The following is an 81109-nucleotide window of genomic DNA, read 5'->3' as shown; positions in this document are numbered from 1 at the left end:
CGCAATGCATATGGCAACCCACACCCCGCCTCTGCTGCCCGCCGTGCCCCGCTAAATGCCCTCCCGCGCGCCCCCCCGCGACCACCGCAACGGGGGGGGGGGCCCGGTCGGAATCGACCGGGCCCCTCCCGCGTGCGTGGTACGTGGCGCGTGACCGGCTACGCCGTCTTCTGCTCGCCCGAGCCCCGGCCCCGTGAATCCCGGGGGATCAGCGTCGGGTTGACGTTGGAGAGGACCACGTCCGCCGTGATGACGACGCGGGCGACGTCCTTGCGGGAGGGGACCTCGTACATGACGCCCTGGAGTACTTCCTCCATGATGGCGCGCAGGCCGCGGGCGCCGGTCTGGCGGAGGATCGCCTGGTCGGCGATGGCCTCCAGGGCCTCGCGCTCGAAGTCCAGCTCCACGCCGTCGAGTTCGAAGAGGCGCTCGTACTGCTTGACGAGGGCGTTGCGCGGCTCGACCAGGATCTGGAGGAGCGCCTCGCGGTCGAGGTTGTGGACGGAGGTGATGACGGGCAGCCGGCCGATGAACTCGGGGATCATCCCGAACTTGACCAGGTCCTCCGGCATGACCTGCTCGAACTGGTCCTTGGACTCGATCTCCCGCTTGGAGCGGATCTGCGCGCCGAAGCCGATGCCCTTGGCGCCGGCCCGGCCCTCGATGATCTTCTCCAGGCCCGCGAAGGCACCGCCCACGATGAACAGCACGTTCGTCGTGTCGATCTGGATGAACTCCTGGTGCGGGTGCTTGCGGCCGCCCTGCGGCGGGACGGAGGCGGTGGTGCCCTCCAGGATCTTCAGCAGGGCCTGCTGGACGCCCTCGCCCGACACGTCGCGCGTGATGGAGGGGTTTTCACTCTTCCGCGCGACCTTGTCGATCTCGTCGATGTAGATGATCCCGGTCTCGGCCTTCTTGACGTCGTAGTCGGCGGCCTGGATCAGCTTCAGCAGGATGTTCTCGACGTCCTCGCCGACGTACCCCGCCTCGGTGAGCGCCGTGGCGTCGGCGATCGCGAACGGGACGTTCAGCATGCGGGCGAGGGTCTGGGCGAGGAGGGTCTTGCCGGAGCCCGTGGGGCCCAGCAGGAGGATGTTGGACTTCGCCAACTCGATGGCGTCCTCGCGGCCTTGGGCACCGCCGTTCTCGCCGGCCTGGACCCGCTTGTAGTGGTTGTACACCGCGACGGAGAGGGCCTTCTTGGCCGCTTCCTGGCCGACCACGTAGCTCTCGAGGAACTCGTAGATCTCGCGGGGCTTGGGAAGCTCCTCCCAGCGCACCTCGCTGGTCTCGGCCAGCTCCTCCTCGATGATCTCGTTGCAGAGGTCGATGCACTCGTCGCAGATGTACACACCGGGCCCTGCGATGAGCTTCTTGACCTGCTTCTGGCTCTTCCCGCAGAACGAGCACTTGAGCAGATCGCCGCCGTCACCGATGCGTGCCACGGTGTGCTTCCCCTTCGCCTGGGAGACTCCCTACGTCGACGTCACGTCAACGGCGGGCGGACTCCTGGTGCTGCCTTATGTCCGACGGTACCTTGCCGGGCCCCTCGTCCGGGCCCCCCTTGGCACGGTTCGCTTTGACGTGAATCGCGTCAAACCGTGCCAAGGAGCGGCAGACGATACAGCCTCCCGCCTAGCGGAGAGAGGAGTTGTCCATCTTCCGGGTGGTGATGATCTGGTCGATCAGGCCGTAGCTCAGCGCGTCCTCGGCCGTGAGGATCTTGTCGCGCTCGATGTCCTCGCGGATCTTCTCGACCGGCGTGGTGGAGTGCTTGGCCAGCATCTCCTCCAGCTGCGAGCGCATCCGGAGGATTTCGTTGGCGGCGATCTCCAGGTCGGAGACCTGGCCGCGGCCGGTCTCGCTGTACGGCTGGTGGATCAGGACGCGGGCGTTCGGCAGCGCCATGCGCTTGCCCGGCGTACCGGCGGCCAGCAGGACGGCGGCGGCGGAGGCGGCCTGGCCCATGCAGACCGTCTGGATGTCCGGCTTCACGTACTGCATCGTGTCGTAGATGGCCGTGAGCGCGGTGAAGGAGCCGCCGGGGCTGTTGATGTAGACCGAGATGTCCCGGTCGGGGTCCATCGACTCCAGGCACAGCAGCTGCGCCATGACGTCGTTGGCGGAGGCGTCGTCGATCTGGACCCCGAGGAAGATCACCCGCTCTTCGAAGAGCTTCGCGTACGGGTCGTACTCGCGCACGCCCTGCGAGGTGCGCTCGACGAAGCGCGGGATGACGTAGCGGGACTCGGCCTGGGGGCCGGTGTAGCGGCCCTGGGAGGCGGCGCGCATGTCCTGTGTGGCGTTCATGCGGTCGTACAGGCCGCTGCCGGGGAAGTCGTTCACAGTGTCTCCTGTAAAGGGGCTGAGGCGGTCGGCTCGGGGCGGAGGATGGCTCAGGCGCCCGTGCCGCCGCCGCCCGGCATGCCGGCGGCCGTGGCGATGACGTCGTCGATGAGGCCGTACTCCTTGGCCTCGAACGCGTCGAACCAGCGGTCGCGGTCCGAGTCGCGGGTGATCTGCTCGATCGTCTGGCCGGTGTGCTGGGAGGTCAGCTCGGCCATGCGCCGCTTGGTGTGCAGCAGCCGCTCGGCGTGGATCTTGATGTCCGAGGCCGAACCGGCCAGGCCGGCGGAGGGCTGGTGGATCAGGATCTCGGCGTTCGGCAGCGCGAAGCGCTTGCCGGGGGTGCCCGCGCTGAGCAGGAACTGTCCCATGGAGGCCGCGAGACCCATCGCGATCGTCACCACGTCGTTCTTGATGTACTGCATGGTGTCGTAGATCGCCATGCCGGCCGTGATCGAACCGCCCGGGCTGTTGATGTACAGGAAGATGTCCTTGTCCGGGTCGGACGCGAGGAGCAGCAGCTGTGCGGTGATCTTGTTCGCAATGTCGTCGTCGACCGGCTGGCCGAGGAAGATGATCCGCTCGCCGAGCAGTCGGTTGTAGACCTGGTCGCCGAGGCCGCCACCGATGGAGGGCTCGCCGGCGGCTGAGGGCATCAGATTCGTCACGTATCCACCTGCTCGTCTTACGACGGCGCCGGGCCGTCTCACGTTTCCCTGCGGGGCTGGAGCCGCTTTCCGGGACTCCCCTGCCCTCGTATTCATGGACCCTAACGCGGTGACCCTCCGGTGCCATCCCGGTTCTGCGGGTGTTCGCCTCGGGCGTAGCGCCGTGACGGTGCCTGTTCATTGCCGGGTGCGGGTCCGTGGGTGGCTGGTCGCGCAGTTCCCCGCGCCCCTTGCGGCGCTGTCCAGCCGTATGCGGAACGGGCCCCGGCACTGATGTGTCCGGGGCCCGTTCTGCGTCCGTCTGGGGAGACGCGAGGGGATCAGCCCTCGGTCTTCTCCTCGGCCTTGTCGTCGGCCTTCTCGGCGTCGGCGGCCTCGGTGGCGTCGGCCTCGGCGGCCTCCGTCTCCTCGTCCTCCTCGTCCTCCAGGTCGACGATCTCGCCGTTGGTGTCCTTGACCGTGGCCTTCTCGACCACGGCGGCCAGGGCCTTGCCGCGGGCGACCTCACCGACGAGGAGCGGGACCTGGCCCTGCTCGACGACGGCCTGGGCGAACTGGTCGGGGGACATGCCGGAGGAGGCGGCACGGCGCATGAGGTGCTCGGTCAGCTCTTCCTGGCTGACGTTGAGGTTCTCCTGCTTGACCAGCTCGTCGAGGACGAACTGGGTCTTGATGCCCTTGACCGCGGCCTCGCGGGTCTCGGTCTCGAACTCCTCGGCGGTCTTGCCCTGCAGCTCGAGGTACTTCTCGAGGTCGAGGCCCATCTGGCCGAGCTGGTGGTGCTCGAGGTTGTGCTTGCGGGTGTTGATCTCGTCCTCGAGGAGCTTCTCGGGGACCGGGACCTCGACCAGCTCGAGCAGCTTGTCCAGGACGCGCTCCTGGGCCTGCGTGGCCTGGTCGTACTGCTTCATGTTGGCGAGGCGCTTGCGGCTGTCGGCCTGCAGCTCCTCCAGCGTGTCGAACTCCGACGCGAGCTGCGCGAAGTCGTCGTCCAGCTCGGGCAGCTCGCGCGCGGCGACCTGGGAGACCTTGACGGTGACCTCGGCCTCCTTGCCGGCCGCCGAGCCGCCCTTGAGCTCGGAGGTGAAGGTGGCCTCGCCACCGGCCTCCAGGCCCTTCACGGCCTCGTCGATGCCGTCCAGCAGCTCGCCGGAGCCGATGGTGTAGGACACACCGTCGGCGACGCCGTCCTCGAGGACCTCGCCGTCGACCTTGGCCTGCAGGTCGAGGGTGAGCACGTCGCCGTCCGCGGCGGCGCGCTCGACCGGGGAGGTGGAGGCGAAGCGCTCGCGCAGCTGCTCCACCGACTTCTCGACGTCCTCGTCGCTGACCTCGACGGCGTCGACCTCGACCTCGATGCCGGAGTAGTCCGGGATCTCGACGGAGGGGCGGATGTCGACCTCGGCGGTGAAGTTCAGCGTCTCGCCGTCCTTCAGCTCCGTGATGTCGACCTCGGGCTGGCCGAGCGGGTTCAGCTCGGCCTCGTTGACCGCGTCGGTGTAGAACTTGGGAAGCGCGTCGTTGACCGCCTCCTCCAGAACCGCACCGCGGCCGAACCGCTGGTCGATGACCCGGGCCGGGATCTTGCCCTTGCGGAAGCCCTTCACCGTGACCTGCTGGTTGATCTTCTTGTACGCCGCGTCGAGGCTGTCCTTGAGCTCCTCGAAGGGCACCTCGACAGTGAGCCGAACCCGGGTCGGGTTCAGGGTCTCCACGGCGCTCTTCACGGTTCGGTCTCCTTGGTGGCTGACTTCTTGGGTTCTGCCGGAACCAGAGAGTGTCCGGCAAATTTCGCCGCCCGGAGACTTCAGACGCTGAGACACACGGGCGTGCAGCTTGCATAGTAACGGCAGCGACTACACGGCCCAAAAGGCGATCACTGGACGATCACTCGGCGGTCGGTCGGCGGTCGGTCGATGGTCGGGGTGGCGGGATTTGAACCCACGGCCTTCCGCTCCCAAAGCGGACGCGCTACCAAGCTGCGCCACACCCCGTCTGGTGCGACACGTAGGGTACATGCCGCCGGCCACCGGGGACCGCAGAGTTTCCCGAGCGTCCGCGAAGGTCCGGCGCGGACCGGAAGGGGTGTGCGGTGAGGGGGCACGACCCGCTACGATGCGTGCAGTGCCGCGGTCACCGACCTGCGGCGCGCGCTGTGCGGGCGTAGCTCAATGGTAGAGCCCCAGTCTTCCAAACTGGCTACGCGGGTTCGATTCCCGTCGCCCGCTCCGAGAGGCCTCCGGCCCGGTCCCGCAGGGGACCGGGCCGGAGGCCTTTGTGCGGCCCGGGCCGCACGGGCGCCCGGCCGGCACGGGGGCCCGGACCTCACGGGCCCCGGAGGCGGCCGGCTAGAACTGGATCGAGTTGATGGTGTCCGCTATCGAGTCCAGGAAGCGTTGGATGTCGTCGGCCATGCCGGTCGAGGCGAGGAAGAAGCCGAAGAGGACCGCGACGACCGCCGGCCCCGCCTTGACCGACCCTCCCCGCAGCAGCACCACCAGGATGATCCCCAAGAGCAGCACCACTGACAGTGAAATGGCCACAACTGATCACACCCTCGGTCGGTCCGCACTCCCGCCCGGAGGTGTGGCACCGCAACACCCCCGCCAGAACCATCGTGCCACCAACCGGGCCCCGTCATGCGGCAGGTGACACATCGTCCGGCCGGTTCCGTGGGCGGCACGCTCCCCCGCGCACGCGGGCGCGGCCCGCCGTCGCCTCCCGCACATGATTTCGACGGTCCACTCGTACGGGAAATTCGAGCCGTTCCGTTTCCATGCCCACACAACGCGTTCGCAGGTATTTCGAATTGTCGCGGCGGACACATCGGCGGGTGCGCCGGCGGTATCACCACAGAGAGATCACAGGGAGATCACAGGATCGCCCATGAAGCCCGTAAGTGCGGTGTTCCGTCATGATGTGTCATGACAAACAGGGCGCTCCGCGTGCGGTCAGTCACGCGTCCGGGGAGGCCGAGTTCCGGAAATACGGGGTACTCGCACAGTACTCACACCGTGCCCGGGACCCGAAATACAGGAATGACGTCGGGCGTTTTACGGAATGCGACGGCGAACGCTAGGGTGCCTCAGATGTTCTACGCTGCCTCGTCCCCCACCAGAGCAGCGAGGTCCTGTGACTACTCGCCGGTTTTTCGGCGGGGGGTTGCATGACTAGCTCGCTGCGATCCGACGGCGGCCGGAAGTCGCCGTCGCCAAGCACCCGCCCGAGCCGGCAGCGCGACGCGTTCTTCGACAACGCCAAGTACCTGGCGATCGTCCTGGTCGGTGTGGGCCACGCCTGGGGTCAGATCCTGGACGGGAACCGGACCGTGGAGACCCTCTACCGGGTCCTGTACACGTTCCACATGCCGGCCTTCATCGTCATCTCCGGCTACTTCTCGCGCAGTTTCGACCTGAGCCCCAAGCGCGTCAAACGGCTGATCACCGGCGTCGTCGTCCCCTACGTCGTCTTCGAGATCGCCTACGCGCTGCACCGCCGCGTCAGCGAGGACCCGGGCAACGACATCAGCCTGCTGGACCCCACCTACCTGTTGTGGTTCCTGTGCGCGCTGTTCGTGTGGCGGCTGACCACTCCCCTCTGGCAGACACTCCGTTGGCCGCTCCCGATCGCCCTCGGCATCGCCGCGCTGGCCTCCGTGACGCCCACCGTCGGCAACGACCTGAACATGCAGCGGGTGCTGCAGTTCCTGCCGTGCTTCGTACTGGGTCTGCTGCTGCGCCCCGAGCACTTCCAGCTGGTGCGGCGCCGTGCGGTGCGGATCTGGTCCGTGCCGGTGGTCGCGGCGGCGCTGGCGATCGCCTGGTGGTCGGTGCCGCGCATGGAGACCGGCTGGTTCTACCGCAACGCCTCGGTGCAGGACACGAGCGCCCCGTGGTGGTCCGGGCCCGTCCTGACCCTCGCGCTCTTCGGCTGCTCCGTGGTGCTCACCGCGTGCTTCTTCGCCTGGGTGCCCGGCCGGCGCATGTGGTTCACCGCGCTCGGCGCCGGCACGATCTACGGCTACCTGCTGCACGGCTTCCTGGTGAAGGAGGGCGACTACACCGGCTGGTTCCAGCAGCCCTTCCTGGACCGGCCGCTCGGCGAGATCGGGCTCACCGTACTCGGCGCCGCCGTCATCACCCTGCTGTGCACCAGGCCCGTCCGGCGGGTCCTGCGGTACGTGGTCGAGCCGCGGATGGACTGGGCCTTCGGACGGGATCCCGGCGACGCCGCCCGGGGGCGTGAGAAGCGGGACCGGGCAGCCGGTACCGGGGCACGCGGGACGTCCACCGAGCCCGCCGCGTCGAACGCCGGCGGCGAGAAGGTCTCCGTCTAGAACCGGTGGGTCACCCCTGACCGAGAAGTGCGCGCATCCGCGTGTACTTCTCGGTCAGTCGTGTGCGGGTGGCCCTGTCGAGGACGGCCAGCCGCGCGGGATCGGCGTTGTGCGCCAGGTCCGCCTCCTTGACCAGCCGCGCGCCGGGGGTGGCCAGGATCCGCGCGGCGTACGCCTCGGGCGGCTCCCCCGCCCGCTTGGTGAGGGCCAGGACGATGTCCTTGGTACGGCGGCTCAGCGGCGCCTCGGCCAGCCATCCCCCGGTCAGCGCGTCGTCCTCCACGGCGTCGTGCAGCCAGGCGGCCGCGATCTGCTCGTCGTCGCCGCCGCGCCGCCGCACGCCCTCGGCGACGGCCCGCAGGTGTTCGGCGTACGGCCGGCCCGCCTTGTCGGTCTGTCCGGCGTGGGCGGCGCGGGCCGTGGCCTCGACCTCGGGCAGGGAGAGCGGCGGGGCGGGCGGTCCGGAGTCGTGGGGCATGGGCGGCATGGGCGGCATGGGCGGCATGGGCCCAGTATGCGGCGTGGGGCTCAGGCCGTGGCCGGCGCGGACTGGGCCGTCGGGCCCTCCCGGCAGATCAGCAGCAGCGCCCGGTCGTCGTTGACGTCCTTGGCCACGGCCTCGATCAGGTGCCAGGCCGCGCCGTGGAAGCCGCCCGCGACATAGCGGTCGGCCTCGCCGGTGAGGCGGTCGATGCCCTCGGCGATGTCCCGGTCGGAGGTCTCCACCAGTCCGTCCGTGAACAGCATCAGTACGTCCCCGGGCCGCAGCGAGCCCTTCACCTGGTCGAACTGCGCACCGTCGTACACGCCGAGCAGCGGTCCGTCGGCGGACTTCTCCTCCCAGCGGCCGGTGCCCGCGCTGAGCTGGAGGCCCGGCGGGTGCCCGGCGGAGTACAGCTCGTAGTCGCCGGAGTCCAGGTCCAGGACGAGGTGGATGGAGGTGGCGAAGCCCTCGTCCCAGTCCTGGCGGAGCAGATAGCCGTTGGCGGCGGGCAGGAAGGCGTGCGGGGGCAGGCTGCCCAGCAGTCCGCCGAAGGCCCCCGACAGCAGCAGGGCGCGCGAGGCGGCGTCCATGCCCTTGCCGGAGACGTCGGTGAGGACGACCTCCAGCGTCCGGCCGCCGTTCGTGCGGGCCGCGACGACGAAGTCGCCGGAGAAGGACTGGCCGCCGGCCGGGCGCAGCGCCATCTCGCGGTGCCAGCCCTTGGGCAGCTTGGGCAGCTTGCTCTGGACGCGGATGCGTTCGCGCAGGTCGAAGAGCATGGTGCCGCCGCGCCGCCAGGGCACGCCGACCCGGCTGCGGAACTGGGCGACGAGGAGCCCGAAGAAGCCGCAGGCCGCCACCACCAGGACCACGCCGGGCGTGACCCGGGAGGGGCCCTCGGTGTACGGGCCGAGCTGCACCGACTCCACGATCAGCGCGGTGGCCGCCGCGGCGTACAGACCGAGCAGGCTCGCCGGGCGCAGCAGCAGGCCGCCCGCGACGATCGGGATGACCAGCGCGGAGGGCGAGCACCACACCGAGTTGGCCATCGTGGTGGCCGCGATGACGGGGATCGTCAGCAGCAGTCCGGCGAGCGCGATCCAGTCCGAGCCGTCGCCGCGGAAGTAGTCGACGGCGGCTCGGCGCACGCCGACGCGGGCCCGGTGCCACTGCTTCTTCCACCGGGCCGCGAACGTCTCGGCCTCCGCGCGCCGCTGTCGTCCTGCTGCCATTAGTTCGGGACCCTATCCATCGGACCGGCCGCTTGGCACGGGAGGTCCCACTTGTCCCCCGTCCGGGGCCGGACTTCACAGTGAACTTCACGAACGGCTCCCGCGCCGCACCCCTGCGGAAATTGCCTCGCCCGACTCGTGCCGCCCTGGTACGCATGCCGTATGGAACGGTCCACGGGTGATGACGACGGCGGCATGACGACGACGATGCCGATGACGACGACGGAGCCGCGGGTGCTGCGGCGCGAGGAGTGGGACAGCTGGTACGGGTCGCTGGTCCGTGCCTTCGGCGGGGTTCCGGAGCCGGCCGAGGAGCTGGAGCTGTTCCGGGAGCTGACGCGGGTGGACCGGTCGATCGGCGTCTGGGAGGGCGACGGGGCGGGCGAGGCGTGCGTCGGGACGACGGGGGCGTTCGACTTCCGGATGACCGTGCCGGGCGGCGCGCGGGTGCGCGCGGCGGGCGTGACGATGGTGAGCGTCGCCGCCACGCACCGGCGCCGGGGCGTGCTGACGTCGATGATGCGGCGGCAGTTGGACGACGTACGGGCCTGGGGCGAGCCGCTGGCGGTCCTGACGGCCTCCGAGCCGGCCATCTACGGCCGGTTCGGGTACGGCGCCGCGACCTTCGGGCTCAACGCGGAGATCGACACGAGCCGGGTCCGGCTGTCGGTGCCGGCCGGCACGGATGACGTACGGCTGCGGTACGCGGCGCCCGCCGACGTGCTCGACGCGTGCGAGGCGGTGTACGCGCGGCTGGTGCCGGGGCGGCCGGGGATGCTGGCCCGGCGGCCCGGCTGGGAGCGGCTGGCGCTGCTGGATCCGGAGAGCGCGCGGGAGGGCGCCTCGCCCCTGCAGTGCGTCCTCGCCCGGCGGGGCGACGAGGTCACCGGGTTCGCGCGCTTTCGGGTGCGGCCGGCCTGGGGGCCCGAGGGGGCCGGGGGCACGGTGGTCCTCGACGACCTGGCGGGCCTCGACCCGGCGACCGAGGCGGCGTTGTGGCGTTTCCTGTACGACGTCGACCTGACCTCCCGGCTGGCGGTGCGGGGACGGCCGGTGGACGAGGCGTGGCAGTACCAGGTGTCGGACATCCGGCGGTGCCGGCCGGAGCTGCGGGACGCGTTGTACGTGCGGCTGGTGGACGTGGGCGCGGCGCTCGCGGCGCGGACCTACCAGGCGCCGGTGGACGTGGTGTTCGAGGTCGAGGACGCCTTCTGCCCCTGGAACGCGGGGCGTTGGCGGCTGAGCGGCGACGCGAAGGGCGCGTCCTGCGAGCGTACGTCCGACGGGGCGGATCTGGCGCTGTCCGTACGGGAGTTGGGCGCGGCGTATCTGGGGGGTGTGCGGCTGGGTTCGCTGGGCGCCGCCGGGCGGGTGCGCGAGCTGCGGGCCGGGGCGCTGACGGAGGCGTCGGTGGGGTTCGGCTCGGACGTGGCGCCGTGGCTGCCGCACGGGTTCTGAGTCCGGACCCTCACCGTTTCTGACAGGTGGGGCACCAGAAGAGATTGCGGGCGGCGAGGCCGGCGGTGCTGATCGGTCCGCCGCACAGGTGGCAGGGCTGGTTGGCCCGGCGGTAGACGTAGACCTCGCCGCCGTGGTCGTCGACGCGGGGCGGGCGGCCCATGGCCTCGGGGGTGTGCTCGGGGCGGACGGTGTCGATGCGGTTGTTCCGCACCCCCTCGCGCATGAGGGCGGTGAGGTCCTGCCAGATGGTGTCCCACTCGGCGGGGGTGAGGTCCTTGCCGGGGCGGTACGGGTCGATGCCGTGTCGGAAGAGGACCTCGGCGCGGTAGACGTTGCCGACGCCGGCGACGACCTTCTGGTCCATGAGCAGGGCGGCGATGGTGGTGCGGCTGCGGGAGATCCGGCGGTGGGCGGCCGCGGGGTCGGCGTCCGGGCGCAGCGGGTCGGGGCCGAGGCGGTCGTGTATCGCCCGCTTCTCGGGGTCCGTGATCAGGGCGCAGGTGGTGGGGCCGCGGAGGTCGACGTAGGTGGTGTCGCCCGCCAGGCGGAGGCGGACGGTGTCCGTGGGCGGGGGCGCGGGGGCCGGGCCGAAGGCGACCTTGCCGAAGAGGCCGAGGTGGATGTGGACCCAGGCGAGGTTCTCGGCGGCGCCCTCGGCCGCGCCCTCGGCCGGGTTCCCGGCTGCGCCGAAGCCGAGGAAGAGGTGCTTGCCGTGGGCCTCTGCGGTGGTCAGGACGGTGCCGTCGAGGAGGGCGGCGGAGTCGGCGAACCTGCCCTGCGGGCTGGTGACGCGGACTGCCGTGCGGGCGAAGGCGGCGGTGCAGTCCTGGGCCAGCCGGTGGATCGTGTGCCCCTCTGGCACGTGAGGTGTCCTTTCGCCCGGCGACCGGCCCGCGGGGCCGGTGCCGCCCCCCGGTGCTCGCGCGGTGCTCGCGCGGTGGGGGGCGGCGGGGCGGGTCGCGGGTCCGGGGGTTCTACTGCTGCGGGTGGTGGGAGGGGACCGGGGGAAGGTCGCCCGTCGTCTCGTAGGACGTGAGCATGTCGATGCGGCGGATGTGGCGTTCGTCGCCGGAGAACGGGGTGCCGAGGAAGGTCTCGACGAACTTCGTCGCCTCCTCCCGCGTGTGCATGCGGGCGCCGACCGCGACGACGTTGGCGTTGTTGTGCTGGCGGCCCAGCGACGCCGTCTCCTCGCTCCAGGCCAGCGCCGCGCGCACGCCCTTCACCTTGTTCGCCGCGATCTGCTCGCCGTTGCCGGAACCGCCGATCACGATGCCGAGGGCACCCTGGTCCGCGGCCGTGCGCTCGGCGGCGCGCAGGCAGAAGGGCGGGTAGTCGTCCTGGGCGTCGTAGATGTGCGGACCGCAGTCGACGGGCTCGTGCCCCGCCGCCGCGAGCCACTCGACGAGGTGGTTCTTGAGTTCGAAGCCCGCATGGTCCGAGCCGAGATACACGCGCATGCGTCGAGTGTGACACGCGCCCCAAGCGGTGGACGCTCCGGGTCGCGACTGGGAAAACGACTCGTGAAACTTTAAAAGCTCAGGAAAAGCTCAAGTAACGATCCGGATTCAAAGGTTCCTGAATTCGTTCGCCTCCGTTTCACTGGTCCGGCTCGTACACCGCTCGTACGGGAAAGTGCTCGACCGGCGCAAAGGAAACCCTCCCCCCATGACTTCGCAGCCGACCTTGACCAAGCCCGAGGAGGGGCCCGCGGGCCCCTCGGGACCCGGTTCCGGTCTTCAGGCCGGACTCAAGAACCGCCACCTCTCGATGATCGCCATCGGCGGCGTCATCGGGGCCGGGCTGTTCGTGGGTTCCAGTTCGGGAATCGCCACCGCGGGACCCGGCATCCTCCTCTCGTACGCCCTCGTCGGCACGCTCGTGGTGCTGGTGATGCGGATGCTCGGGGAGATGTCGGCCGCCAATCCGACCTCGGGCTCGTTCTCCGCACACGCCGACCGCGCGCTCGGCCCGTGGGCCGGGTTCTCCATCGGCTGGCTCTACTGGTTCTTCTGGGTCGTGGTGCTGGCCGTGGAGGCCACCGCCGGGGCCAAGATCCTGGAAGGGTGGATTCCCGCCGTGCCGCAGTGGGGCTGGGCGCTGATCGTGATGGTCGTGCTCACCGCCACCAACCTCGTCTCCGTCGGCTCCTACGGCGAGTTCGAGTTCTGGTTCGCCGGGATCAAGGTCGTCGCCATCGCCGCGTTCATCGTCGTCGGCGGGCTGGCCGTGTTCGGGGTGCTGCCCGGCGTCGACAGCGACCAGGCGGGGCTCGGGAACCTCACCGAGCACGGCGGGTTCCTGCCGCACGGGGCCGGGGCCGTGCTCACCGGCGTCCTGCTCGTCGTCTTCTCGTTCATGGGCAGCGAGATCCCCACGCTCGCCGCCGGTGAGTCCGAGGACCCGCAGCGGGCCGTCACCAAGGCGACCAACAGCATCATCTGGCGCATCGCCGTCTTCTACCTCGGGTCCATCTTCGTCGTGGTCGCGCTGCTGCCCTGGGACTCGCAGTCGATCGTCGACCAGGGCTCCTACGTCGCCGCGCTGGACTCGCTGGGGATCCCGAACGCCGGCGAGATCATGAACTTCATCGTGCTGACGTCCGTGCTGTCCTGTCTGAACTCCGGGCTCTACACCGCCTCCCGCATGGCCTTCTCCCTCGGTCAGCGCGGGGACGCGCCGAAGGCCTTCGCCCGGACCACCCGGCGCGGGGTGCCGCAGACGGCGATCCTGTCGTCCGTCGTCTTCGGCTTCGTCGCGGTCTTCTTCAACTACAAGTTCCCCGACACGGTCTTCCTCTTCCTGCTCAACTCCTCGGGCGCCGTGGCCCTCTTCGTCTGGCTCGCCATCTGCTTCTCGCAGCTGCGCCTGCGGAAGATCATCCAGGCCGAGGCGCCGGAGAAGCTGGTCGTGCGGATGTGGCTGTACCCGTACCTGACCTGGGCGGCCGCCGCGGTCATCGTCTTCGTGCTCGGCTACATGCTGACCGACACCGAGCACGACGGGCGCAGCACCGTGCTGCTGTCGCTGCTCGTCGCCGCGCTCGTCGTAGTCGTCGCCCTCGTCAAGCAGCGGATCACCGCGACGCGGAAGGCCGGCGCCGGGCAGGGCTGACCTCCGCGGGGCGACGAAAGAGGCTCGCCGGGGCGCTGTCGCGCTCCGGCGAGCCTCTTCTCGTGTGGGCCCGCGGCCGGTTACCGCTTGTCGACCAGCTTCCACGCGGTGGGCAGGACGCCCATCGCCAGCGCGGCCTTCAGCGCGTCGCCGATCAGGAACGGGGTGAGGCCGGCCGCGATCGCGGCGGTGAGGGACATGTCGGCGGCCAGGGCCAGGTACGGGACGCCGACGGCGTAGATGATCGCCTCGCCGAGCAGCATCGCGCCGGCCGTGCGCAGCACCGAGCGGTCGGCGCCGCGGCGGGCCAGGGCGCCCACCACCGTGGCGGCGAGCAGCATGCCGAAGACGTAGCCGAGGGAGGGGGCGGCGGTGCCGGAGCCGCCCTCGGCGAACCACGGCACGCCCGCCATGCCGACCAGGGCGTAGAGCGCGAGGGAGAGCAGGCCGCGGCGGGCGCCGAGCGAGGTGCCGACGAGCAGTGCCGCGAAGGTCTGGCCGGTCACCGGCACCGGGGAGCCGGGCACGGGCACCGCGATCTGGGCCGCGATGCCGGTGAGCACGGCACCGCCCGCCACGAGCGCGACGTCCCGGACTCGGGAGGAGGGGATGAGGTCGGCGAGGACCTGCCCGGAGCGGCGGGCGGATACGGCAGCGGTGCTCATGGGGACTCCGCGGTGGTGTGGACATGTCGGGACACCGCGACGCTATCCCAGCGTCCGGGGGCCGATCACCAGCAGCGCTCGACAAAGGCCCGCTCGTGGACTTGGTGGGCTCCCGACAAAGGCCGCGGGATACACACGTACTCGGGTGAGACCGGTCACCGAGGGGGTGAGGCGGGCGTCACCGGTAAGCGGAATCCCGCATTCGGATGATCACATTCCGTATTCGGGTCGTCCGTATCGTGGGCAGCCGCTGTCGCCGAGCGGCACGAGACCCGAGACTGTGGGCGTTTTTGCCCTGACCCAAGCCCCCCACGCATTGGACGAGCCGCTCCATGTCCAACAGCACCACCACCAAGGCGCCACGGCAGCCGGTGGACGCCTCCCTCTCCCACGGCCTCAAGCAGCGCCACCTGTCGATGATCGCCCTCGGCGGGGTGATCGGAGCCGGGCTGTTCGTCGGCTCCGGCGCCGGTATCGCCGCCGCGGGGCCCTCGATCGTCGTCGCCTACACCGCCTCCGGTCTCCTCGTGATGCTGGTGATGCGGATGCTGGGCGAGATGTCCGCCGCGTACCCCTCCTCCGGCTCCTTCTCCGCGCACGCCGAGCGGGCGATCGGCCCGTGGGCCGGTTTCACCGCGGGCTGGGCGTTCTGGGTGCTGCTGTGCACGGCCGTCGGTCTCGAGGGCATCGGCGCGGCGCAGATCGTGCACGGCTGGCTGCCGGGCACGCCCGAGTGGGCGTGGGTGGCGCTGTTCATGGTGGTGTTCTGCGGGACGAACCTGGCCGCCGTGAAGAACTTCGGCGAGTTCGAGTTCTGGTTCGCCGCGCTCAAGGTCGGCGCGATCTCGCTGTTCCTGGTGCTCGGCGTGCTGGCGATCTGCGGGGTCCTGCCGGGCACCGACTCCCCCGGCACCTCCCACCTGGACGACTTCCTGCCCCACGGCGGCAACGGCCTGATCATCGGCCTGCTCGCCTCGGTGTTCGCCTACGGCGGTCTGGAGACCGTGACCATCGCGGCGGCCGAGTCGGAGAACCCGGTCAGGGGCGTGGCGAGCGCCGTGCGGACGGCGATGTGGCGCATCGCGCTGTTCTACATCGGCTCGATGGCGGTCATCGTGACCCTGGTCCCGTGGGACTCCCCCGAGGTCGTCGAGAAGGGCCCGTACGTGGCGGCCCTCGACGAGCTGGGCATCCCGGGCGCGGGGCAGCTCATGAACATCGTGGTGCTGGTGGCGCTGCTGAGCGCGATGAACGCCAACATCTACGGGGCCTCGCGCATCGGCTACTCGCTGGTCGAGCGGGGTCAGGGACCGAGGGTCCTGGGCCGGGTGTCGGGCGGGGTGCCGCGGGTCGCGGTGCTGGTCTCCTCCCTCTTCGGCTTCGGCTGCGTGCTGCTCAGCTACTGGCGGCCGGACGACGTCTTCTCCTGGCTGCTGAACATGATCGGCGCGGTCATCCTGGTCGTCTGGATCTTCATCGCCGCCGCGCAGCTGCGGCTGCGCCGCCGCCTGGAGCGGGAGGCGCCCGAGAAGCTGGTCGTGCGCATGTGGGCCTTCCCGTGGCTGACCTGGGTGGCGCTGGCGGGCATGGCCGCGGTGTTCGTCCTGATGGCCCGCGAGCCGGACACGCGGGTGCAGCTGTACTCGACGGGCGGGATGACGCTGGTCCTGGCGGCGGTCGGCTACGCCCGGCAGCGGCGGGGCGCGGCTCGCGGATAGGGACCCGTCCGGCACATCTCTCCAGGGCCCCCGCACGAAGGCGTGCGGGGGCCCTTTCGCGCGCGCCGGTCCGCCCCTCCACCCCTCCCGAGGCTCTTGCTGCTAGCGTGCACTTGCAAGGCTTTTGCAATAAGAGGTCGGAGGGGATCCGCCATGTCCGTCTACACGCTTCCTGAACTGCCGTACGACTACTCCGCGCTGGCTCCCGTGATCAGTCCCGAGATCATCGAGCTGCACCACGACAAGCACCACGCCGCCTACGTCAAGGGCGCCAACGACACGCTGGAGCAGCTCGCCGAGGCGCGGGACAAGGAGACGTGGGGCTCGATCAACGGCCTGGAGAAGAACCTGGCCTTCCACCTCTCCGGCCACATCCTGCACTCGATCTACTGGCACAACATGACCGGTGACGGCGGCGGCGAGCCCCTGGACCAGGACGGCGTGGGCGAGCTGGCCGGCGCGATCGCCGAGTCCTTCGGCTCCTTCGCCGGATTCAAGGCGCAGCTCACCAAGGCCGCCGCGACCACCCAGGGCTCGGGCTGGGGCGTCCTTGCCTACGAGCCGCTGAGCGGCCGTCTGATCGTCGAGCAGATCTACGACCACCAGGGCAACGTCGGCCAGGGTTCCACCCCGATCCTGGTCTTCGACGCCTGGGAGCACGCCTTCTACCTGCAGTACAAGAACCAGAAGGTCGACTTCATCGACGCCATGTGGGCCGTCGTCAACTGGCAGGACGTGGCCAGGCGCTTCGAGGCCGCCAAGTCCCGCACCAACACGCTGCTGCTGGCGCCCTGAGCCCCTTGAGTCGTCCTGCCTCGTGATCGTCTTCTCAACCTTCACCGGGCAGGCGGAATGAGGAAGGCCCCCGCGAGGACATGACTCGCGGGGGCCTTCTGTCCTGCCCGGCGGTGCCCTCCCCCTCGCCGGACGCGCTCTCCGTCTCGCCCGTCGGTCGCCGTCTGGGCAGGGCGGTGGCGATCGGGGGCGCCATCATGGGCGCCAAGGAGCCGCTACTCACTGATCGTGGAGCCGGCGGGCGCGAGACCGTGCGGCTGGCGCGGCAGTCCACGTTCACCGGGACACCGGGTCAGAGGTTGGTCAACGACCCGGGACTCAAAATCCGGGGTTTGCAGAACGGGCGCCACTGGCTGTGGTGCTGCGATTGCGTCCTGTCCCACGCCCCGGCCCGGGACACGGGTCTGGGGCGGTTGACTGCGCCCCGCGTCGCCACAACTCCCACGCACGCGCGCGGATGTTGCGGGAGCTGTTCCGGTCGGCGTGATCAACGGATATCAGGATCAGAGGTTGCTGAAGTCCGGGCCCTTGGTGCGGGTCCGCTTGATCTCGTAGAAGCCCGGTACGGAGGCCACGGCGAGGGTGCCGTCCCAGAGCTTGGCGGCGTCCTCGCCCTTGGGGGCGGGGGTGACGACCGGGCCGAAGAAGGCGAGCTGCCCGCCGTCGGCGCCGGGCACCGCGATGACCGGGGTGCCGACCTCCTGGCCGACCTTGTCGATGCCCTCCTTGTGGGAGGCGCGCAGCTGCGGCTCGTAGGGGGTGGCGTCCCAGTGGTCCATGAGGGACTCGGGCAGGCCGACGTCCTTCAGGGCCGCGGCGACCGTCTCCCGGCCCGGGCCCTCCTCCTGGTTGTGGATGCGGGTGCCCAGCGCCGTGTAGAGGTCGCCGAGCACACCGGCGCCGTGCTCCTCCTGGGCGGCGATGACGACCCGGACCGGACCCCAGGCCTTGACCTCCAGCATCTCGCGGTACTCGGCCGGCAGCTCGTCGAGCTTGTCCTCGTTGAGGACGGCCAGGCTCATCAGGTGCCAGCGGACCTCGATGTCCCTGACCTTCTCCACCTCCAGGACCCAGCGGGAGGTCATCCAGGCCCAGGGGCACAGGGGGTCGAACCAGAAGTCGACGGGCGTCTTCTCCGACATGTCTCTCCTCATGAGGCGGCGCGAACGGGTACTCAACGCGGCAACCGAACGACCGGCCCGCCCATTCCCGGCTGCCGCGCGTCAGGGGCGCATGGCAGGATCGGTGCTGTCCGCATACTGAACACCATCCGAGGGAGTGCCGCCCGTGCCCGGTGAGAATCTGTCCCGCGACGAGGCCCGGGAGCGGGCCGCCCTGCTGTCCGTCGACGGGTACGAGGTGTCCCTCGACGTGCGCTCGGCCGTCGGTGACGCGCAGGGCGGGGGGCCGCGCACGTTCCGGTCCGTCACCACGCTCCGCTTCCGCTGCAACGAACCCGGCGCGAGCAGCTTCGCCGACCTGGTCGCGCCGAGCGTCACCGCCGTGTCCCTCAACGGCCGCGACCTCGACCCGAGCGAGGTCTTCGACGGCTCCCGGATCGCCCTGGAGGACCTGGCCGCCGACAACGAGCTGGTGGTCGACGCCCAGTGCGCGTACTCCCGTACCGGCGAGGGTCTGCACCGCTTCGTCGACCCGGAGGACGGCGAGGTGTACCTGTACACCCAGTACGAGCCGGCCGACTCCCGCCGGGTCTTCGCGGGCTTCGAGCAGCCGGACCTGAAGGCGCCCTTCCGCTTCGAGGTGCGGGCGCCGCAGGAGTGGACGGTGTGGAGCAATGGCGCGGGTGAGCGGGCCGACGGTGTGTGGCGGTTCGCGGAGACGAAGCCGATCTCGACGTACATCACGTGTGTGGTGGCGGGTCCGTACCACTACGTGACGGACTCCTACGAGCGGACCCTCGATGACGGCACCCGGCTGGAGATCCCGCTCGGCGCCCTGTGCCGCAAGGGGCTCGCGCCGCACTTCGACGCGGACGACGTCTTCCTGATCACCAAGCAGGGGCTGGACTTCTTCCACGACCACTTCGACTACCCGTACCCCTTCGGGAAGTACGACCAGGCCTTCGTGCCCGAGTACAACCTGGGCGCGATGGAGAACCCGGGGATGGTGACCTTCCGGGAGGAGTACATCTTCCGCGGGAAGGTGACGCGGGCGTCGTACGAGGGCCGCGCCAACACGATCCTGCACGAGATGGCGCACATGTGGTTCGGCGACCTGGTCACCATGGAGTGGTGGGACGACCTGTGGCTGAAGGAGTCCTTCGCCGACTTCATGGGCGCGTTCGCGAACGTCGGCGCGACCCGCTTCAAGGACGCCTGGATCACCTTCGCCAACCGCCGCAAGGCCTGGGCGTACCGCGCCGACCAGCTGCCCTCCACGCACCCGATCACGGCCGACATCCGTGACCTGGAGGACGCCAAGCTCAACTTCGACGGCATCACCTACGCCAAGGGCGCCTCCGTGCTCAAGCAGCTGGTGGCGTACGTCGGGCAGGACGCCTTCATGGAGGGCGCCAGGCGCTACTTCAAGCGGCACGCGTACGGCAACACGCGGCTGGGCGATCTGCTGTCGGTCCTGGAGGAGACCAGCGGCCGGGACATGGCGGCCTGGTCGCGCTCCTGGCTCCAGACGGCCGGCGTCAACTCGCTGACCCCGCAGGTGCTGCTGGGCGGGGCGGGCACCGTCGACGAGCTGGCGGTCGTGCAGGAGGCCGCCGAGTCGCACCCGGAACTGCGCCCGCACCGCGTCGCGGTGGGCCTGTACCGGCGTACCGCCGAGGGCGCCCTTGAGCGGTACGCGCGCGCCGAGGTGGACGTCGAGGGGCCGCGCACGGTGGTGGCGGAGCTGGCCGGTGCCGAGGCGCCGGAGCTGGTCCTGGTCAACGACGACGACCTCACGTACTGCAAGACGCGGTTCGACGCGACCTCGCTGGAGACGCTGCGCGAGTACCTGGGGTCCCTGACCGACCCGCTGGCCCGTGCCCTGTGCTGGTCGGCGCTGTGGAACATGACGCGGGACGCGCTGCTGCCGGCCCGGGACTTCGCGGCGCTGGTGCTGCGGTTCGCCGGAGGCGAGTCCGACATCGGCGTCCTGCAGATGCTGCACGCCTGGACGAACTCGGCGCTGGTGCACTACGCGGCCCCCGACTGGCGGGAGACCGGCGGCCGGCTGCTCGGCGAGGGTGCGCTGCGCGAGCTGCGGGACGCGGCGCCGGGCAGTGAGCAGCAGCTGGCGTGGGCCCGGTTCTTCGCGTCGGTGGCGTCCGGCGAGGCGGAGCTGGAGCTGCTGCGCGGGCTGCTGGAGGGCACCGAGAAGATCGAGGGCCTGGACGTGGACCAGGAGCTGCGCTGGGCCTTCCTCGCGCCGCTGGCGGCCCACGGCGCCGCCGACGAGGGCGTCCTGACCGCCGAGCTGGCCCGCGACGACACGGCCTCCGGCAAGCGCCACCAGGTGCGCTGTCTGGCGGCCCGCCCCTCGGCGGCGGTGAAGGCGCAGGCCTGGGCGCAGGTCGTGGAGTCGGACGCGCTGTCGAACGCGCTGGTGGAGGCGACCATCGCCGGCTTCGCGCAGCCCTCGCAGCGGGACCTGCTCGCGCCGTACACCGAGAAGTACTTCGCGGCGATCGAGCGGGTGTGGGCCGAGCGGTCCATCCAGATCGGGATGGACGTGGTCCGGGGGCTGTTCCCGTCACTGCGGGACTCCCAGGACACCCTGGACGCGACCGACGCGTGGCTGTCGGCGCACGAGGACGCGGCCCCGGCGCTGCGCCGGCTGGTGCTGGAGGCGCGGGACGACCTGGCGCGGGCGCTGCGCGGGCAGGCCTGCGACGCGGCGGCGGGCGTTCGGTAGCGGCCCCCTCCCGTAGCGGCCCCTCCCCGCCCGGACCACCTGATCTCTGGCCAATGATCGGGCGTTCCGTCATCGTTACAGGATGCGTGCCCGGCCGGCCGTAACCCCTGGTCCCACCCGTTCGGACCAGGGGTTTCGGCATCCGAACACCCGTCCTTTAGTCCGGGCTTGTCCCGGTTCGGCGATGGGCGTGTAACAGCGGTTAGGGGGCCGATCGGGCGCGGGAAGTTGCCGGTCATGACGCACAACATCCCGCTCTCCCCCCGCCCCCGCCCGCTGCACGTCCTGGCCGACGGCCGGCGCCGGCTGATGACGGCCGCCCAGCTGCGGGCGCACGGTGTCTCCGCCGCGGAGACCAACGAGCAGTGCCGGCCCGGCGGACCCTGGCAGCAGCTCCTGCCGAACGTCGTCCTGCTGCACCCGGGGCCGCCGACCAGCGACGAGCGCCTGCACGCGGTACTGCTCTACGCGGCGCGGGACCGCACCTGCGGCACGGCACCCGGCGCGACCGCCTCGGTCCCGGTCCAGCCGGGCGGGGAGCAGCCGCCGGTACCGGCCTACGCGGAGGCGATGATCACGGGCCTGGCCGCGCTGACGCTGCACGGCTTCTCCGCCGCTCCCCCGCTGTCGGCCCTGGAGCTGATCGACGTCCTGGTTCCGCGGCTGCGCCGGCTGCGCACGACGGGGTGTGCGCGCATCGTCCGCACGGCCGCGCTGCCGACCGCCGTGGAGCTGACGGGGGTTCCGGTGGCGCCGGTGGCGCGGGCCCTGGCGGACGCGGTCGCCGAGCTGACCGACCCGGGCACGGTCCGCCGGCTGCTGACCGAGGCGGTGCGCGGCGGTCACTGCGAGCCGGCCGCGGTGGTACGGGAGCTGAACCGGGCGCGGCTGCTCAGCCGCCCGCACGTGGTGGACGCGGTGGACTCCCTGGTCGCCGAGGGGCGGGCACTGGCCGAGCAGCGGCTGTACCGGATGGTGCGCGAGCACGCCCTGCCCGAGCCGGTCTGGAACGTCGGCCTGCGCCTGCCCGGCGGCCCGCACCTGGGCGACGTGGACGCCTTCTGGCCCGAGCAGGCGGTGGCGCTGGAGCTGGACACCCGGGCGCACCGGCAGCAGGAGGACGACACCGCCCGGGCGGAGCACGCCCGCAGGCGCGAGCACCTGGAACGGCTGGGGATCACGGTCGTGCACCTCACCCCGCGCAAGCTGCGGGACTGCCCGGAGCACGAGGCGGCCGTCGTGCGGACGGCGCTGATGGCGGCCGGGGACCGGGAGCCCGCCGCGTACGTCGTGGTACTGCCCCGGTAGGGGGCGCCGGGCGGGCCGGCGGGTGACGGGGACCGGAGGCCGGGGACGGGAGGTGGGGACGGGAAACGGGATTGTCATGACCCGCCCCTTGTGTCCCCGATGGCGCATGGCGGAAGTACGCCATGGCTTCATCCCGTCCCGGACAACTCTCCCCAATCAGTGATCTCTTGAGTAAAGCTGAGCGGTCGTCCGGGATCGGATTCCGGACTGCCTCGGCCAGGGCCGGTCGGCCTTGGTCGTACCGCTCGTTCCTTCACCCCAAGGGATGCCGATGACCAACAGCCCCCAGCGCGAACCGATACCGGGCGCGAGACGCGCGGCCCGCCTGGCCCTCGCCACGGGTCTCGCCGCCGCGCTCGCCGCCGTCGGGCCGGTGCCCGTGGCCCTCGCCGCCGACGGGCCCGCGACGACCGCGCCGCCCGTCGACGCGTCCGTCAAGTCCGCCCACGACAAGCTCGGTTCCGACGACGCGGACCTGCTCGCCGAGGCGAAGGCCGACGGCGAGAAGAACGTCACGATGATGGTCGCCACCGCGCCGGGCCGGACCGAGCAGGTGGCCAAGGAGCTGGACGCGGTCTCCGGCGGCACCGTCGGCCGCACCTACGACGAGCTGGGCTACGTGCGCGCCACCGTGCCCACCGCCAAGGCGGACTCGGCCATCGCCGCCGCCGCGAAGCTCTCCTCCGTCCACGGCATCGACCTGCGCGAGGAGATCCCGCTGGACGACCCGACGCCGAGCGCGGACATGGCGAAGGGCGGCGCCTCGCACCAGGGCCGGAACCACTACCGCGGCCCGAACCGCTGGACCCCGGCGAAGAACCCGTACAACCCGTCCTTCGAGACGGGCGCCGTCGACTTCGTGAAGAAGTACCCGAGGTCGGACGGCCGCGGCGTCACCATCGGCATCCTCGACTCCGGCGTCGACCTCGGCCACCCGGCGCTGCAGAAGACCACCACCGGCGAGCGCAAGATCGTCGACTGGGTCACCGCCACCGACCCGGTCGTCGAGGGCGACCGCACCTGGCGCCCGATGACCACCTCGGTCTCCGGGCCCACCTTCACCTACGGCGGGCAGACCTGGACGGCGCCCGCGGGCGCGTACCGGGTCAGCACCTTCCTGGAGTCGTACACCACCGGCGGTGACGCCGCGGGCGACGCCAACCGGGACGGCGACACCACGGACTCCTGGGGCGTCCTGTACGACGCGAAGACCGGCACGGTCCGCGTCGACCTGAACGACAACCACGACTTCTCCGACGACACCCCGATGAAGCCCTACAAGGACGGCTTCCAGGTCGGCTACTTCGGCACCGACGACCCGAAGACGGACGTGGCCGAGCGCCAGCCCTTCGTGGTCGAGATCCGCAAGGACGTCGTCTACAACTCCGCGGGCACCAAGGCGGACTTCGTCAACATCGGCGTCATCGAGTCCGAGCACGGCACGCACGTGGCCGGACTCGCCGCCGCCAACGGCCTGTTCGGCGGCCGGATGGACGGTGCCGCCCCCGGCGCGCAGATCGTCTCCTCGCGCGCGTGCACCTGGAGCGGCGGCTGCACCAACGTCGCGCTCACCGAGGGCATGATCGACCTCGTCGTCAACCGCGGCGTCGACATCGTCAACATGTCGATCGGCGGACTGCCCGCCCTCAACGACGGCAACAACGCCCGCGCCGAGCTGTACACCCGGCTCATCGACACCTACGGCGTCCAGCTCGTCATCTCCGCGGGCAACTCCGGCCCCGGCGCCAACACCATCGGCGACCCCGGCCTCGCCGACAAGGTGATCTCGGTCGGCGCCTCCATCTCCCGCGAGACCTGGGCCGCCAACTACGGCTCCCAGGTGAGGACCAAGTACCAGATGATGCCGTTCTCCTCGCGCGGTCCGCGTGAGGACGGCGGCTTCACGCCGACGCTGACCGCGCCCGGCGCCGCGGTCAACTCCATCCAGACCTGGATGCCGGGCGCCCCGGTCCCCGAGGCGGGCTACGACCTCCCGGCCGGCTACGGCATGCTCCAGGGCACCTCGATGGCGTCCCCGCAGGCCGCGGGCGCCTCGGCGCTGCTCCTTTCGGCGGCGAAGCAGGCCCGCATCGACCTCACCCCGGCGAAGCTGCGCACGGCGCTGACCTCCACCGCCGACCACATCAGGGGCGTGCAGGCGTACGAGGAGGGCGCGGGTCTGATCGACGTCCCCGACGCCTGGAAGTCGATCCGGCGCGGCGCGAACGCCCACGAGTACACGGTCAAGGCGCCGGTCGACACCGCGATCGACCAGTTCCTCGAGACGCCGGGCTACGGCACCGGCCTCTACGACCGCGAGGGCGGCCTGAAGGCCGGGCAGAAGAAGACGTACGAGATCACGCTCACCCGCACCACCGGCGCCGACCGGCCGGTCCGGCACGAGCTGGACTTCGAGAACAACGCGGGCCACACCTTCCGGATCGTCGGCCGGGACACGGTGTACCTGCCGCTGAACGAGCCGGTCACCGTCAAGGTCGAGGCGCGCCCCGGCTCCGCCGGTCTCAAGAGCGCGATCCTGGAGGTCGACGACCCGCGCACCCGGGGCGTCGACAAGCAGGTCCTGACCACGGTCGTCGTCTCCGCCCCGCTGAAGTACGACTTCTCCGCGAAGAACTCGGTGCAGCGCAACGACACCACGTCGTACTTCGTGACCGTCCCCGAGGGCGCGAAGGCGCTGGAGGTGGCGATCGGCGGGCTCAAGGGCGAGAGCCAGACCCGGTTCATCTCCATCCACCCGTACGGCGTCCCGTCCGACAACACCTCGACGCCGTACTGCTACAACAACTACCTCGACGGCAACGGCTGCCGCCCCGACGTGCGTGCGTACGCGGACCCGCAGCCGGGTGTCTGGGAGGTCGAGGTCGAGGCCCGGCGCACGTCGCCGCTGCTCGACAACCCCTACGAGCTGGACGTCACCGTGCTCGGCGCGGACTTCGACCCGGAGGTCGTGACCGTGCCCGAGGCCAAGGCCGGTACCCCGGCCGACGCCTCCTGGACGGTGACCAACAAGTACGCCGCGCTGGAGGGCAAGCTGGTCGGCGGCCCGCTCGGCTCCTCCGAGACCTCCCGGCCGACGATCAAGCAGGGTGAGACGGCCACCTCCACGATCGAGGTGCCCGAGGGCGCCCAGTCGCTGGACGTCGCCATCGGGGGCGTCTCCGACGCGGCCGCCGACCTGGACCTGACGGTCTACGGCGAGGACGGCGCCGTCGTCGCCCAGTCCGCCGACGGCGACTCGGAGGAGTCGGTCTCCGTCGCGAAGCCGGCCGCCGGCACGTACACCGTCGAGGTCGCGGGCTACTCGGTGCCGTCGGGCAGCACGGAGTACGACTACCGGGACGTGTACTTCGCCGCCACGCTCGGCTCGGTGACGGTGGACGACTCGGCGAAGGTGAAGCTCGGCACGGGCGACTCGGCGACGGTGAAGGGCAGTGTCACGGCCCTGGCCGCCGCGCCCGAGGGCCGCGAGTTCTTCGGCCGCGTCCAGCTGGTCAACACCCACGGCACGGTCGCGGGCCTGGGCAGCGTACGGATCGGGAAGGTCGTGCCGTAGTCCGGTGCGGTACGCAGGAGGGGGCGGGCGCGCCTTTGCCGGGCGCCCGCCCCTTTCGCTTACCCCGGGTGGGTCAGTCGCAGGTGAGGGTGCGGGACTCGGGGAGGGAGGCGGTGATCCAGGCGCGGGCGGTGGCGATGTTCCGGTCGCCGGTGATCACCGTGTCCGCGGTGGGCCGGTCTCGCAGGGCGCCGACCAGCACCCGGTCGCCGGGGGCGAGGCGGGCGAGGGTGTCGTCCAGGACGAACGCCGTCGTCGGCCCGGTGCTCCCGGCGGGTGCGTAGGCGTGCGTCACGCGGAGGGTGATCCGGTGCCGTGCGGTGCCCGGTACCGGTTCGGCCGCGGTCACCGTGCCCTCGGCGACCAGCCGGGCGCAGGCGAGGTAGCGGGGGGTGCCGAAGACGACGGCGGCCTCCTGGCCCGCGGAGGGGCTGCCCGGCCGCACCGCGGACCTGTCGGCCGCGCTGCCGCTCGCCGCGTCGTCGGAGGCACCGCTGCCGCCCTGCACGACCAGCCAGCCCAGGCCCGTGACCAGGACCCCCGCGCAGGCCGCCGCGAGGACGCCCAGCGCGAGACGGAAGGGGCGGCGGCGTTCTGCCGGGGCCCGGACGGGGGCCGGAGCCAGGGCCGGAGCCGGGGCCGGAGCCGGAGCCGGGGCCGGAGCCGGAGCCGGGGCCGGAGCCGGAGCCGGGGCCGGAGCCGGAGCCGGGGCCGGAGCCGGAGCCGGAGCCGGGGCCGGAGCCGGAGCCGGGGCCGGGGCCGGGCGATCTTCCGGGACGGTGTCGCTGTCGCCCAGGGCGTCGCCGATCAGGTTGAGCTGCTCCCGCAGCAGCGCCACGTCGGCCGTCGCCGCCCGGTACTCGCCCCGGGCGTCCGCCCCCGCGTCCGGCGGCAGCGGCTCGCCCGTGATCACGGCCATCAGCGCGTCGTACCCGTCGTCGTACCCACCGGGGTGCTGTTCGGCGGCCATCTCACACCACCTCGTCCTCGTGCAGGCGGGCGCGCAGGGCCCGGACCGCCGTGTGCAGCCTGCTCTTGACCGTGCCCTCGGGGATGCCCAGCTCCTCGGCGATGCCGCGCACCGGCAGGTCGGCGTAGAAGCGCAGGACGAGGACCTGGCGCTGGGCGTCCGGCAGCTCGTCCAGGCCCTGCGCGACGGCGAGGGACAGGACGCTGGTGTCCTCGTCACCGGGGTGCTCCGTCTGGCGCAACGCGGCCAGGCGTTCCCCGAGCCGGTCCTGGCGGCGTCTGGCCCGGTGCCAGTCCATGGCCAGGTTGGAGGCGACGACCGCCGCCCAGGCCGACACGTCGCGGGGCGCCTCGCGGCCACTGGCCGTCCGCTCCAGCAGCCGCAGGCGGACCTGCTGCACCCCGTCCGGCAGGTCCGCCTGCGGCACCCCGCCGAGCGCGAGCACCGCCCGCACCCGGCGTTCCTGTGCCGCGTCCAGGGGGTCGTCGCGTACGTCGTCCCCCTGGCCGCGGCGGGCCCTTCTGCGCAGCAAAGCCATTTCCTCCCCCGGCCACGTTTCCCCTAGGACGCGCGAGCAGCCCGAAACGTTCGCCCGGACGGCCGCCTTTCGGCGCGAGGCGTACGTCACATCGTCGTGTGGGGCGGGAAGGGATGGGCAGGGGCGGACCGAGCCACCGCGTCCCAAGGTGCGGGAACACCGTGCAAAGGATTGGACAGGCGGGCCGGGCTTCGCCCCATGATGGAAAAGTCTCGGCCGAGCAAAGCGCGCGTGAGGACACGCGTACAAACGGAGAAGGAGTCACCGTGAGGGTCGGAATCGTCGGAGCCACCGGTCAGGTGGGCACGGTCATGCGCGGGATCCTCACGGAGCGCGACTTTCCCGTCACCGAGCTGCGCCTGTTCGCCTCGGCGCGCAGCGCCGGCAAGGAGCTGGACGGCGTGACGGTGGAGGACGCGGCCACCGCCGACTACTCCGGGCTGGACATCGTGCTGTTCTCGGCGGGCGGCGCCACCTCCAAGGCGCTGGCCGAAAAGGTCGCCTCGCAGGGCCCCGTCGTGATCGACAACTCCTCCGCCTGGCGCCGCGACCCCGAGGTCCCGCTGGTGGTCTCCGAGGTGAACCCGCACGCGATCGCCGACCGTCCCAAGGGCATCATCGCCAACCCGAACTGCACCACGATGGCCGCGATGCCGGTGCTGCGCCCGCTGCACGCGGAGGCGGGCCTGGAGGCGGTCGTCGTCGCCACCTACCAGGCGGTGTCCGGCTCCGGCCTGGCCGGCGTGGACGAGCTGTTCGAGCAGGTCCAGAAGGTCGGCGCGGACGCCCCCAAGCTGACCCACGACGGTTCGGCGGTCGAGTTCCCGAAGCCGGACAAGTACGTGGCGCCCATCGCGTACAACGTGCTGCCGCTGGCCGGTTCCATCGTCGACGACGGCCTGCACGAGACGGACGAGGAGCAGAAGCTCCGCAACGAGTCCCGCAAGATCCTGGAGATCCCGGGGCTGAAGGTGTCCGGCACCTGTGTGCGCGTGCCCGTCTTCAGCGGCCACTCCCTGCAGATCAACGCCCGTTTCGCCCGCCCGATCAGCGTGGCGCGCGCCAAGGAGCTGCTGGCCGGTGCCCCCGGCGTGGCGCTCACCGAGGTGCCGACCCCGCTGGAGGCGGCCGGTCAGGACCCGTCGTACGTGGGCCGGATCCGCCAGGACGAGACCGTGGACAACGGCCTCGCCCTGTTCGTCTCCAACGACAACCTGCGCAAGGGCGCGGCCCTGAACGCGGTGCAGATCGCGGAGCTGGTGGCGGCGGAGCTGAAGGGCTGAAGGACCCCTAGCTCCTGGTGACCTCGTAGAGGAAGCAGCCGTACTCGACGGCCCGGACGTGGACGAACGCCACGGCCGGGTCGTCGAGCGCTTCCCGGAGGGCGTACCCGAAGGCGCCGGGGTCACCGATCAGCCGCCCGCCCAGGATGTGCCCGTCGCCGGAGTAGCGGCGCAGGGTCCGGTGCGAGTTGGTGAAGGGGAGACGGTCCGTCTGCGGACCCGCGCACTCCTCGGCGTGGACGAAGACCGGCCCCTGCTCGTCGTAGGCGCCCGGGTCGGCGCCCGTGCGTGCCGCCCAGCGGCGCAGCGGGGCGTAGGAGACCAGCGCGATCCGCTCGCCGGGGCCGCTGCGGCGCAGGCAGCAGCGCAGCGGGGCGCCGCCCTCCTCGTCGGTCGCGGGGGCGGGGACGCGGCCCGCGTCGTCGGCGGCGCGGAGTTCCTCGAGGACGGTCGGCGGGATGGGGTGTGCGGTGTAGCCGTTCATGGGTCCAGGCTCGCGCGCGGGCGCGTCGCGCACCGGCGGGAAATGGACATCGCGTTCCGTCCCGGCCACGTGGAAGGATGGCGCAACCGACACATAACGAGGAGATGACCGCGTGCCTGGCACAAACCTGACTCGCGAAGAGGCGCGGCAGCGGGCGACGCTGCTGACCGTTGACTCGTACGAGATCGATCTCGACCTCACCGGCGCGCAGGAGGGCGGCACCTACCGGTCCGTGACCACGGTGCGCTTCGATGTCGCCGAGGGCGGCGGCGAGTCCTTCATCGACCTGGTCGCGCCGACGGTCCACGAGGTGACGCTGAACGGCGACACCCTCGATGCCGCCGAGGTGTTCCAGGACGCCCGCATCGCCCTGCCGGGCCTGCTGCCGGGGCGCAACATCCTGCGCGTGGCCGCCGACTGCGCGTACACCAACACCGGTGAGGGCCTGCACCGGTTCGTCGACCCGGTGGACGACCAGGCGTACCTGTACACGCAGTTCGAGGTGCCGGACGCGCGCCGGGTCTTCGCGAGCTTCGAGCAGCCGGACCTGAAGGCGACGTTCCAGTTCACCGTGAAGGCCCCCGAGGGCTGGACGGTCATCTCCAACTCGCCGACGCCCGAGCCGAAGGACAGCGTCTGGGAGTTCGAGCCGACCCCGCGCATCTCGTCGTACGTCACGGCGCTGATCGTCGGCCCGTACCACTCGGTGCACAGCGTGTACGAGAAGGACGGCCAGTCCGTCCCGCTCGGGATCTACTGCCGTCCCTCGCTGGCCGAGCACCTGGACGCGGACGCGATCTTCGAGGTCACCCGGCAGGGCTTCGACTGGTTCCAGGAGAAGTTCGACTACCGGTACCCGTTCAAGAAGTACGACCAGCTCTTCGTGCCGGAGTTCAACGCGGGCGCGATGGAGAACGCGGGTGCGGTGACCATCCGCGACCAGTACGTCTTCCGCTCCAAGGTGACGGACGCCGCGTACGAGGTGCGGGCGGCGACGATCCTGCACGAGCTGGCGCACATGTGGTTCGGCGACCTGGTCACCATGGAGTGGTGGAACGACCTGTGGCTGAACGAGTCGTTCGCCACCTACGCCGAGGCCGCCTGCCAGGCCGACGCGCCGGGCTCGAAGTGGCCGCACTCGTGGACGACGTTCGCCAACCAGATGAAGACCTGGGCCTACCGGCAGGACCAGCTGCCGTCCACGCACCCGATCATGGCGGACATCAGCGACCTGGACGACGTGCTCGTCAACTTCGACGGCATCACGTACGCCAAGGGCGCCAGCGTCCTCAAGCAGCTCGTGGCGTACGTCGGTGAGGACGCGTTCTTCCGGGGCGTGCAGGCGTACTTCAAGCGGCACGCGTTCGGCAACACCCGCCTGTCCGACCTGCTGGGCGCGCTGGAGGAGACCTCGGGGCGCGACCTGAAGACCTGGTCGAAGGCTTGGCTGGAGACGGCCGGCATCAACGTGCTCCGCCCGGAGATCGAGACCGACGCCGACGGTGTCATCACCTCCTTCGCCATCCGCCAGGAGGCCCCGGCACTCCCGGCGGGCGCGAAGGGCGAGCCGACCCTCCGCCCCCACCGCATCGCGATCGGCGCCTACGACCTCGACGCGGGCGGCAAGCTGGTGCGGGGCGAGCGCGTCGAGCTGGACGTGGACGGCGAGCTGACGGCCGTACCGCAGCTGGTCGGCAAGGCCCGCCCGGCGGTGCTCCTGCTCAACGACGACGACCTGTCGTACGCCAAGGTCCGCCTGGACGAGCAGTCGCTCGCCGTGGTCACCGAGCACCTGGGCGACTTCACGGAGTCGCTCCCCCGCGCCCTGTGCTGGGCGTCGGCGTGGGACATGACCCGGGACGCGGAACTCGCCACCCGCGACTACCTCTCCCTGGTCCTGTCCGGCATCGGCAAGGAGTCCGACATCGGTGTCGTGCAGTCGCTGCACCGCCAGGTGAAGCTGGCCATCGACCAGTACGCCGCCCCGACCGCCCGCGAGGCGCTGCTCACCCGCTGGACCGAGGCCACGCTGGCCCACCTGCGGGCGGCCGAGGCGGGCGGCGACCACCAGCTGGCGTGGGCGCGGGCGTTCGCGGCGACGGCGCGGACGCCGGAGCAGCTGGATCTGCTGGACGCGCTGCTCGACGGCACGCAGACGATCGAGGGCCTGGCCGTCGACACCGAGCTGCGCTGGGCGTTCGTGCAGCGGCTCGCGGCGGTGGGCCGGTTCGGCGGTTCGGAGATCCAGAGCGAGTACGAGCGGGACAAGACGGCCGCCGGTGAGCGCCACGCCGCCACCGCGCGTGCCGCCCGCCCGACCGAGGCGGCCAAGGCGGAGGCCTGGGAGTCGGTCGTGGAGTCCGACAAGCTGCCGAACGCCGTCCAGGAGGCGGTCATCGCCGGCTTCGTCCAGACCGACCAGCGCGAGCTGCTGGCGGCGTACACGGAGCGGTACTTCGAGGCGCTGAAGGACGTCTGGGCGTCCCGTTCGCACGAGATGGCCCAGCAGATCGCGGTCGGCCTGTACCCGGCGGTGCAGGTGTCCCAGGAGACCCTGGACCACACGGACGCGTGGCTGGCCTCCGCCGAGCCGAACGCGGCCCTGCGCCGCCTGGTCTCGGAGTCCCGCTCGGGCATCGAGCGCGCGCTGAAGGCACAGGCCGCCGACGCGGCGGCCGAGTAGGCAGGTCAGCACGTACGAGGGGCGCCCGGTGTCACACTGGGCGCCCCTTCCCGTGCCCGTGCCGGTGCCGGTGCCGGTGCTTCAGGCCGCCGCGCGGACGGAGGCGTCCAGGAGTGCGCCGAGCGACGTGCGGGCCTGTTGCATGCGCGCGATCCGCGCGTCCAGATCGGCCAGTTGCTCGCGCAGCCGGTCCTGCACGCAGACGTCGACCTCGGGGCCGTCGCCCAGGACGCACGGGATGAGTTCGCGGATGACCCTCGTCGGGAGCCCGGCGGCCAGCAGCGTGCGGATGCGCGCGACTTCGGTGACCGCTTCGGCCGGGTAGCGGCGGTGGCCTCCCGGGGCGCGCTGCGGGGAGAGCAGCTCCTGCTCCTCGTAGTACCGCAGCAGACGGACGCTCACCCCGGTCGCCCGGGCCAGCTCGCCGATCCTCATGTGCCCCACCTCACAGTCGACCGCCTTGAATCTCACACCGGTGGGAGATCCTACGGTCGACGCATGACGACCACACCGCGAACGCCCCTGTCCCTGTACGGCTTCCTGCGCCCCAGGCCGGAACGCGCCGACGAGGTCAGACGGATCCTCACCTCCCTCGTCGAGCCCACCCGGCGGGAGGAGGGCAACCTCCAGTACCACCTGCACGAGCACGAGGACGGCCGGTTCTTCCTCTACGAGGTCTGGCGTTCCCAGGCCGACCTGGACCGGCACAACGCCCTCCCGGCCCTGCGGGCGTTCCTCGACCACCTGCCGGAGTATCTGGAGGGCGAGGTGGAGGGGTACTTCGACACCATGCTGAGCGCCTACCCGTCGGCCGGCGCGGCCTGAGACCCGCCGGGGCGGGATGCGGCGGACGTCCGCAGCGCGTCCAGCACCCTGCCCACCGCCGTCCCCTCCTCCGCGCCCCTGCGCACGGCCGCGACCACGTGCCGGACGGGGCGGTCCGCGCGCAGTTCGCGCATCGCCACGCCGTCCCGGGGCACCGCCGCCATGCGCGGGACCAGGGCGACGCCCATGCCCGCCCCGACCATGGCGAGGATCGCCGGCCAGCCGGCCGCCGCGTGGGCCTGGTGCGGCCGGAACCCGGCGGCCTCGCAGGCGCCGCGGGTGATGTCGGACCAGGGTCCGCTGGCGCCGAAGATCCACGGTTCGGCGGCGAGGTCGGCCAGCCGCGGCCGCTCCGCGCGGGCCAGCGGGTGGTCGCAGGGCAGGGCGACGTCCAGCGGGTCGGCGAGCAGTGGGACGCGGGTGAAGCGCGGGTCGACGGCGCTCGGCGCCTGGGCGGCCAGCGACAGGGCGAGGTCCACCTCCCCGGCGGCCAGCAGTTCGTACGCCTCCTGCGCCTCGGCCTCCCGCACCCGCACCGCGATCCCCGGGCGCGTGGCGCGCAGGGCGGTGACGGCCGGTACGACCAGGGCGGGTACGGCGGTGGAGAAGGCGCCGACCCGGACCTCGCCCGCCTCGCCGCGGAGGTGGGCGGCCAACTCGGCGTCGGCGCGTTCCAGTTGCTCGAACACCGCCTCGGCGTGCCGCAGCACCAGCCGGGCCGCGTCCGTCAGCCGGACCCTTCTGCCGTGGGCCTGGAGCAGCTCCACGCCGAGCTGCTTGGAGAGGTTCGTCAGCTGCTGGGAGACGGCGGACGGCGTCATGTGCAGCGCCTCGGCCGTCGCGGTCACCGTGCCCTTCTCGCGCAGCGTCCGCAGGATGTGCAGCTTGCGGATGTCCCAGTCGGCCATGGCGGCAACCTACCGGGGCCCCGCGACCTGCCGGCGGGCCCCCGCGCCGAGGACGACGCCACCGAGGATCAGCGCCATGCAGCCCGCCTGGGCCCAGCCGGTGGGCTCGGCGAGCAGGGCCCAGGACAGCAGGGCGACGCACACCGGCTGGAGGTAGTAGACGACGCCGGCGCGGGACGGTCCGATCAGGGAGATCGCCTTGTTCCAGGCGAAGAAGGCGACGGCGGAGGAGGCGACGCCGACGTAGAGGAGCGGCCAGACGGTGCCCGGTGTCGGGTGGAAGCCGCCCTGGACGGCGAGGCTGACGCCCTGCGCGGGCAGCAGCAGGACGGTGCCGACGAGGAAGGTGGTGAACAGGAAGCCCGCGCCGTCCAGGCCCACGGGCCTGCGGCGCAGCAGCGCGCTGTACGACCCGAAGCAGCAGGCGGCGGCGATCATCCACAGGTCGCCGGCCGAGAAGGACGCGCCGTCCCCTCCGACGAGCAGCAGGACGCCCGCGCAGGCGACGGTCAGCCCGGCGACCCGGCGGGCGCCGAGCCGCACCCCGCCCGCCCGCTCGTAGAGGGCCATGAGCACTGGGGACGCCGCCATGATCATGCCCATGTTGGCGGCGGGGGTGGTGACACCGGCCTGGTTGACGAGGGTGTTGTAGACGGTCACGCCGAGCAGGGAGGCGAGGACCACGTAGCCGAGGTGGCGGCGGATCAGCCCGCGCTGCCGCCAGGCCCGCCGGGCACCGAAGGGGGCGACGACGGCGAGGGCCACCACCCAGCGCCAGAACGCGTGCTGGACGGGCGGCACGCTGTCGCCGAGGGCCCGCGAGGTGACGAAGCTGCCGGACCAGACGAGGGTGGCGAGCACGGCGAGCGCGAGGCCGAGGGCGACGGGCGCCGTCGGCTGCGCCCCGGGGGTTCGTCGGGGGGCGATCCGGGTGGCGGTGCGGTGGGCGGTACGTCGGGCGGCTGTGGCCACGGAGGTCCTTTGCTGGTCGGAGGCCTGGCGGGCCTACCGTCGCAGGGCCGTACCCGTCAGGTCCATCGAATCTTTTCGACCATTCCGTGAAGCAGGACTGAAAGGTCCGGTACCCGCGGCGACCGGCGCCGTGCGCCGCGCGCTCGGCACCGTCTGGCCCGCCAGGGTCGCTCCGAACGCCAGCGCCATCCCCGCCAGTTGCACCGGGCCGAGCGCCTCGCCGAGCGCCGCCCAGCCGATCACGGCGGCGGTCAGCGGCGAGAGCGGGCCGAGGAAGGTGACCTGCGTCGCCGAGAGCCGGCCGATGCCTCGGAACCAGAGCCAGTACGCGAGCGCCGTGTTGGCCAGCGCCAGGTAGACGTAGCCGCCGATCGCCGGGCCGTCCAGGGCGGGCGGGGCACCCTCGACCAGCAGGGCGAGCGGTGCCAGGAGCAGGCCTCCCGCGGTCAGCTGCCAGCCGGTGAGGGCGAGTGGGCCGACGCCGTCGGGGCGGCCCCAGCGCCCCGCGAGCACGGTGCCGGTGGACATGGACGCGGTGGAGGCGAGGGCCGCCAGTACGCCGAGCGCGTCCAGCCCCCCGGCCGCGTCCAGCACCACCAGGCTGACGCCGGACGCGGCGACGACGCCGGTGAGCACGGATCGGGTGGTGGGCCGCTGCCCGAGCAGGAGCGCCGAGAGGGCGACGACGAGGAGCGGGCCGACCGAGCCGACGACGGCGGCCATCCCGCCGGGCATCCGGTAGGCGGCGAGGAACAGCAGCGGGAAGAAGGCCCCGATGTTCAGCACGCCCAGCACCGCCGCCTTCCCCCACCAGGCGCCGCGCGGCAGCACCCGGGCGAGGGCGAGCAGCAGCAGCCCGGCCGGCAGGGCGCGCATCAGCCCGGTGAACAGGGGCCGGTCCGGCGGCAGGAACTCGGTGGTCACGGCGTAGGTCGTACCCCAGGAGATAGGGGCGAGGGCGGTGAGCGCGATGAGGGCGGGACGGGTGGCGGGCATGAGGGCACCCTTCGCGGGGATCGAAGCAGGCTCGGCGACCGAAAAGCTCAGTAGTCACTAGCTTACTTCTAAGCAAGTTTCCGTCAAGCCACTTTCTTGCGGCCGAGTGGAACGGCCCCGATACTCGTCCCATGACTGAACGCCCCCCGCAGCCCGGGCCGCGCAAGGACCCCGTCGACGTGATCATCGACCAGTGGGCGGCGGTGCGGCCCGACCTGGACACGGCCGCCATGGAGGTCTTCGGCCGGGTCTTCCGGCTGGCGCGCGCGATGGGCGACCGGATGGAGAAGGCGTACGAGCGCTTCGGCATCTCGCGCGGGGAGTTCGACGCCCTGGCCACCCTGCGCCGCTCCGGGGAGCCGTACACGCTCTCGCCGCGGCAGCTGTCGGCCACGCTGATGCTGACCACCGGCGGCATGACCGGCCGGCTGGACAAGCTGGAACGGGCGGGCCTGCTGCGCCGCTCCCCCGACCCGCACGACCGCCGGGGACTGCAGGTCACCCTCACCGAGCGGGGCCTTGAGCTGATCGACGAGGCGGTCGGCGCGGGCCTCGCCGCCCAGACCGAGGCGCTGGCCTCCCTCGACACGGAACGGGCCGGTCAGCTGGCCGACCTGCTGCGGGACCTCCTCGCCGGTACCGAGCGGTAGGCGAGGGGCCCCGGGGCGGCACGCCTCAGCCCACGTGCGCGGCGAGCGCCGCCCCGACGCGGGCCGCGTCGGCGTCCTCGGCCGCCCAGGCGGCGTACCCGTCCGGCCGCACCAGCACGGTCGTACGGCGCCCGCTCGCCCAGCGCGCCACGGCCAGCCGGCCCTCACGGCCGGACGTGGCGCGGTACGCCTCCGGGTCAGGGACCGGGTTCGGGACCGAGTTCGGGGCCGGGTTCGGGACCGGGTTCGGGGCCGGGTTCGGGGCCGGGTTCGGGTCGTACGGGGTGATCAGCACGAACCGTCCGCCGCGCAGCGTCTCGTACAGTCGCCCGCCGCCCGCGAGGGCCACGTCGGGCACGCGGGTGCCGGTGAGCGGGTGGGACCCGCGGGGGGCCGGGTAGCGGAACCCGACGCCGGTGATGTGGCCGGTCGCCCGGCGGCGGACCGGGCCCACGTGGTCGAGGACGGTGGTGAGGACCGCCCGCAGCGCCAGCGTCCAGGGGTGCTTGGCCATGGCGAGGCGGACGATGCCGCCGCTGCTGCGCAGGACCGCCCTGCCCACGGGATGCCGTTCCGTCTGGTAGGTGTCCAGCAGCTCGGGCCCGGCGTGCCCGTGCAGGACGGCCGCCAGCTTCCAGCTCAGGTTGGCCGCGTCCTGGAGGCCGGTGTTCATGCCCTGGCCGCCGGCCGGGGTGTGCACGTGCGCGGCGTCACCGGCGAGGAAGACGCGGCCCACCCGGTAGGCGGGCGCCTGCCGTTCGTCGCTGTGGAAGCGGGACATCCAGCGGGCGTCGTGCATCCCGAAGTCCCGGCCGAGGGCGAGGCGGGTGATCTCCTTGACCTCGTCGAGGCCGAGGGGCTCGCTGTCGGGGACGTTCCGGCCGCGGTGCCAGCCGATCACGCGGTGGTACCCGTCGCCGAACGGCGCGAGGAACGCGAAGGCGTCCCCGACGGCGTTGACGCTCAGCAGCGTCTCCGGCTGCTCGGCGAGGCGCACGTCGGCGAGGACGACGGAACGGATGGCCGACCGCCCGGGGAAGGGCAGGCCGACCGCCTCGCGCACGGTGCTGTGCATGCCGTCGGCGCCCACGACGTAGGCCGCCCGCAGTGTTTCCGTCTCCCCGCCGGGGCCGCGGACCTCGACGGTCACGGCGCCCTCCGCTCCGCTCTCCGCTCCGCTCTCCGCGGGCTCCTGGCGCACGCCGGTCGTCTCGGTCTCGTGGCGGAACTCCACGCCGGCCGCCACCGCCCGCCGCTCCAGCACCTTCTCGACCTCGTACTGCGGGAGGACCAGGAGGTGGCGGAAACGGGAGGGCAGGTCGGCGAGGTCGACGGTGAGGCGGCCGAAGAGGCGCAGGCGGTCCAGGGGCCGGCCGACGGCCTCCACTTCGTCGGCGAGGGCCCGGGCGTCGAAGTGTTCGAGGGTGCGGGCGTGCAGGACGAAGGCGCGGGAGAGGTTGCTGATCCGGCGCGGGCGCTTCTCCACGAGGGTGACGGGAATGCCGGCGGCGGCGAGGTCACCCGCCAGGAGCAGGCCGGTGGGGCCCGAGCCGACGACGATCACGGAGCCGGGGCCGGGGCCGGAGCGGGAGCCGGAGCGGGGGTTCGGGTGCCGAGTGCCGTTCATCTGGGCCTCCTTGCGATGCCAACGCTTGTTTGCCAACAACGGTTTGCCAACGCTTGTTGTCACCGTAGGACCGCCCCGCACGTGAAGTCAACACTTGTTGGCCTACAGGTGTTGGCCTACGCTTGTGGGCATGTCTTCCAGACGCTCCGACACCACCCGCGCCGCGATCCTCGACGCGGCCCGCGACCGTTTCGCCGCCGACGGCTACGAACGGGCCACCATCCGCGCGATCGCCCGGGACGCGAGCATCGACCCCTCGATGGTGATGCGCTACTACGGCAACAAGGAGGGCCTGTTCGCGGCGGCCATGACGGTCGACCTCGCACTGCCCGACCTGGCCGAGCGACCGCGCGAAGAGGTCGGGCGGGCCCTGGTGACCCACTTCCTCGCCAGGTGGGAGGAGGACGAGGTGCTCACCGCGCTGCTCCGGGTCGGGGTCACCAACCAGGCCGGGGCCGAGCGCATGCAGGGCATCTTCCGCGACCAGTTCCTGCCGGTCGCCCGACGCGTGTGCCCGGACCCCGAACAGGCCCCCGCGCGGGCCGCGCTCGTCGCGACGCAGGTGCTCGGCATGGCGCTCACCCGGTACGTGCTGCGCATCCCGCCGGCCGTGGCGCTGCACCGCGAGGAGGTCGTGGCCTGGCTGGGGCCCACCCTCCAGCGCTATCTGACAGCGCCGAGCCCCTGACCGCGCCGCGGGAACGCCGGGCCGGAACCCTGGGCCGGAACGCCGAAGGGCGCCGCCCCCGTCGGCGTACGGCTGACGCGCGTACGTACGGCGGGGGCGGCGCCCTCGGTGAAGCGGGGTGCGGGAGGTCAGGCCTTCGCGGCGACCTTGCCCTTGGCCTTGGCCTTGGTCTTCGCACCGGGAGCGGACACCCGGTGGTCCGGGTGGGACCGGTCCAGGACCATGACCAGACCCGCGATGATCGCGAACAGCGCGAGCGGGGCCAGGACGTAGAGGCCCAGCGTCTCGACGACGCTCAGGCCGGTGCCGGGGTCGTCGCCGTCGTCGCGCGTCAGCGCGAGCGCGGGGGACGACATGAGCAGCATCATCAGCGTCGTACCGGCTGCCAGGGCGCCGGCGCGCAGGGCGTTCTTCTTGTCCACGGTGCCAAGTTAGCGAACGGTCCGGGCGGCCGCGCGCCCGGGGTGCCCGTACGGGGTCCGCGGGTGTCCGGCGCGGCCGTCCCGCTCAGCCGTCCCGCTCAGCCGTCCCGGTCGTCGCCGCGCTCCCCGACGACGGCGCGTGCGGCATCGCGTACGACGTCGATCAGCGCGTGCAGCCGGGGCGAGGCGGCCAGCTCCTCCAGCGTCACGGGGCGGCCCTCGGCGTCGGCGACGGGCAGCCGCCAGTTCGGGTACTGGTCCCAGGTGCCGGGCAAATTCTGCGGGCGGCGGTCGCCGACGGCGTCCGGGAGCCAGATGCCGGCCATGCGGGCGGGGGTGCGCAGCAGGAAGCGGTGCACGGCCTGGATCTCCGCCTCCTCGGCGGGCGTTCCGGTGTCGCCGCCCGTGCCGCGCAGCAGTCCGAGCCGGGCCAGGACGTCGAGCCACTCCGCGGTGTCGGCGGCGGCTTCGGCGCGTTCCTCCTCCAGGGGCCGGGTGAGCAGGCCCAGGCGGTCGCGGAGTTCGACGTGTTCGCCGGTGAGGCGGGCGGCGGTGGACGGCAGGTCGTGCGTGGTGGCGGTGGCCAGGCAGTCGGCGCGCCACCGCTCGGGCGGCAGGGGGCGGCCGTCGCCGGTCCAGTCCCGCTCGAACCACAGCACCGAGGTGCCCAGCACCCCGCGCTCGCGCAGCGCCTCGCGCACCCCGGGCTCCACGGTGCCCAGGTCCTCGCCGACGACGACGGCACCGGCCCGGTGGGCCTCCAGGACGAGGACGGCGAGCATGGCCTCGGCGTCGTAGTGGACGTAGGTGCCCTCGGTGGGCGGCCGGCCCTCGGGCACCCACCAGAGCCGGAACAGGCCCATGACGTGGTCGACGCGCAGCGCCCCGGCGTACCGGAACAGGCCGCGCAGCAGCTCACGGAAGGGCGCGTACCCGGACTCGGCCAGGCGGTCCGGGCGCCAGGGCGGCAGACCCCAGTCCTGACCGCGGGAGTTGAAGGCGTCCGGCGGTGCTCCCACCGACATCCCGGCGGCGAAGTACTCCTGCTGGGCCCAGGAGTCGGCGCCGCGCGGGTGCACGCCGACGGCGAGGTCGTGGACGATCCCGACCGGCATGCCCGCCTCGCGGGCGGTGTGCTGGGCGGCGGTGAGCTGGGTGTCGGTGAGCCAGGTGAGCCGGGAGTGGAAGTCGACACGGTCCATCAGCTCGCCGCGGGCGCGGTCGGTCGCGGCCGAGCGGGGGTGGCGCAGGCCCTCGGGCCACTGGTGCCAGTCGGAGCCGTGGACCTCGGCGAGCGCGCACCAGGTGGCGTGGTCCTCCAGGGCGGTGCCCTGTTCGGCGAGGTAGTCGCAGTAGGCGGCGCGGCGGCCGGGGCCGAGGGGGACCTCGTGGAGCAGTTCCAGAGCCTCGCGCTTCAGCTCCCACACGGCGTCCCGGTCGATGAGGGCGTCCTTCTCCAGCACGCCCTCGCGCAGCCGTCCGGCCCGGTCCCGCAGGGCCCGGGCGCGCTCGGGGTCGGCGACGTACGCGAACTCGGGCACATCCTCGATCCGCAGGTGCACCGGGTCGGGGAAGCGGCGCGAGGACGGCCGGTACGGGGAGGGGTCGGTGGGGGTGCCGGGCACGCCCGCGTGCAGCGGGTTGACCTGGACGAATCCGGCGCCGAGGGCGCGTCCGGCCCAGGCGGCGAGTTCGCCGAGGTCACCGAGGTCGCCCATGCCCCAGGAGCGGCGGGAGAGGAGGGAGTAGAGCTGGACGAGGAGCCCGTGGGAGCGGGCGGCGGGGGTGGGCAGCCGGGCGGGCGCGACGATCAGGTGGGCCTCGGCGGTGCGCCCGTCGGGCGCGGTGGCGGTCAGCCGGTGGACCCCGTGCGGAAGCGGTCCCGCCGCGTCGCGGCGCTCGCCCTGATCGGTCACGACGCGCAGCCGGGTGCCCGCGGGCAGGGCGGGCGGCGCGGGCGGGGTGCCGCCGCCGTCCCAGCGGACGACGGTGGGCGGGAGCAGCCGTTCGCCCAGCTCGGTCTCCCGGGCGGCGAGCGCGGCCCGTACGGCCCCGGGGGTGCGTGCGTCCACGCCGAGGGCGGCCAGCGCGAAGGTGACGGCGGTGGCCGTGGCCGGGACGGTGCGGTCCGGGGAAGGGCGGTAGGAGGTGGCGACGCCGTGCAGGGCGGCGAGCCTGGTCAGATCCTCGGGAAGGTCCTCGGCGGGGGGCTCGGCCGGCTGGGCTGCGGGCATCTGCTTCCTCTACGACCTCGTGGGTTCCGGGACGGGGACGGCGAAGGAGGGGCCGCCCTGCTCCGGCACGTCGGCCGTGAGTTCGGGCGAGGACTCGCTGGTCAGCGGTACGGCGTCGGCGAACGGCGACTCGCTGGTGAGGGGCTCGGCGTCGGGCAGCGGCGGTTCGCTGGTCAGCGGGGCCTCGGCGCAGCTGCCGGTGGCGCCGAAGACGCAGTAGTGCGGGGTCTCGGAGGCGGCGGAGGGCTCCGCCCAGGGAGTGGACGGCTCCGCCACGGGTTTGGAAGGGGCCGGCAGCAGAAGGGGCGCCAGTGCAGCCACGGGGGTCTCCTTTGGATCAGGCTCTGGGTCGGACGGTGGAACAGGCCCGTCATCGGGCTCCGGGTCGGGCGGTGTGTCGAGCTCGCTTGTGGCGAGTTACGGCAGCCCCTACCCAGTCCGCACGAGGACAGACGCCCCAATACCGCCAACGTGGCCCTGGTCACATCCGCCCTCTCCTGAATCGACGCAGAACCGGCCAAAAAATCACCTAACCCGCGCATGGATCGCCCAAACCGGTCGCACATGCGCGCCCCTCTTCAACACGCCGCCGCGGCGTGGGCACGCGACGGCGTGAGTGTCACACCTGCGCGTAACCACCGTCGGCGAAGAACTCGGCACCATTGACGAAACTCGACGCGTCCGAGGCGAGGAACGCCGTCAGGGCGGCGATCTCTTCGGGTTCGGCGAGCCGGCCGAGAGGGACCTCGCCCTCGGCCTGCTGGAGAGCCTCGGGCGGGACCAGCTCCAGCAGACCAGGGGTTCGCGTCCCGCCCGGGGACACGACGTTGACCCGGAAGCCGTGCGTGCGCGAGCTGAGGGCCCAGCCACGGGCGAGGTTGCGGATGGCGGCCTTCGATGCCGCGTAGATCTCGAGTCCCTGGGTGGGCCGTGTCGAGGCGGTCGAACCCGTGAGGATCACCGAAGCATTGGAACTGAGCAGCGGCAGCGCTTGCTGCAGGGTGAAGATCGTTCCCTTGACGTTGACGGCGAACACCGAGTCGATCAGTTCCTCCGTCACCTCCCCGAACGGAGCCGCGACGCCGATGCCGGCATTGGCGACCAGCACGTCGATGCGGCCGGCCTGTTCGCGCACGGCGCTGTAGAACGCTTCGAGGTCCGCGGGCACGGAAACATCACAGACCACGCCGGTTACGGCAGGTCCAAGCTCGGCGGTCGCGGCGTCCAGCGCGCCCTTGCGGCGGCCGGTGACGAAAACCCTGGCACCCTCGTCGCGGAGCGCGCGTGCGGTCGCGAATCCGATGCCGGTGCTGCCCCCGGTGACCACGGCGATCTTGCCCGTGAGTGACTTGCCCATTCGTCCCACCTCGTTGATCGATCCTTCAGGTAGTCGCAACACTAATTGTTACGACAGCCTGTCGCAACCTTCGCTGTTACGACTGTGCCGTCGTAACATGAAGCGTTGCGGCCGGGAGGAGGGACTCATGAGCGCCAACAGCAGGCTGACCATCGCCGCCCACGCGCTGGCCTGGATCGGCCTCTACCAGCGCCAGGGCCATGAGGTCGCCACCTCCGAGCAGATCGCGGCCAGCGCGAACACCAACCCCGTGGTGATCAGACGGCTGCTCGGTGAGCTGCGCAGGTCCGGGCTCGTGGAGTCCCGGCGGGGCGTGGGCGCGGGCTGGTCGCTGGCGCGCGAGCTGGGGTCGATGACCCTGCTCGACGTGTACGAGGCAGTGGAACCCGGCCCGCTGTTCGCGATGCACCGCACCACCCCGGACCAGGGATGCGTGGTGGGTCACGGCATCCAGCCGGCGATGCAGGACATCTACGAGGGCATCGAGGACACCGTGCGGCACGAGCTGGCCCGCGTCACGCTCGAAGACGTACTCCGGAACGTACTCGCGACACCTCGCTAGCCTCCCCGTCACGCCCGGGCTTGGCACGCGCGGCGACAGCGGCTGTGCGCTCTCAGGCTGCGCGAAGGCAGAAAGGGTGCCCGGCGGGGCTGGCGTGCGGTCGGCGCCCGCTCCTGTTCCGAGGCCGTGCAGGAATCATTCCCCGGGTTCGAGCATCCTGCTGTACCAACAGCACCTCGCCGTCGGAGGACAGCATGACGTTGGCCGGCTTGCCCCCGCACCGCCTCGTTCAGGCGCTCGACCGGTTCAACGCCGCTCACGCCTGGGACCACAACGCCCACTACCACCGCTGGATCCTGCGGCAGCTCCCTCGCCGGTTCGGCAGCGCGCTGGACGTCGGTTCCGGCACCGGTGACCTGGCCCGTCTGCTCGCCACCCGGGCCGACGCGGTGCACGGCGTCGATTCGGATCCGGCGATCACCGCACAGGCACGCGCGCTGACTCCCGAGCCGACGGCGGCCTCCTTCGCCGTCGCCGATGCCCTGACGGACCTCCCCGCCGGACCCCACAACGTCATCACCTGCGTCGCCGCCCTCCACCACCTGCCGTTCACCGAGGCCCTCGACACCTTCCGTGAGCACCTGGCCCCCGGCGGCACCCTGGTCGCCGTCGGCCTCTACCGACCGCGGACCGTCACGGACCACCTGCTCGGCGCAGGCGCCGTCCTCCCGAACGCCGCCCTCGGGTGGCTCAAGAACAGGGGCCGGGCCGCCGCCCCGCCCACCTCGATGACCGCTCGGACCCGCCCGGCCGACATGCCCTTCTCCGACATCACCGAAGCGGCCCACACGCTTCTGCCCGGCGCCCGACTGCGCCGACGCCTCTTCTGGCGCTACACCCTCACCTGGTGCCGTCCCTAAGCGGCCTGCCGCCCCAACTCCGCCGCGAACCTTGCCCACGCCTGCGGCGCGAGACGGAGTGTCGGCCCGTCGGGGAGCGCTGGCCACGCGGTGGGGCCGGGAGCCGCGGAGCGTCGGCAAGACCGTGTACGCCGAGTGGGATGCCCCGCCTGACCGGCCGGATCTCCCCTACGCTGAGGGTGTGGACCCCCGCAGATCCGGAGGAGCCTTGTGACCGTGACCGCCGACAGGCCGCAGATGCTCGTCACCGAGTTCGAGGAACTCGCCCGCCACGCCGACCGGAGCATAGAAGGCGCGCGGCTCGAGTTCATCAACGGACATCTTGGGGGGAAGGCCGTGCCCGACGGCGACCACGGACGCGTCATCCAATGGCTGACGCGGATCTGCATGCAGCACCGACCCGACCTGTGGCTGGATCCGACACAGGGGCTGGTGGTCGAGGCATACCGGGGCGGCCGAGCCCGGCCGGACGGCTCGCTGGCCCCGGCTGAGGCCTTCGTGGGCCAGGGCGAATGGGCCGACCCCGCCCCCGTCCTCATGGTCGTCGAGGTCACCTCGTACGACTCGGACACCGACCGGCGTGACCGGGTCGACAAGCCCCGGGCCTACGCCGAGACCGGGATCCCGGTGTATCTGCTGATCGACCGGGACACCTGTGAGGTCAAGGTGCACAGCCGGCCGGACGGGGGACGGTACGAAACCGTGCAGACGCTTCCCTTCGGCAAGGAGGTCGCGCTGCCCGAGCCGGTCGGGATCACGCTGGACACCGAGCCGCTGAAGAACTGGGTGCGCTGACCCGGAGCAGGGACAGGGGGCAAGCGGAGGCCCGGACGTCAGGCGGAAATGCCGTCGATCCGGGCCATGGCGTCCTCCGCGCCGTACGGCTGCAAGTACGGCAACCAGCGCGGGTCCCGATGGCCGGTGCCGATGATGCGCCAGGCCAGACCGGTGGGCGGGGCCGGTTTGTGGCGCAGGCGCCAGCCCAGCTCGACCAGGTGGCGGTCGGCCTTGACGTGGTTGCAGCGCCGGCAGGACGCCACCACGTTGTCCCACGCGTGCAGGCCCCCGCGGCTGCGCGGGATGACGTGGTCGACGCTGGTGGCGACGGCGCCGCAGTACATGCAGCGGCCTCCGTCGCGGGCGAAGAGGGCGCGTCGGGTGAGCGGGACGGGGCCCCGGTAGGGCACCCGCACGAACCGCTTGAGCCGGACCACGCTGGGTGCGGGCACGGTGACGGTCGCGCTGTGCAGAAAGGCGCCGGACTCCTCGAGGCACACGGCCTTGTTCTCCAGGACGAGGACGAGCGCGCGGCGGAGCGGTACGACGCCGAGTGGCTCGTACGACGCGTTGAGGACCAGGACATGCGGCACGGGTGCCTCCTTGGGCGTCGGCGGCGCGTGGCTCGCGCCGGGACGATCTGGTTCAGTCTCCCCTCATGCCTGGTCGTAGCGCCACCATGTCCCGGTAACGGGCTGGGAGTGTTTTCGACCACACGGTGCCCGTGGCCGCGGGCGTGACCAGTTCGGGCGTGGGTGAGCAGTGTCTCGCCCGCCCATTTCGGGCCGAACCGCGTCCGGTGCCCCGTTAGTGTGGTGCATCTGCCCGTCCGGTGACCTTTCCGTGACCTTGGACCGGACCTCGGACCGGACCGCGCAGGACGGGCCGCCGCACCTGGAGGTTTCCGCCGTGTCCCTGTCCGCCGCCGTCCTGCCCCTGCTGGCCGCCGGTTCGTCGTCTGCGTCGTCTGCGTCGTCTGCGTCATCGCCCTCGCCGTCGCCGTCCCCGACGGCGCCGACCGTGCCCTCGCTGAAGGAGGCCCACGAGAGCGCGACCAACGCCGCGGGCTGGGTCGAGGAGAACTGGTCGACGTGGCTCGCGATCGGGCTGCGAGTGCTGCTGATCGTGGTGATCGCGGTCGTGCTGCGCGCCGTGGTGCGGCGGGCGATCACCAAGCTGATAGAGCGGATGAACCGCAGGAGCGGGGCGTCCGGCGGCACCGCGCTGAGCGGGCTGCTGGTCAACGCCGAGCGGCGCCGCCAGCGCTCCGAGGCGATCGGGTCCGTGCTGCGCTCGGTGGCCAGCTTCCTCATCCTCGGCACCGCGGCCCTGATGGTGCTCGGCACCTTCCAGATCAACCTGGCCCCGCTGCTGGCCTCCGCCGGTGTCGCCGGTGTCGCGATCGGTTTCGGCGCCCGCAACCTGGTCACCGACTTCCTGTCCGGCGTCTTCATGATCCTGGAGGACCAGTACGGCGTCGGCGACAGCATCGACGCGGGCGTGGCCTCCGGCGAGGTGATCGAGGTCGGGCTGCGGGTGACCAAGCTGCGCGGCGTCGACGGCGAGATCTGGTACGTCCGCAACGGCGAGGTCAAGCGCATCGGCAACCTCTCCCAGGGCTGGTCCACGGCCGGGGTCGACGTGACCGTCCGCTCCGACGAGGACCTGGACAAGGTGAAGGAGACCCTCTCCGCGGTCGGCGAGCGGATGAGCAAGGAGGAGCCCTGGAACGAGATGCTCTGGGGGCCGGTCGAGACCCTCGGGCTGGACTCCGTACTCCTCGACTCGATGGTGGTGCGGGTCTCCGCGAAGACCATGCCCGGCAAGTCCCTCACCGTCGAGCGTGAGCTGCGCTGGCGGATCAAGCGGGCCTTCGACGCGGCCGGCATCGCGATCGTCGGCGGTGCCACCGTCCCGCTGGAGGGCGCTCCGGCCGCCGCCGACCCGACGGCGGGTGTCGCCGCGCCGTCGGCGTACGCGAGCAGCGTGTCGCCGCAGTCCATCGCGGCATCCCCGATTCCGCCGCCCAGCACCAGCAAGTAGCCCGCGCTCCGCGCGCTTCCCGCCCCCGAGGTAACGACTGCGTTGCCTCGGGGGCGGTCTCTTGACGGCTCCTTGCGGGCGGGCCTACGTTCTCCAGTCAACAGGAAACTTTCCTAACAGACGTCGACTGGGGTACCCGGCAGGCGTCCCGCCGGAACGTTTCCCGTGATCCGCGCGGTGGACTTCCCCCACCGCCCACTGAAAAACTGAGCGGTCGAGAGGCAGGTGTGGACACGCATGGCAGGAACCGCCGGTACGCCGGGCACCCCGCGCGTCCTGCGCGCCATGAACGACCGGGCCGCACTCGACCTCCTGCTGGAGCACGGACCGCTGTCCCGGACCCGGATCGGCAAGCTGACCGGCCTGTCGAAGCCGACCGCCTCCCAGTTGCTGGCCCGGCTGGAGGCGGCGGGGCTGGTCCTGGCCGGGGGCACGACCGAGGGGCGCCCCGGACCCGGCGCCCAGCTCTACGAGGTGAACCCGGCCGCCGCGTACGCCGCCGGGATCGACGTCACCCCGGACCGGATCCTCGCCGCGGTCGCCGACGTCACCGGCCGCACCGTCGGCCGGTACGAGCTGCCCACCCCGGGCCGACGCGCCGCCACCCCCGTCGTCCAGCAGGTCACCGACGCCCTCGACGGCGCGGTGAAGGCCGCCGGACTCGCCCGCGCCGACGTCCACCGCCTCGTCATCGGCACGCCGGGCGCCTTCGACCCGGGCACCGGACGGCTGCGCTACGCCTCCCACCTGCCCGGCTGGCACTCCCCCACCCTCCTGGACGAACTCGCCGCCGCGCTGCCGATGCCGGTCGAGTACGAGAACGACGTGAACCTCGCCGCCGTGGCCGAGCAGCGCCTCGGCGCGGCCCGGGGCCACGAGGACTTCGTCCTGCTGTGGAACCAGGAGGGCCTGGGCGCCGCCCTGGTCCTCGGCGGCCGGCTGCACCGCGGCTGGACCGGCGGCGCCGGTGAGGTCGGGTTCCTGCCGGTGCCCGGCGCTCCCCTGGTCCGCAAGGTCAGCCGTACCGGCAGCGGCGGCTTCCAGGAGCTGGCCGGCTCGCAGGCGCTGCCGGGACTGGCCCGGGAGCTGGGCGTCGCCGACGTGCCCTCGGGGCCGTACACCGAGGTCGCCGCCGCCCTCGTCGCCCGCGCGGCGCAGGCCGGCACCGACGACGATCCGCACCGCCGGCTGCTCCAGACCTACGCCACCCGGCTGGCCACCGGCCTCGCCTCCCTCGTCTCGGTCCTGGACCCCGAGCTGGTGGTCCTGAGCGGCACCTCCCTCACCGCGGGCGGCGAGGCGCTGCGCGACCTGGTCCGGGACGAGCTGGAGGAGCTGGCCGCCTCCCGGCCCCGGCTCGCCGTCGGTGACGTGACCGAACATCCCGTCCTGCGCGGCGCGCTGGAGAGCGCGCTCGCGACCACCCGCGACGAGGTCTTCGACACCTCGCGCTGACCCCCGCGCCACCCCGCCCCGAGTCACCCCGCCCCACCCACTCGCCCCACCCACCTGTCCCCGTCCCGTCCTGCCCTGCCCTGCCCTGCCCTGCCCTGCCCTGCCCTGCCCTGCCCTGCCCCTGGGAGCTTCGCCATGCCCGGAATATCCAGAAAAGCGGCCCTCGCAGTCGCCGCCTCCGCCTCCCTCGCCCTGCTCGCCACCGCCTGCACCGGCCAGTCGGGCTCGGCGGATGGCGCCTCCGACGATCCCAACGCCGAGACCACCATCACCTTCTGGCACGGCTGGAGCGCGCCCGCCGAGGTGAAAGCCGTACAGGCGAACGTGGACCGCTTCGAGAAGGCGCACCCCAACATCAAGGTGAAGGTCGTCGGCAACATCAACGACGACAAGCTCAACCAGGCCCTGCGCGCGGGCGGTTCGAGCGGCCCCGACGTGGTGTCCTCGTTCACCACCTCCAACATCGGCAAGTTCTGCTCCTCCGGCGCCTTCCTCGACCTGAAGCCGTTCGTCGAGAAGTCGAAGCTCGACCTGGACGCCCTCATCCCGAAGCCGATGCTGGACTACACCCAGTTCGAGGGGACGCGCTGCGCCCTGCCCCTGCTCGGCGACGCCTACGGCCTCTACTACAACAAGGACGCCTTCGAGGCGGCCGGGATCAAGGCCCCGCCGAAGACCTGGTCCGAGTTCGCCGAGGTGGCGAAGAAGCTGACGAAGACCAAGGGCGACGGGTACGAGCAGCTCGGCTTCATGCCGAACTACCACGGCTACGAGACGGTCGTCGACCACTACATGTCCCAGTGGGACCACGCCTACTTCGACGAGGACGGCAAGTCCAGCGTCGCCGAGGACCCGGCGTTCGCCGAGATGTTCACTTACCAGAAGAAGCTCGTCGACGACCTCGGCGGCTTCGAGAAGCTGGAGAAGTACCGCAACACCTTCGGCGACGAGTGGGGCGCCAAGCACCCCTTCCAGACCGGCCAGGTCGCCATGCAGCTGGACGGCGAGTGGCGGCTCGGCATGGCGAAGGACGCGGGCGTCGACTTCGAGATCGGCACCGCGCCGATGCCCGTCGCCGACGACGAGGTGGCCGAGTACGGCAAGGGATTCCTCTCCGGCACCGTCATGGGCATCGCCCCGCAGAGCAAGAAGCAGAACGCGGCGTGGGAGCTGGTGAAGTACATGACGACCGACACCGAGGCCGTCGTCGCCTTCGCCAACGCCATCCGCAACGTGCCCTCCACCTTCCCGGCCCTCAAGTCGCCCGACCTGAAGACCGACCCGGAGTTCAAGACCTTCCTGGACATCGCCCAGCACCCGGAGTCGAACTCCCCGCCCGCCTCCGTCAACGGCGCCACCTACCAGCTGACGCTCCAGGACTTCGGCTACCAGTACGAGTCGGGCAAGGTGAAGGACCTCAAGGCCGGTCTGGAGAAGACCGCCGCGCAGATCGACCGCGACATCGAGCAGACGAAGTAGCGGACATGACCACGTCCATGTCCACCAACACGCTCCGCGCCAAGCGCCGTTCCTCGGCGCTTCGGACGGCGGCCTTCATGTCGCCCTGGCTCGTCGGGTTCGGCGTCTTCTTCGCCTATCCCCTGGTGTCCACCGTGTACTTCTCGCTGATGAAGTACGACGGCTTCGGCGTCCCGGAGTTCCGGGGGCTGGAGAACTGGGCGTACGTCTTCCAGGACTACCCGCTGTTCTGGCCCGCCCTGCGCAACACCCTCTGGCTGGTCCTGGTGATGGTGACCTGCCGGGTGGTGTTCGGGCTCGGCGTCGGGCTGCTGATCACGAAGATCAGGACGGGGGCCGGGATCTTCCGGACCCTCTTCTACCTGCCCTACCTCGCCCCGCCCGTCGCCGCGACCCTCGCCTTCGTCTTCCTCCTCAACCCCGGTACGGGGCCGGTCAACTCGGTCCTGGAGGGGCTGGGAGTACCGGCGCCCGGCTGGTTCACGGACTCCGCCTGGTCCAAGCCGGCGCTGACCGCGCTCGCCGTGTGGGGCGTGGGCGACCTGATGGTGATCTTCATGGCGGCGCTGCTCGACGTACCGAAGGAGCAGTACGAGGCGGCCGAGCTGGACGGGGCCTCGGCCTGGCAGCGGTTCCGGTTCGTGACGCTGCCGAACATCTCGCCGATCGTGCTGTTCGCCGTGGTCACGGGCGTGATCCAGACCATGCAGTACTACACGCAGCCGCTGGTCGCCGGGAAGGTCGCCTCCGGGATCATCGGCGGCTCCGGCCAGTCCTTCGAGCCCGGATATCCCGACAAGTCGACCCTCACCCTCCCCCAGCTCGTCTACAACCTCGGCTTCCAGCGCTTCGACTACGGCTCCGCCTGTGTGGTCGCGCTCGTGCTGTTCGCCCTGGCCATGGCGTTCACGGCGCTGCTGATGCGCCGCCGGGGCGGACTTCTCCAGGCAGGTGACCGATGACCACCCAGGTACCGATGGCCCAGGTGCCGGCCCGGCCCGTCGCGGCCGGCAGCCCGCCGCCCACCGAGGAGCGCACCGCCCGCCGGCGCGTCCTGCTGCACTGGATCGCCGTCCACTCCCTGGGCGTGGCCGCCGCCCTCTTCTTCACCCTGCCGTTCGTCTTCGTGGTCCTCACCTCGCTGATGAGCGACCAGCAGGCCCTCACCCGGGATCTGTGGCCGCACAGCTGGGAGTGGGGCAACTACCGGACCGTCCTGGACACGCCCGGCTTCCTCACCTGGTGGAAGAACACGCTGCTGTACGCGGGTCTCGGCACCGTGCTGACGGTGGCGTCGTCGATCCCGGTGGCGTACGCGCTCGCCAAGTTCCGCTTCCGGGGGCGGCACCTGTCCCTGATGCTGGTGATCTCGATGATGATGCTGCCCCCGCAGGTGATCATCATCCCGATGTACCTGTTCTGGGCGAAGCAGCTGGACCTGTCCGGCACCCTGTGGCCGCTGATCATCCCGATGGCCTTCGGCGACGCCTTCTCCATCTTCCTGCTGCGCCAGTTCCTGCTGACCATCCCGGACGAGTACCTGGACGCGGCGAAGGTCGACGGCTGCGGGGAGCTGCGCACCCTGCTGAGGGTCGTCCTGCCAATGGCCAAGCCGGGGATCGCCGCCGTGGCCCTCTTCCAGTTCTTCTACGCCTGGAACGACTACTTCGGCCCCCAGATCTACGCCTCCGAGAACCCGGGCGCCTGGACCCTCTCCTACGGACTGGAGTCCTTCAAGGGCGCCCACCACACCGACTGGAACCTCACCATGGCCGCGACCGTGCTGGTCATGGCCCCCGTGATCCTCGTGTTCTTCTTCGCGCAGAAGGCGTTCGTCGAGGGCGTCACGCTGACCGGAGTCAAGGGATGAGCAAAGGACTGATGACTGCATGAAACTCACCGTGGTCGGCGGCGGTTCGACCTACACGCCCGAACTGATCGACGGCTTCGCCCGGTTGCGGGACACGCTGCCCGTCGAGGAGCTGGTCCTCGTCGACCCGGCGGCGGACCGGCTGGAGCTGGTGGGCGGCCTCGCCCGGCGCATCTTCGCCAAACAGGGGCACACCGGCCGCGTGGTCACCACCTCCGACCTGGACGCGGCCGTCGACGGCGCCGACGCCGTACTGCTCCAGCTGCGGGTCGGCGGGCAGGCGGCCAGGCAGCAGGACGAGACCTGGCCGCTGGAGTGCGGCTGCGTCGGGCAGGAGACGACCGGCGCGGGCGGGCTCGCCAAGGCGCTGCGCACGGTACCGGTGGTGCTGGACATCGCCGAGCGGGTGCGACGGGCCAACCCGGACGCGTGGATCATCGACTTCACCAACCCGGTCGGCATCGTCACCCGCGCCCTGCTCCAGGCCGGGCACCGGGCGGTCGGGCTGTGCAACGTGGCGATCGGGCTGCAGCGCAAGTTCGCCGGGCTGCTGGGCGTGGCACCGGCCGACGTCCACCTGGACCACGTCGGCCTCAACCACCTCACCTGGGAGACCGGCGTACGGCTCGGCGGCCCCGAGGGCGAGGACGTGCTGCCCCGCCTGCTGGCCGAGCACGGGGACGCGGTCGCCGCCGACCTGCGCCTGCCCCGGCCGCTCCTGGACCGCCTGGGCGTCGTCCCCTCCTACTACCTGCGCTACTACTACGCCCACGACGAGGTCGTCGACGAGTCGCGCACCAAGCCGTCCCGGGCCGCCGAGGTCGCGGAGATGGAGCGGCAGCTGCTGGAGATGTACGGCGACCCCGCCCTGGACGAGAAACCGGCCCTGCTCGCCAAGCGCGGCGGCGCCTACTACTCCGAGGCCGCCGTCGACCTCGCCGCCGCCCTGCTCGGCGGCGCGGGCTCCCCGTACCAGGTGGTGAACACCCACAACCGGGGCACGCTGCCCTTCCTCCCCGACGACGCGGTGATCGAGGTGCCGGCGGCGGTGGGCGGCAAGGGTGCCTCCCCGCTGCCGGTGGCGGACGTGGACCCGCTGTACGCGGGGCTGATGGCGCACGTGACCGCGTACGAGGACCTGGCCCTGGACGCGGCCCTGCGCGGCGGGCGGGACCGGGTCTTCCGGGCGCTGCTCGCCCACCCCCTCGTCGGCCAGTACGCCTACGCCGAGCAGCTCACCGACCGGCTGATCGCGCACAACCGGGAGCACCTGGCGTGGGCCTGAGCGCAAGCGTCCTCGCCGTCGACGCGGGCAACAGCAAGACCGACGTGGCCGTGGTGGCGGCCGACGGCGAGGTCCTCGCCACGGCCCGCGGCGGGGCCTTCCGGCCGCCCGCCGTGGGTGTCGAGCGGGCCGTGGACGCCCTGGCGGACGCGGTGACACGGGCCTTCGCGGCGGCCGGGGTGACCGCCGTCGACCACGTGTCGGCGTGCCTGGCCAACGCCGACCTGCCCGTGGAGGAGGAACAGCTGGCCGCCGCGCTGCACGCGCGCGCGTGGGGCAGGAGCGTCGAGGTCCGCAACGACACGTTCGCGGTCCTGCGGGCGGGCGTCGCCGAGCCGTTGGGCGTCGCCGTCGTGTGCGGGGCGGGCGTGAACTGCGTCGGCATGCGCCCCGACGGCCGTACCGCCCGCTTCCCGGCCATCGGCCGCATCTCCGGGGACTGGGGCGGCGGCTGGGGCCTGGCCGAGGAGGCGCTGTGGCACGCCGCGCGCGCGGAGGACGGCCGGGGGGAGCCGACCGAGCTGGCCCGCACCCTGCCGGCCCACTTCGGCCTCGACTCGATGTACGCGCTCATCGAGGCCCTGCACCTGCGGCGGGTCGAGCCGGTGCGGCGGCACGAGCTGACCCCGGTGCTGTTCGCCACGGCGGCCGACGGCGACCCGGTCGCGCGGTCGGTCGTGGACCGGCAGGCCGACGAGGTGGTGGCCATGGCCACGGTCGCGCTGACCCGGCTCGACCTGCTGGCCGAACCCGCGCCGGTGCTGCTGGGCGGCAGCGTGCTGGCGGCCCGGCATCCGCAACTCGACGAGCGGATACGGGAGCTGCTGGCGGCCCGCGCCCCCAAGGCCGTACCCAGGGTGGTGACGGCCCGGCCCGTGCTCGGCGCGGTGCTGCTGGGGCTCGACCACGTGGGCGCGGCCCCCGGGGCCCGGGAGCGGGCCCGGGAGCGGGCCCGGGAGCACTTCACCGCCTGAGCCGCCACGGGAACCGAACCGGTTCCCGTGGCGTATTCATGGGCAGGGGTGGTGCGTTGCACCGGGATCACATCAAGATCGGACGAAGGCCGGTGCGAATGTCGGTGCGGACGGCGATACTTGCGGCGACGGATGACCATGGGGGAGGTCAGCGGTGACTCAACCGCCGAGGACCAGCGCGGCACCGCCGCCGGACACGGCGCCGCGCCGTACCGCCTTCGCCGAGGGCGTGGACCGGCTGCGCGCGGCGGCGGTCACCGAGCCGGGGCGGCTGCGCATCATCGGCGCGCTGCTCGCCGTGCTCGTCGTCGCCTTCGGCACCGTCACCGCCTGGCAGATGAACGAGCGGGCCGCGGCCGCCGACGACGTGCTGACCCGCAGCCAGCCGCTCAGCTCCGCGGCGGCCGGCATCTACCGCTCCCTCGCCGAGGCCAACACCGCGGCCTCCAGCGGCTTCCTGGCCGGCGGCCAGGAGACGGAGGACTCCCGCACGCGCTACGACAACGGGATCCGCGCGGCCGCCGAGGGGCTCGTGACGGCCGCCGCCAACTCCGAGCCGAAGTCGCCCGCGGCGACGACCATCGCGAAGCTCAACCGCCTGCTGCCCGAGTACAAGGGCCTGGTCGAGCGCGCCCGCACCTACAACCGGCAGGGCTTCCCGGTCGGCGGCGCCTATCTGCGCTACGCCAACGAGAAGATGCAGAAGGAGATGCTCCCGGCGGCGGAGGACCTCTACAAGAAGGAGAACCAGCGGCTGAGCGCCGACTACGGCGACGCCAAGCCCTACCCCTGGGCGGCGATCGCCCTCGGCGTCGTCCTGCTCGCCGCGCTGGCCTGGGCCCAGCGCCGCCACTACCGGCGCACCAACCGCGTCCTGAACCACGGCCTGGTCGCGGCGACCGCCGCCGGTGCCGTCGTACTGCTCTGGCTGGTCGTCGGCCACAGCGTCGCGCGGTCGAACCTGACCGACTCCCACGAGCACGGCGTCCGCTCCCTGAACGCGCTGAACGAGGCCCGCATCGCCTCCCTCAAGGCCCGGGGCAACGAGAATCTGACCCTGGTCTCCCGCGGCGCGGAGACGACCAAGGTGGGCGACAAGACGTACGACTCCTACGACCTGGCCTTCGGCAAGAACATGGACGGCCTCGGCAAGGCGCTGGCCGAGGCGGCACGGCTCGCCGACGACAAGGCGGGCGAACAGCCCGTCGACACGGCGAACGGCAACATGACGGAGTGGAAGAAGCGCCACACCTCGGCCCGTACGCAGGACGAGAACGGCAACTACCAGCAGGCGCTGAACCTGGTGATCGGCGGCGACGGCGCCACGGTGGAGTGCTTCGACGGCGTCGACGCCGCGCTCGCCGGCGCCCTCAAGCACGAGAAGGCGGAGTTCGAGCAGGCGGCGGGCGACGGCCTGGACGCGATGCGCTACCTGCCGCAGGGCGCGGGCGTGCTCGCCGCGCTGGGGGCGGCCGGCGCGCTCACAGGCATCGGCCGCAGGCTGTCGGAGTACCGGTGAGGCGGGGTGGCGTGAGGATGCGTGCGGGACGGTTGCGGACCGGTCTGAAGGGCTGGGGCGGCGTGGGGACGATGGCCTTCGCCTGTGTCCTCGCGGTGCTGGCGGCCCTGCTCCTGCCGATGCTCCCCTGGCACGGCACCGGTGGTGGCGGCGGCGGTGCGGACGACGAAGGCCACGGCGCCGCCCGCGGCAGCCAGGCGCGGGCCGCGCAGGAGTGCACCGACCCGGAGAAGCAGACCCTCGCCCCGTCCGGGGACGACGGGCCCACCATCGACGCGATCCGCGCCCGCGAGGGCGAGAAGCGCAAGCTGATCGTCGGCGTCGACCAGAACAGCTTCCGCTGGGGCTACCGCGACCCGAACAGCGGCGGCGACGCCGAGTTGGAGGGCTTCGACATCGACCTGGCGCACCGCATCGCGGGGGACATCCTCGGCGACGAGGACGCCGTGCAGTTCAAGGCGATACCGACGGACCAGCGCATCCCCGCGATCCAGGACGGCCGGGTCGACATGGTGGTCCGCACCATGACCATCAACTGCGACCGGCTGGAGGACGTCGCGTTCTCCGCCCCCTACTTCAGGACCGGCCAGCAGGTGCTGGCACCCAAGTCCTCGAAGATCACCGGGTACGACGGCACGCTGGCCGGCAAGGAGATCTGCACGGCGGCCGGTTCGACGGCGCTGAGCACGCTGGAGCAGGACCAGAAGGACGGCAGGCTCGCCGAGGGCGTCGACCTGCGCACCACCGTCCCCAACCAACTGGACTGCCTGGTAAGGCTCCAGCTCGGCGAGGTCGACGCGGTGGTCACCGACGGCGCCCTCGCCGCGAGCCAGGCCGCGCAGGACCCGACGGTCGAGCTGAAGGGCGACGCCTTCACGACCGAGTACTACGGCGTGGCGATGAAGAAGGACGCCGACGATCTGGTACGCCGGGTCAACCGGGTCCTCGAACAGTGGCGCGCGGACCGGGCCGACGGGTGGCAGAACTCGTACGAGGAGTGGCTGTCGGAGACCATGGACGACCCGGCGAAGTCGCTGCCGCCGACCCCGCAGTACCTGCGCAAGAGCTGACCGGCGGCGCGCGGCGCAGGCGAAGAGAGAGAACACCCGCACGGCACAGGCAAGTCCGCTACGGCGAGAGGTGATCGATGGGCGACACGGGACCCACCGGGCCGGTGATGGACCGGGACGAGGTGGACCGTGCGCTGGCGCGGCTCGGCGCGGAGCACGAGGCGATCGAGACCTCGCTCCTCGCCCTCCAGGACCACGCGGGCCGCAGACTCCTCGAGGGCGCCGAGCTGACCGGCGTCACCGCCGAGCGCTGGAGCGCCGCGGAGGCGTCGATCACGCTCCTGTGGACCTACTTCGACGCGTACACGGGCGCGCTGCGCACCGCCCGGGAGATCCGTTCCCGGCGCCGCTGGTCCAGCCGCGAGGACCTGGTGGAGCTGACGGAGCTGCTGCGCGGCGAGGCCGTCACGGTGGCCTCGGGTGCCGCCGCCACCGCCCACGCGCCCACCCTGCACGGCGGTCCCGGCCGGCTCAGCGAGCGGTACTCGCTGGTGACGCTGGTGGACCGGATGAACCAGCTCTACGCGACCTCCCTGGACATGGTGGTCGCCGCCGACGCGGTGTGGTCGGCGCTGCCCGCCCGGATCGATTTACTCGCCGCCGAGCTGCAGCGCACCCGCAAGCTGGCGCACTCCGTGGGCGTGCGCCCCGGCGAGCACCCGGCGGGCGACGACCTGGAGCGGATCACCCGCACCCTGACGCGGCTGCGCGAACAGGTGATCTCCGACCCGCTGGCCTTCTGGACGCCCGCCCAGGGCAGTTCGGCGCCGGGCGGCGGCCGTCCGGACACCACGGTGTACGACCGGGAGGCGCGCGCCCTGGAGGAGGTGCGCCGCGAGATCGACGCGGTGCTGGCCGTGCGCCAGGACGCCGAGCAGCGGATCGTGCGGCTGCGGGACGTGCTCTCGCGCGCGGACCGCACGCTCGCCGAGGCCCGCACCGCGCGCGGCGAGGTGCTGGCGAAGATCGCCGCGACGGAGGTGCCGGTCGTCGGCGGGCCGCCGATCGTGCTCCAGGAGCAGCTGGCGGCGGCCGCCGAGTACCGCAGGCACGCCCAGTGGCACCGGCTGTCGCCGCTCCTGGAGTCCCTGGAGGAGAAGGCGGAGGACGAACTGCTGCGGGCCCGGGAGTCGTTGACGGCGGTCACCGCGCCGCTCGCGGTCCGTGCCGAGCTGCGCGGCCGGCTGGACGCGTACAAGGCGAAGATGGCCCGGCTGGGCCACGCCGAGGATCCCGAGCTGGCCGAGAAGTACGAGAAGGCGCGCCGCATGCTGTGGAGCGCGCCCTGCGACCTGCGCGTCGCCGAGCAGGCCGTGCTGCGCTACCAGCACGCGGCGGCCGAACTGCTCGGCACCGCACGGCGCGTGCCCGGCCAGGGCGGGCCGGTGGACCGGACGGGGCCCGGCGCATGAGCGAGGACCGGAGCGACGAGGGGGAGGCAGCGTCATGAGTGAGGCAGGGCGGACGTGTCAGCGTCCCGGCTGCGGCGGGGCGTACGAGGACATGGGCGGCGGCGAGCTGTACTGCGACACGTGCGGCCTGGCGCCGGTCGTCGCGGCGGGCGGCGCGCTCGGCGCCACGCCGACCGGCGTCACCGGAGGCGGCGGGGGCGGGGGCGGGGGCGGGGGTTCGCACGGATCGCACGGGTCGAACGGGTCGCGCGGTTCGTCGGGCAGCGGCAGCTCGCGCTCCAGCGCCCGCAGTGCGCGCACGTCGTCCCAGTCGTCCCGCTCGTCGAAGTCCAGGCGTTCGGTGTCCGGCCGGCTCTCCCGGGCGGTCTCGGGCCGCTCCACGGGGCGTTCGGTGTCGGTGCGCAGCTCCGGTACGGGCGCCGCTTCCACCGGTCGCGGGCGCCTCGGCGTCGGTCTCGTCGAGGTACCGGCGGTGCCGCGGCCCGACCCGCGCGAGATGGTGATGGACCACCCGGAGGTGCCCGAGCGCAAGCGGTTCTGCTCGCGTTCGGACTGCGGGGCGCCGGTCGGGCGGGCGCGCGGCGAGCGGCCGGGCCGCACGGAGGGCTTCTGCACCAAGTGCGGCCACCCGTACTCGTTCGTGCCCAAGCTGAAGTCCGGGGACGTGGTGCACGGCCAGTACGAGGTGGTGGGCTGCCTCGCGCACGGCGGCCTCGGCTGGATCTACCTCGCCGTGGACAAGGCGGTCTCCGACCGCTGGGTGGTCCTCAAGGGCCTGCTGGACACCGGCGACCAGGACGCGATGGCGGCGGCGATCTCCGAGCGGCGCTTCCTCGCCGAGATCGAGCACGCCAACATCGTGCGGATCTACAACTTCGTCGAGCACCTCGACCAGCGCACCGGCTCCCTCGACGGCTACATCGTCATGGAGTACGTCGGCGGCAAGTCGCTCAAGGAGATCGCCAACGCCCGGCGCTCCCCGCAGGGCCGGCGCGACCCGCTGCCGGTCGAGCAGGCCTGCGCGTACGGCATCGAGGCGCTGGAGGCGCTCGGCCACCTGCACAGCCGCAAACTGCTGTACTGCGACTTCAAGGTCGACAACGCCATCCAGACCGAGGACCAGCTCAAGCTCATAGACATGGGCGCGGTACGCCGCATGGACGACGACGAGTCCGCGATCTACGGCACGGTGGGCTACCAGGCCCCGGAGGTCGCCGACGTCGGCCCGTCGGTGGCGTCCGACCTGTACACGGTCGGGCGCACCCTCGCCGTGCTGTCGTTCGACTTCCAGGGCTACACCACCGTCTACACGGACTCCCTCCCGGACCCCGACAGCATCGAGGTCTTCCGGCACTACGAGTCGTTCTACCGGCTGCTGGTGCGGGCCACCGACCCGGATCCGGCCCGCAGGTTCGCCTCCGCGCAGGAGATGGCGGAGCAGTTGACGGGTGTGCTGCGCGAGGTCGTCTCGCTCCAGACGGGCCGGGCCAGGCCCGCCGTCTCCACGCTGTTCGGGCCCGAGGTGCGGGTGACGGACACGGAGCTGTTCCCGCGCCTGGACGGCGAGGTGTCGCGGCTGGGGGCCAGGGCGCCGCGTACGAGAGGACGGCCGGGCGGCTCCGGTGCGGCCCTGCCGGGCGGGTCGGGCGCCGCGCCCGCGCTGCCGGGCGGGTCGGGTCCGGCCGTGGGCGCGCCGGGCGGCACCGTCGCGCACGCCCCGCCGGTCGGCGCGGGAATGGGGGCGGGGGCGGGGGCGGCCAGTACGCCGGTGGCCGCGTCCGGGGGCGCGAGCGCCTCGCTGCCGGGTGCGGTCAGCTCGGTCAACTCGGCCGGCTCGGCCGGCTCGGTCGGCTCGGTCGGCGGGCTCGGCACCGGGGCCTTCGGCCTGGTCAAGGATGCCGACGCGCCCACCGCCTCGCTCGCGCTGCCGGTCCCCCGGGTCGACGCCGGCGACCCCAACGCGGGCTTCCTGGCGGGCCTGATGGCGTCCGCGCCGGCCGAGCTGCTGACCGCGCTGGCCGCCGCTCCGGCGCCGTCGACCGAGACGCGGCTGCGGCAGATCCGGGCCCGGCTGGAGAACGGCGACGCGTCCGGCGCGCTGGAAGCGCTGGGGACCCTGGAGGGTGAGCGCCCCGACGACTGGCGGGTGGTCTGGTACCGCGGGCTGGCCGCGCTGGTGACCGGCGCCCACGAGGACGCCGCGCTGGCCTTCGACGCGATCTACGACGCCTTCCCCGGCGAGATCGCGCCCAAGCTGGCGCTCGGCCTGTGCGCGGAGGTGCTGGGGCAGCTCGACAACGCCGCCGAGTACTACCGGCTGGTGTGGTCCTCCGACCCGAGCCACGTCAGCGCGGCGTTCGGGCTGGCCCGGGTGCAGCTGGCCGCGGGTGACCGGGCAGCAGCCGTACGGACGCTGGAGTCGGTGCCGGAGTCGTCCGTCCACTGCACCGCGGCGCGGGTGGCGGCCGTCCGGGCGCGGCTGCGGCAGCGCACCGCGGCCGCGGGCGACCTGCGGTTCCTGGACGACCTGATCGCCGCCGCGCGGCAGGTCGAGGCGCTGGACGTGTACGGTCTGGATCCGGCGCGGCGCGAGCAGCTGTCGGCCGAGGTCCTCGGTTGCGCGCTGGACTGGGTACTCTCCGGAGGTCGGGGTTCCGTCCCTCCCGCCGCCGGGGGACGGACGCTGCTCGGCAGCGGCCTGGACGAACGCGGCCTGCGTTTCGGCCTGGAGCGTTCGTACCGCACGCTGGCCCGGCTGGCGCGGGGCGGCGAGGAGAGGATCGACCTGGTGGAACGTGCCAATCGTTACCGCCCCCGGACGTGGGTGTAGTTGATGTCGCAGAAGCCCCAGCAGGCCGCCGTGCCGAAGTGCCCGAGCTGCGAGGAACCCCTCGACTCGGGTGACCGGTTCTGCGGTGCGTGCGGATACGACCTGTCCGTCGTGCCCGCCCGGCCCGAGGACAGCCCGACCCTGGCCATCAACGGCGCGGTGCCCGCGCCGGACGGCGTGGACTGGCCCGCGGCCCGGGACTCGGACGGCCACGGCCACCCCGCCCCGGTGCACGCGGCGGCCGAACTGCCGGGCACCGACTCGGGCGGCTCCCCGCTGCCGCCGCCCCCGCCACCTCCCGCGGCGCCGCCTTCGGCACCGGCGGCTCCGGCGGCGCCCACAGCTCCGGCGGGGCCGCCCGCGGCCGGGGTGCGGTTCGACCGGCCGGGGGAGCCCGACGAGTACCCCTTGCAGGCGCCCGACCCGCGACTGACCGCGGAACAGGCCCCGGCCACCGAACCGGCTCCGGTCCCCGAACCGGCCGCGGCCGAGAAGGTGTGCGTGGCCTGCCGCGCGGGCCGGGTCGACGACGACGGCTACTGCGAGAACTGCGGGCACGCCCAGCCCCGCGAACGCGACCACATGGAGCAGGAGTCGGGCCCGATCGCCGCCGTCAGCGACCGCGGCCTGCGCCACCACCGCAACGAGGACGCGTTCTCGGTGGGCTGCACCGCGCTGCCCGACGGCGCCCCCGCCTCGGTGGCGATCGTCTGCGACGGCGTGTCCTCGGCGACCCGCCCCGACGACGCCTCGCTCGCCGCGTCCCGGGCGGCCGGTGAGTCGCTGCTCGGCGCCCTGCCGCGCGGCACGCACCCGCAGCAGGCCATGCACGACGCCATCCTCGCCGCCTCGCACGCCGTCAACGCGCTGGCCGACGAGCCCGCGACCGCCCGCGAACAGGCCCCGCACCAGAACGCGCCGGCCTGCACCCTGGTCGGCGCCGTGGTCACCGGCGGTCTGCTGGTCGTCGGCTGGGTCGGCGACAGCCGCGTCTACTGGGTCCCGGCCGACCGCGGCACGCCGCCCGCCCGGCTCACCGAGGACGACTCGTGGGCCGCGCAGATGGTCGCCGCGGGACTGATGAACGAGGCCGAGGCCTACGCCGACGAGCGCGCCCACGCGATCACCGGCTGGCTGGGCGCCGACGCCTACGAACTGGAGCCGCACACCGCGTCCTTCAAGCCGGACCGCGCCGGTGTGGTCGTGGTCTGCACGGACGGCCTGTGGAACTACGCGGAGTCCGCCGAGGAGATGGCCGAGGCCATGCCCCCGGACGCCGCCGACCGCCCGCTGCACGGCGCCCGCGTTCTGGTCGGCCACGCCCTGGACGGCGGGGGCCACGACAACGTAACAGTGGCCCTCCTGCCGTTCCCGGCCCCGCCGCAGGGGGCAGGATCGGCCTGAGGCCGCCGCACGGCCACGGGTGGAGGGGCGGCCTCGCGGACCGCAGGGGGCGGTCCGCGCCAGCAAGCCAAGACCCCCACCGCTGTGGGGACGTAGAGGGGGATGCGATCCGGCATGGCCAATTTCTCGAAGTCGAACGTGCCGCAGTTCGCGGTGGACGTCTACCAGAACGAGTACCTGCCCGAGGGCGGCCGTGAGGTCAACGCCATCGTCACGGTCACCGCGACCGGCGGCGGCACGGTCGGGAGCGCGGTCGCCGCGCCCCACCTTTACTCGCCCGGCCAGGGGCCGTCCGCCGCCGTGGCGTTGATGGTCGACTGCTCGGGCTCCATGGACTACCCGCCGACCAAGATGCGCAACGCCCGCGACGCCACGTCCGCCGCGATCGACACCCTGCGCGACGGGGTGCACTTCGCCGTGGTCGGCGGCACCCACGTGGCCAAGGAGGTCTACCCGGGCGGCGGCCGGCTCGCGGTCGCGGACGCCGCCACCCGGGAGCAGGCCAAGCAGGCGCTGCGCCGGCTGAGCGCGGGCGGCGGCACCGCCATCGGCACCTGGCTGCGGCTGGCCGACCGGCTGCTGTCCACCGCGGACGTCGCCATCCGGCACGGCATCCTGCTCACCGACGGCCGCAACGAGCACGAGTCGCCGGAGGACCTCAGGGCCGCGCTCGACGCCTGCGCCGGGCGTTTCACGTGCGACGCCCGGGGCGTGGGCACCGACTGGGAGGTGAAAGAAGTCACAGGGATCGCCTCCGCCCTGCTCGGCACCGCCGACATCGTCGCCGATCCGGCGGGCCTGGCCGCCGACTTCACGCGGATGATGGAGACGGCCATGGGCAAGGAGGTCGCGGACGTCGCGCTGCGGCTGTGGACCCCGGTCGGCACCACGGTGAAGTTCGTCAAGCAGGTCGCCCCGACCGTCGAGGAGCTGACCGCCCGCCGCACCGAGGCGGGGCCGCGGGCCGGTGACTACCCCACCGGTTCCTGGGGCGACGAGTCCCGTGACTACCACGTCTGCGTCGAGGTACCGGCCGCGGACCTCGGCCGGGAGATGCTGGCCGCCCGCGTCTCCCTGGTCATCCCGGAGCCCGACGGAAGTGTCCAGAACCTCGGCGCGCAGGGTCTCGTACGGGCCGTGTGGACCGACGACATGACCGCCTCCACGTCGATCAACCCCCAAGTCGCCCACTACACCGGGCAGGCCGAACTGGCACAAGCCATCCAGCAAGGGCTCGATCTACGCAAAGCGGGAGACATCGACGGAGCAACGGCCAAACTGGGTCGCGCGGTTCAGCTCGCGGGAGTCTCCGGAAACGCGGATACGGCGAAACTGCTTGCGAAGGTGGTGGACGTGGTGGACGCGGCGGCAGGTACTGTGCGACTGAAAGCGAAGGTGGAGGAGGCCGACGAGATGACTCTCGAGACCCGGTCGACCAAGACCGTTCGTGTGAAGAAGTGACGCTCAACAACCGCGCGACACTCCCGCAAGAGAGGGAAGCTCCGACATGCCGACCTGCCCGAACGGACACCAGTCGGGTTCCGACGACTGGTGCGAGGTCTGCGGTCACCGCATGGCCGGTGCCGTGCCGCCCCCTCCGCCGCCACCGCCTCCGGGCGGCGGCTACGGCTTCCCGCCACCAGCCGGCCCGGGTGGACCCGGCGGGCCGGGCGGTGGTCCCGGTGGCGGTCCGGGCGGTCCCGGCGGCGAGCCGCAGTTGTGCCCGCAGTGCCGCACGCCGCGTGAGGGCGGTGCGCCGTTCTGCGAGGAGTGCCGGTGGAACTTCCTGACCAACACCGCCACCTCGTACACCCCGGCCGCCCCGCGTCCGCCGGCGTCCGGTGGCCCGGCGCCGCAGTTCGGGCAGCCGCCCGCGGGTCCGTCGTACGGCGGCGGTGACTCGTACGACTACCAGGGCTCCCGCCCGTCCCAGATGAACCGCCCCGCAGAACCGATCCCCCCGGGCCCGCCGCCCTTCGGCTCCGACCCGTCGGGCCGCGGCGGCCCCGGTGGCCCGGGCGACCCCGGCGGACCCTTCGGCCCTGGCGGGCCCGGGGGTTCCGACAGGCCCGGCGGCTCCGGTGGGCCTGTCGCGCCCGGTGGGCCTGGTGGGTCTGGCGGGCCTGGTGGGCCTGGTGGTTTCGGCAGCCCCGACGGGCCCAACCGTCCCGGCGGTTTCGGCGGCCCGGGCAGCCCTGACGGGCCCGGCGGTTCCGGCGGCCCCAACGGTGCCGGCGGTTTCGGTGGGCCTGGCGGCCCCGGTGGTCCGGGTGGCCCCAACGGTCCGGGCGGGCCCGGCGGTTTCGGTGGGCCTGGCGGCCCCGGTGGCCCGGGTGGGCCCAACGGTCCGGGCGGACCCGGTGGTCCTAACGGTCCCGGTGGTTTCGGTGGGCCCAACGGCCCCGGTGGTCCCGGCGGCCCCAGCGAATTCGGCAGGCCTGGCGGTCCCAACAGCCCCGGTGGCCCCAACGGCCCCGGTGGTCCTAACGGTCCCGGCGGTTTCGGCGGGCCTGGCGGCCCCGGTGGCCCCGGCGGCTCCAGCGATTTCGGTGGGCCTGGCGGTCCCAACAGCCCCGGTGGCCCCAACGGCCCCGGTGGTCCTAACGGTCCCGGCGGTCCTAACGGTCCCGGCGGTTTCGGCGGGCCTGGCGGCCCCGGTGGTCCCAACGGCCCCGGCGGCTCCAGCGATTTCGGTGGGCCTGGCGGTCCCAACAGCCCCGGTGGTCCTAACGGTCCCGGTGGTCCCGATGACCCCAACAGCCCCGCTGGTCCCGGTGGCTTCAACGGCCCGGGGGGTCCAGGCGGGCCGAACGGTCCCTCCGGTCCTCCGGCCCCGCCCGGTTTCGGCAGCGATCCCTCGCGTCCGGTCCCGCCTCCGCCCGGCCCCGTCCCGTCCCCGCCCGGTGGCGCCGGAGCGCCTGGTGGGCCCGGCGGTCCCGGTGGCGCACCGCAGGGGTACCAGGCCGGTCCGCCGGCCCCGCCCGCCTTCCCGCAGGAGGCCAACCGCCCGCAGCAGGGCGGCCCGTCCTTCGGCGGGGACGACTGGGTGCTCTCCCCGCCGACGTCCGGCGCTCCCGGGGGCCCCGGCCAGGGCCCGGGCCAGGCCCAGGGCGGCGGCTACGGCTACCCGCAGCCCGGCGCCACCCAGGCACCCCCGCCCCCGCCCGGCCAGGGCTTCCCGCAGCGGCCCCAGCAGCCGACCACCTGGTCGGCGACGATCGGCCCGGACCGCGAGTACTTCATGGCGATGATGCAGCGCTCCGGCCCCGAGGCCGCGGGCCTGAACCTGCCCGCGTACTCGCCCGAGCAGCAGCGCACGCTCACCGGCAACCAGATCACCATCGGCCGCCGCAGGCACTCCACCGGCGACGTCCCTGACATCGATCTGGCCGTGCCGCCGGAGGACCCGGGTGTCTCGCACCAGCACGCGGTGCTGGTGCAGCAGCCGGACGGCAGCTGGGCGGTCGTCGACCAGAACTCGACGAACGGTACGACGGTCAACGGCGGCGAGGAGCCGATCCAGCCCTTCGTGCCGGTGCCGCTCCAGGACGGCGACCGGGTGCACGTGGGCGCCTGGACGACGATCACGGTCCGCCGGGGATAGCGCGGGAGGCGGTCTCCGTCAGGCGAACGGCCAGGCGTACGGCCCGTCGGGGTCGTCCAGCCACGCCCAGGCCCGTTCGCCGCTGACGGTGATGCCGTAGCGCTCGCGGCGCGGGGCGTCCTCGCGGTCCCACAGCGCGTACGCCTCCTGCGGATCGAGCCCGCCCCGGCTCAGCGACAGCAGGAAGCGGAACAGGTCGTCCTCCCGGGCCCGGCGCGGTACACCGCCCAGGCCCGGCGTCTCGGGCGCGGCGCGGTCCGCGCCGCGCAGCGGCACGAAGTACGCGGGCGTGTGCAGGAAGCGCCCCTCGGCGTGCTCGGCGTCGCGGACGGTGAGCACGACGAGGCCGGTGGCCAGCGGGGTGAGGATCCGGCCGCCGGGACGGCACTGGGCCGGCCAGGCGCGCGGCACCGAGGGCAGCGTGCAGGTGGCGAGGATCCGGTCGTAGGGGGCGTGTTCCGGGACGCCGCGGGCGCCGTCGCCCGTGACGACGGCCGGGTGGTACCCGGCGGCGTCCAGGTGCCGGCGGGCCGACTCGGTGATCTCGGGGTCCAGGTCGACGGTGGTGACCAGGTCGTCCGCGCCGAGCCGGTGGGCGAGCAGGGCCGCGTTGTAGCCGGTCCCGGCGCCGATCTCCAGGACCCGGTCGCCGTCCCGCACGTCCAGCTCCACCAGCATCATCGCCATCAGCGAGGGCTGGCTGCTGGAGGAGAGCAGTTCGCCGTCGCGCATCCGCGTCGCCAGCGGGGCGTCGGCGTACGCGCCGCGCACCCAGCGCTCGCGGGCGGCCGGGTCGGGGTCCTCGCCCCACCGGCGTTCGTAGCCGCCCCGGACGCCGACGTAGTAGTAGGGCACGAAGAGGTGGCGCGGGACCTCCCAGAACGCCTCCCGCCACACCGGGTCGGCCGTCCAGGCGCCGCTCAGCTCGATCTCCCGCACCAGCTCCGCCCGCGCGGAGGCGGCGAGGCTGTCCAGGTCCTCGTACCCGCCCATGCCTCCACAGTACGGGCCGGGCGGGCCGCGGGCAGGGGCCCTGGCGGGGTCCTAGGTCTTGAGTCCTATGCCCCCGGGTCTGAGACCATGGACGGCGTGAATGAGATTCGGCGCGGCACGCTTCAGGAGCAGACCTTCTACGAGCAGGTCGGCGGGGAGGAGACCTTCCGCCGACTCGTCCACCGCTTCTACGAGGGGGTCGCCGAGGACCCGATCCTGCGGCCGATGTACCCCGAGGAGGACCTGGGTCCGGCCGAGGACCGCTTCGCGCTGTTCCTCATGCAGTACTGGGGAGGCCCCACGACGTACAGCGACAACCGCGGCCACCCGCGGCTGCGGATGCGGCACGCCCCCTTCGCCGTCGACCGGGCCGCGCACGACGCCTGGCTGAAGCACATGCGGGTCGCGCTCGACGAGCTGGGCCTGTCCGAGGAGCACGAGCAGACGCTGTGGAAGTACCTGACGTACGCGGCGGCCTCGATGATCAACACCCCGGGCTGACCGGTCCCGTCGTCCGGTCCCGCCGTCCGATTCCGCCGTCCGATTGCGTCGTCGAATCCCTGACTGACGGGCGCATTCCGGTCAGCCGACGCCGGATTCCGGTCACAATCCGGTCAAGTCCAAGTCCCAGGCGGTTACTTCCGTACCTCCACCTCTGACAACATCCCGGAGAGGTCTGGACAACAGCGGCGGGGGGCCGGGTGGCGGGGTACGGGGGGCTCATGGGGTTCGTGCTGCTGCGGGCGCGTGCGCACCGCCTGCTGCTGGCCGCGGCCCTGCTCACCGTCCTGCTGACCACCACGGTGCTGGCCACCCTGACCGCCTACTCGGGCGCCATCGGCGACGCGGCCCTGCGGCACTCCCTCGCGGACTCGCGCACCGGGGCCGACGCCGCGCTGATCGTGAAGGCGGACGTACCGGCGGCACAGCGGTCGGCGGCGGACGCCACCGTGCGCGAGGGCGCCGCGAAGACCTTCGACGGGCTGCCGCGGACGGTACGGACCCTGGTGCGCTCGGGCCCGTACGCGCTGCCCGGCTCCCTGCGGCCCCCGACCGAGCGGTCCGGCGACCCCGATCTGACCTTCTTCGCGGCGCTCGACCCGACGCAGGTCCGCGTCGACGAGGGACGGCTGCCCAAGGACGGGGACGGGGACGCGAACGAGGACGGCGGCGGGGACTCCGGCTCCGACGGCGCGGTCGAGGTGGCGGTGCCGGTGGCCGCCGCGGAGCGCATCGGTGTCCGTACCGGCGACCGGCTCACCCTCACCGACCGGCTCGACGGCCCGGCCGTCGACATCGTGGTGAGCGGCGTGTACCGGCCGGTCGACGCCGGGTCGCCGTACTGGCGCCTCGACGACCTGGCCGGGCGCGGCCTCCAGCAGGGCGGCTTCACGACGTACGGGCCGCTGCTCGCCCCGCCCGGTGCGCTGAGCGGCGGCCGGGTCAGCGCGGGGTCGTCCGGATGGCTGGTGACGGCGGACTACTCGTCGCTGACGACCGGGCGGACCGCGGCCCTCGGGGACGCGGCCCGGGACGGCCTGGCGTGGCTGCGCGAGCAGCAGGTGCTCAGCGGCACCACCGCGGCGACCACCGATCTGGCCGCGATCCTGGAGCGGCTGGACCGTTCGCTGGAGGTGTCCCGTTCCACCCTCCTGGTCATCGCCTCGCAGCTGGTGCTGCTCGCGGGCGGCGCCCTGCTGCTGGTGGCGCGGCTGCTGAGCGTCGAGCGGGCGGGCGAGCTGCGGCTGCTGCGGGCGCGCGGCGCCTCCCGGGCCCGGCTGGCGGCCGGATCGGCGCTGGAGGCGCTGATGCTGGCCGTGCCCGCGCTGGTCTGCGCGCCGCTGCTGGCCGGACCGCTGGTCGGTCTGCTGGTCGGGCAGGGGGCGCCGGCCCGGATCGGGCTGGGCTGGGAGCCGACGGCGGGCGGCAGCGGCACCGTGTGGCTGGTGGCGGCGGTCGCGGCGCTCGGGTGCACGCTGGCCGTGACGCTGCCGGCGCTGACCCTCGCGCCGGAGGCCGGCGGCGGACGGCCCCGGACGCTGCCGGGCTGGCTGCGGGCCGGTGCGGACGTGGGTCTGCTGGTGATCGCCGGTATCGCCTACTGGCAGCTGGACCAGCAGACCTCCGCCGCCGGGACGGGCGACACCGACGCCCCGGGCACCCTGGGGGTCGATCCGCTGTTCGTGGCGACGCCGACGCTGGCGCTGCTGGCCGGGACGGTGCTGGCGCTCAGGCTGCTGCCGCTGGTGGCGCGGCTCGCGGAGCGCCGGGCGGCGAGCGGGCGCGGCCTCGCGGCGGCGCTGGCGGGCTGGCAGCTGAGCCGCCGTCCGATGCGCGGGGCGGGTCCGGTGCTGCTGCTGGTGCTCGCCGTGGCGCTGGGCACGGTGGCGATCGGGCAGGGCGCCTCGTGGTCCCGGTCGCAGGACGACCAGGCCGACTTCCGCACCGGGGCGCCGATCCGGGTGCAGGCCTCGGGCACGCTGGGCCCGGGCCGCACCGACCAGGTCGCGGGCGTCCCGGGGGTGGCGGAGGTCGCCCCCGCGGCCCGGTCCGAGGTCTCCCTGTCGGGCGACCGGACGGCGACGGTGCTCGCGCTGGACACCTCGCGCGCGGCGGACCTGCTGCTGATGCGCCCCGACCTGGCCGACGAGTCGCCGCGCGGGCTGCTGTCCGGCATGGCGCCGCAACAGCCGTCGAAGGGCGCGACGATCCCGGCGGGCACGGCCCGGCTCACACTGGCGGCGACCCTTGCCGTCCCGGGCCTCGACCCGGCCCACGCCGGCTCCCGCTCGGCGGACGTGACGGTCACCGTCGAGGACCGCTGGGGCAGCCCGTACCGGCTGGCGGCCGGTTCCCTGACCGGCGACGGCCGGGAGCACACCCTCGACATGGACGTCTCCGCGGGACCGCTCACACTGACCGGCATCGAGTTCACGGTGGTCCAGCCCGGCGGCGAGAGCGAGGAACACCGCCTGACCGTACGGCAGATGACGGCCACGGCCGCCGACGGAACCACCCGGCCGGTGCCGCTGCCGGACGCCTGGACGGCCGGGTCGGAGCTGGCGCCCCCGTCGGCCGCGCCGAACGCGCCGGGCGCTCCGTCCACTCCGCGCCTGCTGAAGCCGGGGCCGCTCGCCGTCGAGTACTCCACGGGCTACTCGGAGGCCGGCGGCTGGAAGATCACCACGCTGACCGTGCGGCTGCGGGTCGCGCAGCCGAAACCGGCCGAGGTGACCGCCGTGGCCACCGACCGCTTCCTCGACTCCTCGGGGGCGAGCACCGGGCAGCGGGTCACGGTGCTGATCGGCGGCCACGACGTCCCGGTGCGGATCGTGCGCTCCGTGCGCGAGCTGCCGGGCACCGGGCCCGAGACCCCCTCGGCGCAGTTCGGCGGCGCCCTGCTGGTCGACCTGCCCGCGGTCAACCGGCACCTGCAGGCCAAGTACGGCGCCTCCGTCGCGCCCACCGAGTGGTGGCTGCGGACCGGGCCGGGCAGGACCGACGAGGCGGCGGCGGGCCTGCGGGCCTTCCCGGACACCGCACCGGCCCAGGTACTGGTACGCGACGAGGTCGCCGAGCGGCTGCGGGACGACCCATTCGGCGCCGGTCCCGGAGCCGCGTTCGCCGCGGCGACCCTGGTGGCGGCGGCGCTCGCGGCGGTCGGCTTCGCGGTGAGCGCGGCCGGGTCGCTGCGCGAGCGGGGCACCGAGTTCTCCGTACTGCGTGCCCTGGGCGCCTCGCGCCGCCGGCTGGCCCGCACGGTCGCCGCCGAGCAGGGCGTGCTGACCGGCCTCGCGCTGCTGACCGGCGCCGCCCTGGGCGCGGTCCTGACCCGGGCGGTGATCCCGCTGACCGTACTGACCCCGCAGGCCACCCGGCCCGTGCCGGACGTGCACGTGGCCCTGCCGGGTGACCGCATCGCCCTGCTGCTGGCCGGCATGGCCGTCGTCCCGCTCCTGGTCACCGCGGCACTGGCCCTGCGCCGCACCGACACGACGGTGACCCTCAAGGACCACGGAGGTACCGGCCGGTGAGCCCCGTGACCGCCCCACCACCGGCTGGGAAGGCCACCACCGTGCCGGTGACCGGCACCGTGCCGGTGACCGCCACCATGCCGGTGACGGGCGCCGTACCGGTGACCGCCACCATGCCGGTGACCGACGCCGCACCGGTGACCACCACCATGCCGGTGACCGACGCCGCACCGGTGACCACCACCATGCCGGTGACCGACGCCGCACCGGCGGCCACCGCCGCACGGGCGCCGCGTCGCAGCCGCACGGCGGCGGCCCCCGAAGGACAGGGAGGTACCGGACGGTGAACCGCGTGACCGCCCCCTGGGTGCGCACCCGGCTGCGGGCCGCCCCCGGCGCCGCCGTCGCGCTGGCGGTGCTGGTGGCGCTGACCGCGTGCCTGGCCGCCGCGTTCCCCCGGGCACTGGACCGGTACACGGACGCCGGTCTGCGCCAGGCCGTGGAGCGCACCCCGGTCGACGAGAGCAGCATCCTGGTGACCGCGGGGCCCGACCTCGACGGAGGGCTGGCCCACACGGAGGAGAGCGTCCGGCCCGAACGCCTCACCGAGCTGTACAGGTCCACCCTCGACACGGTCGAACGGCCGCTGGTCATCGACGCGAAGCGGTCCTCCTACGGCGTCCGCACCACCGACACCCTGCCCTCGCCGGACGAGTGGCTGCCCCGGCCCGACGGCCTCCCCGCGGAGATGCTCCTCGCCGCCCCGCACGGTCTCGCCGACCACACCCGGCTGAGCTCCGGCCGGCTGCCCGAGGTCCCCGGCGGGGAGACGAGCATCGAGACCACCGAGGTGCAGGCCGCGGTGACCGAGGAGACGGCCCGCACGCTGCACGTCGAGGTGGGCTCGGTCATCCACGTGTCGGCCCACCAGGACCTCACCGTCCGCGTCACCGGCATCGTCACGCCCGAGGACGCCGACAGCCCCTACTGGTCCGTCGACCCCCTGCTGCGCGCCCCTTCCCTGCGGCGCGTGCCGGGGCCGATGGGGGCCTCCAACCCCTCCTACTGGGTCGGCGGTCTGCTGCTCGCCCCCGAGGCGGCCCCCGCGGTGCTGGGCGCGACCTCCACCGTCCGCTACTGGCACCTGACCCCCTCCCCGGACGCCCTGCACAGCCGCGACCTCGACGGGCTCGCCTCCGCGGTGGCCTCCCTGGAGTCCGGTCCCGGCCTGGAGCGGCTGCACGCGACGATCAACCCGCTCACCGACGTCACGACGGGACTCGACGCCGCCTTCACCGCGTACGAGGAACTCCGCGGCGACATCGGCCCGCTGGTCGTCGTCGCCGCGTCGGGCGCGGGCACGGTCGCCGCCGTGGTCCTGCTGATGGCGGGCGGCCTGGCCGGTGAGCGGCGCCGCGCCGAGCTGGCCCTGCTGCGCGCCCGCGGCGCCTCCGTACGGGGCATGGTGGGGCGGCTGCTCGCCGAGACGGCCGTCGTGGCCGTGCCCGCGGGTGCCCTCGGGTTCGGCGCGGCCCTGCTGGCGCTGCCCGGCGCCCGGCTGCTCCCCGCACTCTGGGCCGCCGCCGCGGTCACCGCCGTGGCCACTCTCGCGCTGCCGCTGCGGGCCGCCGCCGCCCACCACGCCGTACGGATCCACGACGGCCGGCGCGACGTGGCGTCCGTGCGGGCGTCCCGGCGCCGTACCGTCGCCGAACTGACCGTCGTGGTCCTCGCGCTCGGCGCGGTCGAGATGCTGCGCCGGCGCGGGGCGACGGACGGCGCCGGTGACCTGGTGGCGATGGCCCCGGTCCTGGTCGGAGTGATCGCCGCGCTGGTGCTGGTGCGCCTGTACCCGCTGCCGCTGCGCGGGCTGGCCCGCCCGGCCGGGCGGCTGCGGGGCGCCGTCGGGCCACTCGCGCTGGCCCGGGCGGGCCGTACCTCCGCCTCCGCCGTGCTGCCCCTGCTCGCCCTGCTGACCGCGTTCACCGTGGCGGCGTTCGGCGGGTCGGTCCTCAACGGCGTGGCCGACGCCCGCGACCGGGCGGCACTCCTGTCGGTCGGCGCCGACGCCCGGGTGGAGGCGGAGGCCGCGCTGCCCGCCGGGCTGACCGGCCGTCTCGGGCAGGTGCCCGGGGTGCGGGAGGTCACCGAGGTCGGCATCGACTACCAGGCCGAGATCCAGAACGGCCGCCAGTCGCTGCCGCTCACGACGGTGGACCCGGCCGACTACGCGGCACTGGCCGGGCGGACGGGCCTCGGCGCCTTCCCCGCGGGCGAGCTGGGGCGGCCCGACGGCGCCGAGGGCGGCTCCGAGGACGCCGTCCGGCCGGCGCTGGCCTCCCCCGCGGTCGCCGAACGGCTGGGCAGCGGCCCCTTCCGGGTGCGCCTGGCCGACGGCACCCTCGCCACCCTGCGGATCGTGCTGGTCCGCGACCGCACCCCGGCCGTGAACGGCGAAGACTTCCTCCTCGTGGACCGGGCGGGACTGCCGGCCGCGGCCACCCGGCCGAACGTGGCGCTGCTGACCGGCGGCGACCTGGACGCGGGCGCGGTGCACCGGGCGGCGGACGACGCCGGCACCGTCCACCTGCGGTCCGAGGAGCGCGGCACCTACGTGGACTCCCCGCTGCAGTCCGGCGGGGAGCGCATCTACACGGCCGCCGTGGCCGCCGCCGCCGGCTACGCCGCCCTGGCCCTGCTGCTGTCCCTCGCGAGCGCCGCCCCCGAACGCGCCGCGCTCCTGGCCCGGCTGCGCACCATGGGCCTCACCCGCGCCCAGGGCCGCCGCCTGCTGGTCCTGGAGTCCCTCCCGCAGGCGCTGCCCGCGGCTCTGGGCGGCATCCTGACCGGCTGGGCCGCCGTACGTCTCCTCTCCCCCGGCATCGACCTGACCACCCTCGCGGTGCCGGCGTCGACATCCCCGGCGGGGCGCGCGGAACTGAGCGCCGACCCGTGGTCGCTGGCCGTCCCGGCGGTGGCGGTGCTGGTCCTGGCGGTGGGGGTGGCGGCCGTCCAGGCGTGGTGGTCGGGCCGGCGCGGAGCGGTGGCCGAACTCAGGGCGGGCGACGCGCGGTGAGGGCGCGAACGCAGACACGGCGGACCGCGGACGCGGACACGGAGGAGACCCGATGACGACCGACCCCACCCTCGCGGAGCTGGCCGACCGCGCCACGGCGTCCCGGGACCGGCCCGCCTACGGGCACGACGCCCTGATCACCTGCGACCGCCTGGTCCGGATCTTCAGCGCGGACGGGGTGGAGGTGCAGGCCCTGCAGGGACTCGACCTCCTGGTCCGGGAGGGCGAGCTGATGGCCCTGGTGGGCGCCTCGGGCAGCGGCAAGTCCACGTTGATGAACATCCTGGCCGGTCTGGACACGCCCACCGCCGGGGCGGCCCGGGTCGCGGGGCGCGACCTGCTCGCGATGACGGCGAAGGACCGCCTCGCCTACCGCCGTACGGTGGTCGGCTTCGTGTGGCAGCAGACGTCCCGCAACCTCATGCCCTACCTGACGGCCGCGCAGAACGTGGCCCTGCCCATGCAGCTGTCCGGCACCGGTGGACGCCGGGCGGCGCGCACCGAACGCGCGCTGGAGCTCCTGGACCTGATGGGCATCGCGGACTGCCGCGACCGGCGCCCGCAGCAGATGTCCGGCGGGCAGCAGCAGCGGGTCGCCATCGCCGTGGCCCTCGCGGGCAACCCGTCCGTGCTGCTGGCGGACGAGCCGACGGGCGAGCTGGACTCCCACACCGCGGAACAGATCTTCGCCGCGTTCCGCACGGCCAACGAACACCTGGGCACCACGGTCGTCATCGTCACCCACGACCAGGCGGTGGCCGGCGAGGTCCGCCGCACCGTCGCCATCCGCGACGGCCGCACCTCCACGGAGGTCCTGCGCCGCAGCGAGGTGGACGCCGAGACCGGCCACGAGACGGTGGTGGCCCGCGAGTACGCCATGCTCGACCGCGCCGGCCGGCTTCAGCTGCCCGCCGACTACACCGCGGCCCTCGGCATGCGCGACCGCGTCGCCCTGGAGCTGGAGAGCGACCACATCGCCGTACGCCCGGACGACAGCGAACCCCAGCACTGAGCGCCGGGGGCGGCGGCCCGGGCGGCCTCAGCGCACGCTGATGCCCAGGGCCCCGGTCCCCGCCCGCCGCAGCGCGACGGACCCGAAGGGCGTACGCAGCCGCAGCCACGCGCCGGAGGACAGCAGCTTCGGCGCGCCCTCGTCCGATCCGGAGCCGGAGCGTGCGCCCTGACCGGGGCCGGAGCCCTGACCGGGGCCGGAGCCCTGACCGGGGCCGGGCGCTCCGCGCGTCCGCAGGAACCCGAGCGACTGGGCCGCGTGCACGGCCCGCACCGGCAGCCCGGTCTCCCCGACGGTCCGGGACCAGATCTCCCGCCCGACCCGGTCCAGCTCGGCCCGCGTCCGGTCCTCGGGGGCCAGCTCCTCCATGCGGGTACGGAACTCCGCCACCGCGGCGGCGACCAGCGCGCGCAGGGCGTCCGGGCCGGGCAGCCCCGCCTCGGTCCGCCAGCCCCCGCGCGGGGGCAGCACCCCGGCCCAGGGCGGCCCGGTCACCGCGCCCGGCACACCGGAGGTGGCCGCCTGCTCGTCCACGGACTCGAGCAGCTCACCGGCGGAGACGGTCACGTCGAGCGTGTCGTCGAGCCCGTTCTCGTACGGCTTGGCCAGCCGGACCGCGCGCACCGCCAGCACCTCGAAGGAGGGCGGCCGGCCGAAGACGGCGAGGGCCGTGCCGGCCGCCTGGAGGCGCACCGCGGCCGAACGGTCGTAGTGGAGCAGCCGGGAGAGGAAGGCCGCGAGGTCCGCGGCCTCCCCCTCGTCGGCGAGGTGGAGCACCGTCATGCGGCGACGGCCTCCTCCTTGGCGTCCGTGTACTCCTGGAGGAACTCCCGCTCCTCGGCGGTGAGCCGCCGGGGCCGCTGCGCCTCGAAGTCGAACGGCACGATCACCGTGGAGGCGCGGACGTAGACCACGTCCCCGTCCTTGACCTCGTAAGTGAGGGTGAAGGAGGCGGCCCTGATCTCCGTGACCCACAGCTCGATGTCGACCGGGTGGTGCCGGTGGACGAGCTGCCGCTTGTAGTCGATCTCATGGCGTGCCACCACCGACCCCTGCTTGAAGTCCTTCTCCGGGCGGAACAGGAAGTCGATACGGGCCTCCTCCAGGTAGCGGAGGAAGACCACGTTGTTGACGTGGCCGTACGCGTCCATGTCCGCCCAGCGCAGTGGGCAGCGGTAGATGTGCCGCAAGATCAGCCCCGGGTCAGCTTCTTGTAGGTGGCGCGGTGCGGACGGGCGGCGTCGGCGCCGAGCCGCTCGACCTTGTTCTTCTCGTACGACTCGAAGTTGCCCTCGAACCAGAACCACTTGGACTCGCCCTCGTAGGCGAGGATGTGGGTGGCCACCCGGTCCAGGAACCACCGGTCGTGGGAGACCACCACGGCACACCCGGGGAACTCGAGCAGCGCGTTCTCGAGGCTGGAGAGCGTCTCCACGTCGAGGTCGTTGGTCGGCTCGTCGAGGAGGAGCAGGTTGCCGCCCTGCTTGAGGGTGAGCGCCAGGTTCAGCCGGTTGCGCTCGCCGCCGGAGAGGACCCCGGCCGCCTTCTGCTGGTCCGGCCCCTTGAACCCGAAGGCGGAGACGTACGCGCGCGACGGCATCTCCACCTGGCCCACGTTGATGTAGTCCAGCTCGTCGGAGACGACGGCCCACAGGGTCTTCTTCGGGTCGATGTGCTCGCGGCTCTGGTCGACGTAGGAGATCTTGACGGTGTCGCCGACCTTGATGGTGCCGGAGTCCGGCTCCTCGAAGCCCTGGATCATCTTGAACAGCGTGGTCTTGCCGGCGCCGTTGGGCCCGATGACCCCGACGATCCCGTTGCGCGGCAGCGTGAAGGAGAGGTCGTCGATGAGGACCTTCTCGCCGAAGGCCTTGCTGAGGTTGTTCACCTCGACGACGACGTTGCCCAGGCGCGGGCCCGGCGGGATCTGGATCTCCTCGAAGTCCAGCTTCCGCATCTTGTCGGCCTCGGCGGCCATCTCCTCGTACCGCGCGAGGCGGGCCTTGGACTTGGCCTGGCGCCCCTTGGCGTTGGAGCGCACCCAGTCCAGCTCGTCCTTGAGGCGCTTCTGCCGCTTGGCGTCCTTCTGGCCCTCGACCTTGAGGCGGGTGGCCTTGGTCTCCAGGTACTTGGAGTAGTTGCCCTCGTAGCCGTGCAGGCGGCCGCGGTCGACCTCGCAGATCCAGCCGGCGACGTTGTCCAGGAAGTACCGGTCGTGGGTGACGGCCACGACGGTGCCCTCGTACTTGGCGAGGTGCTGCTCCAGCCAGTTGACGGACTCGGCGTCGAGGTGGTTGGTGGGCTCGTCGAGGAGCAGCAGGTCGGGCGCCTCCAGCAGCAGCTTGCACAGCGCCACACGCCGCTTCTCACCACCGGAGAGGTTCACGACGGGCCAGTCGCCGGGCGGGCACCCCAGCGCGTCCATGGCCTGCTCCAGCTGGGCGTCGAGGTCCCACGCGTTGGCGTGGTCCAGCTCCTCCTGGAGCTTGCCCATCTCTTCCAGCAGCGCGTCCGAGTAGTCGGTCGCCATCTGCTCGGCGATCTCGTTGAACCGGTCGAGCTTGCCCTTGACCTCGGCGACACCCTCCTGGACGTTCTCCAGGACGGTCTTCTCCTCGTTGAGCGGGGGCTCCTGGAGCAGGATGCCGACGGTGTAGCCCGGGGACAGGAAGGCGTCCCCGTTCGACGGCTGCTCCAGCCCCGCCATGATCTTCAGAACGGTCGACTTGCCGGCCCCGTTCGGTCCGACCACACCGATCTTCGCGCCGGGCAGGAAGCTCAGGGTGACGTCATCAAGGATCACCTTGTCGCCGTGCGCCTTGCGCGCCTTGCGCATGGTGTAAATGTACTCAGCCAAGAGAAACCGTCCGGCAGCTTGATCAGGCAGTGGGCAGATACACCCCATCTTGCCGCACCGCCACCCCTGCGCGGAAACGCGTTCCCGGCGGGGCCTCTGACCTGGCCTTTCCTGGATGCCGCCGGAGCCTCACCTGTCACTGCCGGTCGCCATCGATCGGCCTCGGGCACCCTCGCACGGCCCAGGGACGGCCCAGCCGGAGGGTGCCGCTCCCCCGCCACGCGGCGCTACGGTGCTGCCGTGACCGGCTCGTCGGAGCGCCCTCTCCTCTTCCTCGACGTGGACGGCCCACTGATCCCGTTCGGGTCGTCGGCCGGCCATTCGGAGGTCGCTACCGCCTCCTCGACGACCGTCGATCAGGGGAACCCGCTGCTGGCCCGACTCGACCCCGGGATCGGGGCGCGCCTCATTGCTCTGGGCTGCCGGCTCGTCTGGGCGACGACCTGGATGGAAGAGGCGAACGAAGCCGTCGCCCCGCGCATCGGCCTGCCGAGGCTGCCGGTGCTGGAGTGGCCGGACACCGACGCAGGAGGAGCCCCGCGAGGTCTGCACTGGAAGACTCGCCCCATGGTCGAGTGGGCCGCCGGCCGACCCTTCGTCTGGGTCGACGACGAGATCAGCGCGATAGATCGCCTCTGGGTCCACGCCGGCCACCCTGGGCCTTCACTGCTGCACCGGATCGAGCCGACCAAGGGCCTCGGTGGCACCGACTTTGGCGTGCTCGCCGCATGGCTCGATGCCGTCGTGCCGAGATGAGCACACCTCAGGCTCGATCTACCGCCCCCGCGTGAGGGTCCGACCGGATGATCGAACCCTTCGGCATGCAGCTTGTTGAGAGCCGAGTTGTCGACGTCGCCCCGCCACTCATACGTGATCGTCGTGATCCAAACCCAGCTAGCGGGTCAGCGTCTCGAAGCCGACATCGTCGCAGTACTGCACAACGAGCCCCTCCGCCTCGGAGTCACTGTTGTTCATCGCTGCCACCGTCGCCTCCGCCAAGGTGCGGCCTCCGTCAACGGTCTCATCCCGGAGTGGTCGCATCGCGAGGAAGGCGTCCTGAGCGACGGCCCCGACCTCGTCGTACTCCGACGGCTCCGGCGTGTCCGTGCCCGCCGCGTTCCGCGCCTTCTGCCACGCCCCCAGCTGCGTGCAGTAGTTCTCCCGCTGCGCGGTCAGCCGCTCCTCGTCCCCGCCCTCGGACGAGGAACACCCGGCCGTCACCGCCACCAGGGCGAGGACCGGGACTACCGCCTTAAGCACGCGCACCACGTTGCCCCCGACTGAAACTGCGTCCGCTCGTACCCGTCACCCGCAACTCCCGCAGCAGGATACCCGCGTGGGCCTCGCGACCGCGCTCCGCGAGCACATGGCGGTCTTCCCGCCCTTGGCCGTCACCCTGCCCTGGCTGACTCCGACCGGTCCCGAGGTCACTCACCGGCTCCTTTTCACCAGCGGTATCGGCGCAGCCATCTGGAGCCAGGCGTTCAACGACCAGTCCTGGAAGCCCGCTCTCGCCTCCGCCGGCATCATCCCGGCCCCCGAGAAGGGCAAGCGCTGCGCCATCGTGCCCCCGTGACCGGTGCCGTGGAGCGCCTTCTTTGCTTCGCCGACGTCGCCGATTCGCGCCCTGCGGACACCGTCCGCGGGGAATCATTGGGTGCGACGTCGTGACGGGGGCGCAGCGAGGGGGATGGGGAAGAGTGCCAGCAGCGGTGGAGTCGGTCTTCGTCAGTTATGCAGGGCCGGACCGGGCCTGGGCGGAGTGGGCGGCATGGCACCTGCGGGAGGTGGGCCATGCCGTGGAGCTGGACGTCTGGGACTGGCGGATCGGCGACAACTTCATCGAGCGGATGAACGACGCGATGCGGCGTGCCACGACGGTGGTGGCGCTGTTCTCCAACAACTACTTCGATCCCGCGCGGTGGACCCGGGAGGAGTGGACCTCCGTCGTCGCGCGCCGTGAGCGCATCGTCCCGGTGACCGTCGAACCCCTCACGGCGTCGGACATCCCGGACATCCTGACCGCCGTCATCCGCAAAGACCTGCACAGCCTGGACGAGCAGGCCGCCATCACGGCGCTGCTGGAGGCCGTCAGCGGCCCCACCGGCCCGCGCACGGCACCCAGTTTCCCCGGCGCGCCCGCACCGGTGCACGCCGCTCCGGCCGGGAGCGCACCGGGGCAGCGTCCCCGGCTGCCCAGCGGCGCGGGCCTGCCGCGGGTGTGGAACGTGCGAGACCGCAATCCTCACTTCACCGGGCGGGAGGCTCTGATCTCCCGGATTCGCGAGGGCCTGCTCGGCGGCCGGCAGGCCGTGGTCCAGGCCCTGCACGGCCTGGGCGGCATCGGCAAGACGCAGATCGCCCTGGAGTACGCCCACCGCTTCGCAAGCCAGTACGACACGGTCTGGTGGATCGACGCCGCGCAGGCCGACCAGATTCTCGTCCGCTACACCGAACTGGCCGCCCGGCTGGGCATCGCCAAACCGGAGGCCGGCGCCGAGCACAACGCCCGCACGCTGCTGGAACATCTGCACACCCAGGATCGCTGGCTGATCATCCTGGACAACGCCGACGATCCCCACGACTTCGAAAGCCTGATCCCCACCGGGCCCGGCCACGTCCTGATCACGTCACGCAACCCGGGCTGGAACGACCGGGTCCACAGCCTGAACCTGGGTGTCTTCGCCCGCAGCGACTCCCTGGCCTACCTCACCGCCCGCATGCCCGGCATCACACCCGACCAGGCCGGCGGCCTCGCGGACGACCTCGGCGACCTGCCCCTCGCCCTGGCCCAGGCGGTCGGTGTCATCACCAGCGGCATGACCCTGGATCGCTATCGCCATCTGCTCACCGAGAAGACCGCCGCGCTCATGGCCAACGGCGGTCCGCCCGGCTACCCCGCTCCGTTGGCCGCCGCCGTGGACATCGCCACCAACCGTCTGACGGGCGACCACCCGGACGCCGCCGACCTGCTCCGCCTCGGCGCCTTCCTCGGCCCCGAACCGATCCCCACCGCCTGGCTGGAAGCCGTCCGCGACCGGCTGAGCACCATCGCCGTCGGCCCGGACGACATCATGTGGCCGCAGACCGCCCTGCGGCCCCTGGCCCGTTACGGTCTCGCCCGCGTCGACCACGAGACCTTCCAGATCCACCGGCTCACCCAGGCCATCCTCCGCGACCGGTCCGGTCAGGCCGACACCGACAGGTCGCAAGACGATGTCGCCACGATCCTGACCACCGTGGCCCCCGGCGACCCCGACACGCCCGCCGCCTGGCCCCGGTGGGCCGCCTGCACGACCCACCTCGCCGCGCGGAAGGACACCGCGACCAGTCGCCCGGAGCTGCGCCGGGCGCTCGTTCGGGCAGCGCGTTACCTGATCAAGAGCGGCCAGGAACGCACCGCCCGCGACCTCATCTCCGCCCTCCACGAGGACTGGACCGGCGTCCTCGGCGAGGATCACCCCGACACCCTCGACTCCGCCCACTACCTCGGCCACGTCATCAGCTACTTCGGGCAGTACGGCGAGGCCCGCCGGATACACGAGGACACCCTCGAACGCCGCCGCCGCACCCTCGGCGACGACGACCCCCACACCCTCGGCTCCGCCCACAGCCTCGCCGGCAGCCTGCACGACCTCGGACAGTACGCCGAGGCCCGCGGCATGGACGAGGACACCCTCGAACGCCGCCGCCGCACCCTCGGCGAAGACCACCCCCACACCCTCTCCTACACCCACGACCTCGCCGCCAGCCTGCACAACCTCGGGCAGTACGCCGAGGCCCGCCGCATGGACGAGGACACCCTCGAACGCCGACGTCGCATCCTCGGCGACGACCACCCCCAC

At 72.8% G+C, this 81109-nt stretch carries 67 protein-coding genes, 2 tRNA genes and 1 pseudogene; 38 read left to right on the top strand and 32 right to left on the bottom strand.

Annotation, left to right across the window (positions count from 1 at the left end):
• Positions 1–158 precede the first annotated feature (158 nt).
• The 5 genes from clpX to ACFV9J_RS05325 form a co-directional block, all read right to left on the bottom strand.
• Positions 159–1445, bottom strand: a complete 1287-nt coding sequence (gene clpX, locus ACFV9J_RS05345) for an ATP-dependent Clp protease ATP-binding subunit ClpX (RefSeq protein ID WP_007449827.1) — start codon at positions 1443–1445, stop codon at positions 159–161.
• A gap of 190 nt (positions 1446–1635) precedes the next feature.
• Positions 1636–2346 (bottom strand): ATP-dependent Clp protease proteolytic subunit, encoded by a 711-nt coding sequence (locus ACFV9J_RS05340; protein ID WP_385350073.1) that lies wholly within the window; start codon positions 2344–2346, stop codon positions 1636–1638.
• A gap of 50 nt (positions 2347–2396) precedes the next feature.
• The gene (locus ACFV9J_RS05335) at positions 2397–3002 is read right to left on the bottom strand and encodes an ATP-dependent Clp protease proteolytic subunit (RefSeq protein ID WP_030186848.1); all 606 of its coding nucleotides are present in this window, start codon (positions 3000–3002) and stop codon (positions 2397–2399) included.
• Positions 3003–3334: 332 nt separating this feature from the next.
• Positions 3335–4741 (bottom strand): trigger factor, encoded by a 1407-nt coding sequence (gene tig / locus ACFV9J_RS05330; protein ID WP_385350070.1) that lies wholly within the window; start codon positions 4739–4741, stop codon positions 3335–3337.
• Positions 4742–4931: 190 nt separating this feature from the next.
• Positions 4932–5008 (bottom strand) — tRNA-Pro (locus tag ACFV9J_RS05325).
• Positions 5009–5171: 163 nt separating this feature from the next.
• Between ACFV9J_RS05325 and ACFV9J_RS05320 the strand changes: the two genes are divergently transcribed.
• Positions 5172–5242: transfer RNA gene (locus tag ACFV9J_RS05320), tRNA-Gly, on the top strand.
• Between the two features lie 120 nt (positions 5243–5362).
• Here ACFV9J_RS05320 and ACFV9J_RS05315 read toward each other — a convergent pair.
• Positions 5363–5557 carry a hypothetical protein gene (locus tag ACFV9J_RS05315; protein WP_115742116.1) on the bottom strand — a complete coding sequence of 65 codons (195 nt, stop codon included), beginning with the start codon at positions 5555–5557 and terminating at the stop codon, positions 5363–5365.
• Positions 5558–6180: 623 nt separating this feature from the next.
• Between ACFV9J_RS05315 and ACFV9J_RS05310 the strand changes: the two genes are divergently transcribed.
• Positions 6181–7350, top strand: a complete 1170-nt coding sequence (locus tag ACFV9J_RS05310) for an acyltransferase family protein (RefSeq protein WP_385350067.1) — start codon at positions 6181–6183, stop codon at positions 7348–7350.
• 10 nt (positions 7351–7360) lie between these two features.
• Here the strand turns inward: ACFV9J_RS05310 and ACFV9J_RS05305 are convergent, their stop codons facing one another.
• Both ACFV9J_RS05305 and ACFV9J_RS05300 read right to left on the bottom strand, forming a co-directional pair.
• Entirely contained in the window at positions 7361–7855 is a 495-nt protein-coding gene (locus tag ACFV9J_RS05305; RefSeq protein ID WP_385350065.1) for an HD domain-containing protein, read from the bottom strand.
• A gap of 23 nt (positions 7856–7878) precedes the next feature.
• Positions 7879–9066, bottom strand: a complete 1188-nt coding sequence (locus ACFV9J_RS05300) for a PP2C family protein-serine/threonine phosphatase (RefSeq protein WP_385350062.1) — start codon at positions 9064–9066, stop codon at positions 7879–7881.
• 195 nt (positions 9067–9261) lie between these two features.
• On the opposite strand from ACFV9J_RS05300, the gene ACFV9J_RS05295 reads away from it, so the two are divergent.
• On the top strand, positions 9262–10524 hold the full coding sequence (locus ACFV9J_RS05295; RefSeq protein WP_385350135.1) for a GNAT family N-acetyltransferase: 1263 nt from the start codon (positions 9262–9264) through the stop codon (positions 10522–10524).
• 10 nt (positions 10525–10534) lie between these two features.
• Here ACFV9J_RS05295 and ACFV9J_RS05290 read toward each other — a convergent pair whose 3' ends face one another.
• Positions 10535–11389 carry an Fpg/Nei family DNA glycosylase gene (locus tag ACFV9J_RS05290; protein WP_385350059.1) on the bottom strand — a complete coding sequence of 285 codons (855 nt, stop codon included), beginning with the start codon at positions 11387–11389 and terminating at the stop codon, positions 10535–10537.
• 112 nt (positions 11390–11501) lie between these two features.
• Positions 11502–11987, bottom strand: coding sequence for a ribose-5-phosphate isomerase (locus ACFV9J_RS05285; RefSeq protein WP_030869907.1), 486 nt, complete (start codon positions 11985–11987; stop codon positions 11502–11504).
• Positions 11988–12195: 208 nt separating this feature from the next.
• On the opposite strand from ACFV9J_RS05285, the gene ACFV9J_RS05280 reads away from it, so the two are divergent.
• A complete protein-coding gene (locus tag ACFV9J_RS05280; RefSeq protein WP_385350054.1) occupies positions 12196–13641 on the top strand; it encodes an amino acid permease in 1446 nt (481 codons plus the stop codon).
• An 80-nt stretch (positions 13642–13721) separates the two neighbouring features.
• Here the strand turns inward: ACFV9J_RS05280 and ACFV9J_RS05275 are convergent, their stop codons facing one another.
• Positions 13722–14306, bottom strand: coding sequence for a biotin transporter BioY (locus tag ACFV9J_RS05275; RefSeq protein ID WP_385350051.1), 585 nt, complete (start codon positions 14304–14306; stop codon positions 13722–13724).
• Positions 14307–14638: 332 nt separating this feature from the next.
• Between ACFV9J_RS05275 and ACFV9J_RS05270 the strand changes: the two genes are divergently transcribed.
• Together ACFV9J_RS05270 and ACFV9J_RS05265 are read left to right on the top strand one after the other, a co-directional pair.
• Positions 14639–16024: an amino acid permease gene (locus ACFV9J_RS05270; protein WP_385350050.1), complete on the top strand. Its 1386-nt coding sequence runs from the start codon at positions 14639–14641 to the stop codon at positions 16022–16024.
• 153 nt (positions 16025–16177) lie between these two features.
• Positions 16178–16819 (top strand): superoxide dismutase, encoded by a 642-nt coding sequence (locus ACFV9J_RS05265; RefSeq protein ID WP_385350047.1) that lies wholly within the window; start codon positions 16178–16180, stop codon positions 16817–16819.
• Positions 16820–17322: 503 nt separating this feature from the next.
• On the opposite strand, the gene ACFV9J_RS05260 is transcribed toward ACFV9J_RS05265, so the two are convergent.
• Entirely contained in the window at positions 17323–17961 is a 639-nt protein-coding gene (locus tag ACFV9J_RS05260) for a DsbA family protein (protein ID WP_385350044.1), read from the bottom strand.
• A 145-nt stretch (positions 17962–18106) separates the two neighbouring features.
• Between ACFV9J_RS05260 and pepN (ACFV9J_RS05255) the strand changes: the two genes are divergently transcribed.
• The 3 genes from pepN (ACFV9J_RS05255) to ACFV9J_RS05245 all read left to right on the top strand — a co-directional run bounded on the left by pepN (ACFV9J_RS05255) (position 18107) and on the right by ACFV9J_RS05245 (position 25571).
• Positions 18107–20689: an aminopeptidase N gene (pepN, locus tag ACFV9J_RS05255; RefSeq protein WP_385350041.1), complete on the top strand. Its 2583-nt coding sequence runs from the start codon at positions 18107–18109 to the stop codon at positions 20687–20689.
• 237 nt (positions 20690–20926) lie between these two features.
• Positions 20927–21997, top strand: coding sequence for a hypothetical protein (locus tag ACFV9J_RS05250; RefSeq protein ID WP_385350038.1), 1071 nt, complete (start codon positions 20927–20929; stop codon positions 21995–21997).
• A 271-nt stretch (positions 21998–22268) separates the two neighbouring features.
• Positions 22269–25571, top strand: coding sequence for a S8 family serine peptidase (locus ACFV9J_RS05245; protein WP_385350036.1), 3303 nt, complete (start codon positions 22269–22271; stop codon positions 25569–25571).
• A gap of 73 nt (positions 25572–25644) precedes the next feature.
• On the opposite strand, the gene ACFV9J_RS05240 is transcribed toward ACFV9J_RS05245, so the two are convergent.
• Together ACFV9J_RS05240 and ACFV9J_RS05235 are read right to left on the bottom strand one after the other, a co-directional pair.
• Positions 25645–26541, bottom strand: coding sequence for a hypothetical protein (locus ACFV9J_RS05240; protein ID WP_385350033.1), 897 nt, complete (start codon positions 26539–26541; stop codon positions 25645–25647).
• 1 nt (position 26542) lies between these two features.
• Positions 26543–27079 (bottom strand): RNA polymerase sigma factor, encoded by a 537-nt coding sequence (locus tag ACFV9J_RS05235; protein ID WP_385350030.1) that lies wholly within the window; start codon positions 27077–27079, stop codon positions 26543–26545.
• A gap of 266 nt (positions 27080–27345) precedes the next feature.
• Here ACFV9J_RS05235 and ACFV9J_RS05230 point away from each other — a divergent pair, with 266 nt between their 5' ends.
• Positions 27346–28362, top strand: coding sequence for an aspartate-semialdehyde dehydrogenase (locus ACFV9J_RS05230; RefSeq protein ID WP_385350026.1), 1017 nt, complete (start codon positions 27346–27348; stop codon positions 28360–28362).
• Positions 28363–28369: 7 nt separating this feature from the next.
• Here the strand turns inward: ACFV9J_RS05230 and ACFV9J_RS05225 are convergent, their stop codons facing one another.
• Positions 28370–28846, bottom strand: coding sequence for a DUF1203 domain-containing protein (locus tag ACFV9J_RS05225; protein ID WP_385350023.1), 477 nt, complete (start codon positions 28844–28846; stop codon positions 28370–28372).
• A gap of 112 nt (positions 28847–28958) precedes the next feature.
• Between ACFV9J_RS05225 and pepN (ACFV9J_RS05220) the strand changes: the two genes are divergently transcribed.
• Positions 28959–31529: an aminopeptidase N gene (pepN, locus tag ACFV9J_RS05220; RefSeq protein ID WP_385350020.1), complete on the top strand. Its 2571-nt coding sequence runs from the start codon at positions 28959–28961 to the stop codon at positions 31527–31529.
• Between the two features lie 81 nt (positions 31530–31610).
• Here the strand turns inward: pepN (ACFV9J_RS05220) and ACFV9J_RS05215 are convergent, their stop codons facing one another.
• Entirely contained in the window at positions 31611–31964 is a 354-nt protein-coding gene (locus tag ACFV9J_RS05215) for a MerR family transcriptional regulator (RefSeq protein ID WP_385350017.1), read from the bottom strand.
• A 63-nt stretch (positions 31965–32027) separates the two neighbouring features.
• On the opposite strand from ACFV9J_RS05215, the gene ACFV9J_RS05210 reads away from it, so the two are divergent.
• Positions 32028–32354, top strand: a complete 327-nt coding sequence (locus ACFV9J_RS05210) for a putative quinol monooxygenase (RefSeq protein WP_385350015.1) — start codon at positions 32028–32030, stop codon at positions 32352–32354.
• On the opposite strand, the gene ACFV9J_RS05205 is transcribed toward ACFV9J_RS05210, so the two are convergent.
• Genes ACFV9J_RS05205 through ACFV9J_RS05195 form a run of 3 tightly spaced genes read right to left on the bottom strand, consistent with a single transcriptional unit; the run spans position 32330 to position 35230 of the window.
• Positions 32330–33262, bottom strand: coding sequence for a LysR family transcriptional regulator (locus ACFV9J_RS05205; protein ID WP_385350013.1), 933 nt, complete (start codon positions 33260–33262; stop codon positions 32330–32332). The two genes, ACFV9J_RS05210 and ACFV9J_RS05205, sit on opposite strands and share 25 nt — an antisense overlap.
• A 9-nt stretch (positions 33263–33271) precedes the next feature.
• Positions 33272–34234, bottom strand: coding sequence for a DMT family transporter (locus ACFV9J_RS05200; RefSeq protein WP_385350010.1), 963 nt, complete (start codon positions 34232–34234; stop codon positions 33272–33274).
• A 33-nt stretch (positions 34235–34267) separates the two neighbouring features.
• A complete protein-coding gene (locus ACFV9J_RS05195) occupies positions 34268–35230 on the bottom strand; it encodes an EamA family transporter (protein ID WP_385350007.1) in 963 nt (320 codons plus the stop codon).
• A gap of 131 nt (positions 35231–35361) precedes the next feature.
• Between ACFV9J_RS05195 and ACFV9J_RS05190 the strand changes: the two genes are divergently transcribed.
• Positions 35362–35880: a MarR family winged helix-turn-helix transcriptional regulator gene (locus tag ACFV9J_RS05190; RefSeq protein WP_385350005.1), complete on the top strand. Its 519-nt coding sequence runs from the start codon at positions 35362–35364 to the stop codon at positions 35878–35880.
• Between the two features lie 25 nt (positions 35881–35905).
• On the opposite strand, the gene ACFV9J_RS05185 is transcribed toward ACFV9J_RS05190, so the two are convergent.
• Positions 35906–37507, bottom strand: coding sequence for an FAD-dependent monooxygenase (locus ACFV9J_RS05185; protein WP_385350002.1), 1602 nt, complete (start codon positions 37505–37507; stop codon positions 35906–35908).
• Between the two features lie 130 nt (positions 37508–37637).
• Here ACFV9J_RS05185 and ACFV9J_RS05180 point away from each other — a divergent pair, with 130 nt between their 5' ends.
• Positions 37638–38195: a TetR family transcriptional regulator gene (locus ACFV9J_RS05180; protein ID WP_385349999.1), complete on the top strand. Its 558-nt coding sequence runs from the start codon at positions 37638–37640 to the stop codon at positions 38193–38195.
• A 128-nt stretch (positions 38196–38323) separates the two neighbouring features.
• On the opposite strand, the gene ACFV9J_RS05175 is transcribed toward ACFV9J_RS05180, so the two are convergent.
• From ACFV9J_RS05175 to ACFV9J_RS05160, 4 genes are all read right to left on the bottom strand, one after another.
• Complete coding sequence (locus ACFV9J_RS05175) at positions 38324–38617, bottom strand: hypothetical protein (RefSeq protein ID WP_385349996.1); 294 nt, start codon at positions 38615–38617, stop codon at positions 38324–38326.
• A 98-nt stretch (positions 38618–38715) separates the two neighbouring features.
• Entirely contained in the window at positions 38716–40851 is a 2136-nt protein-coding gene (malQ, locus tag ACFV9J_RS05170; protein ID WP_385349993.1) for a 4-alpha-glucanotransferase, read from the bottom strand.
• Between the two features lie 9 nt (positions 40852–40860).
• A complete protein-coding gene (locus tag ACFV9J_RS05165; protein ID WP_217169916.1) occupies positions 40861–41172 on the bottom strand; it encodes a hypothetical protein in 312 nt (103 codons plus the stop codon).
• A 298-nt stretch (positions 41173–41470) separates the two neighbouring features.
• Positions 41471–42208, bottom strand: coding sequence for an SDR family NAD(P)-dependent oxidoreductase (locus ACFV9J_RS05160; RefSeq protein ID WP_385349990.1), 738 nt, complete (start codon positions 42206–42208; stop codon positions 41471–41473).
• Between the two features lie 127 nt (positions 42209–42335).
• On the opposite strand from ACFV9J_RS05160, the gene ACFV9J_RS05155 reads away from it, so the two are divergent.
• The 3 genes from ACFV9J_RS05155 (at position 42336) to ACFV9J_RS05145 (ending at position 44425) form a co-directional block, all read left to right on the top strand.
• Positions 42336–42770 (top strand): Rrf2 family transcriptional regulator, encoded by a 435-nt coding sequence (locus tag ACFV9J_RS05155; protein WP_385349987.1) that lies wholly within the window; start codon positions 42336–42338, stop codon positions 42768–42770.
• Positions 42771–42964: 194 nt separating this feature from the next.
• Positions 42965–43630, top strand: coding sequence for a class I SAM-dependent methyltransferase (locus ACFV9J_RS05150; protein WP_385349984.1), 666 nt, complete (start codon positions 42965–42967; stop codon positions 43628–43630).
• Positions 43631–43840: 210 nt separating this feature from the next.
• Positions 43841–44425: a Uma2 family endonuclease gene (locus ACFV9J_RS05145; RefSeq protein WP_385349981.1), complete on the top strand. Its 585-nt coding sequence runs from the start codon at positions 43841–43843 to the stop codon at positions 44423–44425.
• Positions 44426–44463: 38 nt separating this feature from the next.
• On the opposite strand, the gene ACFV9J_RS05140 is transcribed toward ACFV9J_RS05145, so the two are convergent.
• On the bottom strand, positions 44464–45000 hold the full coding sequence (locus tag ACFV9J_RS05140) for an HNH endonuclease (protein WP_011028487.1): 537 nt from the start codon (positions 44998–45000) through the stop codon (positions 44464–44466).
• Positions 45001–45256: 256 nt separating this feature from the next.
• On the opposite strand from ACFV9J_RS05140, the gene ACFV9J_RS05135 reads away from it, so the two are divergent.
• From ACFV9J_RS05135 to ACFV9J_RS05070, 14 genes are all read left to right on the top strand, one after another.
• Positions 45257–46450, top strand: coding sequence for a mechanosensitive ion channel family protein (locus ACFV9J_RS05135; protein WP_385350132.1), 1194 nt, complete (start codon positions 45257–45259; stop codon positions 46448–46450).
• 237 nt (positions 46451–46687) lie between these two features.
• Positions 46688–47905 (top strand): ROK family protein, encoded by a 1218-nt coding sequence (locus ACFV9J_RS05130; RefSeq protein WP_385349977.1) that lies wholly within the window; start codon positions 46688–46690, stop codon positions 47903–47905.
• Positions 47906–48040: 135 nt separating this feature from the next.
• Positions 48041–49384 (top strand): ABC transporter substrate-binding protein, encoded by a 1344-nt coding sequence (locus tag ACFV9J_RS05125; RefSeq protein ID WP_385349975.1) that lies wholly within the window; start codon positions 48041–48043, stop codon positions 49382–49384.
• A 17-nt stretch (positions 49385–49401) separates the two neighbouring features.
• A complete protein-coding gene (locus ACFV9J_RS05120; RefSeq protein ID WP_381377442.1) occupies positions 49402–50346 on the top strand; it encodes a carbohydrate ABC transporter permease in 945 nt (314 codons plus the stop codon).
• A gap of 14 nt (positions 50347–50360) precedes the next feature.
• On the top strand, positions 50361–51254 hold the full coding sequence (locus ACFV9J_RS05115) for a carbohydrate ABC transporter permease (RefSeq protein WP_385350128.1): 894 nt from the start codon (positions 50361–50363) through the stop codon (positions 51252–51254).
• 19 nt (positions 51255–51273) lie between these two features.
• The gene (locus tag ACFV9J_RS05110; RefSeq protein ID WP_385349972.1) at positions 51274–52539 is read left to right on the top strand and encodes a 6-phospho-beta-glucosidase; all 1266 of its coding nucleotides are present in this window, start codon (positions 51274–51276) and stop codon (positions 52537–52539) included.
• Positions 52530–53513, top strand: coding sequence for an N-acetylglucosamine kinase (locus tag ACFV9J_RS05105; RefSeq protein ID WP_385349969.1), 984 nt, complete (start codon positions 52530–52532; stop codon positions 53511–53513). Before ACFV9J_RS05110 ends, ACFV9J_RS05105 begins: the two co-directional genes overlap by 10 nt.
• A gap of 154 nt (positions 53514–53667) precedes the next feature.
• On the top strand, positions 53668–55032 hold the full coding sequence (locus tag ACFV9J_RS05100) for a hypothetical protein (protein ID WP_385349966.1): 1365 nt from the start codon (positions 53668–53670) through the stop codon (positions 55030–55032).
• A 17-nt stretch (positions 55033–55049) separates the two neighbouring features.
• A complete protein-coding gene (locus ACFV9J_RS05095) occupies positions 55050–56102 on the top strand; it encodes a glutamate ABC transporter substrate-binding protein (RefSeq protein ID WP_385350125.1) in 1053 nt (350 codons plus the stop codon).
• Positions 56103–56179: 77 nt separating this feature from the next.
• Complete coding sequence (locus ACFV9J_RS05090) at positions 56180–57514, top strand: hypothetical protein (RefSeq protein ID WP_385349963.1); 1335 nt, start codon at positions 56180–56182, stop codon at positions 57512–57514.
• Between the two features lie 34 nt (positions 57515–57548).
• Positions 57549–60344 (top strand): tetratricopeptide repeat protein, encoded by a 2796-nt coding sequence (locus ACFV9J_RS05085; protein ID WP_385349960.1) that lies wholly within the window; start codon positions 57549–57551, stop codon positions 60342–60344.
• A gap of 3 nt (positions 60345–60347) precedes the next feature.
• Positions 60348–61748: a PP2C family serine/threonine-protein phosphatase gene (locus ACFV9J_RS05080; protein ID WP_385349957.1), complete on the top strand. Its 1401-nt coding sequence runs from the start codon at positions 60348–60350 to the stop codon at positions 61746–61748.
• Between the two features lie 114 nt (positions 61749–61862).
• Positions 61863–63209: a VWA domain-containing protein gene (locus tag ACFV9J_RS05075; RefSeq protein WP_385349954.1), complete on the top strand. Its 1347-nt coding sequence runs from the start codon at positions 61863–61865 to the stop codon at positions 63207–63209.
• Between the two features lie 46 nt (positions 63210–63255).
• Complete coding sequence (locus ACFV9J_RS05070) at positions 63256–65352, top strand: FHA domain-containing protein (protein ID WP_385349951.1); 2097 nt, start codon at positions 63256–63258, stop codon at positions 65350–65352.
• An 18-nt stretch (positions 65353–65370) separates the two neighbouring features.
• Here ACFV9J_RS05070 and ACFV9J_RS05065 read toward each other — a convergent pair whose 3' ends face one another.
• Positions 65371–66345, bottom strand: a complete 975-nt coding sequence (locus ACFV9J_RS05065; protein ID WP_385349948.1) for a methyltransferase domain-containing protein — start codon at positions 66343–66345, stop codon at positions 65371–65373.
• Positions 66346–66432: 87 nt separating this feature from the next.
• Between ACFV9J_RS05065 and ACFV9J_RS05060 the strand changes: the two genes are divergently transcribed.
• Entirely contained in the window at positions 66433–66846 is a 414-nt protein-coding gene (locus ACFV9J_RS05060; RefSeq protein ID WP_011028501.1) for a globin, read from the top strand.
• 221 nt (positions 66847–67067) lie between these two features.
• Positions 67068–70379, top strand: a complete 3312-nt coding sequence (locus tag ACFV9J_RS05055) for an FtsX-like permease family protein (protein WP_385349945.1) — start codon at positions 67068–67070, stop codon at positions 70377–70379.
• Here ACFV9J_RS05055 and ACFV9J_RS05050 read toward each other — a convergent pair.
• Positions 70351–70626, bottom strand: coding sequence for a hypothetical protein (locus ACFV9J_RS05050; RefSeq protein WP_385349943.1), 276 nt, complete (start codon positions 70624–70626; stop codon positions 70351–70353). The two genes, ACFV9J_RS05055 and ACFV9J_RS05050, sit on opposite strands and share 29 nt — an antisense overlap.
• A 36-nt stretch (positions 70627–70662) precedes the next feature.
• On the opposite strand from ACFV9J_RS05050, the gene ACFV9J_RS05045 reads away from it, so the two are divergent.
• Positions 70663–73395 carry an FtsX-like permease family protein gene (locus ACFV9J_RS05045; RefSeq protein ID WP_385349940.1) on the top strand — a complete coding sequence of 911 codons (2733 nt, stop codon included), beginning with the start codon at positions 70663–70665 and terminating at the stop codon, positions 73393–73395.
• A 52-nt stretch (positions 73396–73447) separates the two neighbouring features.
• Entirely contained in the window at positions 73448–74407 is a 960-nt protein-coding gene (locus ACFV9J_RS05040; RefSeq protein WP_385349938.1) for an ABC transporter ATP-binding protein, read from the top strand.
• A gap of 27 nt (positions 74408–74434) precedes the next feature.
• Here ACFV9J_RS05040 and ACFV9J_RS05035 read toward each other — a convergent pair whose 3' ends face one another.
• From ACFV9J_RS05035 to ettA, 3 genes are read right to left on the bottom strand one after another with little or no spacing between them, the layout of a single operon-like run.
• The gene (locus ACFV9J_RS05035) at positions 74435–75190 is read right to left on the bottom strand and encodes a hypothetical protein (protein WP_385349936.1); all 756 of its coding nucleotides are present in this window, start codon (positions 75188–75190) and stop codon (positions 74435–74437) included.
• Positions 75187–75597 (bottom strand): thioesterase family protein, encoded by a 411-nt coding sequence (locus tag ACFV9J_RS05030; protein ID WP_356861210.1) that lies wholly within the window; start codon positions 75595–75597, stop codon positions 75187–75189. Before ACFV9J_RS05030 ends, ACFV9J_RS05035 begins: the two co-directional genes overlap by 4 nt.
• A 2-nt stretch (positions 75598–75599) precedes the next feature.
• Entirely contained in the window at positions 75600–77264 is a 1665-nt protein-coding gene (ettA, locus tag ACFV9J_RS05025; RefSeq protein ID WP_007449710.1) for an energy-dependent translational throttle protein EttA, read from the bottom strand.
• 240 nt (positions 77265–77504) lie between these two features.
• Between ettA and ACFV9J_RS05020 the strand changes: the two genes are divergently transcribed.
• Positions 77505–78020 carry an HAD domain-containing protein gene (locus tag ACFV9J_RS05020; protein WP_385349931.1) on the top strand — a complete coding sequence of 172 codons (516 nt, stop codon included), beginning with the start codon at positions 77505–77507 and terminating at the stop codon, positions 78018–78020.
• Between the two features lie 38 nt (positions 78021–78058).
• Here ACFV9J_RS05020 and ACFV9J_RS05015 read toward each other — a convergent pair.
• Together ACFV9J_RS05015 and ACFV9J_RS05010 are read right to left on the bottom strand one after the other, a co-directional pair.
• Positions 78059–78148, bottom strand: a pseudogene (locus tag ACFV9J_RS05015) (GNAT family N-acetyltransferase); the annotation flags it as partial.
• 10 nt (positions 78149–78158) lie between these two features.
• Positions 78159–78524 carry a hypothetical protein gene (locus tag ACFV9J_RS05010; protein WP_385349929.1) on the bottom strand — a complete coding sequence of 122 codons (366 nt, stop codon included), beginning with the start codon at positions 78522–78524 and terminating at the stop codon, positions 78159–78161.
• Between the two features lie 76 nt (positions 78525–78600).
• Between ACFV9J_RS05010 and ACFV9J_RS05005 the strand changes: the two genes are divergently transcribed.
• Entirely contained in the window at positions 78601–78840 is a 240-nt protein-coding gene (locus ACFV9J_RS05005) for a hypothetical protein (RefSeq protein ID WP_385349927.1), read from the top strand.
• A 124-nt stretch (positions 78841–78964) separates the two neighbouring features.
• On the top strand, positions 78965–81109 hold a 2145-nt coding region (gene fxsT, locus ACFV9J_RS05000), incomplete at its 3' end, for an FxSxx-COOH system tetratricopeptide repeat protein (RefSeq protein ID WP_385349924.1).

Source organism: Streptomyces sp. NPDC059906 (genome assembly GCF_042730645.1).
Classification (GTDB): Bacteria; Actinomycetota; Actinomycetes; order Streptomycetales; family Streptomycetaceae; genus Streptomyces; species Streptomyces rubrogriseus.
This window is presented reverse-complemented; position numbering and strand designations above follow the sequence as displayed.

What these genes read in the sequence shown, in the direction of transcription:
- ACFV9J_RS05335 (WP_030186848.1), bottom strand. Translation starts at nt 3,002, where the DNA reads ATGCCCTCAGCCGCCGGCGAGCCCTCCATCGGTGGCGGCCTCGGCGAC.
- ACFV9J_RS05310 (WP_385350067.1), top strand. Translation starts at nt 6,181, where the DNA reads ATGACTAGCTCGCTGCGATCCGACGGCGGCCGGAAGTCGCCGTCGCCA.
- ACFV9J_RS05305 (WP_385350065.1), bottom strand. Translation starts at nt 7,855, where the DNA reads ATGCCGCCCATGCCGCCCATGCCGCCCATGCCCCACGACTCCGGACCG.
- ACFV9J_RS05300 (WP_385350062.1), bottom strand. Translation starts at nt 9,066, where the DNA reads ATGGCAGCAGGACGACAGCGGCGCGCGGAGGCCGAGACGTTCGCGGCC.
- ACFV9J_RS05295 (WP_385350135.1), top strand. Translation starts at nt 9,262, where the DNA reads ATGACGACGACGATGCCGATGACGACGACGGAGCCGCGGGTGCTGCGG.
- ACFV9J_RS05285 (WP_030869907.1), bottom strand. Translation starts at nt 11,987, where the DNA reads ATGCGCGTGTATCTCGGCTCGGACCATGCGGGCTTCGAACTCAAGAAC.
- ACFV9J_RS05280 (WP_385350054.1), top strand. Translation starts at nt 12,196, where the DNA reads ATGACTTCGCAGCCGACCTTGACCAAGCCCGAGGAGGGGCCCGCGGGC.
- ACFV9J_RS05275 (WP_385350051.1), bottom strand. Translation starts at nt 14,306, where the DNA reads ATGAGCACCGCTGCCGTATCCGCCCGCCGCTCCGGGCAGGTCCTCGCC.
- ACFV9J_RS05270 (WP_385350050.1), top strand. Translation starts at nt 14,639, where the DNA reads ATGTCCAACAGCACCACCACCAAGGCGCCACGGCAGCCGGTGGACGCC.
- ACFV9J_RS05265 (WP_385350047.1), top strand. Translation starts at nt 16,178, where the DNA reads ATGTCCGTCTACACGCTTCCTGAACTGCCGTACGACTACTCCGCGCTG.
- ACFV9J_RS05260 (WP_385350044.1), bottom strand. Translation starts at nt 17,961, where the DNA reads ATGTCGGAGAAGACGCCCGTCGACTTCTGGTTCGACCCCCTGTGCCCC.
- ACFV9J_RS05250 (WP_385350038.1), top strand. Translation starts at nt 20,927, where the DNA reads ATGACGCACAACATCCCGCTCTCCCCCCGCCCCCGCCCGCTGCACGTC.
- ACFV9J_RS05245 (WP_385350036.1), top strand. Translation starts at nt 22,269, where the DNA reads ATGACCAACAGCCCCCAGCGCGAACCGATACCGGGCGCGAGACGCGCG.
- ACFV9J_RS05240 (WP_385350033.1), bottom strand. Translation starts at nt 26,541, where the DNA reads ATGGCCGCCGAACAGCACCCCGGTGGGTACGACGACGGGTACGACGCG.
- ACFV9J_RS05235 (WP_385350030.1), bottom strand. Translation starts at nt 27,079, where the DNA reads ATGGCTTTGCTGCGCAGAAGGGCCCGCCGCGGCCAGGGGGACGACGTA.
- ACFV9J_RS05225 (WP_385350023.1), bottom strand. Translation starts at nt 28,846, where the DNA reads ATGAACGGCTACACCGCACACCCCATCCCGCCGACCGTCCTCGAGGAA.
- ACFV9J_RS05215 (WP_385350017.1), bottom strand. Translation starts at nt 31,964, where the DNA reads ATGAGGATCGGCGAGCTGGCCCGGGCGACCGGGGTGAGCGTCCGTCTG.
- ACFV9J_RS05210 (WP_385350015.1), top strand. Translation starts at nt 32,028, where the DNA reads ATGACGACCACACCGCGAACGCCCCTGTCCCTGTACGGCTTCCTGCGC.
- ACFV9J_RS05205 (WP_385350013.1), bottom strand. Translation starts at nt 33,262, where the DNA reads ATGGCCGACTGGGACATCCGCAAGCTGCACATCCTGCGGACGCTGCGC.
- ACFV9J_RS05195 (WP_385350007.1), bottom strand. Translation starts at nt 35,230, where the DNA reads ATGCCCGCCACCCGTCCCGCCCTCATCGCGCTCACCGCCCTCGCCCCT.
- ACFV9J_RS05190 (WP_385350005.1), top strand. Translation starts at nt 35,362, where the DNA reads ATGACTGAACGCCCCCCGCAGCCCGGGCCGCGCAAGGACCCCGTCGAC.
- ACFV9J_RS05185 (WP_385350002.1), bottom strand. Translation starts at nt 37,507, where the DNA reads ATGAACGGCACTCGGCACCCGAACCCCCGCTCCGGCTCCCGCTCCGGC.
- ACFV9J_RS05180 (WP_385349999.1), top strand. Translation starts at nt 37,638, where the DNA reads ATGTCTTCCAGACGCTCCGACACCACCCGCGCCGCGATCCTCGACGCG.
- malQ (WP_385349993.1), bottom strand. Translation starts at nt 40,851, where the DNA reads ATGCCCGCAGCCCAGCCGGCCGAGCCCCCCGCCGAGGACCTTCCCGAG.
- ACFV9J_RS05160 (WP_385349990.1), bottom strand. Translation starts at nt 42,208, where the DNA reads ATGGGCAAGTCACTCACGGGCAAGATCGCCGTGGTCACCGGGGGCAGC.
- ACFV9J_RS05155 (WP_385349987.1), top strand. Translation starts at nt 42,336, where the DNA reads ATGAGCGCCAACAGCAGGCTGACCATCGCCGCCCACGCGCTGGCCTGG.
- ACFV9J_RS05150 (WP_385349984.1), top strand. Translation starts at nt 42,965, where the DNA reads ATGACGTTGGCCGGCTTGCCCCCGCACCGCCTCGTTCAGGCGCTCGAC.
- ACFV9J_RS05130 (WP_385349977.1), top strand. Translation starts at nt 46,688, where the DNA reads ATGGCAGGAACCGCCGGTACGCCGGGCACCCCGCGCGTCCTGCGCGCC.
- ACFV9J_RS05125 (WP_385349975.1), top strand. Translation starts at nt 48,041, where the DNA reads ATGCCCGGAATATCCAGAAAAGCGGCCCTCGCAGTCGCCGCCTCCGCC.
- ACFV9J_RS05120 (WP_381377442.1), top strand. Translation starts at nt 49,402, where the DNA reads ATGTCCACCAACACGCTCCGCGCCAAGCGCCGTTCCTCGGCGCTTCGG.
- ACFV9J_RS05115 (WP_385350128.1), top strand. Translation starts at nt 50,361, where the DNA reads ATGGCCCAGGTGCCGGCCCGGCCCGTCGCGGCCGGCAGCCCGCCGCCC.
- ACFV9J_RS05110 (WP_385349972.1), top strand. Translation starts at nt 51,274, where the DNA reads ATGAAACTCACCGTGGTCGGCGGCGGTTCGACCTACACGCCCGAACTG.
- ACFV9J_RS05095 (WP_385350125.1), top strand. Translation starts at nt 55,050, where the DNA reads ATGCGTGCGGGACGGTTGCGGACCGGTCTGAAGGGCTGGGGCGGCGTG.
- ACFV9J_RS05090 (WP_385349963.1), top strand. Translation starts at nt 56,180, where the DNA reads ATGGGCGACACGGGACCCACCGGGCCGGTGATGGACCGGGACGAGGTG.
- ACFV9J_RS05085 (WP_385349960.1), top strand. Translation starts at nt 57,549, where the DNA reads ATGAGTGAGGCAGGGCGGACGTGTCAGCGTCCCGGCTGCGGCGGGGCG.
- ACFV9J_RS05080 (WP_385349957.1), top strand. Translation starts at nt 60,348, where the DNA reads ATGTCGCAGAAGCCCCAGCAGGCCGCCGTGCCGAAGTGCCCGAGCTGC.
- ACFV9J_RS05075 (WP_385349954.1), top strand. Translation starts at nt 61,863, where the DNA reads ATGGCCAATTTCTCGAAGTCGAACGTGCCGCAGTTCGCGGTGGACGTC.
- ACFV9J_RS05070 (WP_385349951.1), top strand. Translation starts at nt 63,256, where the DNA reads ATGCCGACCTGCCCGAACGGACACCAGTCGGGTTCCGACGACTGGTGC.
- ACFV9J_RS05065 (WP_385349948.1), bottom strand. Translation starts at nt 66,345, where the DNA reads ATGGGCGGGTACGAGGACCTGGACAGCCTCGCCGCCTCCGCGCGGGCG.
- ACFV9J_RS05060 (WP_011028501.1), top strand. Translation starts at nt 66,433, where the DNA reads ATGGACGGCGTGAATGAGATTCGGCGCGGCACGCTTCAGGAGCAGACC.
- ACFV9J_RS05055 (WP_385349945.1), top strand. Translation starts at nt 67,068, where the DNA reads ATGGGGTTCGTGCTGCTGCGGGCGCGTGCGCACCGCCTGCTGCTGGCC.
- ACFV9J_RS05040 (WP_385349938.1), top strand. Translation starts at nt 73,448, where the DNA reads ATGACGACCGACCCCACCCTCGCGGAGCTGGCCGACCGCGCCACGGCG.
- ACFV9J_RS05035 (WP_385349936.1), bottom strand. Translation starts at nt 75,190, where the DNA reads ATGACGGTGCTCCACCTCGCCGACGAGGGGGAGGCCGCGGACCTCGCG.